100 protein-coding genes, 6 tRNA genes and 1 pseudogene (1 of these 107 running past the window's edge) are annotated in these 115343 nt (G+C 65.8%); 68 read left to right on the plus strand and 39 right to left on the minus strand.

The features are described 5' to 3' along the window. Positions 1–279: 279 nt before the first annotated feature. Both WT53_RS14980 and WT53_RS14985 read left to right on the plus strand, forming a co-directional pair. The gene (locus WT53_RS14980) at positions 280–1062 is read left to right on the plus strand and encodes an SDR family oxidoreductase (protein ID WP_011545236.1); all 783 of its coding nucleotides are present in this window, start codon (positions 280–282) and stop codon (positions 1060–1062) included. A gap of 32 nt (positions 1063–1094) precedes the next feature. Then, positions 1095–1535, plus strand: a complete 441-nt coding sequence (locus tag WT53_RS14985) for a thioesterase family protein (protein WP_034207097.1) — start codon at positions 1095–1097, stop codon at positions 1533–1535. A gap of 125 nt (positions 1536–1660) precedes the next feature. Here WT53_RS14985 and WT53_RS14990 read toward each other — a convergent pair whose 3' ends face one another. Then, positions 1661–2206: a LuxR C-terminal-related transcriptional regulator gene (locus WT53_RS14990; RefSeq protein WP_012328362.1), complete on the minus strand. Its 546-nt coding sequence runs from the start codon at positions 2204–2206 to the stop codon at positions 1661–1663. A gap of 220 nt (positions 2207–2426) precedes the next feature. Between WT53_RS14990 and WT53_RS14995 the strand changes: the two genes are divergently transcribed. The 14 genes from WT53_RS14995 (at position 2427) to WT53_RS15060 (ending at position 15882) form a co-directional block, all read left to right on the plus strand. After that, a complete protein-coding gene (locus tag WT53_RS14995) occupies positions 2427–3131 on the plus strand; it encodes a CoA transferase subunit A (RefSeq protein ID WP_059785415.1) in 705 nt (234 codons plus the stop codon). Between the two features lies 1 nt (position 3132). Continuing rightward, entirely contained in the window at positions 3133–3774 is a 642-nt protein-coding gene (locus WT53_RS15000; protein WP_059785420.1) for a CoA transferase subunit B, read from the plus strand. Positions 3775–3972: 198 nt separating this feature from the next. After that, positions 3973–4869, plus strand: a complete 897-nt coding sequence (locus WT53_RS15005) for an alpha/beta fold hydrolase (RefSeq protein WP_034207099.1) — start codon at positions 3973–3975, stop codon at positions 4867–4869. 76 nt (positions 4870–4945) lie between these two features. Next, on the plus strand, positions 4946–5299 hold the full coding sequence (locus WT53_RS15010) for a RidA family protein (protein WP_059785422.1): 354 nt from the start codon (positions 4946–4948) through the stop codon (positions 5297–5299). A 39-nt stretch (positions 5300–5338) separates the two neighbouring features. Beyond that, positions 5339–7573: a bifunctional (p)ppGpp synthetase/guanosine-3',5'-bis(diphosphate) 3'-pyrophosphohydrolase gene (locus tag WT53_RS15015; RefSeq protein ID WP_034207100.1), complete on the plus strand. Its 2235-nt coding sequence runs from the start codon at positions 5339–5341 to the stop codon at positions 7571–7573. Between the two features lie 84 nt (positions 7574–7657). Continuing rightward, positions 7658–7734: transfer RNA gene (locus WT53_RS15020), tRNA-Val, on the plus strand. A 268-nt stretch (positions 7735–8002) separates the two neighbouring features. Then, complete coding sequence (thrS, locus tag WT53_RS15025; RefSeq protein ID WP_034207101.1) at positions 8003–9910, plus strand: threonine--tRNA ligase; 1908 nt, start codon at positions 8003–8005, stop codon at positions 9908–9910. A gap of 49 nt (positions 9911–9959) precedes the next feature. Beyond that, positions 9960–10484: a translation initiation factor IF-3 gene (gene infC / locus WT53_RS15030; RefSeq protein WP_071734130.1), complete on the plus strand. Its 525-nt coding sequence runs from the start codon at positions 9960–9962 to the stop codon at positions 10482–10484. A gap of 190 nt (positions 10485–10674) precedes the next feature. Next, a complete protein-coding gene (rpmI, locus tag WT53_RS15035; RefSeq protein WP_004191477.1) occupies positions 10675–10872 on the plus strand; it encodes a 50S ribosomal protein L35 in 198 nt (65 codons plus the stop codon). Between the two features lie 30 nt (positions 10873–10902). After that, positions 10903–11262: a 50S ribosomal protein L20 gene (gene rplT, locus WT53_RS15040; protein ID WP_004192938.1), complete on the plus strand. Its 360-nt coding sequence runs from the start codon at positions 10903–10905 to the stop codon at positions 11260–11262. A gap of 148 nt (positions 11263–11410) precedes the next feature. Beyond that, positions 11411–12424 (plus strand): phenylalanine--tRNA ligase subunit alpha, encoded by a 1014-nt coding sequence (pheS, locus tag WT53_RS15045; protein WP_034207102.1) that lies wholly within the window; start codon positions 11411–11413, stop codon positions 12422–12424. A gap of 96 nt (positions 12425–12520) precedes the next feature. Next, on the plus strand, positions 12521–14950 hold the full coding sequence (gene pheT / locus WT53_RS15050; protein WP_034207103.1) for a phenylalanine--tRNA ligase subunit beta: 2430 nt from the start codon (positions 12521–12523) through the stop codon (positions 14948–14950). 73 nt (positions 14951–15023) lie between these two features. Further along, positions 15024–15410 carry an integration host factor subunit alpha gene (locus WT53_RS15055; RefSeq protein ID WP_006486093.1) on the plus strand — a complete coding sequence of 129 codons (387 nt, stop codon included), beginning with the start codon at positions 15024–15026 and terminating at the stop codon, positions 15408–15410. A gap of 58 nt (positions 15411–15468) precedes the next feature. Continuing rightward, positions 15469–15882 (plus strand): MerR family transcriptional regulator, encoded by a 414-nt coding sequence (locus WT53_RS15060; protein WP_034207104.1) that lies wholly within the window; start codon positions 15469–15471, stop codon positions 15880–15882. An 82-nt stretch (positions 15883–15964) separates the two neighbouring features. Here WT53_RS15060 and WT53_RS15065 read toward each other — a convergent pair whose 3' ends face one another. Then, complete coding sequence (locus WT53_RS15065) at positions 15965–18175, minus strand: lipoprotein (RefSeq protein ID WP_034207884.1); 2211 nt, start codon at positions 18173–18175, stop codon at positions 15965–15967. Positions 18176–18569: 394 nt separating this feature from the next. Between WT53_RS15065 and WT53_RS15070 the strand changes: the two genes are divergently transcribed. From WT53_RS15070 to WT53_RS15085, 4 genes are all read left to right on the plus strand, one after another. Further along, a complete protein-coding gene (locus WT53_RS15070) occupies positions 18570–19283 on the plus strand; it encodes a bifunctional 2-polyprenyl-6-hydroxyphenol methylase/3-demethylubiquinol 3-O-methyltransferase UbiG (RefSeq protein ID WP_034207105.1) in 714 nt (237 codons plus the stop codon). A gap of 129 nt (positions 19284–19412) precedes the next feature. Beyond that, positions 19413–19489 (plus strand) — tRNA-Pro (locus tag WT53_RS15075). Positions 19490–19629: 140 nt separating this feature from the next. Continuing rightward, positions 19630–20838: an outer membrane protein assembly factor BamC gene (gene bamC, locus WT53_RS15080; protein ID WP_034207106.1), complete on the plus strand. Its 1209-nt coding sequence runs from the start codon at positions 19630–19632 to the stop codon at positions 20836–20838. A gap of 532 nt (positions 20839–21370) precedes the next feature. Further along, positions 21371–21661 carry a putative quinol monooxygenase gene (locus tag WT53_RS15085; protein ID WP_034207107.1) on the plus strand — a complete coding sequence of 97 codons (291 nt, stop codon included), beginning with the start codon at positions 21371–21373 and terminating at the stop codon, positions 21659–21661. 46 nt (positions 21662–21707) lie between these two features. Here the strand turns inward: WT53_RS15085 and WT53_RS15090 are convergent, their stop codons facing one another. The 3 genes from WT53_RS15090 to WT53_RS15100 form a co-directional block, all read right to left on the minus strand. After that, positions 21708–21965, minus strand: coding sequence for a hypothetical protein (locus WT53_RS15090; protein ID WP_034207108.1), 258 nt, complete (start codon positions 21963–21965; stop codon positions 21708–21710). A 136-nt stretch (positions 21966–22101) separates the two neighbouring features. Then, complete coding sequence (locus WT53_RS15095) at positions 22102–22374, minus strand: hypothetical protein (RefSeq protein ID WP_034207109.1); 273 nt, start codon at positions 22372–22374, stop codon at positions 22102–22104. A gap of 208 nt (positions 22375–22582) precedes the next feature. Further along, complete coding sequence (locus WT53_RS15100) at positions 22583–23299, minus strand: YdcF family protein (RefSeq protein WP_034207110.1); 717 nt, start codon at positions 23297–23299, stop codon at positions 22583–22585. Positions 23300–23459: 160 nt separating this feature from the next. Between WT53_RS15100 and WT53_RS15105 the strand changes: the two genes are divergently transcribed. Further along, positions 23460–23777, plus strand: a complete 318-nt coding sequence (locus WT53_RS15105; RefSeq protein ID WP_006495354.1) for a hypothetical protein — start codon at positions 23460–23462, stop codon at positions 23775–23777. A 195-nt stretch (positions 23778–23972) separates the two neighbouring features. Here the strand turns inward: WT53_RS15105 and WT53_RS34125 are convergent, their stop codons facing one another. Further along, complete coding sequence (locus WT53_RS34125) at positions 23973–24224, minus strand: hypothetical protein (RefSeq protein WP_080747758.1); 252 nt, start codon at positions 24222–24224, stop codon at positions 23973–23975. 202 nt (positions 24225–24426) lie between these two features. Beyond that, positions 24427–24822, minus strand: a pseudogene (locus WT53_RS15110) (transposase); the annotation flags it as partial. Between the two features lie 431 nt (positions 24823–25253). Between WT53_RS15110 and WT53_RS15115 the strand changes: the two are divergent. The 9 genes from WT53_RS15115 to truB all read left to right on the plus strand — a co-directional run bounded on the left by WT53_RS15115 (position 25254) and on the right by truB (position 37396). Then, positions 25254–26156 (plus strand): LysR family transcriptional regulator, encoded by a 903-nt coding sequence (locus WT53_RS15115; protein WP_059785442.1) that lies wholly within the window; start codon positions 25254–25256, stop codon positions 26154–26156. Between the two features lie 66 nt (positions 26157–26222). Then, positions 26223–27425, plus strand: coding sequence for a pyridoxal phosphate-dependent aminotransferase (locus tag WT53_RS15120; RefSeq protein ID WP_034207111.1), 1203 nt, complete (start codon positions 26223–26225; stop codon positions 27423–27425). 272 nt (positions 27426–27697) lie between these two features. Next, positions 27698–28723, plus strand: a complete 1026-nt coding sequence (gene scpB / locus WT53_RS15125) for an SMC-Scp complex subunit ScpB (RefSeq protein ID WP_034207112.1) — start codon at positions 27698–27700, stop codon at positions 28721–28723. Positions 28724–28783: 60 nt separating this feature from the next. Beyond that, entirely contained in the window at positions 28784–30535 is a 1752-nt protein-coding gene (rluB, locus tag WT53_RS15130) for a 23S rRNA pseudouridine(2605) synthase RluB (protein ID WP_034207113.1), read from the plus strand. 456 nt (positions 30536–30991) lie between these two features. After that, positions 30992–31450, plus strand: a complete 459-nt coding sequence (gene rimP, locus WT53_RS15135) for a ribosome maturation factor RimP (RefSeq protein ID WP_011351796.1) — start codon at positions 30992–30994, stop codon at positions 31448–31450. Beyond that, positions 31450–32925: a transcription termination factor NusA gene (gene nusA, locus WT53_RS15140; RefSeq protein ID WP_034207114.1), complete on the plus strand. Its 1476-nt coding sequence runs from the start codon at positions 31450–31452 to the stop codon at positions 32923–32925. The genes rimP and nusA overlap by 1 nt, the downstream gene beginning before the upstream one ends. 91 nt (positions 32926–33016) lie before the next feature. Then, positions 33017–35938, plus strand: a complete 2922-nt coding sequence (infB, locus tag WT53_RS15145; RefSeq protein ID WP_034207115.1) for a translation initiation factor IF-2 — start codon at positions 33017–33019, stop codon at positions 35936–35938. Between the two features lie 113 nt (positions 35939–36051). Further along, entirely contained in the window at positions 36052–36450 is a 399-nt protein-coding gene (gene rbfA / locus WT53_RS15150) for a 30S ribosome-binding factor RbfA (RefSeq protein WP_006495346.1), read from the plus strand. Positions 36451–36463: 13 nt separating this feature from the next. After that, a complete protein-coding gene (gene truB / locus WT53_RS15155) occupies positions 36464–37396 on the plus strand; it encodes a tRNA pseudouridine(55) synthase TruB (protein WP_034207116.1) in 933 nt (310 codons plus the stop codon). A 109-nt stretch (positions 37397–37505) separates the two neighbouring features. Here truB and WT53_RS15160 read toward each other — a convergent pair whose 3' ends face one another. From WT53_RS15160 to WT53_RS15175, 4 genes are all read right to left on the minus strand, one after another. Beyond that, the gene (locus WT53_RS15160) at positions 37506–39065 is read right to left on the minus strand and encodes a DHA2 family efflux MFS transporter permease subunit (RefSeq protein WP_034207117.1); all 1560 of its coding nucleotides are present in this window, start codon (positions 39063–39065) and stop codon (positions 37506–37508) included. Between the two features lie 28 nt (positions 39066–39093). Then, positions 39094–40308, minus strand: a complete 1215-nt coding sequence (locus WT53_RS15165) for an HlyD family secretion protein (protein WP_034207118.1) — start codon at positions 40306–40308, stop codon at positions 39094–39096. Positions 40309–40360: 52 nt separating this feature from the next. Continuing rightward, positions 40361–41857, minus strand: a complete 1497-nt coding sequence (locus WT53_RS15170) for an efflux transporter outer membrane subunit (RefSeq protein WP_034207119.1) — start codon at positions 41855–41857, stop codon at positions 40361–40363. 87 nt (positions 41858–41944) lie between these two features. After that, complete coding sequence (locus WT53_RS15175) at positions 41945–42436, minus strand: MarR family winged helix-turn-helix transcriptional regulator (RefSeq protein ID WP_034207120.1); 492 nt, start codon at positions 42434–42436, stop codon at positions 41945–41947. Positions 42437–42764: 328 nt separating this feature from the next. Here WT53_RS15175 and typA point away from each other — a divergent pair, with 328 nt between their 5' ends. From typA to WT53_RS15205, 6 genes are all read left to right on the plus strand, one after another. Beyond that, a complete protein-coding gene (gene typA / locus WT53_RS15180; protein WP_034207121.1) occupies positions 42765–44591 on the plus strand; it encodes a translational GTPase TypA in 1827 nt (608 codons plus the stop codon). Between the two features lie 317 nt (positions 44592–44908). After that, positions 44909–47773 carry a 2-oxoglutarate dehydrogenase E1 component gene (locus WT53_RS15185; RefSeq protein WP_034207122.1) on the plus strand — a complete coding sequence of 955 codons (2865 nt, stop codon included), beginning with the start codon at positions 44909–44911 and terminating at the stop codon, positions 47771–47773. A 136-nt stretch (positions 47774–47909) separates the two neighbouring features. Continuing rightward, positions 47910–49187 (plus strand): 2-oxoglutarate dehydrogenase complex dihydrolipoyllysine-residue succinyltransferase, encoded by a 1278-nt coding sequence (gene odhB / locus WT53_RS15190; protein ID WP_034207123.1) that lies wholly within the window; start codon positions 47910–47912, stop codon positions 49185–49187. Between the two features lie 80 nt (positions 49188–49267). Next, positions 49268–50698 carry a dihydrolipoyl dehydrogenase gene (gene lpdA, locus WT53_RS15195; RefSeq protein ID WP_034207124.1) on the plus strand — a complete coding sequence of 477 codons (1431 nt, stop codon included), beginning with the start codon at positions 49268–49270 and terminating at the stop codon, positions 50696–50698. A 98-nt stretch (positions 50699–50796) separates the two neighbouring features. After that, on the plus strand, positions 50797–51894 hold the full coding sequence (gene zapE, locus WT53_RS15200; protein ID WP_034207125.1) for a cell division protein ZapE: 1098 nt from the start codon (positions 50797–50799) through the stop codon (positions 51892–51894). Between the two features lie 149 nt (positions 51895–52043). Further along, a complete protein-coding gene (locus WT53_RS15205; protein ID WP_034207126.1) occupies positions 52044–52454 on the plus strand; it encodes a transposase in 411 nt (136 codons plus the stop codon). A gap of 103 nt (positions 52455–52557) precedes the next feature. Here the strand turns inward: WT53_RS15205 and WT53_RS15210 are convergent, their stop codons facing one another. The 4 genes from WT53_RS15210 to WT53_RS15225 form a co-directional block, all read right to left on the minus strand. After that, a complete protein-coding gene (locus WT53_RS15210; protein WP_034207127.1) occupies positions 52558–53019 on the minus strand; it encodes a DUF2147 domain-containing protein in 462 nt (153 codons plus the stop codon). Between the two features lie 174 nt (positions 53020–53193). Then, positions 53194–54879: a ShlB/FhaC/HecB family hemolysin secretion/activation protein gene (locus WT53_RS15215; protein ID WP_060260421.1), complete on the minus strand. Its 1686-nt coding sequence runs from the start codon at positions 54877–54879 to the stop codon at positions 53194–53196. 144 nt (positions 54880–55023) lie between these two features. Continuing rightward, the gene (locus WT53_RS15220) at positions 55024–56373 is read right to left on the minus strand and encodes a collagen-like triple helix repeat-containing protein (protein WP_034207129.1); all 1350 of its coding nucleotides are present in this window, start codon (positions 56371–56373) and stop codon (positions 55024–55026) included. Between the two features lie 40 nt (positions 56374–56413). Beyond that, on the minus strand, positions 56414–58015 hold the full coding sequence (locus tag WT53_RS15225) for a collagen-like triple helix repeat-containing protein (RefSeq protein ID WP_034207130.1): 1602 nt from the start codon (positions 58013–58015) through the stop codon (positions 56414–56416). Positions 58016–58692: 677 nt separating this feature from the next. On the opposite strand from WT53_RS15225, the gene WT53_RS15230 reads away from it, so the two are divergent. The 14 genes from WT53_RS15230 (at position 58693) to WT53_RS15295 (ending at position 72123) form a co-directional block, all read left to right on the plus strand. After that, positions 58693–58863, plus strand: coding sequence for a Flp family type IVb pilin (locus WT53_RS15230; RefSeq protein WP_034207131.1), 171 nt, complete (start codon positions 58693–58695; stop codon positions 58861–58863). Between the two features lie 85 nt (positions 58864–58948). Next, positions 58949–59443 carry a prepilin peptidase gene (locus WT53_RS15235; protein WP_034207132.1) on the plus strand — a complete coding sequence of 165 codons (495 nt, stop codon included), beginning with the start codon at positions 58949–58951 and terminating at the stop codon, positions 59441–59443. After that, entirely contained in the window at positions 59440–59934 is a 495-nt protein-coding gene (locus tag WT53_RS15240) for a TadE/TadG family type IV pilus assembly protein (RefSeq protein WP_034207133.1), read from the plus strand. The genes WT53_RS15235 and WT53_RS15240 overlap by 4 nt, the downstream gene beginning before the upstream one ends. A gap of 95 nt (positions 59935–60029) precedes the next feature. Next, positions 60030–60929 (plus strand): Flp pilus assembly protein CpaB, encoded by a 900-nt coding sequence (cpaB, locus tag WT53_RS15245; RefSeq protein ID WP_034207134.1) that lies wholly within the window; start codon positions 60030–60032, stop codon positions 60927–60929. A 21-nt stretch (positions 60930–60950) separates the two neighbouring features. Then, positions 60951–62282: a type II and III secretion system protein family protein gene (locus tag WT53_RS15250; RefSeq protein WP_034207135.1), complete on the plus strand. Its 1332-nt coding sequence runs from the start codon at positions 60951–60953 to the stop codon at positions 62280–62282. A 75-nt stretch (positions 62283–62357) separates the two neighbouring features. Beyond that, positions 62358–63596 (plus strand): fimbrial protein, encoded by a 1239-nt coding sequence (locus WT53_RS15255; protein WP_034207136.1) that lies wholly within the window; start codon positions 62358–62360, stop codon positions 63594–63596. A gap of 3 nt (positions 63597–63599) precedes the next feature. Continuing rightward, positions 63600–64946: a CpaF family protein gene (locus WT53_RS15260; RefSeq protein ID WP_034207137.1), complete on the plus strand. Its 1347-nt coding sequence runs from the start codon at positions 63600–63602 to the stop codon at positions 64944–64946. Next, positions 64939–65919 carry a type II secretion system F family protein gene (locus WT53_RS15265; protein WP_060260425.1) on the plus strand — a complete coding sequence of 327 codons (981 nt, stop codon included), beginning with the start codon at positions 64939–64941 and terminating at the stop codon, positions 65917–65919. Before WT53_RS15260 ends, WT53_RS15265 begins: the two co-directional genes overlap by 8 nt. A gap of 4 nt (positions 65920–65923) precedes the next feature. After that, complete coding sequence (locus WT53_RS15270) at positions 65924–66922, plus strand: type II secretion system F family protein (RefSeq protein WP_034207139.1); 999 nt, start codon at positions 65924–65926, stop codon at positions 66920–66922. Positions 66923–66951: 29 nt separating this feature from the next. Then, positions 66952–67779, plus strand: a complete 828-nt coding sequence (locus tag WT53_RS15275) for a pilus assembly protein (protein ID WP_034207140.1) — start codon at positions 66952–66954, stop codon at positions 67777–67779. A 23-nt stretch (positions 67780–67802) separates the two neighbouring features. Then, positions 67803–68132, plus strand: coding sequence for a DUF3613 domain-containing protein (locus tag WT53_RS15280; RefSeq protein ID WP_034207141.1), 330 nt, complete (start codon positions 67803–67805; stop codon positions 68130–68132). Between the two features lie 12 nt (positions 68133–68144). Further along, entirely contained in the window at positions 68145–69956 is a 1812-nt protein-coding gene (locus WT53_RS15285; protein WP_034207142.1) for a TadG family pilus assembly protein, read from the plus strand. Between the two features lie 13 nt (positions 69957–69969). Then, positions 69970–71361 carry a sigma 54-interacting transcriptional regulator gene (locus WT53_RS15290; RefSeq protein WP_034207143.1) on the plus strand — a complete coding sequence of 464 codons (1392 nt, stop codon included), beginning with the start codon at positions 69970–69972 and terminating at the stop codon, positions 71359–71361. 54 nt (positions 71362–71415) lie between these two features. Continuing rightward, on the plus strand, positions 71416–72123 hold the full coding sequence (locus WT53_RS15295; protein WP_034207144.1) for a DUF2968 domain-containing protein: 708 nt from the start codon (positions 71416–71418) through the stop codon (positions 72121–72123). Positions 72124–72205: 82 nt separating this feature from the next. Here the strand turns inward: WT53_RS15295 and hfq are convergent, their stop codons facing one another. After that, positions 72206–72754 (minus strand): RNA chaperone Hfq, encoded by a 549-nt coding sequence (hfq, locus tag WT53_RS15300; protein ID WP_059785501.1) that lies wholly within the window; start codon positions 72752–72754, stop codon positions 72206–72208. Between the two features lie 295 nt (positions 72755–73049). On the opposite strand from hfq, the gene WT53_RS15305 reads away from it, so the two are divergent. After that, complete coding sequence (locus tag WT53_RS15305; protein WP_034207146.1) at positions 73050–73334, plus strand: PXPV repeat protein; 285 nt, start codon at positions 73050–73052, stop codon at positions 73332–73334. Positions 73335–73361: 27 nt separating this feature from the next. Here the strand turns inward: WT53_RS15305 and WT53_RS15310 are convergent, their stop codons facing one another. From WT53_RS15310 to WT53_RS15325, 4 genes are all read right to left on the minus strand, one after another. Then, entirely contained in the window at positions 73362–74279 is a 918-nt protein-coding gene (locus tag WT53_RS15310; protein WP_060260429.1) for a DUF1571 domain-containing protein, read from the minus strand. Between the two features lie 29 nt (positions 74280–74308). Continuing rightward, positions 74309–76063: an AMP-binding protein gene (locus WT53_RS15315; protein WP_034207148.1), complete on the minus strand. Its 1755-nt coding sequence runs from the start codon at positions 76061–76063 to the stop codon at positions 74309–74311. Between the two features lie 157 nt (positions 76064–76220). Continuing rightward, positions 76221–77042 (minus strand): TetR/AcrR family transcriptional regulator, encoded by an 822-nt coding sequence (locus WT53_RS15320; RefSeq protein WP_060260432.1) that lies wholly within the window; start codon positions 77040–77042, stop codon positions 76221–76223. A gap of 215 nt (positions 77043–77257) precedes the next feature. After that, positions 77258–78478, minus strand: coding sequence for an MFS transporter (locus WT53_RS15325; protein ID WP_034207150.1), 1221 nt, complete (start codon positions 78476–78478; stop codon positions 77258–77260). A 281-nt stretch (positions 78479–78759) separates the two neighbouring features. Between WT53_RS15325 and WT53_RS15330 the strand changes: the two genes are divergently transcribed. The 3 genes from WT53_RS15330 (at position 78760) to WT53_RS15340 (ending at position 81812) form a co-directional block, all read left to right on the plus strand. Beyond that, positions 78760–79302 (plus strand): GNAT family N-acetyltransferase, encoded by a 543-nt coding sequence (locus WT53_RS15330; RefSeq protein WP_060260435.1) that lies wholly within the window; start codon positions 78760–78762, stop codon positions 79300–79302. Positions 79303–79428: 126 nt separating this feature from the next. Beyond that, complete coding sequence (locus WT53_RS15335) at positions 79429–80055, plus strand: ParB-like protein (RefSeq protein WP_060260438.1); 627 nt, start codon at positions 79429–79431, stop codon at positions 80053–80055. A 17-nt stretch (positions 80056–80072) separates the two neighbouring features. Continuing rightward, positions 80073–81812 (plus strand): SulP family inorganic anion transporter, encoded by a 1740-nt coding sequence (locus tag WT53_RS15340; RefSeq protein ID WP_060260442.1) that lies wholly within the window; start codon positions 80073–80075, stop codon positions 81810–81812. A gap of 22 nt (positions 81813–81834) precedes the next feature. On the opposite strand, the gene WT53_RS15345 is transcribed toward WT53_RS15340, so the two are convergent. The 8 genes from WT53_RS15345 to WT53_RS15380 all read right to left on the minus strand — a co-directional run bounded on the left by WT53_RS15345 (position 81835) and on the right by WT53_RS15380 (position 89509). Continuing rightward, positions 81835–82773 carry a carbohydrate kinase gene (locus tag WT53_RS15345; protein WP_060260746.1) on the minus strand — a complete coding sequence of 313 codons (939 nt, stop codon included), beginning with the start codon at positions 82771–82773 and terminating at the stop codon, positions 81835–81837. Positions 82774–82906: 133 nt separating this feature from the next. Then, a complete protein-coding gene (locus WT53_RS15350; RefSeq protein WP_034207154.1) occupies positions 82907–83851 on the minus strand; it encodes an ABC transporter substrate-binding protein in 945 nt (314 codons plus the stop codon). An 87-nt stretch (positions 83852–83938) separates the two neighbouring features. Beyond that, positions 83939–84976 carry a ribose ABC transporter permease gene (locus WT53_RS15355; protein WP_034207155.1) on the minus strand — a complete coding sequence of 346 codons (1038 nt, stop codon included), beginning with the start codon at positions 84974–84976 and terminating at the stop codon, positions 83939–83941. A 40-nt stretch (positions 84977–85016) separates the two neighbouring features. Then, positions 85017–86570 (minus strand): sugar ABC transporter ATP-binding protein, encoded by a 1554-nt coding sequence (locus WT53_RS15360; RefSeq protein ID WP_034207156.1) that lies wholly within the window; start codon positions 86568–86570, stop codon positions 85017–85019. Beyond that, positions 86557–87804, minus strand: a complete 1248-nt coding sequence (locus WT53_RS15365; RefSeq protein ID WP_034207157.1) for an ROK family protein — start codon at positions 87802–87804, stop codon at positions 86557–86559. Before WT53_RS15365 ends, WT53_RS15360 begins: the two co-directional genes overlap by 14 nt. A gap of 241 nt (positions 87805–88045) precedes the next feature. Further along, positions 88046–88132 (minus strand) — tRNA-Leu (locus WT53_RS15370). A 188-nt stretch (positions 88133–88320) separates the two neighbouring features. Beyond that, a tRNA-Leu gene (locus WT53_RS15375) sits at positions 88321–88407 on the minus strand. A gap of 112 nt (positions 88408–88519) precedes the next feature. Continuing rightward, positions 88520–89509 (minus strand): aliphatic sulfonate ABC transporter substrate-binding protein, encoded by a 990-nt coding sequence (locus tag WT53_RS15380; protein ID WP_034207158.1) that lies wholly within the window; start codon positions 89507–89509, stop codon positions 88520–88522. Positions 89510–89798: 289 nt separating this feature from the next. Between WT53_RS15380 and WT53_RS15385 the strand changes: the two genes are divergently transcribed. Then, entirely contained in the window at positions 89799–90320 is a 522-nt protein-coding gene (locus WT53_RS15385) for a DUF6496 domain-containing protein (RefSeq protein ID WP_059830867.1), read from the plus strand. 167 nt (positions 90321–90487) lie between these two features. Here WT53_RS15385 and WT53_RS15390 read toward each other — a convergent pair whose 3' ends face one another. After that, the gene (locus WT53_RS15390) at positions 90488–92020 is read right to left on the minus strand and encodes a CYTH and CHAD domain-containing protein (RefSeq protein ID WP_060260445.1); all 1533 of its coding nucleotides are present in this window, start codon (positions 92018–92020) and stop codon (positions 90488–90490) included. Between the two features lie 522 nt (positions 92021–92542). Between WT53_RS15390 and WT53_RS15395 the strand changes: the two genes are divergently transcribed. Beyond that, positions 92543–94321: a SulP family inorganic anion transporter gene (locus WT53_RS15395; protein WP_373558450.1), complete on the plus strand. Its 1779-nt coding sequence runs from the start codon at positions 92543–92545 to the stop codon at positions 94319–94321. Positions 94322–94705: 384 nt separating this feature from the next. Here WT53_RS15395 and WT53_RS15400 read toward each other — a convergent pair whose 3' ends face one another. After that, the gene (locus tag WT53_RS15400) at positions 94706–97069 is read right to left on the minus strand and encodes an AsmA family protein (RefSeq protein ID WP_060260451.1); all 2364 of its coding nucleotides are present in this window, start codon (positions 97067–97069) and stop codon (positions 94706–94708) included. A 181-nt stretch (positions 97070–97250) separates the two neighbouring features. On the opposite strand from WT53_RS15400, the gene WT53_RS15405 reads away from it, so the two are divergent. After that, a complete protein-coding gene (locus WT53_RS15405) occupies positions 97251–97823 on the plus strand; it encodes a bacterioferritin (RefSeq protein ID WP_034207163.1) in 573 nt (190 codons plus the stop codon). Positions 97824–98051: 228 nt separating this feature from the next. Here WT53_RS15405 and WT53_RS15410 read toward each other — a convergent pair. After that, positions 98052–98138, minus strand: a tRNA-Leu gene (locus WT53_RS15410). A gap of 251 nt (positions 98139–98389) precedes the next feature. Here WT53_RS15410 and rnr point away from each other — a divergent pair. The 6 genes from rnr (at position 98390) to WT53_RS15440 (ending at position 105615) form a co-directional block, all read left to right on the plus strand. Beyond that, positions 98390–100861: a ribonuclease R gene (gene rnr, locus WT53_RS15415; RefSeq protein WP_060260454.1), complete on the plus strand. Its 2472-nt coding sequence runs from the start codon at positions 98390–98392 to the stop codon at positions 100859–100861. A 148-nt stretch (positions 100862–101009) separates the two neighbouring features. Next, complete coding sequence (gene rlmB / locus WT53_RS15420) at positions 101010–101753, plus strand: 23S rRNA (guanosine(2251)-2'-O)-methyltransferase RlmB (RefSeq protein WP_034207165.1); 744 nt, start codon at positions 101010–101012, stop codon at positions 101751–101753. Positions 101754–101872: 119 nt separating this feature from the next. Further along, positions 101873–102745: an N-acetylmuramoyl-L-alanine amidase gene (locus tag WT53_RS15425; RefSeq protein WP_060260457.1), complete on the plus strand. Its 873-nt coding sequence runs from the start codon at positions 101873–101875 to the stop codon at positions 102743–102745. A 92-nt stretch (positions 102746–102837) separates the two neighbouring features. Then, positions 102838–103533, plus strand: a complete 696-nt coding sequence (gene rpiA / locus WT53_RS15430) for a ribose-5-phosphate isomerase RpiA (RefSeq protein ID WP_034207167.1) — start codon at positions 102838–102840, stop codon at positions 103531–103533. Positions 103534–103813: 280 nt separating this feature from the next. Then, entirely contained in the window at positions 103814–104530 is a 717-nt protein-coding gene (locus tag WT53_RS15435; protein ID WP_060260460.1) for a FadR/GntR family transcriptional regulator, read from the plus strand. Between the two features lie 98 nt (positions 104531–104628). Then, a complete protein-coding gene (locus tag WT53_RS15440; RefSeq protein WP_060260464.1) occupies positions 104629–105615 on the plus strand; it encodes a Gfo/Idh/MocA family protein in 987 nt (328 codons plus the stop codon). A gap of 52 nt (positions 105616–105667) precedes the next feature. Here WT53_RS15440 and WT53_RS15445 read toward each other — a convergent pair whose 3' ends face one another. The 7 genes from WT53_RS15445 to WT53_RS15475 all read right to left on the minus strand — a co-directional run bounded on the left by WT53_RS15445 (position 105668) and on the right by WT53_RS15475 (position 110960). After that, on the minus strand, positions 105668–106360 hold the full coding sequence (locus WT53_RS15445) for an amino acid ABC transporter permease (RefSeq protein ID WP_006484207.1): 693 nt from the start codon (positions 106358–106360) through the stop codon (positions 105668–105670). A 123-nt stretch (positions 106361–106483) separates the two neighbouring features. Further along, a complete protein-coding gene (locus WT53_RS15450; protein ID WP_059785555.1) occupies positions 106484–107278 on the minus strand; it encodes a cystine ABC transporter substrate-binding protein in 795 nt (264 codons plus the stop codon). A gap of 100 nt (positions 107279–107378) precedes the next feature. Next, positions 107379–108416 carry a quinone-dependent dihydroorotate dehydrogenase gene (locus tag WT53_RS15455; RefSeq protein ID WP_027807358.1) on the minus strand — a complete coding sequence of 346 codons (1038 nt, stop codon included), beginning with the start codon at positions 108414–108416 and terminating at the stop codon, positions 107379–107381. Between the two features lie 98 nt (positions 108417–108514). Next, positions 108515–109345: an arginyltransferase gene (locus WT53_RS15460; protein ID WP_034207170.1), complete on the minus strand. Its 831-nt coding sequence runs from the start codon at positions 109343–109345 to the stop codon at positions 108515–108517. Between the two features lie 33 nt (positions 109346–109378). Continuing rightward, entirely contained in the window at positions 109379–110143 is a 765-nt protein-coding gene (aat, locus tag WT53_RS15465) for a leucyl/phenylalanyl-tRNA--protein transferase (RefSeq protein ID WP_059785558.1), read from the minus strand. An 11-nt stretch (positions 110144–110154) separates the two neighbouring features. Continuing rightward, the gene (locus tag WT53_RS15470; RefSeq protein ID WP_006476111.1) at positions 110155–110700 is read right to left on the minus strand and encodes an NUDIX hydrolase; all 546 of its coding nucleotides are present in this window, start codon (positions 110698–110700) and stop codon (positions 110155–110157) included. A 183-nt stretch (positions 110701–110883) separates the two neighbouring features. Beyond that, positions 110884–110960: transfer RNA gene (locus WT53_RS15475), tRNA-Met, on the minus strand. Between the two features lie 197 nt (positions 110961–111157). Here WT53_RS15475 and WT53_RS15480 point away from each other — a divergent pair. Genes WT53_RS15480 through WT53_RS15490 form a run of 3 tightly spaced genes read left to right on the plus strand, consistent with a single transcriptional unit; the run spans position 111158 to position 113183 of the window. Further along, positions 111158–111655: a heme-degrading domain-containing protein gene (locus WT53_RS15480; protein WP_006476110.1), complete on the plus strand. Its 498-nt coding sequence runs from the start codon at positions 111158–111160 to the stop codon at positions 111653–111655. A gap of 9 nt (positions 111656–111664) precedes the next feature. Continuing rightward, positions 111665–111997 (plus strand): multidrug efflux SMR transporter, encoded by a 333-nt coding sequence (locus WT53_RS15485; protein WP_373557168.1) that lies wholly within the window; start codon positions 111665–111667, stop codon positions 111995–111997. 31 nt (positions 111998–112028) lie between these two features. Beyond that, positions 112029–113183: an enoyl-CoA hydratase/isomerase family protein gene (locus WT53_RS15490; RefSeq protein ID WP_034207886.1), complete on the plus strand. Its 1155-nt coding sequence runs from the start codon at positions 112029–112031 to the stop codon at positions 113181–113183. Between the two features lie 132 nt (positions 113184–113315). Here WT53_RS15490 and WT53_RS15495 read toward each other — a convergent pair whose 3' ends face one another. Continuing rightward, positions 113316–113744, minus strand: a complete 429-nt coding sequence (locus tag WT53_RS15495; protein WP_034207173.1) for a hypothetical protein — start codon at positions 113742–113744, stop codon at positions 113316–113318. A gap of 340 nt (positions 113745–114084) precedes the next feature. Between WT53_RS15495 and ssuD the strand changes: the two genes are divergently transcribed. Beyond that, positions 114085–115242: an FMNH2-dependent alkanesulfonate monooxygenase gene (gene ssuD, locus WT53_RS15500; RefSeq protein ID WP_034207887.1), complete on the plus strand. Its 1158-nt coding sequence runs from the start codon at positions 114085–114087 to the stop codon at positions 115240–115242. A gap of 16 nt (positions 115243–115258) precedes the next feature. Further along, positions 115259–115343, plus strand: the 5' portion of a protein-coding gene (gene ssuC / locus WT53_RS15505; protein ID WP_034207174.1) for an aliphatic sulfonate ABC transporter permease SsuC. The gene runs 728 nt beyond the window's last position; only the first 85 of its 813 coding nucleotides appear in the window; the start codon lies at positions 115259–115261; its stop codon lies beyond the right edge, outside the window.

The following is a 115343-nucleotide window of genomic DNA, read 5'->3' on the forward strand; positions in this document are numbered from 1 at the left end:
TCGCCGCCGACAGCCCGGCGGGGCCGCCGCCGACGATCACGACGTCGTATTCCATCGATTCGCGCGGGCCGTATTGCTCGATGAGGCTTGCGGGGGTCATTGGCGTTCCTCTAACCGTTAGAATGCTTTTATTCGGGAGCGTATTGTCTGCGAAACGAAACGCTTGCCGCAACAACATGCAGGTAGATTAGCACGATCGTTCTATTTTTTGTGATAGGGTAATGCCGCCCGGGCTGTGCCGCCCGGGCTGGAGAAACGACATCGAAAGGGGATGGGCAAATGGGTCGATCGATCAATCTGGAAGGCAAGGTTGCGCTGGTCACGGGCGCGTCGAGCGGCCTGGGGCAGCGTTTTGCGCAGGTGCTGTCGCAGGCCGGCGCGAAGGTCGTGCTCGCGAGCCGCCGCGTCGAACGCCTGAAGGAACTGCGCGCGGAGATCGAGGCGGCGGGCGGTGCCGCGCACGTCGTGTCACTCGACGTGACCGACGTGCAGAGCATCAAGGCGGCCGTCGCGCATGCGGAGACGGAAGCCGGCACGATCGACATCCTCGTGAACAATTCCGGCGTGTCGACGATGCAGAAGCTCGTCGACGTGACGCCGGCGGATTTCGAGTTCGTGTTCGATACGAACACGCGCGGCGCATTTTTCGTCGCGCAGGAAGTCGCGAAGCGGATGATCATGCGCGCGAACGGCGGCGGCAACGGCAAGCCGCCGTGCCGGATCATCAACATCGCGTCGGTGGCCGGGCTGCGCGTGTTCCCGCAGATCGGGCTGTACGCGATGAGCAAGGCCGCGGTCGTGCAGATGACGCGCGCGATGGCGCTGGAGTGGGGCCGCCACGGGATCAACGTGAACGCGATCTGTCCGGGCTATATCGATACCGAAATCAATCATTACCTGTGGGAAACCGAGCAGGGCCAGAAGCTGCAGTCGATGCTGCCGCGCCGGCGCGTCGGCAAGCCGCAGGATCTCGATGGGCTGTTGTTGCTGCTCGCGGCCGACGAGTCGCAGTTCATCAATGGCTCGATCATCTCCGCCGACGACGGTTTCGGCCTCGCGTGAGCGGATGACATTCCGCAACAAAGAAGACTGCAATGAGCGCAACAAGCGATTACTCACCCGTTTTTGAGATGTCGATGCCGATCCGCTGGGGCGACATGGACGCGTTCGGCCATGTGAACAACACGGTCTATTTCCGCTACATGGAGCAGGCGCGGATTTCGTGGTTCGAGGCGCTCGGCATCGCCGGCGGCAACGGCGAGGGGCAGGGGCCCGTCATCGTCACCGCGTCGATGGAATTCCTCAAGCAACTGCACTATCCGGGCGACGTGATCGCGAAGATGTCGGCCGCGAAACCCGGGCGAAGCAGTTTCGACACCGGTTTCGAGCTCACGCGCGCGGACGATCCGCGGCATGTCTATGCACGCGGCAACGCGCGCTGCGTGTGGGTCGACTACGCGCTCGGCAAGTCGGTGCCGCTGCCGCAACTGCTGCGCGACACGATCGAGCAGGCGCTCGCGACGAAAGTCGGCTGAGCGCGGCTGCCGGCGCGCCGGCACCGGATCGCCGGTGGCGTGCCGTGCGCGTTTTTCGATGTTTCCCCCCGATCGGCCGCCATGTGCGGCCGATCGTCATCGGAGCGCCGTCACGCAATGCGCGTTCACTGCCCGAGCAGGCGCTGCAGCAGCTCCGGCGTATTGTTCGTCCCGTATTTGCGCATCAGCCGCGCGCGGTAGATGTCGACCGTGCGCGAGCTGATGTCCAGCACGCGCCCGATCTGCTTGCTGGTCTTGCCGGTCGCGAGCTGGGCGGCGATCTCGCGCTCGCGCGGGGTCAGCTCGACCGCGACGCGGCGCGTCGCGCTCAAGTCCTCGAAGGTCCAGACGCCGGCCGCGAGCGGCGCGGTGCGGTCGAGTGCGCGTCCCGTCACATGGCACCAGAACAGCTCGCCGTCCGCGCGTTTCATGATTCTGTCATCCGAGTAGACGCCGTTCGCGACCATCACGCGTGCGATGCGCTCGCCGATTCGCTGGAATTCGTCCGTCGACGGGTAGAGCACCGCGTACGACTTCCCGATCAGGTCGGCCCGCGCGCAGCGGAAGATCGACGCGAGCGCGTCGTTGCAGTCCTCGATCACGCGATCGCGCGACAGCACGAGGCCGAGCGGCGCGAGGTGGAAGGCGGTCTGGTAATCGAGATCGGGCATGGCGCGGGCAAGCGGAGGCAAATGCTTATGTATTTTTGCGTATTGTGCCGCATCGGCGTCACATCGTACCCTTTCAGGCATCTCGCGGCGGTATGTCGCGACATAAAAACAGCGCGCCTCGACGCAGGCATTGCCGCGCATGCATAGAATGGTGCGGCGGGCTTGCGCCACGTGGCGCGTGAACCGGTTTTGCTGGTTTCCATAGAGGAAGGGACAACTGATGAACAAAGTCTATCCAAGCGCGGCTGCCGCGCTGGAGGGGATCGTCCGCGACGGACAGACCTTCGCGGTGGGCGGCTTCGGCCTGTGCGGGATTCCCGAGGCGCTGATCGCGGCGTTGCGCGATTCGGCGGTCAAGGGCATCACCTGCATCAGCAACAACGCGGGCGTCGACGGTTTCGGCCTCGGGCTGCTGCTGGAAACGCGCCAGATCAAGAAGATGATCTCGTCGTACGTCGGCGAGAACAAGGAGTTCGAGCGCCAATACCTGGCCGGCGAACTCGAGCTCGAATTCACGCCGCAGGGCACGCTCGCCGAAAAGCTGCGCGCGGGCGGCGCGGGCATCCCCGCGTTCTTCACGAATACCGGCTACGGCACCGTGATCGCGGAAGGCAAGGAAACGCGCCAGTTCGGCGATCGCCACTACGTGCTCGAGCCGTCGCTGACGGCCGACGTCGCGCTCGTCAAGGCGTGGAAGGCCGACAAGTCGGGCAACCTCATCTACCGCCGCACCGCGCGCAATTTCAACCCGATGTGCGCGATGGCCGGCAAGATCACCGTGGCGGAGGTCGAGGAGATCGTCGAGAACGGCATGCTCGATCCGGACCAGGTTCATACGCCGGGGATCTTCGTGCAGCGCATCGTGCTGAACGCGACGCCTGAAAAACGCATCGAACAACGCGTCGTACGCGCGAAAGGAGACTGACATGGCCTGGAATCGTGACCAGATGGCCGCACGCGCGGCGAAGGAACTGCAGGACGGCTTCTACGTGAACCTCGGCATCGGCCTGCCGACGCTCGTCGCGAACCACGTGCCGGCAGGCGTCGAGGTCTGGCTGCAGTCGGAGAACGGCCTGCTCGGCATCGGGCCGTCGCCGACCGAAGACGAAGTCGACGCCGATCTCATCAACGCCGGCAAGCAGACCGTCACGACGCTGCCGGGTTCGTCGATCTTCTCGTCGGCCGATTCGTTCGCGATGATCCGCGGCGGCCACATCAATCTCGCGATCCTCGGCGCGATGCAGGTCAGCAAGAAGGGCGACCTCGCGAACTGGATGATCCCGGGCAAGATGATCAAGGGGATGGGCGGCGCGATGGACCTCGTCGCGGGCGTGAAGCGCGTCGTCGTGCTGATGGAGCACGTCGCGAAGGGCGACCAGCACAAGATTCTCGACGAATGCAACCTGCCGCTGACGGGTGTCGGCGTGGTCGATCTGATCATCACCGACCTCGGCGTGATCGAAGTGACGCCGGACGGGCTGAAGGTGCTCGAACTCGCCGACGGCGTGAGCGCGGAAGAGATCCAGGCGAAGACGGGCGCGCCGCTCGACGTCAGCGCCGTGGCATAAGTTCACCGCACGGGCACGCGTCCGACGCCCCGCATGCCGGACGACGGCATGCGGGGCGTTTGTCATTGCGCGTCGACGGCCAGCCTGTTGGGTCCCCGATGGGCCGACCCGTCCGGCGGAAGCGGTTTACAATCGTTTGCATCGGGCGTCGCAAGTGTTGCCCCGCGCGTCCGCCCCTCGTTCGACAGGATGCCAACGATGCCAACGACTTCAGCGAATTCCCCGGTTCCCCGTCAGCGACGCGTGCAGTGTGCGAGCGCCGCCGGTCTTCACCACGTTGCCTATACGGAATGGGGCGATCCCGCGAATCCGCGCGTGCTGGTCTGCGTGCACGGCCTGACGCGCTCGGGGCGCGATTTCGACCGCTTGGCCGCCGCGCTGTCCGATACGTATCGCGTCGTCTGCCCCGATGTCGCCGGGCGTGGCCGGTCGGACCGGCTGGCCGATCCGCGGCTCTATGCGATTCCGCAGTACGTGGCCGACATGGTGACGTTGATCGCGCGGCTCGACGTGGAGTCGGTCGATTGGTTCGGCACGTCGATGGGCGGCCTGATCGGCATGGCGCTCGCCGGGCTGCCCGGTTCGCCGCTGCGGCGGATGATCGTCAACGACGTCGGCCCGCGCATCGAGCCCGATTCGCTGACGCGCATCGGCGAGTACCTCGGCGTGCAGCCGCGCTTTGCGACCGAGCAGGAGGGGATCGACTATCTGACGTCGCTGTCGCTGCCGTTCGGTGCGCTGAGCGCCGACGAGTGGCGCGAGATCAACGGGCCGCTGCTGCACCAACTGCCCGAAGGCGACTGGACGATGCGCTACGATCCGCGCATCGCCGAGCCGTTCAAGGCGACGACGCCGGAGCTGGCCGCGCTCGGCGAGGCCGCGCTGTGGCGCGCGATCGAGACGACGGATGCGACGCTGCTCGTCGTGCGCGGCGAGACGTCCGACTTGCTGTCGCGCGAGACGGCGGCCGAAATGGTCCGTCGCGGCCGGCATGTGACGCAGGTCGAGATCCCGGGGGCGGGCCACGCGCCGGCGTTCGTCAGCGCCGACCAGATTGCGCTCGCGCGGCGGTTTTTCGTCGAAGGCGACGCCTAAACGCGTCATAATATGCGGTTCGGCGGCACGCGGTCCGTGCCGCCCGATTCCTCACTCATCACGACCGGAACATTTCATGGCAGTCATTCGTCACCACGTCGGGCCCCGTCTCTCCGAAACCGCGATCCACAACGGCACCGTGTATCTGGCCGGCCAGATCGCCGAAGACACCACGCAGGACATCCGCGGCCAGACGCGCGAAGTGCTCGGCCACATCGACCGCCTGCTCGCCGAAGCGAACAGCGACAAGGCGCATCTGCTGTCGGTGCAGATCTACATCTCGGATCTCGCGAACTTCGAAGGCATGAATGCGGAGTGGGACGCATGGGTCGCGCAGGGCAACACGCCGCCGCGCGCCACCGTCGAGGCGAAGCTCGCGGATCCGGCGCTGCTCGTCGAGATCGTCGTCGTCGCCGCGCAACGGAGCTGAGCGTTATCCGACGATGACCGTATTCCGGCAGGCCGTGCAATGACCGAATCCGTTTCCGCATCCTCCGTCGCGGCGCCGTCGTTCGACGACGTGCTCGCGTTCGTGCGCGAGCGGGCCGGCGATGCGCACCTGTCGTCCGGCGAGCTGCTCGCCGATCACTCGGCGGGCACGGCGGCGATCATGCGCACGCTGAACGTCGATCCGTCCGCGATGCAGGCTGCCGCGCTGTTCGTGCTGACGCCGCACCTGAGCGACCCCGAGCGCGAGCTGACCGAGCGTTTCGGCGACGAAGTCGCGCGGCTCGTGTTCGACGTGCGCAAGCTGTTGCGGCTCGGCACCGTCAGCCTGCGCGTCGCGCAGAACGCGAAGCCCGACGCCGGGCGCGACGCGGCGCAGGAGCGGCGTACGCAGATCGAGGCGCTGCGCAAGATGCTGCTCGCATTCGCGCAGGACATCCGCGTGGTGCTGATCCGGCTCGCGTCGCGGTTGCAGTCGCTGCGCTACTACGCGGCCGCGAAGATCGACCCGCCGCCGGACGTTGCGCGCGAGACGCTCGAGATCTATGCGCCGCTCGCGAATCGTCTCGGTATCTGGCAACTGAAGTGGGAGCTTGAGGATCTCGCGTTCCGCTTCGAGGATCCCGTCACCTACAAGCGGATCGCGAAGCTGCTCGACGAGAAGCGCATCGAGCGCGAGGCGTACGTCACGCAGGCGATCGCGCGGCTGCAGCACGAGCTCGCGGAGGCGAACATCCAGGCCGACGTCAGCGGCCGGCCGAAGCATATCTACAGCATCTGGCGCAAGATGCGCGGCAAGGAGCTCGATTTCTCCGAGCTGTACGACGTGCGCGCGTTTCGCGTGATCGTCCCGGACATCAAGGATTGCTACGCGGTGCTCGGCATCGTGCATCACCTGTGGCAGCCGGTGCCGAAGGAGTTCGACGACTACATCTCGCGGCCGAAGCCGAACGGCTACAAGTCGCTGCATACGGTCGTGATCGGCGACGACGGCCGTGCGTTCGAAGTGCAGATCCGCACGCAGGAGATGCATCGTTTCGCCGAGTATGGCGTCGCGGCACACTGGCGCTACAAGGAGGCCGGCGCGCGCGGCTATGGCGGCCAGTTCTCGGCGAGCGACAAGTACGACGAGAAGATCGCGTGGCTGCGTCAGTTGCTCGCGTGGAAGGACGACGTCGAGGACGGCGCCGAAGTGTCGGGCGACCAGGCGTGGGCGCAATTGCGCGAAACGTCGCTCGACGACGACCACATCTACGTGCTGACGCCGCAGGCGCGCGTGATCGCGCTGCCGCAGGGCGCGACGCCGGTCGATTTCGCGTATCACCTGCACAGCGAACTCGGCCATCGCTGCCGCGGCGCACGCGTCGACGGTGTGATGGTGCCGCTGAACACGTCGCTCGCGAACGGCCAGACGGTCGAGATCGTCGCGGTGAAGGAAGGCGGGCCGTCGCGCGACTGGCTGAACCTGCAGCTCGGTTACCTGAAGAGCTCGCGCGCGCGGCAGAAGGTGCGTGCGTGGTTCAACTCGATCGAGCAGGAAGAAAACGTCGCGCACGGCCGCGCGCTCGTCGAAAAGACGCTGCAGCGCGAGGGCAAGACGTCGGTCAATCTGGACCATCTCGCCGCGAAGCTCGGCTTCAAGTCGCCCGAGGAGCTGTTCTCGGTCGTCGGCAAGGAAGAATTCAGCCTGCGCAACGTCGAGCACGCGCTGTCCGATGCGCCGCCGCCGGAACCGGCGCCCGAGGCGCCGGCCGATTTCGAGAAGCGCAGCAGCGGCGCGAGCGTCGCGCATGGCGCGTCGACCGGCGTGCTGGTGGTGGGCGTCGACGCGCTGCTGACGCAACTGGCGCGTTGCTGCCGTCCGGCGCCGCCCGATCCGATCAGCGGGTTCGTCACGCGCGGCAAGGGGATGTCGATTCATCGCACCGACTGCCCGACGTTTCGCCGGATGGTCGAGCGCGCGCCGGAGCGCGTGCTGCAGACGACCTGGTCGGCCGACGTGCTGGGCGGGCGCGGCGCGTCCGTCTATCCGGTCGACCTGATGATCGAGGCGAGCGACCGGCAAGGATTGCTGCGCGATATCTCCGAAGTGTTCGCGCGGGAAAAGATCAACGTCGTGGGCGTGAAGACGCAGAGCCGCCGCAATGCGGCATTCATGCAGTTCACGGTCGAGGTATCGAATTCGGCGCAGGTGCAGCGCGCGTGCACGCTGCTCGGCGAGGTGCAGGGCGTCGTACGGGCAGGGCGAAAATCGTGATGGGGTTGGAACAGCGTTATTTTGCTGCAACCGCATAAAACACTTGCCAAGCCGGTAGCAACTCCATATAATCTTAGCTTCTCTAGGCTCGTAGCTCAGCTGGTTAGAGCACCACCTTGACATGGTGGGGGTCGTTGGTTCGAGTCCAATCGAGCCTACCAACGAATTGAGAATGCCCGGCTTCCGGGTGTTCGATGCAGTACACAACTCAACGCGAACAAGGCGAATACGGTTATGACACCGCGAACGTTGACCGAAACCACTTCGGAGCGACGCTAGTCGAGGAACGTTTTCGCCCTTTCAGTTGAGTGAAGTATCGAATGCGGCCCCTCGAAAGCGGGGCCGCATTTTTTTTGTCGCGAATTTTCCCGCGTGAGTTCGACTCGCGTACCTGGTCTGCCGCCCACTGTCGGCATCACGGAGATTGCTATGGTTTCGATACGCTTGCCTGACGGCTCAGTTCGACAATACGAGCATCCGGTGACAGTTGCCGAGGTTGCGGCCTCCATCGGTCCCGGCTTGGCGAAGGCTGCGCTGGGCGGCAAGCTCGATGGCGAGCTCGTCGATACGTCGACGGTGATCGATCGCGACGCGTCGCTCGCGATCGTCACGGACAAGGATGCCGACGGCCTCGACATCATCCGCCACTCGACCGCTCACTTGCTCGCGTACGCGGTGAAGGAACTGTATCCGGACGCGCAGGTGACGATCGGCCCGGTGATCGACAACGGTTTCTATTACGACTTCTCGTACAACCGCCCGTTTACGCCGGAAGATCTGGAAAAGATCGAAAAGCGCATGCAGGAACTCGCGAAGAAGGACGAGCCGGTCACGCGCCGTGTCGTGTCGCGCGACGAGGCGGCCGGTTACTTCCGCAGCATCGGCGAGAAGTACAAGGCCGAGATCATCGAGTCGATCCCGCAAAGCGACGAAATCAAGCTGTATTCGCACGGCGGCTTCACCGATCTGTGCCGCGGCCCGCACGTGCCGTCCACCGGCAAGCTGAAGGTCTTCAAGTTGATGAAGGTCGCGGGCGCGTACTGGCGCGGCGATTCGAAGAACGAGCAGCTGCAGCGCATCTACGGCACGGCCTGGACGAAGAAGGAAGACCAGGATCAGTACCTGCACATGCTCGAGGAGGCGGAAAAGCGCGACCATCGCAAGCTGGGCAAGCAGCTCGACCTGTTCCACATGCAGGAAGAGTCGCCGGGCATGGTGTTCTGGCATCCGAAGGGCTGGGCGCTGTGGCAGCAGGTCGAGCAGTACATGCGCCGCCGCGTCAACGAAGCCGGCTATCTCGAGATCAAGACGCCGATGATCATGGACCGTTCGCTGTGGGAGGCGTCGGGCCACTGGCAGAACTATCGCGAGAACATGTTCACGACGGAGTCGGAGAAGCGCGACTACGCGATCAAGCCGATGAACTGCCCGGGCCACGTCCAGGTGTTCAAGCACGGCCTGCGCTCGTACCGCGACCTGCCGCTGCGTTACGCGGAATTCGGCTCGTGCCACCGCAACGAGGCATCGGGCGCGCTGCACGGCCTGATGCGCGTGCGCGGCTTCGTGCAGGACGATGCGCACATCTTCTGTACGGAAGAGCAGTTCATCGCCGAGTCGATCGCGTTCAACACGCTGGCGATGAGCGTGTACAAGGATTTCGGGTTCGAGCACATCGACATCAAGCTGTCGCTGCGCCCCGAACAGCGTGCGGGCACCGACGAAACGTGGGATCGCGCCGAGCAGGGTCTGCGCGATGCGCTGACGGCCTGCGGCCTCACGTGGGAAGAGCTGCCGGGCGAGGGCGCGTTCTATGGCCCGAAGATCGAGTACCACATCAAGGACGCGCTCGGCCGCTCATGGCAATGCGGCACGCTGCAGCTCGACATGGTGCTGCCGGAGCGCCTCGGCGCCGAGTACGTGGCGGAAGACAACAGCCGCCGCCGGCCGGTGATGCTGCATCGCGCGATCGTCGGGTCGATGGAGCGGTTCCTCGGCATTTTGATCGAGCACCATGCTGGTGCAATGCCGGTCTGGCTCGCGCCGTACCAGGCAATCGTGCTCAATATCGCCGAAAGTCAGGCCGAATATGCGCAGTCCCTGGCCCAATCGTTGCAAAAACAAGGGGTTAGAGTGGCGGCCGATTTGCGCAACGAGAAGATTAGCTATAAAATACGCGAGCACACGCTGGAAAAGGTGCCTTATCTCCTCGTCGTGGGCGATAAGGAGCGTGATGCGCAAACGGTAGCCGTGCGTGCCCGTGGCGGCGTCGATCTTGGCGTAATGCCGGTCGAAGCCTTCGTTGAGCGTCTGCAGGAAGACCTGCGCTCGTTCAAGTAACCGCCCTGGCAGCGCGGCTCGTTTTTTTAATTTTTAGAGGAAACGTAACATCGCTACTGATAAGTCGTCGCACCGCATCAACGGTGAAATCACTGCGCCGGAAGTGCGCCTGGTCGGGATCGAGAACGAACCGCTCGGTATCGTAAAACTCGCTGACGCTTTCCGTAAATCGGAAGAACTGGATGTTGACCTGGTGGAAATCGCGCCGCAAGCGGTGCCGCCGGTTTGCCGTCTGATGGATTACGGCAAGTTCAAGTACCAGGAATCGAAGAAGCAGCACGAAGCGAAGCTGAAGCAGAAGGTCATCCAGGTGAAGGAAGTCAAGTTCCGCCCGGGTACCGATGACGGGGATTACAACGTCAAGCTCCGCAATCTCGTGCGCTTCCTCGAAGAGGGCGACAAGACGAAGATCACGTTGCGTTTCCGCGGCCGCGAAATGGCTCACCAGGAAATCGGTATGCGGATGCTCGAGCGTCTGCGCACGGATCTCGAGGAAGTCGGCCAGGTCGAGCAGATGCCGAAGATGGAAGGGCGCCAGATGATCATGGTGCTCTCGCCGAAGAAAAAGAAGTAACGGGCCCGCGCGCATCGCGCGCAGGTTCGACAGTGGTTCGGCGCGCTGCCCGGTCCGGGCGGCGCGCCAACAATGACGGCGGCTGCGCAAGCGGGTCGCCGTACACAAGTGGACTGGGTTTCGAAGGGCGGGTCAAGGGCGCAAGCCAACCGCACACCCATCGCCATCTAATAAACTGGAGTTGTTCGTCATGCCTAAGATGAAGACCAAGAAGAGCGCTGCAAAGCGCTTCGTGGTGCGTCCGGGCGGTACCGTCAAGCGCGGTCAAGCCTTCAAGCGCCACATCCTGACCAAGAAAACCACGAAGAACAAGCGCCATCTGCGCGGCGCAACGGCAGTTCACGATTCCGATCTGAACTCCGTCCGCGCGATGCTCCCGTTCGCGTAACCCCTCAACTGATACTCCAAGGAGAGAAACATGCCTCGAGTCAAACGTGGGGTAACCGCACGGGCCCGCCACAAGAAGATCATCAATCTGGCCAAGGGTTATCGCGGCCGCCGCAATAACGTCTACCGCATCGCCAAGCAGGCGGTGATGCGCGCTGGTCAGTACGCGTACCGCGATCGCCGCAACAAGAAGCGTGTGTTCCGTGCACTGTGGATCACGCGTATCAATGCGGCAGTTCGCCAGCACGACATGACCTACAGCGTGTTCATCAACGGCCTGAAGAAGGCGTCGATCGAACTCGACCGTAAGGTGCTGGCCGACATGGCGGTGTTCGACAAGGCTGCTTTTGCTGCGATCGTCAAGCAGGTGAAAGCCGCCGTTGCAGCCTAATTGCGAAATTAGCACTGCGTGGTTAGTTGCAGCGAGGTTCCGGTAGTCTCGGCCGCTGCAGCGAAAACGGGGCTCTTCCGAGCCCCTTTTTTGTTTGGTGGGCGGTTTCGCTCGCCAAGACCGAATGACGTTGGAAATGATGGGATCTATGGATCTGGACCAGATTGTCGCCGACGCGCAGCAGTCCTTCGAACAGGCTGCCGACATCACCACGCTCGAAAACGAGAAAGCCCGATTTCTCGGTAAATCGGGTGCGCTGACCGAGTTGCTCAAGGGCCTCGGCAAGCTCGATCCCGAAGCACGCAAGACCGAAGGCGCACGCATCAACGTCGCGAAGCAGCAGGTCGAAGCCGCGCTCACCGCCCGTCGCCAGGCACTGGCCGACGCGCTGCTGAATCAGCGCCTCACCGCCGAAGCGATCGACGTGACGTTGCCGGGCCGTGGCGCCGGCGCCGGCAGCCTGCACCCGGTGATGCGCACGTGGGAGCGTGTCGAACGGATTTTCGGCTCGATCGGTTTCGATGTGGCCGATGGCCCCGAAATCGAGACCGACTGGTACAACTTCACGTCGCTGAACAGCCCGGAGAACCATCCGGCGCGTTCGATGCAGGACACCTTCTACGTCGAAGGCAAGGATGCCGACGGCCGCCAGCTGCTGCTGCGCACGCACACGAGCCCGATGCAGGTGCGTTATGCGCGCATGAACCGTCCGCCGATCAAGGTGATCGCGCCGGGCCGCACGTATCGCGTCGACAGCGATGCGACGCACTCGCCGATGTTCAATCAGGTCGAGGGGTTGTGGATCGACGAAAACATCAGCTTCGCCGATCTCAAGGGCGTCTATACCGACTTCCTGAAAAAATTCTTCGAGCGCGACGACATCCTCGTGCGCTTCCGCCCGTCGTATTTCCCGTTCACGGAACCGTCGGCCGAGATCGACATGATGTTCGAGCACGGCAAGAACGCCGGCAAGTGGCTCGAGATCTCCGGCTCGGGGCAGGTGCATCCGACCGTGATCCGCAACATGGGCCTCGATCCCGAGCGCTACATCGGTTTCGCGTTCGGCAGCGGCCTCGAGCGCCTGACGATGCTGCGCTACGGCGTGCAGGATCTCCGGCTGTTCTTCGAGAACGACCTGCGTTTCCTGCGCCAGTTCGCATAACGCCGCTCGCCGCGCCGACCTGTGCCCGCGCACGCCCCGACGGACGTTTCCGAGGGGCCCGGGCGTCGATCTAACCTGTTTCGAACGTAGACATCCATGCAATTCCCTGAATCCTGGTTGAGAACCTTTGTCGACCCGCAGCTGACGACCGACGAACTGTCGCACGCGCTGACGATGGCGGGGCTCGAAGTCGAATCGCTGAGCAAGGCTGCGCCGCCGACGTCGAAGATCGTCGTCGGCCGCGTGCTCGAAGTCGTCAAGCATCCGGATGCGGACAAGCTCAATGTCTGCCAGGTCGACGCCGGCACCGGCGCGACGTTGAACATCGTCTGCGGCGCGCCGAACGTGGCGCCGGGCATCAAGGTGCCGGTCGCGCTGGTCGGCGCGGAACTGCCGCCGGCGGAAGAGGGCGGCAAGCCGTTCGCGATCAAGCTGTCGAAGCTGCGCGGGGTGGAGAGCCAGGGGATGCTGTGCTCGGCGCGCGAGCTGAAATTGTCCGAGGATCACAGCGGGCTGCTGATCCTGCCGGAAGACACGCCGGTCGGCCAGGACATCCGCGACACCCTCAATCTCGACGACACGATCTTCGAAATCAAGCTGACACCGAACAAGGCCGACTGCCTGTCGGTGTTCGGTATCGCTCGCGAGACGGCCGCGATCACCGGCGCGCCGCTGACGCCGGTCGATATTCGCCCGGTGAAGGTCGAGCTCGACGAAACGCTGCCGGTGCGCATTGCCGCGCCCGATCTGTGCGGCCGCTTCTCGGGTCGCGTGATCCGCGGCGTGAACGCGCGCGCAAAGACGCCGCAGTGGATGGTCGAGCGTCTCGAGCGTTCGGGCCAGCGCAGCGTGTCCGCGCTCGTCGACATCTCGAACTACGTGATGTTCGAACTCGGCCGCCCGTCGCACGTGTTCGATCTCGACAAGATCCACGGCGGCATCGAAGTGCGCTGGGGCAAGCGCGGCGAATCGCTGAAGCTGCTCAACGGCAACACGGTCGAACTCGACGAAACGGTCGGCGTGATTGCGGACGCCGCTCAAGTCGAAAGCCTGGCCGGCATCATGGGCGGCGACAGCACGGCCGTCACGCTCGATACGACTAACATCTACCTGGAAGCCGCGTTCTGGTGGCCGGACAGCATCCGCGGCCGCGCGCGCAAGTACAACTTCTCGACCGATGCGGCCCATCGCTTCGAGCGCGGCGTCGATTACGCGACGACCGTCGAGCACGTCGAGCGCATCACGCAACTGATCCTCGAGATCTGCGGCGGCAAGGCCGGCCCGGTCGACGATCAGGCGGTGAACCTGCCGCAGCGCGCGCCGGTGAAGATGCGCGTGTCGCGCGCGAACCGCATCATCGGCGTGAAGATCGACGCCGACGAGATCGCGAACATCTTCACGCGCCTCGGGCTGCCGTTCGAGCGTGAAGACGACGCGTTCCTCGTTACACCGCCGTCGCACCGCTTCGACATCGAGATCGAGGAAGACCTGATCGAAGAAGTGGCGCGCATCTACGGCTTCGAGAAGATCCCGGCGCGGCCGCCGGTCGCGACGAGCGAAATGCGCGCGACCCACGAGACGCGGCGTTCGATCCACGATATCCGTCACGCGCTCGCCGCGCGCGACTACGCGGAAACCGTCAACTTCAGCTTCGTCGATGCGGAGTGGGAGCACGATTTCGCGGGCAACGACAACCCGATCCGGCTGCTGAACCCGATCGCGAGCCAGCTTTCGGTGATGCGCACGACGCTATTCGGCAGCCTGATCGCCGTGCTGCGTCACAACCTGAACCGCCGCGCCGATCGCGTGCGCGTGTTCGAATCGGGGCGCGTGTTCGTCGCCGATCCGTCGGTGAAGGCCGGCGAGCTGGCGGTCGAAGGTCACGCGCAGCCGAAGCGCGTCGGCGCGCTGGCGTACGGTCCAGCACTCGACGAGCAATGGGGCGCGGCGACCCGCCCGGTCGATTTCTTCGACGTGAAGGGCGATCTCGAAGCGCTGCTCGCGCCGGCGGTTGCACGCTTCGTGAAGGCCGAGCATCCGGCCCTCCATCCGGGCCGCAGCGCACGCATCGAAGTCGATGGCCGCGCGGTCGGCTGGATCGGTGAGCTGCATCCGCGCCTGATGCAGAAGTACGAGTTGCCGCACGCGCCGGTGATGTTCGAGATCGATGCGGACGCGCTGACTGCACGTGCGTTGCCCGCACCGACCGACGTGTCGAAATTCCCGCCGGTCCGTCGCGATATCGCCGTTGTCGTCGATCAGGCGGTCGAGGTTCAGGCACTTTTCGACGAAATGAAGAAGGCGCTTGCCGAAGAGGCCTGCCGATTCGTTCAGAAGGTTGTACTCTTCGACGAATTTCGTGCAAAATCAAACACTTCCGGTGGTCTTGCCGCGAACGAGAAGAGCCTTGCCTTCCGCGTGACGCTGCAGGACGCAGCTGGCACGCTGCAGGACGAGATCGTCGATCAGGCGATCCAGACGCTGGTCGAGCGGATGGCTCGTGCCGGCGCGCGCCTGCGCGGCTAAGGAGAGGGGCCGGCCCGTTCGCGGGCGGCTTGTTTCCATCGTAAGTTTTGATTCAACGCGCTGTATGGCAGATATGAACGACATGACCTCGAGTGAATTCGAAGCCCTCCTGACGGCGCAACGCAGCGCGATGAACCGCGACGCTTCGGCGCCGGCGTCCACCGAGACGCCGACGCTGACGAAGGCGGAACTGGCGGAGCTGCTGTTCGACAGCGTCGGGCTGAACAAGCGTGAAGCGAAGGACATGGTCGAGGCGTTTTTCGAAGTGATCCGCGACGCGCTCGAAAACGGCGAAAGCGTCAAGCTGTCGGGGTTCGGCAATTTCCAGTTGCGCGACAAGCCGCAGCGTCCGGGCCGCAATCCGAAGACGGGCGAGGCGATTCCGATCGCGGCCCGCCGGGTGGTAACCTTCCACGCGAGCCAGAAGCTGAAGGCGCTGGTCGAAAACGGCGCGGAGTAATACGCGCGCCCACGCCCCGCGCGGCCGCCGCGCACCCTTTACCGACGGTTAACCGACGATGACCACCACGGTTGAGAAAGTCGTCTTGCCTCCGATTCCCGCGAAGCGCTACTTCACGATCGGCGAAGTCAGCGAACTGTGCGGGGTCAAACCACATGTGCTGCGTTACTGGGAACAGGAATTCACGCAGCTGCGGCCGGTGAAGCGGCGCGGCAATCGTCGGTATTACCAGCATCACGAAGTGCTGCTGATCCGGCGGATTCGTGAGTTGCTGTACGAACAGGGCTTCACGATCAACGGCGCGCGCAACCGGCTCGATTCGCCGGGCAGCGAGCGGGCCGCGGCGGAGCCGGTCGAACCCGATGCGCGGGCCGTCGATGCGCGCGGGGCGATCAAGCCGGGCGCGACCGTCGACGTCATCGCGTTGCGGCAGGCGTTGCTGGACGTGATCGATGGACTGAAACACGATTGAGCGCACGGCGCGCAAGATGCATTGAAAAGCCCGGTTGGCGACCTGCCACCGGGCTTTCTTTCATGCGTGTCCTGCACGCGGATCAGCGCGACGCGAGCGGATTCTTCCGCCCCATGTCGACGACCAGCGTGCCGTCCGGCAGCATCCGCACCGAGCCCTGCGCGACCTGGCTGCGATACCCGTACAGGTCGAACCGCATCGGGCCGGCCTCGGCCGAATTCCGGATCAGCGCGCGCACGTTCAGTTCGAGCACGTTGAACATCTTCATGTCGCCGCCTTCCATCCACATGTAGCTCGGCGCGTCGATCTGCGGCCGCTTCGGCGCGGGCGCACCCGCCGCGCGCCGGAACGTGAGCCGCAATCCGTCACGCTCGACCGTCGCCTGGCCGAGCTTACCGTTCAGCACGGGCGGCGGGAACACCGTGTACTGGTCGAGCACGAGCGTGTCGCCGCGCAGTTCCGCGCCGCGCCGCTGCAACGGCGTCAGCGACGCGAGCTCGATGCCGAGCGAGCGCAGCAGCGTCGCCTGAGGGATGCCGAGCACCGATACCTGCGACGGCTTGAATGCGAGGTGGCGGTCGTCGAGCACCGTCAGCGAGCCCTTCATGTCGGTCGGCAGCCAGACGCCCGGCACGTGATTCCACAGCTTGATGCCGCCCCGGACGCGCAGATCCTGGCCGTCCGCGCTCAACTGCAGATCGTTCAGCGAACGCGGCGAATAGTCGAGCAGGTAATTGTTGAAGAGCGCCGACATCGCCTTCCACGACTCGACGACCGTGCCGCCGAGAATGCGGATGTCGTACTGGTTGGGATCGTCGAGATCGACGGGTTCGCCCGGGCGCTTCGACACGAGCTCCACGTCGAGATCCTCGACATGAAAGCCGATATCGCCGGACAGGTTGAAGTCGACGTTGCGCAGGTGGATCGTCGGGTTGCGGTTCGACACGTGCCGTTCGTTGAACGGCGTCGTCGACGTGCGCCGCATCGCGACCTTCTGCATGCCGGGCCGCACGGCGTCCGCCGCGAGCGCGTACGCTTCCCAGTGTTGCCGCACGTCGCGCAGCGTATTCTGTTGCGCGGCGAGGAAGCTGTCGTTCAGGCGCGCCGCGGCGTTGCCGAGCAGCGCGCCGCTGGCCGGGCCCGTATACGAAGGCATCCGGATCGCCATCGCGCCGCTTTCGTCGAAGTTGAAGTAGCCGGCCGACACCTGGTCTCGATAGTGATACAGGTCGAACACGAACGTCTGGTCGCGCCTCGACGCGTCGATCGGACCGATCAGGATATCCGCGTTCATCGGCATCGAGCGCATGAATTTCACGTCGCCGCCGCGGATGTACATCGCCTGCTGCGGTGCATTCGCGGGCATCGCGAAGCCGGCATGCGTGCCGTCGTCGAGCTTCAGGTCGAGGCCCGCCGGCGTCACGCGCACGGCGGTGATCGTGAGTTTCAGGCGCGGCGGCGGCATCAGCTTGTCGACCGCCATCACGAGATCGTCGCCGGCGAGTTGCGCGATCGGCGTCTGCACCTTCAGCAGGTCGGCCATTTTCACGTTGGCCGCGCGCATCACCGGCTGTGCGTTGATGCCCGACACGCGCACGCCGGTCGGGTGGAAGACGAGCTGGCTGCCGTCGCGGATCGCGAGCGTGCCGGTCAGCGAGAACGGTACCCAGCCGTCGCGCTGCATCTCGCCTTGCAGATGGATCACGCCGTCGCCGGCCGACACCGCGAGCTTGCGCAGCGGCGCGTTGCGATAGCCGAAGATATAGGTGTTGAAGAGGGCGGTCAGCTTCGCGTCGTCGAGTGTGACCGTGCCTTCGTGCACGTCGATCTCGAAGCTCGTCGGGTCGTCGAACACGATCGGCGCGCCGGCCTGCGTCGGTACGAGCGTGGCCGACAACTGATGGATGAAGAAGCCGAGGTTGTTGACGACGCGGAAATCGACGTCGCGCAGGAACGTCATCGCGCCGTTCTGGCCCGAGTCGCGCAGCGTGAACGGGCGCGGTTGCGTGAGGCTGATCGATGCGAGCGACGGCACGGTACGCGCGATCTGCTGCTCGTGCGCGAGCCGCTCGGCCTTGGTGCGCTCGATCTTCGTCGACGCGCCGGATGTATTGCTGTCGCGTTGCGCGGCCGATTCCGCGCAGCCGGTGCAAAGCAGCGCGAGCGCCAGCGCGCCGCAGCCGAATACGCGGGATGTCGTGCGCGACCCCGCGGCGGCCGTGCGTCGCCGGCCGGAAACCCAGTCGAAAATTGCCAAAGGCGAGCGATGGCCGCGCCGGACCGCATTCCGCATCGTCTGTCTCCATGTCTTGTCTTGATCGACGGCGGTGCGCGCCATTGCACGGCGCGAGCGTCGATGCCGTGCAGTGTGTCATAGCGCGCTAGAGCGGCGTCACCAAACAACGGGCGCCCGGGCGCGGCGCGCCGGCGCGCGGCCAGACAATGGATTCGCGGGGGGATGGGCGGCTGGATCAAACGGTCGTTTGGTTTGTCCGGCGCGGCGGTCGGCGTCTGTCGAAGCGGCCCTGAAAACCCGCGACCGGCCTTGGCCGGCGCGGGTTTCACCCGATGCCCGAACGGCGCGGCCCCGGGCATCGACGGATACGATCGACGCTGGCCGCGAGGTAAGATCGGCATCAATGGCGGGTTCGATATCACAAACACGGCAGCCATCACGGGGAAGCGCCATGGACCTGAAGGAAGTCGACGTACTCGGTGCGGGGGTGGGCGACCACTGGTACTACGCGTCGAAGGCGAGCGCAATTCGCCGGTTCCTGGGCGCGTCGGGCGCGAACCGCATACTCGACGTCGGTGCGGGTTCCGGTTTTTTCTCGAAGCATCTGCTCGAGTGCACGCAGGCGACGGAGGCTTGGTGCGTCGATACGAGCTACGCCGACGACAGCGACGGCGAGGCGGCCGGCAAGCCCATCCATTTTCGGCGGTCCGTCGATCGATTCGATGCCGATCTCGTGTTGCTGATGGACGTGCTCGAACATGTCGACGACGATGTCGGTCTGCTGACGCAGTATGTGAAGGGGGCGCCTCCGGGCAGCCGGTTCCTGATCACGGTGCCGGCGTTCCAGTTCCTGTGGAGCGGCCACGACGATTTCCTCGAGCACAAGCGCAGGTATACGCTCGGCGGCCTCGAGGACGTGGCCCGGCGTGCGGGGCTCGACGTCGAGCACGGCGCATATTATTTCGGTCTCACGTTTCCGCTCGCGGCCGCGCTGCGGCTGGGCGAGCGCGCGCGCTCGCATCCGCGCGAGCCTGCGTCGCAATTGCGTCGTCATCATCCGTTGGTCAACGGCTTGCTCAAGACGATCTGCCGCATCGAGTTGCCGATGTTCCGCTTCAATCGCGTCGCCGGCCTGACGGTCATCTGCGTCGCGCGCAAGCCGTGACGCAAAGGGGGCCGGCGCCGCAGATTGCTTGCATCGGCGCCATCGCGCCAAAAAATTTCACGAGAACATTCACAAAATGCATGCGACCCGTTCTAAATCGAGGAACTGTCTGTTATAATTTTTTTCTTTCGGGGCGTAGCGCAGCCTGGTAGCGTACCTGCATGGGGTGCAGGTGGTCGGAGGTTCAAATCCTCTCGCCCCGACCAGACAAGAACCCGCGTCAGCTCAGGCTGACGCGGGTTTTTTCATGGCCGTCGCTTTTTTGCACATCGCGGCGCGGCCCCGGTAAAATGCAAGGTTGATCCACGGAAAGCGCCGTGATTTAGCGGAAGAGGATTCCCCGAACATGACTGATCTTCGTCTTACCATGCGGTTCGCTGCAGTGCTCGCCACCGGCGCGCTCGTCGCCGGTTGCGGTACGTCGTCGCCCACGAAAGTGGACTACAAGAGCGATTCGAAATCGAAGGAAGCGTCGCTCGCAGTGCCGCCCAACATGCTCGACGAGACGGCCGATCAGCGTTCGCTGCCGCCCCAGGGCGGCGCGACTTCCCTGTCCGCGCTCAAGCAGGTCCAGCAGGCCGCGCCCGCGCTGGACATCGTCGCACCGGCCGTGGCCGGCATGCATATCCAGCGCGACGGCACCGAAAGCTGGCTCGTGATCGACGGCAAGCAGCCGGCCGCGATCTGGCCGCAGGTTCGCCGTTTCTGGCAGGAGCAGGGCTTCCTGCTCGTCGTCGACCAGCGCGACAAGGGCGTGATGGAAACCGACTGGAACGAAACCCATCCGCAGATCAACGACGGCCTGATTCGCAGCGTGATCTCGAAGGCGATGGGCAATTCGTACGTGACGGCCGAGCGCAACAAGTACCGTACGCGTCTCGATTCGGCGCCGAACGGCGGTACCTACGTGTTCATCAGCCAGAAGGGGATGCGCGAGGCGATCACCGGCGCGAACAACGATTCGAGCAAATGGGAACCGAAGCCGAACGATCCCGCGCTCGAGACGGAATACCTGAAGCGGCTGATGGCCGTGCTCGCGCAGAACGAGCAACGCGCGAAGAACGGCGAACCGCCGATCGCGAACATCAAGGACAACGCGGTACCGAGCGACAAGAAGGCCGATGCCGACGCGTCGTCGAAGGCTGCCGCGGCGATCGCTGCGCAGAACGTCTCGCGCACGTCGGCACAAGGCAACGACGCGGCCGAAGCGGCCGTGCCGTCCGAAGTCACGCTCGGCGAGCCGTACGACCGGTCGTGGCTGCACGTCGGTCTCGCGCTCGATCGCGCCAACTTCACGGTCGACGATCGCGATCGCTCGAAGGGCCTGTATTTCGTGCGCTACGTCGATCCGAAGGATCTGAGCTCGGCCGAGCAGGGTTTCTGGAGCCAGCTGTTCCACGGCAAGAAGGAAAAGCAGGCGAAGCAGTATCGCGTCAACGTGAAGGCGCTCACGGCCGATCAGACGCGTGTCGCGGTCGTCGACGATTCGGGCGCGATCGATACGTCGTCGCCGGCTCGTCAGATCATGGGGTTGCTCGTGAATCAGCTCCGCTGATCCCGGCGTTTCCCGCATCCTTGAAAAGCCCGCCATTCCGGCGGGCTTTTTTCATGGCCGCGCGCTGACGCGCGGCGCGGCGAGTGGTTCGACCCCGCGTCGTGACGTTACGTAACATCCGAGCGTTACGACGACAAAACAAGTGTCACATTGTCGCTGATCTAAAAATTGTCCTTATAAATCAACGGAATGTTGGATGTTCGATGCCTGGCACGCAACCTGCTTTATAGGTGGGAATCGTTAGAACAGGGGGGATGGCGTCAGAGTCCGGGAGTGCGCCGCGAGCGCCCGAACAACGGTCTCGACGCCTTCACATGCCGACGCGACAAGCGCCGGCGCAACAGATGACGATCCGCGCCAGCGTGCGGATCTCGATGGCCCCGTCGCCTATCCTCGTAGGGCGACGGTTTCGCCCGCGCTTCTCTGAAGCGCGGGCTATTTTTTTGGTGCCGTCGTCATGCCGTCTCGGCGTAGCCGATGCGCGGTGCGAGATTCGCGTATTCTCGGACTTTTTCGGAAGGAGGAGGCGGGAATGGCGGAAATTGCAGTCGTGGCGCTGATCGTGGCGAAGCCTGGCGCCGAGGAAAAACTGCGCGCCGCGCTCGAGGGAATCGTCGAGCCGACCCGCAACGAAGCCGGCGCATTGCAGTACGACCTGCACCGGGATCTGAAGGAGCCCGCGCGGTTCGTATTCGTCGAGCGTTGGGAGAGCGAGGAGGCGCTGGCCGCTCATGCGCGTTCCGCGCATATTCTCGCTTATCGCGAAGCGGCCGCGGACTGGATCGAACGTTCCGAAATCCGCGTGCTGTCGAAGCTCGTCTGAGTCGAGCGGGGTGGAGCGACCGGACGTGTCCGGTCGCGGCCGCGCGTCAGTGCGACGCGCTGGGTACGTCGAGGATCAGGATGATCGTCCAGTCGGCGTCGCCGTCATGGTGATACTGGCGCTCGGCAACGATGAACGGTTCCTGTTTGCCTTGCGGGCCGAGGAACAGCACGTCGCCCTCCATCGGCAGGCACTCGATCGGCGGCAGCGCGAGAAACGCGTCGTCCGAGCCGCGGGGCATCAGTTGCTTGATCCGGCGAGTGGCGGCTTCGGTCCACTCGATGTCGAGTTGAATGTTACTCATGCTGTCCTCCGCACCGGGGTGCGCACGGGTGGAAAATTTCGGTGCGCGACTTTAGCACAGCGCGCGGGCGCCGCAACCAAAAAAGCCGAACCCGGTTGCCCGGATTCGGCTTGTCGCTGGTGCGGTGCCGCCGAACTTACTGGCTGGCAGCGTCTGCAGCCTTCGCCTTCTTGCCGGCCTTCTTCGCTGCCTTGTGATGCGCAGCCTTCTTGCCGTGGTGATGCTCTTCCTGCGCCGCCGGCTGAGCCGCTTCGGCCGCTTGCTGCTGTTGCAGCGCTTGTGCACGCTGCTCGATCTCGGCGATCTTGGCCGGATCGGTGATGGTCTGGATCTGCGTGCTCTCTTGCGCATACGCTGCGCCAGTCAGCGCCGACATCGCTACCAGGATAGCCAGGGACGTCTTCTTCATTGCTTTACCTCCGCTAAGTGGTGATGAACCCGAGTGTGCCGTTTTGTCTGGCGACTGCAATCGAGTGCGTGTCGAGTGTAACAAAAGTGACGGATCAATGTGCATCGGATCGGCGCACGACGCAAGGCCCCGTTGAAGTCGCGCAACACTTCGCGCACTTCGTCACGCATCTGCCATCCGGGGTGGTGCAGCGATTTTCGCGGTATCGTCAGAACCAGCCGAGCCAGCGATACACGTGGAATTGCGAGATTCCGACCAGCTCGTGCAGCGCCTGCTCGGCGTTCGCCACATTGCGCCAGCGCGGCAACCAGCCCGTCTGCGCGCGTCGGAGGTTCGCATAAACGGGCTGCGGATCGATGCCGAAACGGCGGAAATCGAGCAGCGCCCGGCGCATCTGGTACGACGACGTGACGAGAACGCGCGCGTCGTCATACTGTGAGCGTAGTATAGATGCAGTGAATTTCGCGTTTTCGTAGGTTGTGCGGCTGTTCGGTTCGAGCACGAGGTCGGACGGCGCCACGCCTTGTGCGACGAGTTGGCGCCCGTAGACGGCCGCCTCGGTGTCGCCGTGATGCTGCGGGTCGCCGCCCGACATCAACACGGTGCAGCGTTCGGCCTGCTGCCGGCACGTGCGATAGAGCGCCGCGACCTTGTGGATGCGCGCGACGCCGTCGGGCGGCGGCTGCAATCCCGCGTCGGTGCGGTGCGTGCCGGCGCCGATGAGGATCAGCGTGGTTCGCCCATGCATGTCGGGGTGTTCGACCGGCGTGACGCCGGCCTCGGACCAGGCGATGAGCGGCGCCGCGAGCCAGCCCGTCGCCAGTAGCCAGAACAGCGCGGCGGCGGCGATGGCAATGGTTCGACGCTGCTTGCGGAAGAGCATGAAACCGATGAAGAGAAGTACAAATGAATCGAACAGAATCAATTTGATTGGGGTATGGTGTCTTTTTATGGACGGCTGACGATACGGCCCTGACGCGACGCCGAACAACGTCGGCCTCCAGAATCGGTGGCGGTTTCGGCGGGCGGAGACCCCGCCCGGCTCGCCGCTTCGCATTGTCGCTGCACTTTAAGAAAGAATCGAGATGGCCACGTATTCCAACGAAGCGGTGCTCGACGCATTGAGACGAGTGCAGTACCGCCAGGTACCGTGGGCACGCCGCCCGGGCGTGTTCGAGTATCTCCGTTCACTCGGCCTGATGGACACGGTCAGGCAGAAAACCGTTGCTCCCGCACCGGGCTTTCATGCACCGGTCGACATCGCCGTGCTGACCGACAGCGGCCGAGCCGAATTCTCGCGCCTCGAGCGCGACGAGAAATTACTTTCCTGGACCGATCGCCGCATGGACGACTACGCATTGAGCGAAGCGAGCGCCGTGGCGATTCTCGAAAGTCGCCTTTAGCGGTTCTCCATCCCGTCCCGTGCATCGCCGCACGGGACGGCGATGCAAAAAAAAGCCCGTATCGCGAGGATACGGGCGTACCGGATACTTTTGCTGCTGCCACGCTGTGCTCATGGCAACGATGTGACTCGTCGCATGCGGCGCAGTTCCCGAATGCGGGCATTTTTCTTTGGCGAAATCTCGAAATCGGCAGGACTACGGATGACGCGGCACGCCCGGCGGCTGTGAGCCGATTCGGGCCCGCGCGTTGCTGGCGATGTCGCCGCGCAAGTCGCCGCGCGGTACGGTTTGCCGGCTGGACGGGTTCGCGGACGGCGGCTGTCGAAAGGTGTTCCTGTGATCCTGCTGGCGATGGGGCGGCTTCGCGCGATCGTCGGCGTGGACGGGAGTGCTCAGCGTCATGGAAACGACAATGCCGCATGCAACGAGCAGTGACATTGTTTTCATGGCGGGGCTCCCTTCAAGCCGTCCGTGCGGCCTGTTGATATGTCGCTAAGGTAAGCGTGGGAGTGCAGGCTTGCTGTAAATATTGGTAAATAGTTGTTTCGCGGCACGACAACGGTAATCGACGGCAAGGCATGCGTCGCGAAAAAGGACGCGTCGCAAAAAGAAGCCGGGCGGCCGAAGCCGCCCGGTCGAGCATTCGTTACGCCATCTTGACGGGTGCGCGCCAGGATTCCGGATTGGTCCAGAAGGCGCCGCGCAGCCGGTCGCGGCTCGGCGGGGCGGGCGGCTTCGCCGCGCTTGCGCCGATGCGTCCGCGCAGCGAGATCTGCCGGCCGCTCGTGCCGAGTCGCTTCACGATTTCGGCGAGCGTACCGTCCGCCTGCCATTCGTCGAAGCGGCGGCGGCAGGTCGGCGGGGACGGATAGCGGCCCGGCAGTTTCGACCAGCCTTCGCCCGTCGACAGCACCCACAGCACGGCGTTGACCACCGAGCGGGCTTCCACGCGGGGACGGCCGCGCCGCTCACTCCGTGCGGGCTCCGAGCAAAACAGACCCTCGACCAGCGCCCATTCGTTATCTCTCAAATCGTCGAACAGCATCATGTCCTCACCTCAGCGAAGCTAACTCCGGTGCGCTGCCCTGCGCCGCGCACTCTTCAGGCACTCGATCGTCGAGTGCCGGGTGGGGGCGTCCGGTTGGCCGGCAGCGGCGTTTCTGCTCTTCCGTCCGACGAAACCTGCACCCTGTGCGCCAGGTGATGCACGAAGCGTGCCATGTCGGAGGTGAATCCCTCGAGAGCCGCTTGGCAGCGAGCTAACGGCTAAGTCAGCTAGGGGCGTATAAGACGCCAAAATAACCCGTGAGCAAATCGGGACAATCACCAATCTTGTGCAATTCGCCCATGTCGCGTGCGTTTGCGAATGTATTGCACCGCAGCGAAACATGGGCCGCGGGTGCCGGATTCGTTCGCCGAAGCCGGTTTCGCACATTAGAATCCCGCATCGATATCGACGATTGATGAGGTCGGGACATGAACGTTACGCTGCGCCAGCTTCGCGTATTCATCGAAGTCGCGCGGCTCAAGAGCTTCAGCCGGGCGGGTGACGAGATCGGGCTCACGCAGTCCGCCGTCAGCCGTTGCGTGCGCGAGCTCGAGGCCGAACTCGGGCTGAAGCTGATCGACCGCACGACGCGCGACGTGCAATTGACCGACGTCGGCGCGAACCTGATCGCGAGCGTGTCCCGCTTGCTCGACGACCTCGACGACACGCTGCGCGAGATTCGCGAGATCGGCGAACAGCGCCGCGGGCGCGTGATCGTCGCGGCAAGTCCGACGATCGCATGCAGGCTGATGCCGCGCGTGGTGGCGTCGTGCGAACGCCAGTTCCCGTTCGTCACGCTCGGCCTGCGCGACGACGTGCAGAGCGACGTGCTGCGCAAGGTGAAATCGAGCGAAGTCGACTTCGGCGTCGTGATCGGGCCGCTGACGGTCGCCGATCTCGTCTGCGAGCCGCTGATGACCGATTCGTTCTGCCTTGTCGCGCGCGCCGATCATCCGCTCGCGGCGCGGGCCGAGGTGCCGTGGACGGCGCTGGACGGCGAGCGCCTCGTGTTGCTCGACCATGCGTCGGGCAGCCGGCCGCTGATCGATGCGGCGTTGGCCACGCATCGCGTCAACGCGATGGTCATGCAGGAACTCGGTCATTCGGCGACCGTGTTCGGGCTGGTCGAGGCCGGTGTCGGCGTGAGCGTGCAGCCGTGGTTGTCGCTGCCGCTGCCGGCCGGCTCGACGCTCGTCGCACGGCCGCTCACGCCGCGCACCGAACGCACCGTCGAACTGGTGCGTCGCCGCGACCGATCGTTGTCGCCCGCCGCGCAAGCGATCTGGGAGCTCGTGCGGCAGATGCCGGCGAGGGCCGAGGATCTCGACTGACGTTGCGCCTGTCCGGCTTGCCGGCCGGTACACTACGCGGATCGTGTTCCTAGGCGGTGGTTCTCGATGACGCATTCCGCAGGTTTTTTCCCGGCGAACGATGAGCCGGCGGCGCGCGCCACGGTGCACGCGCTGCGTCCGTCGCTGATCCGCGAGGTTGCAAACGCCGGCTTCGGCGTGCCGGACATGCTACCGTTCTGGTTCGGCGAATCCGACCGCGTGACGCCGGACTTCATCCGCGACGCCGCGGCGGCGGCGCTGCGCGACGGTGCGACCTTCTACACGCACAATCTCGGCACGGCGCCGCTGCGCGACGCGATCGCGGCCTATGTCGGCGCGCGTCACGGTGCGACGGCGGCCGATACGGTGGCCGTGACGAGCTCCGGCGTGAGTGCGCTGATGCTGGCTGCCCAGCTGCTGATCGGGCCGGGCGAGCGTGTCGTCGCGGTCACGCCGCTGTGGCCGAATCTCGTCGAGATTCCGAAGATCCTCGGCGCACAGGTCGAGTGCGTGCCGCTCGACTACGGCGATGCGGGATGGCAGCTCGATGTCCGACGGTTGCTCGCGGCGCTGACGCCAGATACGCGGATGCTGCTGATCAATTCGCCGAACAACCCGACCGGCTGGACGATGTCGCGCGACGATCAGCGGGCCGTGCTCGCCCATTGCCGTCGCTACGGCATCTGGTTGGTCGCCGACGAGGTGTACGAGCGGCTTGCATTCGACGAGGGCGGCGCGCCGTCGTTCCTCGATATCGCGTCTCGCGACGAGCGTGTCGTGGTCGTCAATTCATTCTCGAAGGCGTGGGCGATGACGGGCTGGCGGCTCGGGTGGCTGATCGCGCCGGCATCGGTGATGGCCGACCTGTCGAAGCTCGTCGAATACAACACGTCGTGTGCGCCGGGCTTCGTTCAAGCTGCGGCCGAGGTCGCGTTGCGCGACGGCGAGCCGTTCGTGCAATCGTTCGTGTCGGCGCTGCGCGACGCGCGCGATCACCTGGTCGCCGCGCTGCGCACGCTGCCGGGCGTCGACGTGCCGCCTCCGCCGGGCGCGATGTACCTGTTCCTGAGACTGCCGGGGGCGGCCGACAGCCTGGCGTTCTGCAAGACGCTGGTGCGCGACGCGGGGCTCGGCCTTGCGCCCGGTCGGGCGTTCGGCCCGGAGGGGGAAGGGTTCGTGCGCTGGTGCTATGCGTGCGATCCGGCGCGGCTCGATGCGGGCGTCGAGCGGCTACGCCGGTTCCTTGCGCATGGCGCGGGCTCCCGCTGAAGCGGGGACGGAGCGGGCGCCCGTGCCGTGCGGCGGCCTGTTCCGCTCATCTTTACGCACCGGGCAATTTTGCGTAATATGGCGTTCAGTCACGCGGTTCCGTCGTTGAGCCGTGCTGTTCCGTCCGGTTTGGGCCTGGCCTGAAGTTGGTTCGCCGCCCCCGGTTCGTGCTCCCATCAATATGACCGATCAGAATCGGGCGAGCGCGTCTTCCGTTCCTTTCGTCTGTTTGTTGATCCGGTTCGTTTGACCACAGGGTCTGGCCTAGCTGCATGAATACCCAAGAGGCGAAGATCGTCCTCGAGACTGCTTTGATCTGTGCGCAGGAGCCGCTGAAGCTCGGCGATTTGCGCAAGCTCTTTGCCGACGGCGTGTCGGCTGACACGGTCCGCACGTTGCTCGAAGATCTGAAACAGGATTGGTCCGGTCGCGGTGTCGAACTGGTGGCGCTGGCGACCGGATGGCGCTTTCAGAGCAAGCCGGCGATGCGTCATTATCTGGATCGCCTGCATCCCGAGAAGCCGCCGAAATATTCGCGCGCGGTGCTCGAAACGCTCGCGATCATTGCGTACCGACAGCCCGTCACGCGCGGCGACATCGAAGAGATTCGCGGCGTCACGGTCAATACGCAGGTGGTCAAACAACTCGAGGATCGCGGCTGGATCGAGGTGATCGGTCATCGCGACGTGCCGGGGCGTCCGGCGCTGTATGCGACGACCAAGCAGTTTCTCGACGATCTCGGCCTGAAGGCGCTCGACGACCTGCCGGCGCTCGAAGAACCGGCCGCGAACATCGAGGCCGCACTGCTCGCGCAGCAGGCGATGGATTTCGATGGCGACATGCCGGTGGCCAGCGATGCGGCGGCCGACGTGCCGCAGGCGCTCGCGGATGAAGCGCCCGACGGCCGGTCGACCGAGGGGCCGGCCGACGTCGCGTCGACGCACGAAATTCCGAGTCGCGATACGCTCGACGCTGATCGCGAGCAAGCGGAACATACTGAACAGGTCGGCGCCGAAGCAGTGCCGACCGGTGTGCAGCCCGAGCCGCAGCGTGCGGATTGGAGCGAGGAAGATCGCAAGCCGGCTGCCGAAGCGGCTGCCGGAGACGGAGCGGAAGCGGCCGGCGACATGCCCGGCGAGGCCGATCGGGCCGACGCCTCCCGTTCCGGTCCCGCGGACGACGAGACGCTGGACGACACGTCCGACAGTCTCGCGGATGCCGTACGAAGCGCCAGTGCGCCCATCGGCGCCGACGCGCTGCCGGACGACGAAGCAGAACCCAAACAGCGTCGCGCCTGATCGCGGCCAACTTCTTGCCGCGCCCGCGCCGGGCGCGAGACCTGACATTTTGAGGTTGTTTTGACAGATATCCACGATATTGAATCGTCCGCGCCTGCCGTGCAGGCGGCGCGTGCCGACGATGCGCCGGAGCAGGATGCTTCGGCCGCGGGTGGCGACGAGCGTCCCCGCCGCGGTCTGCGGCGCGGCCCGCGCAGCCTGATCGCGCGGCGTCGCGCGGCGGCCAAGTCGAAGGGCGCCGAAGGCGAGCAGCAGGGTGCCGAGGGCGCGGATGCGCAACCGGTCGACGCTGCCGACGCGCAGCCTGCGCGTGCGCCGCGCAAGGAAGGCGCGGCCAAGGGCGGTCGCAAGCCGGCCGGCAAGCGCGAAGGCGCGGCCAAGGGTGGTCAGGGCGGCCAGGGCCGTCGCGGTGCATCGAAGGCCGAAGGCGGCGCGGCGAAAGCCGTGGAAGGCGATGCATCCGAGGATGAACTGTTCGCGTACGTGACGTCGCCCGCCTTCGACGCGGACAACTCCGCAGGCGGTAGCGGCGTGCGTGCGCCAATGCTGCGCCGCGGCCGCAACCAGTCGGCGAACAAGCGTGTGCTGTCGCCGGACGACGATGCGCCGAAGCTCCACAAGGTGCTGGCGGAAGCGGGCATGGGTTCGCGCCGGGAAATGGAAGAACTGATCGTCGCCGGCCGCGTGTCGGTGAACGGCGAGCCTGCGCACATCGGCCAGCGGATCATGCCGACCGACCAGGTGCGGATCAACGGCAAGCCGGTCAAGCGCAAGCTGCCGAACAAGCCGCCGCGCGTGCTGCTGTATCACAAGCCGACCGGCGAAATCGTCAGCCATGCGGATCCGGAAGGCCGTCCGTCGGTGTTCGACCGCCTGCCGCCGATGAAGACGGCGAAATGGCTTGCGGTGGGCCGTCTCGACTTCAATACCGAAGGTCTGCTGATGCTGACGACCTCCGGCGACCTCGCGAACCGCTTCATGCATCCGCGTTACAGCGTCGAGCGCGAGTACGCGGTGCGCGTCGTCGGCGAGCTGTCCGAAGGCATGCGGCAGAAGCTGCTGCACGGCGTCGAGCTCGACGACGGTCCGGCGAATTTCCTGCGCATCCGCGATGGCGGCGGCGAAGGCACGAACCACTGGTATCACGTCGCGCTGGCCGAAGGCCGCAACCGCGAAGTGCGCCGGATGTTCGAGGCGGTCGGCCTGATGGTGAGCCGGCTGATCCGTACGCGTCACGGCCCGATTCCGCTGCCGCGCGGCCTGAAGCGTGGTCGTTGGGAAGAGCTCGACGACGCGCAGGTGCGCAAGCTGATGGCGACCGTCGGCCTGAAGGCGCCGTCCGAGGAGAAGGGCAAGCGCGGCGGCGCCGGTCCGACCGAGCGTCGCCAGCCCGATCCGATGCAGACGTCGATGGGCTTCATCGGCCGCGAGCCGGTGCTGACGACGCACGGGCAACTCGACCAGCCGCGTCGCGGCGGTGGCCGACGCGGCGGGCCGGGCCTGCCGGGCTTGAGCGGCTACGGTAGCCTGCCGGTTGCGCCGTCGGGCTACGGCAACCGCATGGGCGGCGGTCGTGATGGCAATCGCATGGGTGGCGGCCGCGACGGCAACCGCGCCGGCGGTGGTCGCGACGTCGACGGCAATCGCGCGTCGTATGGCGCGGGCCCCAAGCGCGATGGCGCGGGCGGCAAGCGCGGCGGCAGCAAGGGCGGCGGCAACCGCAATCCGAACGGCAATCGCGCCGACGGCGGCAACGGCGGCGGCCCGCGCGGCGGTCAGCGTCCGCAGCGCAGTCGTACGCGTAGCCGCTAAGCGTCTATCGACTGGATTGGCGTGCGGCGGCGCGAGGCTGCCGGCTCGCCGGTCCGACCGGCGTTCGGCCGGTTTTGTCGATGCGACGCATTGCATTGATGGATTTCGGCTGCATTTATGATGTCGCGTACCGCGACAACGGCGATCACCGGTTCGGTAGTTGGTGTCGGTCGATCGGGCAGCCCGATTTCGCATTTTCGGTTCGTAAAGGCGGCCGACGCGCTGCTTTTACCGGCTGGCTTGGCGTTTGCGCCAAAAATCGCTATAATCGCGGAGTCGCTGGGCGTACGGATTCAATGTGCGGCTCAGGTGCGACCACCAGTAAGAAGATGGGCGTTCCGCCCATTTTTTTTTGCTGAAACGGTTAGGCATCTCGGGTAGCGCTTCCTGCGCCGGCTAAGGCGCGCGCCCGCGGGTGAATCGCGAGCGGCGGGCGCGAACACCTGAGAGGACACTGTGCAACTGACGGAACTGATAGAAACCACGGTCACCGGGCTCGGCTACGAGCTGGTGGATCTCGAGCGCACCGGGCGCGGCATGCTTTGCATCTATATCGATCAGCCTGCCGGCATCTCGCTCGAAGATTGCGAAAAGGTCACGCGTCAGCTCCAGCACGTCTTGACGGTCGAAAACATCGATTACGAACGGCTCGAAGTCTCGTCCCCGGGGCTCGACCGCCCGTTGAAGAAGCTGGCCGACTTCGAGCGCTTCGCCGGCAGCGAAGTTTCCGTGACCTTGAAAAAGCCGCTGGACGGGCGCAAGACGTACCGGGGCATTCTGCACGCGCCGAATGGCGAAACGATCGGTTTGGAATTTGAGGGGAAGAAGGGCGAGGCAGCCATGCTGGATTTCACGCTGGCCGATATCGACAAAGCCCGCCTGATTCCGCAAGTTGACTTTAGGAGCCGCAAATAATGAGTCGCGAAGTGTTGATGCTGGTGGATGCGCTGGCGCGCGAGAAAAACGTCGACAAGGATGTGGTGCTGGGCGCCCTCGAGGCCGCGCTCGCGTCCGCTTCCAAGAAGCTGTTCGACGAAGGCGCCGAAATCCGCGTCCATATCGATCGCGAAAGCGGCGAGCACGAAACCTTCCGTCGCTGGCTCGTCGTGCCCGACGAGGCAGGCTTGCAGGAGCCGGATCGCGAGATCCTGCTGTTCGAGGCTCGTGAGCAGAAGCCCGACGTCGAAGTCGGCGAGTATGTCGAGGAACCCGTTCCGTCGATCGAGTTCGGTCGCATCGGCGCGCAGGCCGCGAAGCAGGTGATCCTGCAGAAGGTACGCGACGCGGAGCGCGAGCAGATCCTGAACGACTACCTCGAGCGTGGCGAAAAGATCATGACGGGTACGGTGAAACGCCTCGACAAGGGCAACTTCATCGTCGAATCGGGCCGCGTCGAGGCGCTGCTGCGCCGCGATCAACTGATCCCGAAGGAAAACCTGCGCGTGGGCGACCGCGTGCGCGCCTACATCGCGAAGGTCGACCGCACCGCGCGCGGCCCGCAGATCGAGCTGTCGCGCACGGCGCCCGAATTCCTGATGAAGCTGTTCGAGATGGAAGTGCCGGAAATCGAGCAGGGCCTGCTCGAGATCAAGGCGGCTGCCCGCGACCCGGGCGTGCGCGCGAAGATCGGCGTCATCGCATACGACAAGCGGATCGATCCGATCGGCACCTGCGTCGGCATCCGCGGCTCGCGCGTGCAGGCCGTGCGCAACGAGCTCGGTGGCGAAAACATCGACATCGTGCTATGGTCGGAAGATCCCGCCCAGTTCGTGATCGGCGCGCTCGCGCCGGCAGCCGTCCAGTCGATCGTCGTCGATGAAGAAAAGCATTCGATGGACGTCGTCGTCGACGAAAACGAACTGGCTGTCGCGATCGGCCGCAGCGGTCAGAACGTTCGCCTTGCCGGCGAGCTGACCGGCTGGCAGATCAACATCATGACGCCGGACGAATCCGCGCTGAAGCAGGGCGAAGAGCGCGACCGGCTGCGTGCACTGTTCATGGCGCGTCTCGACGTCGACGAAGAAGTCGCCGACATCCTGATCGACGAAGGCTTCACGAGCCTCGAAGAGATCGCATACGTGCCGCTCAACGAAATGCTCGAAATCGAAGCGTTCGACGAGGACACCGTGCACGAACTGCGCAACCGCGCACGCGACGCGCTGTTGACGATGGCCATCGCGAACGAAGAAAAGGTCGAGAACGCAGCGCTGGATCTCAAGAGTCTCGACGGCGTCACGCCGGAGCTGCTCGCGAAGCTGGCCGAACACGGCGTGCAGACGCGCGACGATCTCGCCGAGCTGGCTGTAGATGAACTGGTCGACATGACCGGGATGGAAGAGGATGCCGCTAAGGCGTTGATCATGAAAGCACGTGAACATTGGTTCCAGTGAGAAATGACCATGGCGCACTGATTTGATGGCGGCCGTATGGCCTGACCCGATGCTAACCGCAAGGAATCGGTCCTTGCACTAAGAGGAATGAATGGCGAGTAACAACGTAGCCCAATTTGCCGCGGAACTGAAAATGCCTGCTGGTGTGCTGCTCGAACAGCTGCAGGCAGCGGGCGTCCAGAAAGCGAGTGAAGACGACGCGCTGTCCGAAACGGACAAGGCGCGTCTGCTCGATCATTTGCGCAAGTCGCACGGCGCAACCGACGGCGACAAGCGCAAGATCACGCTGACCCGCAAGCATACGTCGGAGATCAAGCAATCTGACGCGACGGGCAAGGCTCGCACCATTCAGGTCGAGGTTCGCAAGAAGCGTACGTTCGTCAAGCGCGACGACGTGAGCGAAGGTGCGGAACAGGGTCAGGCGCAGGTCGCCGAAGCGGACGACGATGCGGAACTGAAGCGTCGCGAGGAAGAGGCGCGCCGCGAGGCCGAGCTGCTCGAGAAGCAGGCGCAGGAGCTGCGCGAGCGTCAGGAGCGCCTCGAGCGCGAGGAAGCCGAACGTCGCGCCCGCGAGGAAGCGGCCGAAGCCGAGCGCCGTCGCGCCGAGGAAGAAGCGGCGGCGAAGCGTGCCGCGGCGGAAGCCGCCGCGGCACGGCAGCAGGCGGCCGCGCAGCAGGCCGCCGCAGCCGAGTCGGAAGCACCGAGTGCGCAGTCCGCGCAGGACGAAGCGCGCGCGGCCGCCGAACGTGCGGCGCAGCGCGAAGCGGCGAAGAAGGCCGAGGACGCTGCCCGGGAGGCGGCCGACAAGGCGCGCGCCGAGCAGGAAGAGATCAGCAAGCGTCGCGCGGCGGCGGAAGCCGAAGCACGCGCGATCCGCGAAATGATGAACACGCCGCGCAAGGCCGTGGTCAAGGCGCCCGAACCGCCGAAGCCGGCCGAGGCGGCGAAGCCGGCCGAAGCGAAGGGCACGCTGCACAAGCCGGCGAAGCCGGAGGGTGCGCAGGCGCGTCCGGCCGTGAAGAAGCCGGCCGGTGCCGCGGCACCGGCCACGACGCAGGCGCCGGCAGGCGCGGGCGACCGCAACAAGAAGCCGGGCGCAGGCAAGGGCGGCTGGCAGGACGACGCATCGAAGCGTCGCGGCATCAAGACGCGCGGCGACTCGAGCGGCGGCGTCGACCGCGGCTGGCGCGGCGGCCCGAAGGGTCGCGGCCGTCATCAGGACAGCGCATCGTCGTTCCAGGCGCCGACCGAACCGATCGTCCGTGAAGTGCACGTGCCGGAAACCGTGTCGGTTGCGGATCTCGCGCACAAGATGTCGATCAAGGCCTCCGAAGTCATCAAGGTGATGATGAAGATGGGCCAGATGGTCACGATCAACCAGGTGCTGGACCAGGAAACGGCGATGATCATCGTCGAGGAACTGGGCCACCGCGCGGTTGCCGCGAAGCTGGACGATCCGGAAGCGCTGCTCGTCGAAGGCGAAACCGGTACCGATGCGGAGCAACTGCCGCGTCCGCCGGTCGTCACGGTGATGGGTCACGTCGACCACGGCAAGACCTCGTTGCTCGACCACATCCGCCGCGCGAAGGTTGCCGCGGGCGAAGCGGGCGGCATTACGCAGCACATCGGCGCGTATCACGTCGACACGCCGCGTGGCGTCATCACGTTCCTCGACACGCCGGGTCACGAAGCGTTCACGGCAATGCGTGCACGCGGCGCGAAGGCGACCGACATCGTCGTGCTGGTGGTGGCGGCCGACGACGGCGTGATGCCGCAGACGAAGGAAGCCATCGCCCACGCGAAGGCGGGTGGCGTGCCGATCGTCGTCGCGATCAACAAGATCGACAAGCCGGAAGCGAACCCCGATCGCGTCAAGCAGGAACTGGTCGCGGAAGGCGTCGTGCCGGAAGAATACGGTGGCGATTCGCCGTTCGTGCCGGTGTCGGCCAAGACGGGCGCAGGTATCGACGATCTGCTCGAGAACGTGCTGCTGCAGGCCGAAGTGCTGGAACTGAAGGCACCGGTCGAAGCGCCGGCCAAGGGCATCGTGATCGAAGCGAAGCTCGACAAGGGTAAAGGCCCGGTCGCGACGATCCTCGTGCAGTCCGGTACGCTGAACCGCGGCGACATCGTGCTGGCGGGTACGGCCTATGGCCGCGTCCGTGCGATGCTCGACGAGAACGGCAAGCCGACGAAGGAAGCCGGCCCGTCGATCCCGGTCGAAATCCAGGGTCTGTCGGAAGTGCCGGGTGCGGGCGAGGAAGTGATCGTGCTGCCGGACGAGCGCAAGGCGCGTGAAATCGCGCTGTTCCGTCAGGGCAAGTTCCGCGACGTGAAGCTCGCGAAGCAGCAGGCCGCGAAGCTCGAAAGCATGCTCGAGCAGATGGGCGAAGGCGAAGTGCAGAACCTGCCGCTCATCATCAAGGCAGACGTGCAGGGTTCGCAGGAAGCGCTCGTGCAGTCGCTGCTCAAGCTGTCGACCGACGAAGTGCGCGTGCAGATCGTGCACAGCGCGGTGGGCGGCATCAGCGAAAACGACGTCAACCTCGCGACGGCATCGAAGGCGGTCATCATCGGCTTCAACACGCGTGCGGATGCTCAGGCACGCAAGCTGGCCGAGGCGAACGGCATCGATATCCGCTACTACAACATCATCTACGACGCAGTGGATGAGGTGAAGGCGGCGATGTCGGGCATGCTGGCGCCGGAGAAGCGCGAAGTCGTCACCGGCATGGTCGAGGTGCGCCAGGTCTTCAAGGTACCGAAGGTCGGCACGGTCGCAGGCTGTATGGTCACGGACGGTATCGTCAAGCGCTCGTCGTCGGTGCGCGTGCTGCGCAACAACGTCGTGATCTTCACGGGCGAACTCGAATCGCTGAAGCGCTTCAAGGACGACGTGAAGGAAGTGAAGCAAGGCTTCGAGTGCGGTATGTCGGTGAAGAATTTCAACGACATCATCGAAGGCGACCAGTTCGAAGTCTTCGAAGTGACCGAAGTCGCACGTACGCTGTAATCGTCGCGTATCGGCTCATGGGCGGGGCAGGCTTGGGCTTGCCCCGCCCATTTTCATGGTGGCGTGCCGAAATGGCCGCCGCTTCATCCTGATAAACGGATCACGGATCGATCATGTCCAGGAAACGTACTTCCCCCAATCGCAACGTTCAGATCGCCGACCAGATTCAGCGCGATCTGTCCGAACTCATCATGCGCGAGGTCAAAGATCCGCGCATCGGCATCGTGACCATCCAGAGCGTGGAGCTCACGCCGGACTATGCGCACGCGAAGGTCTACTTCACGGCGCTCACCGGCGATCCGGACAAGACGCAGGAGGCGCTGAACCATGCGTCGGGTCACCTGCACAACCTGCTGTTCAAGCGCCTGCACATTCATACGGTGCCGACGTTGCATTTCCATTACGACCAGACGATCGAGAAGGCCGTCGAAATGTCGCGCCTGATCAAGGAAGCGAACTCGACGCGCGCGAAGGACGACGACGAGGCCGACGCGCCTGCCAAGGACGACTGAGCTCGACCGGCCTATGACGAATGCTTCACCTCAACGTCCGCGCGTGCCCCGGCGCGTGCTGGACGGCGTTCTTCTGCTGGACAAGCCGGTCGGCCTGTCGAGCAACGATGCGCTGATTCGTGCGAAGCGCCTGCTTCTCGCGAAGAAGGCCGGCCACACCGGCACGCTCGATCCGTTGGCCTCGGGCCTGCTGCCGCTGTGTTTCGGCGAAGCGACCAAGTTCTCGCAGGACTTGCTCGACGCCGACAAGACTTATGAAGCGACGATGCGTCTCGGCCAGCGCACGACCACCGGCGACGCGGAAGGCGACGTGATCGACACACGCCCGGTCGAATGCGATCGGGCGGCGGTGGAAGCCGCGCTCGTGCGCTTCACCGGCGACATCGTGCAGGTGCCGCCGATGTATTCGGCGCTCAAGCGCGACGGGAAGCCGCTGTACGAATATGCGCGGGCCGGCCAGACCGTCGAGCGGGAAGGCCGCAACGTGACGATCCACGCGCTGGAACTGCTCGCCTGCGAGCTGCCCGACGTGACGTTTCGCGTGACCTGCAGCAAGGGCACGTATGTGCGCACGCTGGCGGAGGACATCGGCGAGGCGCTGGGTTGCGGCGCGCATCTGACGATGCTGCGTCGTACGGGCGTCGGCGCGCTGACGCTCGAGCACGCGGTGACGCTCGATGCGCTGTCGGACGCTGCCGAATCGGCGCGCGATGCATGGCTTCAGCCGGTCGATGCGTTGCTGTCGACGTTTCCGGCTATTCGGCTCGACGACGCGTCCGCGAAACGGTTCCTGCACGGCCAGCGCCTGCCGCTGTCGGCGCTCGAGCCGATCGACGCGGCCGATGGCGAGCGCGTGCGCGTGTACGACGCAACGCGATTGCTCGGCGTGGCACGCAAGGCGAATGGCGTGCTCGCACCGGAACGGCTCGTCGTGACGGCGCCATGACGCAGCGACGCACGCACGTGCACGCGGCAGAATGAAAAAGGCCCGGTCGATTTTCGACCGGGCCTTTCGTTTGGCGTGATCGCGCCGTGATGCCGCTGCCGGGTAGCGCTCAGTGTGCCGCCGACGCCGCCGCACCGGCATCGCCGCCGCCCGCGCGTTCGGGCTTGGTGATCCAGATCAAGCCGATCAGCAGCACGAAGATCGCGGCCGAAATGTAGAACAGATCGTTCACGCCGAGCTGCGCCGCCTGCTGCGTGGCCATGTTGTTGATCAGGCCGTGTGCCTGCTCCTGCGTGAGCCCGAGATTACCCATCTGCGTGACGGCCTGATTGAACGTCGGGTTGTACGGATTCGTCTGTTCGACCAGTTGCGCGTGGTGGAAGTTGTTCCGATGATCCCACGCGGTCTGGAAGATCGACGTACCGATGCCGCCGCACATGATCCGCACGAAGTTCGACAGGCCGGACGCCGCTGGAATGCGGTGGCCGGGCAGGCCCGACAACGTGATCGACACGAGCGGGATGAAGAAGCCCGCCATCGCGATGCCCTGCACGAGCGTCGGCAGCGTCAGCGACCATTCGTCGACGCCGGTCGTGTAGCGCGAACGCATCCAGAAGCACAGCGCGAACGTGAGGAACGACGCCGTCGAGATGAAGCGCGGATCGGTGCGCGGCAGATACTTCCCGGTGAGTGGCGACAACAGGATGGCGAACAACCCGACCGGCGCCATCACGAGGCCGGCGTCGGTCGCGGTGTAGCCGATTTGCGTCTGCAGCCACAGCGGTAACAGCACGAGATTGCCGAAGTACAGGCCGTAGCCGATCGACAGCGCGACCGTGCCGCCGGTGAAGTTCCGTATGCGGAACAGCGACAGGTCGACGACCGGGTGCTCGGCGGTCAGCTCCCAGATCACGAAGAACGCGAACGCGATGACGGCGGTGAGCGCGAGCACGACGATCGTCGTCGACGCGAACCAGTCCAGATCCTTGCCCTTGTCGAGCATGATCTGCAGCGAGCCGACCCAGACGACCAGCAGCGCGAGGCCCACGCCGTCGATCGGCGCACGGCGCACGGCCGACTCCCGACTCCGGTAGATCACCCACGTCGCGGCGGCGGCGGCGATGCCGACCGGGATGTTGACGTAGAAGATCCACGGCCACGAATAGTTGTCCGAGATCCAGCCGCCGAGAATCGGGCCCGCGACGGGGGCGATCAGCGTCGTCATCGCCCATAGTGCGAGCGCCATCGGCGCTTTCGCGCGTGGATAGCTCGACAGCAGGAGCGCTTGCGACAGCGGAATCATCGGGCCCGCGACGGCCCCCTGGAGCACGCGCGACGCGAGCAGGAACGGCAGGCTCGGCGCCAGCCCGCACATCCACGACGAGATGACGAACAGGACGATCGACGCGAGGAACAGGCGGACTTGCCCGAAACGGTCGGTCAGCCAGCCGGTCAGCGGCACCGAGATTGCGTTCGCGACCGCGAACGACGTGATGACCCACGTGCCCTGATCGGACGACACGCCGAGGTCGCCCGAGATGGTCGGGATCGCGACGTTCGCGATGGACGTGTCGAGCACGTTCATGAACACCGCGAGCGATACCGCGATCGTCCCGAGCAGGAGTTGTCCGCCCTGCAGCGGCGGATGGGAGACAGGAGCCTGTGCCATGTCGGTTGCCTTTCCGGAGTCGGAACCGTTACATCATTTTCGCGGCGCTGCTCTGCTTCGCCGCGACCGGCGCCGACGCGTTGCCGCCGGCGTTCTCGGCGATGATGCGCGCGATTTCGGCGTCGGCTTCGTCGCCGTATTTCGCGAACACGTTGGTCTCGTAGACGGTGTTCGGTGCGTTGACGAGCTGGTCGCCGCGTTCGTCCTTGATGTCCACGTCGACCTGCATCGACAGGCCGATGCGCAGCGGATGCTTGTCGAGATCCTTCGGGTCGAGCTCGATCCGCACCGGCAGGCGCTGCACGACCTTGATCCAGTTGCCGGTCGCGTTTTGCGCGGGCAGCAGCGAGAACGCCGAACCCGTGCCGGCGGAGAAGCCGACGACCTTGCCGTGGTACGTGACCGACGAACCGTAGATGTCGGCCGTCATCTCGACCGGCTGGCCGATGCGCATGTGCTTCAGCTGGACTTCCTTGAAGTTCGCGTCGACCCACACGGCATTGAGCGGCACCACCGACATCAGCGGGTTGCCGGGCGACACGCGCTGGCCGACCTGCACCGAGCGCTTCGCGACGTAGCCGGTGACCGGCGCCGGCAGCACGTTACGCGCGTTCGCGAGGTACGCGTCGCGCACCTTCGCGGCGGCGGCCATCACGTTCGGGTGCGAGGCGATCGTCGTGTTCGCGGTCAATGCGCGATTCGATGCGAGCTGCTGTTGCGCGGCGTCGACCGATGCCTGCGCGGCCTTCACCGCGTCGCGGGCGTGCGAGATTTCTTCCTGCGATACGGCGCCCGTCTGCGCGACGGCCAGGCGGCGACGCAGGTCGTCCTGGGCCTTCGACAGATCCGACTGGCGCAGCGCGACTTGCGCGCGGTACTGGTCGTCGTTGACGAACAGGCCGCGCACCTGGCGCACCGTCTGCGCGAGGTTGGCTTCCGCCTGCTGCAGCGCGACCTGCGAATCGGCCGGGTCGAGCACGACGAGCGGATCGCCGGCCTTGACCGTTTGCGTGTCGTCCGCCTTCACGGCGATCACGGTGCCGGTGACCTGCGGCGTGATCTGCACGACGTTGCCGTTCACGTACGCATCGTCGGTGTCTTCATGGAAGCGGGCGACGAGGAAGTAGTACAGGCCGTATGCGATGGCCGCGATCACGATGACCGCGACGAGCAGCGTCATCATTCGTTTGCGCTTGCCGTTGTTCTGCGGCTGCGCGCTGGCGGCGTTTTGTTGGTCGCTCATGGCGATTTTCTCCGTCCGTTATTTCGAGTGTCTGCGTAGTGGTGGCGCCGGATCAGTTGGCGGCCTGTTTGGTCGGCGTGGCCGCATCGGGCGCGGCGAGCGGCGTGCCGGTCGCGTCGAACCCGCCGCCGAGCGCCTTGATCAGGGCGAGCTGCATGTCGCGCCGGCGCATTTTCAGGTTGGTCACCGTCTGCTCCGATGCGAGGCGGTTGCTGTCCGCCGTCAGGACCTGCAGTTGCGGCGACAGGCCGGCCTTGTAGCGGATGACCGCGAGATCGTACGCCCGCGTCGAGGCGTCGAGCGCGCGTTGGGCGTCGCCCATCTGGCGATCGATCGCGCGGATCGACGCGACTTGCGTCGCGACGTCGTTCAGCGCGCTGATCAGCGTCTGGTTGTAGTTCGCGACCGACAGGTCGAAGTCGGCGTAGCGGCCCTTGAGCTGGGCGCGCAGCGCGCCGGCATCGAAGATCGGCAGGTGGATCGCCGGGCCGAACTGCGCCTGGCGACTCGCGAAGTTCAGGAATTTGCCCCAGCCGAACGCATCGAAGCCGAACCCGGCCGCGAGGTTCACGTCCGGGAAGAACTCGGCCTTCGCTTCCTTCACGTCGTGCATCGCGGCTTCGACCTGCCAGCGCGCGGCGACGATGTCGGGCCGGCGCGACACGAGGTCGGCGGGAAGATTGCCGGGCAGCGCGACTTCGCCGGTGGGGTTCATCACCGGCGCCGCGATCTGCAGCCCGCGATCCGGACCCTTGCCGAGCAGCGCGGCGAGCTGGTAGCGCACCGTCGTGATCTGGCCGTCGAGGTCCGACAGGGAGGCCTGGGTGGTCGCGATGTTGCCGCGGGCCGTCTGGCGTTCGACGTTGGTATCGAGGCCGGCTGATACGCGGCCGTCGGTGATCTTGCCGACCGTCTCGCGGTTGGTGATCTCGCGTTGCGCGATGTCGCGCAACGCATAGAGCTGGGCGAGCGAGTTGTAGGTGCGTGCGACCGACGACGCGAGCGTGATGCGCGCCTGTTGCATGTCGGCTTCGGCGGCCTTTTCCTGCGACACGGCCGTGTGCAGGCGCTCGCGGTTCTTGCCCCACAGGTCGAGTTCCCACGAGGCGCTCGCCAGCGCGTTGTTTTCGCTGTACCACTGGCCGCCGTACGGGGGCGGGAACAGGCCGTTCGCCGAATACAGTTCACGCGTCCAGGAATAACTGGCTTCGGCCTTCGGCATCAGGTTCGAGCGCGACGATTCGATGTACGACGAGGCTTTCGCGATGCGCGCCTGCGCCTGTGCGATCGACGGGTTGCCCTGCAGCGCTTCGTCGATCAGCTTCGGCAATTGCGGATCGCCGAACTGGCTGGCCCAGTCGAGTGCCGGCCATTGGCCGCCCTGGGCCGGCAGGCTCTGGGCGGATTCGAATTGCGACGCGGGGGCGATCTGTTTGTCGCTCTTGATGCCGATGTAATTCGCGCAGCCCGCCAGCGCCAGCGCGGCGACCGCGGCGGCGACGGCGGCGCGGCACGACCCGGCGCGCACGGACAACGGGGAGGATTTCATCGCGCTAACCCCTGACTCGGAATGAATGATGGACACTGCAAGGATTTCCTTACATTAATCTGTCAAAAGTAATTGTTATGGCAACTATTACGTGATGCTACCGCCGGCCGTCTCGCAATAGTTGCTGAGAATGCGGCGCAGCATGCTCTTCAGGAACCCGACTTCTTCCGGCGTAAACCCGTCCAGCACCTGGTCGAGCACGCTGCGAAAAATGGGCGGTAGCCGTTCGGCCAGCGCACGGCCTTCGTCGGTGAGCTCGAGGCGCACGACGCGTCGGTCCTCGATGCTGCGCACGCGCGACAGCAGGCCGCGTTTCTCGACCCGGTCGAGCAGGCGCGTGACCGCGCTTGCGTCGATTCCGTATTCGCGCGCGAGTTCGGCGGCCGTCGAGCACTTGCCGACCGCGATCATGAACAGCATGCTCGCCTGTGTGCCCGTGATGCCGAGCTCTTCCTGCGTGCGCTGCGTGACGAGGTTGGTCATCACCGACTTCACGCGCGACATCAGATAACCGACGCTGTCGTTCATCTGATACGAAGACAACTGCGAAACGGGCGGAGAGGTAGGAGAATCCGACATAAAACCCTGAAGCTGCAATAGTTGACTAGGCAGCAGTATAGGCACAATTGCTTGCCGCGGCAAATGTTAATCGAACGGCAAAACCCGCGCTGTGTCTGGCGAGAATCCCTTATCTTGATAAGGTTTTTTTGCCGATCGGCGAGCGTGCGGAAGAGGATTCGTCCGTTCGGCACAGGAGGGCGGAGCGGCCCGTTTTGCTGCAATGCAATGCGCGGGTCGGCTCTCGACACTCGCACGTGCTATAATTTGAGGCTTTCCAAGCTGCAACGCGCGCGCCCGTGAAAAACGAGCGCGCGCGTTTGCGCGTTCAAACGATTTCCAGGTTTCTATGACCCGCGCCCTTCGCAATATCGCCATCATCGCCCACGTCGACCACGGCAAGACCACGCTCGTCGACCAACTGCTCCGCCAGTCCGGCACCTTCCGCGAGAACCAGCAGATTGCGGAGCGGGTGATGGACTCGAACGACATCGAAAAAGAGCGCGGGATCACGATTCTCGCGAAGAACTGCGCGGTCGAATACGAAGGCACGCACATCAACATCGTCGACACGCCGGGGCACGCGGACTTCGGCGGCGAAGTCGAGCGCGTGCTGTCGATGGTCGACTCGGTGCTGCTGCTCGTCGACGCGGTCGAAGGCCCGATGCCGCAGACGCGCTTCGTCACGAAGAAGGCGCTCGCGCTCGGCCTGAAGCCGATCGTCGTCGTCAACAAGATCGATCGTCCGGGCGCGCGGATCGACTGGGTCATCAACCAGACCTTCGACCTGTTCGACAAGCTCGGCGCGACCGAAGAGCAGCTCGACTTCCCGATCGTGTACGCATCGGGCCTGAACGGCTACGCGTCGCTCGACCCGGCTGCTCGCGAAGGCGACATGCGCCCGCTGTTCGAGGCGATCCTCGCGCACGTGCCGGTTCGCCCGGCCGATCCGGAAGCGCCGCTGCAGCTCCAGATCACGTCGCTCGACTATTCGACGTACGTCGGCCGGATCGGCGTCGGCCGCATCACGCGCGGCCGCATCAAGCCGGGCCAGCCGGTCGCGATGCGTTTCGGCCCGGAAGGCGACGTGCTGAACCGCAAGATCAACCAGGTGCTGTCGTTCAAGGGCCTGGAGCGCGTGCAGGTCGAGTCGGCCGAGGCGGGCGACATCGTGCTGATCAACGGTATCGAAGACGTCGGCATCGGCGCGACGATCTGCGCGGTCGACACGCCGGAAGCGCTGCCGATGATCACCGTCGACGAGCCGACGCTGACGATGAACTTCCTCGTCAACTCGTCGCCGCTCGCCGGCCGCGAAGGCAAGTTCGTGACGAGCCGCCAGATCCGCGACCGTCTGATGAAGGAGCTGAACCACAACGTCGCGCTGCGCGTGAAGGATACCGGCGACGAAACGGTGTTCGAAGTGTCCGGTCGCGGCGAACTGCACCTGACGATTCTCGTCGAGAACATGCGCCGCGAAGGCTACGAGCTGGCCGTGTCGCGTCCGCGCGTCGTGATGCAGGAGATCGACGGCGTGCGTCACGAGCCGTACGAGCTGCTGACGGTCGACGTCGAGGACGAACACCAGGGCGGCGTGATGGAAGAGCTGGGCCGCCGCAAGGGCGAGATGCTCGACATGGCGTCGGACGGCCGCGGCCGCACGCGTCTGGAATACAAGATCTCGGCGCGTGGCCTGATCGGCTTCCAGAGCGAATTCCTGACGCTCACGCGCGGCACGGGCCTGATGAGCCACATCTTCGACTCGTACGCGCCGGTCAAGGACGGCTCGGTCTTCGAACGCCGCAACGGCGTGCTGATCTCGCAGGACGATGGCGCCGCGGTCGCGTACGCGCTGTGGAAGCTGCAGGATCGCGGCCGCATGTTCGTGAAGCCGGGCGATGCGCTGTATGAGGGCATGATCATCGGCATCCACAGCCGCGACAACGACCTCGTCGTGAACCCGATCAAGGGCAAGCAGTTGACCAACGTGCGCGCGTCGGGCACCGACGAAGCCGTGCGTCTCGTGCCGCCGGTCCAGATGTCGCTGGAATACGCGGTCGAATTCATCGACGACGACGAGCTCGTCGAAGTGACGCCGCAGTCGATCCGCCTGCGCAAGCGCTTCCTGAAGGAGCACGAGCGTCGCCGCGCGAGCCGCGAAGGCGCGGTCGACTAAGCATCGATCGTTCCCGCATATCAGGGAAAAGGCTGCCTTCGGGCGGCCTTTTTTGCATTCGTGCGACCGGCAACCGGGCCGGTTGCAAAACACTGTTCCCGCAGGCCGCGGCAATCCGGCAAAACCCCGCCGCGCGGTGCTTTCACGCGCATTTCGCCGTGAACTCCGGTATCGGTTCTGTGATATGCTGCGCGCACGCAAGTTTTAGGTCCTTCCAAGCAAGACTTGATTCGCAATCCGCTAAACGGTCAGGCCGTGTCGCGGAAGGTTGAGTAACCCGCTATTTCTCGAGAAGCTCGAAGAAAGGTGAGCGTAAAATGTCAGATGTAATGAAGCAGTTTCAGCTGAACTCCTATCTGTTCGGCGGCAATGCTTCGTACGTTGAAGAACTGTACGATGCATACCTCAACAATCCGGCATCGGTGCCGGAGAACTGGCGAGAGTATTTCGACGCGCTGCAGAACGTGCCTGCGACGGACGGCTCGAATGCCAATGACGTCGCTCACTTCCCGATCGTCGAATCGTTCGCCGAGCGTGCGAAGGCCAATGCCTTCATTCCGCGCGAAAGCACCAGCAATCTCGCGACCGCACGCAAGCAGGTGCACGTCCAGTCGCTCATCAGCGCCTATCGCTTCCTCGGCTCGCAATGGGCCAACCTCGATCCGCTGAAGCGTCGCGAGCGTCCGGCCATTCCCGAGCTCGAACCCGCGTTCTACGATTTCTCCGAAGGCGACCTCGACCAGACGTACAGCGCAAGCAACCTGTACTTCGGTTTCGACCAGGCTTCGCTGCGCGACATCGTCAAGGGCCTGCGCGACACGTACTGCGGCACGATCGGCGCCGAGTACATGTACATCAGCGATCCGGAACAGAAGCGCTGGTGGCAGGAGCGCCTGGAATCGATCCGCGCGACCCCGTCGTTCTCGGCCGACAAGAAGAAGCACATCCTGAATCGCCTGACGGCCGCCGAAGGCCTCGAGCGCTACCTGCACACCAAGTACGTCGGCCAGAAGCGCTTCTCGCTCGAAGGCGGCGAGAGCTTCATCGCGGCGATGGACGAAGTCGTCCAGCACGCGGGCAAGAGCGGCGTGCAGGAAATCATCATCGGCATGGCTCACCGCGGCCGTCTGAACGTGCTGGTCAACACGCTGGGCAAGATGCCGGCCGACCTGTTCGCCGAATTCGAAGGCAAGCACGTCGACGACCTGCCGGCCGGCGACGTGAAATACCACAAGGGCTTCTCGTCGGACGTGTCGACGGAAGGCGGCCCGGTCCACCTGTCGCTCGCGTTCAACCCGTCGCACCTCGAAATCGTGAACCCGGTGGTCGAAGGTTCCGCGAAGGCGCGGATGGACCGTCGCGGCGACGAAGACGGCCTGCAGGTGCTGCCGGTGCAGATCCACGGCGACGCGGCGTTCGCCGGCCAGGGCGTCGTGATGGAAACGCTGAACCTGGCGCAGACGCGCGGTTACGGCACGCACGGCACGCTGCACATCGTCATCAACAACCAGATCGGCTTCACGACGTCCGACCCGCGCGACGCGCGCTCGACGCTGTACTGTACCGACGTCGTCAAGATGATCGAAGCGCCGGTGCTGCACGTGAACGGCGACGATCCGGAAGCCGTCGTGCTCGCGACGCAGATCGCGATCGACTACCGGATGCAGTTCCACAAGGATGTCGTGATCGACATCGTCTGCTTCCGCAAGCTGGGCCACAACGAGCAGGACACGCCGGCCGTCACGCAGCCGCTGATGTACAAGAAGATCGCGCAGCACCCGGGCACCCGTGCGCTGTATGCCGAGAAGCTCGTGCAGCAGGGCGTGATCACCGCGGAAGACGCCGACAACTACGTGAAGGCGTATCGCAAGGCGATGGACGACGGCCACCACACCGTCGATCCGGTCCTGTCGAACTACAAGAGCAAGTACGCGGTCGACTGGGTGCCGTTCCTGAATCGCAAGTGGACGGACGCAGCCGACACGGCCGTGCCGCTCGCCGAATTGAAGCGTCTCGGCGAACGCATCACGACGATTCCGGAAAACTTCAAGGTTCACCCGCTCGTCGAGCGCGTGATCAACGACCGCCGCAACATGGCGCGCGGCGACCAGCCGCTCGACTGGGGCATGGGCGAACACCTCGCGTTCGCGTCGCTCGTCGCGTCGGGCTACTCGGTGCGCCTGACGGGCCAGGACTCGGGCCGCGGCACGTTCACGCACCGTCATGCGGTGCTGCACGACCAGAACCGCGAGCGCTGGAACGACGGCACGTACGTGCCGCTGCAGAACATCGCCGAAGGTCAGGCGAAGTTCACGGTGATCGACTCGGTGCTGTCGGAAGAAGCGGTGCTGGGCTTCGAATACGGCTACTCGACCGCCGAGCCGAACACGCTCGTGATGTGGGAGGCGCAGTTCGGCGACTTCGTCAACGGCGCGCAAGTCGTGATCGACCAGTTCATCTCGTCGGGCGAAGTGAAGTGGGGCCGCGTGTCGGGCCTCACGATGCTGCTGCCGCACGGCTACGAAGGCCAGGGTCCGGAACACTCGTCCACGCGGATCGAGCGTTTCCTGCAACTGTGTGCCGACCACAACATGCAGGTCGTCCAGCCGACGACGCCGGCGCAGATCTTCCACCTGCTGCGTCGCCAGATGATCCGCCTGTTCCGCAAGCCGCTGATCGTCGCGACGCCGAAGTCGCTGCTGCGTCACAAGGAGGCGGTGTCGGATCTGTCGGAACTGGCGAAGGGTTCGTTCCAGCCGGTGCTGGGCGAAACCGACGGCGGCATCGACGCGAAGAAGGTCAAGCGCGTGCTGGTGTGCTCGGGCCGCGTGTACTACGACCTCGTCGCGCATCGCCGCGAAGCGAAGGCGAACGACGTCGCGATCATCCGTATCGAGCAGCTGTATCCGTTCGCGCACAAGCAGTTCGAAGCCGAAATGAAGAAGTACGAGAACGCGACTGAAGTGGTCTGGGTGCAGGACGAGCCGCAGAACCAGGGCCCCTGGTTCTACGTCGAGCACCACCTGAAGGAAGGCATGAAGGAAGGGCAGAAGCTGGCATACAGCGGCCGTCCGGCTTCGGCCTCGCCGGCGGTTGGCTACTACGCGAAGCACTACGAGCAGCAGAAGGCCCTGATCGAAGGTGCATTCGGCCGCCTGAAGAGCGCATCGATCGCGAAATAATCGACGTCAAGCGAAACGGGAAGGCGCGCGGCGCTTTCCCGTTCCTTTTGGCCTGCCGGGCGCGTCGCGCGCCGCACCGGCCGAAGGAATCGCACGAACCTCGTCACACCCCAGATTAAGCATCCAGGAAAATCACATGGCTATCGTAGAAGTCAAAGTCCCCCAGCTTTCGGAGTCGGTGTCGGAAGCCACCATGCTGCAGTGGAAGAAGAAGCCGGGCGAAGCAGTCGCGCAGGACGAAATCCTGATCGAACTCGAGACCGACAAGGTCGTCCTCGAAGTGCCGGCGCCGGCAGCGGGCGTGCTCGCGCAAGTGCTGCAGAACGACGGCGACACGGTGGTCGCCGATCAGGTGATCGCGACGATCGACACCGAAGCGAAGGCAGGTGCTGCCGAAGCAGCGGCAGGCGCCGCCGAAGTCAAGCCGGCGGCAGCGCCTGCTGCAGCCGCACCGGCCGCACAGCCGGCCGCCGCGACCGCATCGAGCTCGGCCGCCGCATCGCCGGCCGCAGCGAAGCTGCTGGCCGAGAAGGGCCTGTCGACGGGCGACGTCGCAGGTTCGGGCCGTGACGGCCGTGTCACGAAGGGCGATGCGCTGGCCGCAGGCAGCGCACCGAAGGCTGCTCCGGCCGCCGCACCGGCGAAGACCGCCGCCGCGAAGCCGGCGCTGCCGGAAGTGAAGGTGCCGGCGTCGGCAGCGACGTGGCTGACCGACCGTCCGGAGCAGCGCGTGCCGATGTCGCGCCTGCGCGCGCGTATCGCCGAGCGCCTGCTCGAATCGCAGCAGACCAACGCGATCCTGACGACGTTCAACGAAGTGAACATGGCTCCGGTCATGGAACTGCGTAACAAGTACAAGGACAAGTTCGAGAAGGAACACGGCGTGAAGCTCGGCTTCATGTCGTTCTTCGTGAAGGCGGCCGTTCACGCGCTGAAGAAGTTCCCGCTCGTGAACGCGTCGATCGACGGTAACGACATCGTCTACCACGGCTACTTCGACATCGGTATCGCGGTCGGTTCGCCGCGCGGCCTGGTCGTGCCGATCCTGCGCAACGCGGATCAGCTGAGCCTCGCCGAAATCGAGAAGAAGATCGCCGAATTCGGCCAGAAGGCGAAGGACGGCAAGCTGTCGATCGAGGAAATGACGGGCGGTACGTTCTCGATCTCGAACGGCGGCGTGTTCGGTTCGATGCTGTCGACCCCGATCATCAACCCGCCGCAGTCGGCGATTCTCGGCGTGCACGCGACGAAGGAGCGCCCGGTCGTCGAAAACGGCCAGATCGTGATCCGCCCGATCAACTACCTGGCGCTGTCGTACGACCACCGCATCATCGACGGCCGCGAAGCCGTGCTGTCGCTCGTCGCGATGAAGGATGCGCTGGAAGATCCGGCACGCCTGCTGCTCGACCTGTAAGCCGAGTCTCACTGCATCGACCCGTTCGCAGGTTCGCGCGCACGCGTGAACCTGCGGGCGTACAAGTAGAAAGGATTGTCATGTCCAAGGAATTTGACGTTGTCGTGATCGGCGCCGGCCCCGGCGGCTACATCGCCGCGATTCGCGCCGCGCAGCTCGGCAAGACCGTTGCCTGTATCGAGAAGTGGAAGAACCCGGCCGGCGCGCTGAAGCTCGGCGGCACCTGCCTGAACGTCGGCTGCATCCCGTCGAAGGCGCTGCTCGCGTCGTCGGAAGAGTTCGAGAACGCGTCGCATCACCTGGCCGACCACGGCATCACGGTCGACGGCGTGAAGATCGACGTCGCGAAGATGCTCGGCCGCAAGGATGCGATCGTCGAGAAGATGACGAGCGGGATCGAGTTCCTGTTCAAGAAGAACAAGATCACCTGGCTGAAGGGCCATGGCAAGTTCACCGGCAAGACCGATGCCGGCGTGCAGATCGAAGTGAGCGGCGAGGGTGAAACCGAAGTCGTCACCGCGAAGAACGTGATCATCGCGACGGGTTCGAAGGCGCGTCACCTGCCGAACATCCCGGTCGACAACAAGATCGTGTCGGACAACGAAGGTGCGCTGACGTTCGATTCGGTGCCGAAGAAGCTCGCCGTGATCGGCGCGGGCGTGATCGGTCTCGAGCTCGGCTCGGTGTGGCGCCGCCTCGGCGCCGACGTGACGGTGCTCGAAGCGCTGCCGGCATTCCTCGGCGCAGCCGACGAAGCGCTTGCGAAGGAAGCGGCGAAGCTGTTCAAGAAGCAGGGCCTCGACATTCATCTCGGCGTGAAGATCGGCGACGTGAAGACGACCGCGAACGGCGTGTCGATCGCTTACACGGACAAGGACGGCAACGCGCAGACGCTCGACGCCGACCGCCTGATCGTGTCGGTCGGCCGTGTGCCGAACACCGACAACCTCGGCCTTGAAGCCATCGGCCTGAAGGCGAACGAGCGCGGCTTCATCGACGTGGACGACCACTGCCGCACGGCCGTGCCGAACGTCTACGCGATCGGCGACGTGGTGCGCGGCCCGATGCTCGCGCACAAGGCGGAAGACGAAGGCGTGCTGGTCGCGGAAGTGATCGACGGGCAGAAGCCGCACATCGACTACAACTGCATTCCGTGGGTGATCTACACGTACCCGGAAATCGCATGGGTCGGCAAGACGGAGCAGCAGCTGAAGGCCGAAGGCCGCGAGATCAAGACGGGCAAGTTCCCGTTCTCGATCAACGGTCGCGCGCTCGGCATGAACGCGCCGGACGGTTTCGTGAAGATGATCGCGGACGCGAAGACCGACGAACTGCTCGGCGTGCACGTGATCGCCGCGAACGCGTCGGACCTGATCGCGGAAGCCGTGGTGGCGATGGAGTTCAAGGCGGCGTCGGAAGACATCGCCCGCATCTGCCATCCGCACCCGTCGATGTCGGAAGTGATGCGCGAAGCGGCGCTCGCGGTCGACAAGCGCTCGCTGAACAGCTGAGCACGGTGTAGCGCCTGCCGGCCGTCGGCCGGCGCAGCCGTCTCATGACGAAGGCGGGCGGGGTTTCCCGCTCGCCTTCGTTCTTTCCGGTTTGCCCGATGAACGTCACCGAATACTACACGCGCGAACTGACCACGCGCGGCTATCAGTCCGATCCCGCTCAGCGCGCGGCCGTCGATCGCCTGCAGCGCTGTTTCGACGAGTGGGTCGACTACAAGGCGCGCCGCTCGAACGCTTTCAAGAAGCTCATCAATCACCCGGATCTCCCGCGCGGCGTCTACATGTGGGGCGGTGTCGGTCGCGGCAAGAGCTTCCTGATGGACAGCTTCTACGCAGTCGTACCCGTGCAGCGCAAGACGCGCCTGCATTTCCACGAATTCATGCGGGAAGTGCACCGCGAGCTCGAGGAACTGAAGGGGCAGGCCGATCCGCTCGACGAACTCGCGCGACGCATCGCGAAGCGTTACCGGCTGATCTGCTTCGACGAGTTCCACGTGTCGGACATCGCCGACGCGATGATCCTGCATCGCTTGCTCGATCGCCTGTTCAACAATGGCGTGCAGTTCGTGATGACGTCCAATTACGATCCCGACGACCTGTATCCGGACGGCCTGCATCGCGACCGCATGCTGCCGGCGATCGCGCTGATCAAGGAAAAGCTCGACGTGCTCAACGTCGACGCGGGGGTCGACTATCGTCAGCGCACGCTCGCGCAGGTGAAGATGTATCACACGCCGCTCGGCGCGGAAGCCGATCGCGAACTGCGCCATGCCTTCGGCAAGCTCGCGGCCGTGCCTGACGAAAGCCCGATCCTGCATATCGAGAAGCGCGAACTGAAGGCGCTGCGCAAGGCGGACGGCGTCGTGTGGTTCGATTTCGCGACGCTGTGCGGCGGCCCGCGTTCGCAGAACGACTACCTCGAACTGGCGAGCCGTTTTCATGCGATCGTGCTGTCCGAGGTGCCGCAGATGTCGCCGCGGATGGCGTCCGAAGCGCGCCGCTTCACCTGGCTCATCGACGTGCTTTACGATCACAAGGTCAAGCTGCTGATGTCCGCGGCGGTGCCGGCCGAAGCGTTGTACGTCGAAGGCCCGATGGCCAACGAATTCGCGCGTACGGTCTCGCGCATCGTCGAGATGCAGTCGAAGGAGTATCTCGAAACGCCGCGCCGCATCGTCGATACGTCGTTGACCTGAGCGGATGGCGGGTGCTCGCAATTGGCGTCATTCAAACGTCAATTTCGGTTAGATTCAGCGAATCTTCGGGTATTTTCGGATTTGTCTTATATTCATCGTTGAGGTGAGCCGATATTGTGGTGTCATGGTTATTAAGGCTGGAGATGTCCATGACACCGTATCGCGATTTGACCGACCACGAATGGCGCTGCGTCGCGCCGCTTCTGCCCGAAATGCAGCCGCGCACCGAGTTGCGCGGCCGGCCGTTAGCCAATACGCGGGCCGTGCTGAACGGTGTGCTGTGGGTGATCTACAGTGGCGCAACATGGTCGGCCATGCCGCGCCGTTACCCGTCGTATCAGACATGCCATCGCCGTTTCAAGGTATGGCACGAAACGGGCACGCTGATGAACGTGATGCGTGAGCTCTACGGCGACGCCGGCATGAACCTGTGCAACGAACTGTCCGCGCGGATGCGCAAGCATACGCAATCGAAGGCGGCGGAGGCGCGTAGCAACGCGGCGCCCGCGTATCGTGCACCGGGTAGCTATGCATCGGATGCGATGAAGCACGCGGCGTGATGTCCTTCGGTTTTCGTTGTGCACGCCCCAAAAGGAAATCGGCCTGACGACGTCGTCGCAGGCCGATTTTTTTATTGAGCCGCGCGTTTTGGCGCGTACTGCGTTATTGCTGGCGGACCCAGGTCTGCGACCGGCCCAGCAGCGACACGCCGATGTAGCCGCGCACCACGAGCTTCTGGCCGCCGTCTTCAAGCGTCATCTTGCACTTGTAGACCTTGCCGTTCTCCGGGTCGAGAATGTTGCCGCCGTCCCAGTGGTCGCCGTCCTTCTTCATCGCCTTGATGATCGTCATGCCCTTGATGAGCTGATCCTTGCGCTCGTCCGTGCACGCGGTGCAGCGGCGATCGGGCGTATCGTTCGCGCCGAGGCCCTTGACGACCTTGCCCGTCAGCGAGCCGTCGCCGTCCTCGGCGATCTGCACGAGCGCTTTTGGTTGATGGGTGTTGTCGTCGATCGTCTGCCACATGCCGACGGGGCTGTCGGCTTGCGCGAACGTGGGGGTTGCGCACGCGAGCAGAGCGCCGGCAATGGCGATCGCACGCAACGGGCGGGTCAGTTGAATCATTGTCATCCTCCTTGTTTTGCATGTCTGTTCGATTGGCCCGCACGCCCGTCTGCATGGGGCGGGTCTGTTGCGAGCTTCGCCAGAATACGTGAAACCGTGCGCCACGTTTGATAGAGGGGACTCTAATCGAAACAGCCCGCGTGACGCGGGCTGTGAGGCGACTTTGGTGACCGATCAGTTGAGTTGATACGAGAACGCGGCGTTGATGCGCGGGCTGCGTGACGCGCTTTCGACCGGTGCGTCGCCCACCGGTTTCGCGACGTTCAGATCGAGACTGTAGTAGCGGCTGTCCGTGAGCCGCACGCCGATGCCGACCGACGACATGCGGTTCGGCGATGGCGTGCCCGAGTGAAGATACACACGCGCCATGTCGTATGCGATGTACGGCGTAATCGATTTCAGATACATCCAGCCCGGTGTGAAACCGCGGTTGACTTCGAGCGACATCCCCCAGCCCGAGTCGCCCGACGTTTCGCCCGGCTGGTAGCCGAGCGCGTAACGGGTCGAGCCGAACGAGATCTGTTCGGACGTCGGCAGCGAGTCGGGACTGTATTGCCCGGTCAGCGAAACCGACGTGCCGATCCGGAACGGCCATTCGTTCGTCTGTGTGAAGGTCGCGCCGGTGCGGACGAAGGTCAGCGAGATGGGGCTGTCCACCGAGGTCGTCGTCGTGCCGACGGTGATGTCCTGCGCTTTCGACGCGCCGAGGATGTTGAAGCCCTTCGCGACGTTGACGCTCAGCTTCTGTACCTGTTTCGGCTGGACGTTCGTGTAGTCGAGTTGCATCTGCAGCACGCGAACTTGCGATCGGTTATCGAGAGTCGCGCCGTTGATCTGGTTCTGGTAGCGGTCCTCGTTGTGCGACGCATAACCCGACACGGTGCCGAGCAGGCTACGCTGGTTGTTCAGCAGAATCGGATAGGAAGCCGAAAGACCGAGCTTCTCGTTCTTCACGGTGCGCTGGACGTATGACGGCAACCCCGGGTTATCGGTCGGTTTGCCGCGATACGTGCTGGCATCGAGGCGCGTGATCAGGCCGCTGCTGCCGACGGGCAGGGCGCCGCTGAACGCGAAGTAGGTCTGCTTGTCGCGTCCCGGCGGCGCGAGCGCCGAGATGCTCAACTGCTCGCCGAACGACGTGAGGCCGTTTTCGGTTGCGGTGATGAGGCCCTGGACGCCCGGGTGGTTGAAGTCGATACCCGTGCTGACGTTGAACGGCTTGCGATCCACCGCAAGTTCGAGCGTCGTCGCGCCGTCGGTGGTTTGCGGCGGCGGGACATTCGCTTTCACCGTCAGGCCGGGTAGCAGGCCGAACGTGTTCACGTAGCGCTCGAACGTCGCGCGGCGCAGCGGACGATCGGCCGTGATGTGCGCGGCGATTGCGCGAATCTTCGGTTCCATCGCGCCGGGTTTGCCGGTGACCTTGACGTCCGCCACGTAGCCTTCGACCACCGTGATGCGCACGACACCGTTCTCGAACGTCTGCGCGGGAACGAACGCGAACGACAGCGCGTAGCCGCGTTCCTGGTACAGCTTCGTCACGCCGTTGGCGGTTTCGATCAGCTCGCCGATCGTGATGTCCTTGCCGACGAGCGGTGTGAAGCGGCGCGTGATTTCCTCGAACGGCACCGACTTCACGCCTTCGACCTGGAACGTCGTCGGCGTCAGGTGTCGCGACAGCAGCTCCTGCAATTGCGGCGCCTGCGGTGCGACCTGAACGGTGACGTTCGGGCCCGTCTTCGGTGCGTTGATCTGGGGAAGGGAGTCGAGCGGGTTACCGCCGACGCGCGTTTGTGCCTGTGCCGTGCCTGCTGCCGCGATGGCGAGCAGCATCATCCATCTGTCGAGTCTGGATTTCATTGTTCTTCCTCGTAGGCCTTGCTTTTCGTCTTCTTTGTAATGCCGGCGCACGACACCAGGGTGTCGCGCGCCGCGTGCCGCAATGCCGGTTGTGTTTGTACGGCCGCGTCATTCGCTCCGGCTGCGATGACGCGACCGTCCTCCTTACTTGCCAACGCTACCCAACGTACCCAGCAACCCCGTGACCGGTGCCAGTAGCCCCGTCGAACCGCTGCCCGACGACGCCGTACCCGACACGCTGCCGACCAGCGACGTGACCGGCGCGAGCGGGCTCGAGCCCCCGGAGCCTGCCGCACCGCCGACCGCTCCGGTGACAGTATTCAGCAAACCGGTGACGGGCGCGAGAGGGTTAGCACTGCCCGCGCCGCCCGTTGCGCCGCCGAGCGTGCCGGTGACCGTCGACACGAGATTCGTGACGGGCGCGAGCGGGCCGCTGCCCGAGCCGCCCGCTGCGCCGCCGAGCGCGCCCGTGAGCGAGCCGAGCGGCGTCGAGCCGAGACCCGACAGCAGGCCGCCGAGCGGGTTCGTCGAACCGGAACCGGAGGACGAGCCGTTCTGGACGGTTGCCGTCGAGCCGCCGACGAGGCTCGTGATCAGGCCGGGGATCGGTGCCGCGCCGTTCGGGCCGTTCGGATTGACGAGGCCGCCCGTGTTGGTCACGGTATTGCCGACCGCGGTCACGAGCTGGCCGACGTCGCCGACGAGCGGCTGGCTCGACGTGCCGGCGACCTGCTTGCCGGCCGAGCTGATGGCGCCGCCGATCTGGCCGAGCAGGCCCGAGACGGGTTGGCCCAGGCCGGTCGTCGTGCCGACCTGCTGCGTGACCTGGCCGGCGGTGATCACGAGCGGCGTGATCGCCGAGCTGATCGGTTGCGTGACCTGCTGGACGGCGCCCGACGACAGCGTCGAGCCGATCGTCGTGCCGGCGGCCGTCAGGCCGTTGGCGACCGTATCGAGCACGGTGCCGACCGGCGTCGTGACCGGTGCGAGCGGTGCCAGCGGGCCGGTGCCCAGCGCCTTGACCGTCGAGCTCAGGCCGGACACCGTGTTGCTGGTCGCGCCGACGACGTTGCCGAGACCGGCAACCGTGGTGCCGACCGGGTCCTTCGTCGAGCCGATCTGCCCCAGCCCGTTGCTCACCGCATCGGCGGCCGCGCCGACGATCGTGCCGGTGCTGGACAGCGTGCTGCCGACGCCCTTCGTCACACCGTCGCCGAGGCCCGGCAGGCTGATGTTGCCGACCGTGCTGCCGAGGTCGGTGGCCGTCTGGCCGACCGTGCTGATGACGCCCTTGGTGCCGGTCGGCGAACCGCTGGTGCCGCTCGTGCCGGGCGTGCCGCTCGTGCTCGGGTTGTTGTTGTCGTTGCTGCTGGTCGGCGGCGAGCTGACGCCGCCACCGCCGCAGGCGGCCAGCAGGCACGCTGCGGCGAAGGCGGTGAGGGGCATGCGCCAGTGGCGCAGGGCGACCGTCGTGATCGAACGTTGCTGGGACATGATGGACTCCTCGCTGTCTTTTCGATGAATGGATGTCGGATTACTTGCCGTGCGTGCCGCCGAGCAGGCCGCCGATCAGCGACGTGACGGGCGCAAGCGGATTCGATGACGAGCCCGCGTTCGTGACGGCACCCGTGCCGCCGCTCAGTGCCGGTACGCCGACCGTGCTCGTGACCGTGGAGACGGCATTCGACACCGGTGCGAGCGGGCTGCTGCCGCCTGCGCCGCCCGTCACGCCGCCGAGTGCGCCCGTGACTGCGCCGAGGAGGCCCGTGACCGGTGCGAGCGGGCCGCCGCTGGTACCGCCCGTTGCGCCGCCGAGCGCGCCGGTGACCGTCGAGACGAGGCCCGTAACCGGTGCGAGCGGACCGCCGCTGCCGCCTGCTGCGCCGCCCAGTGCACCCGTGACCGTCGAGACGAGGCCCGTGACCGGTGCGAGCGGACCGCCGCTGCCGCCTGCTGCGCCACCCAGTGCACCCGTGACCGTCGAGACGAGCCCCGTGACCGGCGCGAGCGGGCCGCTGCCGCCACCCGTTGCGCCGCCGAGTGCGCCGGTCACCGTCGACACGAGACCCGTGAGCGGGGCAAGCGGGTTGGTCACGCCGCCGGTGCCGCCCGTGAGCAGGCCGCCGACGGCCTTCACGGTGTTGCCCGTCGACGAGACGGTGTTGCCGAGACCGGTGGTGACCGGGTTGCCGCCCGTCGATGCGAGCAGGGCGCCGGCCTGATTCAGCCCGTTGCCGACCGTGCCGAGCAGCGTGTTGACCGGCGCGCCGAGGCCGGTTGCCGTGCCGATCGTCTGGGTCGTCTGGCCGACCATCGTCGTGATCGGCGTGATGGCCGAGCTGACCGTCTGCGTGACCTGCTGGATCGGGCCGGTCGACAGCACGTTGGTGAGCGTGGTGCCGCCGTTCGACACGGCGCCGCCGAGCGTCGTGACGAGGCCGCCGACCGCGCCCGTAACCGGCGCGAGCGGCGACAGCGGGCCGCTGCCGAGGCTCGTGACCAGGTTGCCCGTTTGCGTGACTGCGCCGCCGAGCTGATTGACCACGCCGCCCGTGCTGGCGACCGTGGTGCCGATCGGATCCTTCGTCGCGCCGAGCTGGCCGAGCCCGTTGCCGAGGCCGTTGCCCAGCGCAGAGACCGCGCCGCCCACGCTTTGTACGATGCCGCCCGCGGCTTGCGTGGTGGCCGGATTGACGCCCGGCAGCGTTTGGCTACCGATGACGGAGCCGAGACCGGAGACGGTGCTGCCGGCATTCGTGATGATGTTGCTGCCGCTTGCGAGGACATTTCCCACCGGGTTCGCCGACACACCGGAGGTGCCGGACGTACCGCTCGTGCCTGAGGTTCCGCTGGTGCCGGACGTGCCGCTCGTACCCGAGGTTCCGCTGGTGCCGGACGTGCCGCTCGTGCCCGAGGTTCCGCTCGTGCCGGAGGTACCGCTCGTACCCGACGTGCCGCTCGAGCCGTTGCCGCCCGACGTGGAGATCGTATCGCCGCCGCCGGAGCTCGAGCCGCCGCCGAGACCCTGGCTGATGGAGCCGGAGCCGCCGCACGCGGAAAGGGAAAGCATGGCTGCAACGGTGGCCGCGATCAGAGTCGTCCGGAACACGCCATGGGGGATAACCTTAATGTCCATTTCGTCCTCGCATTAAAAATGTGTTGTGAACTGCGTTGTGTTGAGTGGTGCGAGGACTACTCTGCAACTGTCGTGCCATTTCGATGCCCGACCGTTCGACGACCGGTTTTAAACGAGGCAATTCCTTGTCGGAGAAGGAAGTTATGGAAATTGAAAGATTGTTGAATCTGTTTAAGTGCTGATGAATGAGAACGGTTTCGGCCGTTTCGTAACGTAACGTCACAACATTGGCGTTACGGATGCGGCGTAACGTGGGGCCCACGCAGGTTTGGTGGACGAGGCAATTGTTTTACTGGTGGATTAGGTGTGCACATCTAACCTATCGTAAATCCTATGTGTAAGTCGTACCGAAACGCCGTACAAATACGTTGTGCTCCTGATCATTTTTTCCGCCCGAGTAGTTGAAAAGAGGTTGGAATTTAAATGGGAACGGATATAGAATCGGGAGCAGATGTAAGCAAATGTACGGTTCGGTACACTACGTTCGAGGAGGGGCACTATCGCGAATGTTAACTTGCATCAAATCGTGAGCAATGCCCTTCGGGGCGACCTATAAAGAAAGCGCACCCGGTTGTCGTTACAGCAGATGTGGCGAACGGCTGGGGCAAACGGCCAGATATGCGGGGACGTATACGTATAAAAGGCCAGAAAACGTAAATACAGGCACGAGGAATAAAATGAAAGCAATCATCAAGCGTTTCCTTAAGGAAGAAGACGGGGTTACCGCAGTCGAGTACGGACTCATCGCCGGACTCATCGCCGTCGCTCTCGTCAGTGCCATGAGCACGTTGACGGGTGGCATCTCGAATGCGTTCACCTACATCGCCAGCAAACTGCCGGCGGCATAACGAACGAGCTTTGCTCATTTCCCTGTGTCAGGGGCGCGGATTGCTTCGGCAATCCGCGCGGTAAGTTTTGCCGTTCGGGGTGTAAATGGTCCTGCTCACTGGCGTCGGGGTTTTCCTCGCGTGGGCGATGCTCGTCGCGCTCGAGGACATCCGTCATAGGCGTATACCGAATTCACTGGTGATCGGTGGATTCGTGTCTGCATTTGTGCTCGCCGGACATAATCCGTTCGGCATATCCGTGAATCAGGCGCTCATTGGCGTACTGGTCGGTTTTCTGAGCCTCTTTCCCTTTTTTGTGCTGCGCGTAATGGGTGCCGCGGATGTAAAAGTATTCGCGGTGCTGGGCGCGTGGTGCGGCCCGCATGCGCTGCTGTGGCTCTGGATCATTGCGAGCCTGCTGGCATTCGCGCATGCCGGCACGCTGATATTCGCCACCCGTACGCCCGTGTCGGCGTTGTGGCAGCGGCGTTCGCCGACGATGCAGATCGCCGGTTTTCGGGCGTCGCCGTATGCCGCGTTCCTCGTGATTCCCGCGGCGCTGTGGTGCCTGTACCGGATCGCGACCGGGGGGATGCAATGACGGCCGTTTGTCCGGTACCCGGCATGCGACGTCGCGAGCGCGGTGCGACGGCGATCGAATTTGCGCTGATGTTGCCCGTGTTCTTCCTGATCCTGTACGCGATCATCACGTACGGGATGATCTTCGCGGCCCAGCAGAACCTGACGCTTGCCGCAACGGAAGGCGCTCGCGCCGCGCTGAACTATCAGCAGGTCGGTGCGGCCGCGTCGGTGCAGGCAGCGCAGCAAGCCGCGTTGGCGGCGCGAGCCCAGGCCGCATGCACGGCCGCGACGAACCTGACCACGTGGCTGAAAGGGTCGACATGCTCGCCCACGCAGCAAGGCAATTGTTCGTACGACCCGACGATGCTGTGCGTGCAGATCACGCTGACCTACCCCTACTCGCAGAGTCCCCTGATTCCGGCGTTCCCGCTGCTCGGTTCGCTGTTGCCGGTGCCATCGACACTCACCGGAACCGCGATGGTGCAGATCAGCCCGGTCAACATCATATAGACGGCAGCTGCGGCGTCGTGCCGGGTCGAGGGCGCCCGGTCGGCAACGTTGCGTGGAGAATTCAATCGTGAGTAGCGGGGAAGCATAACAACACCATGGCCAACAATCTGACGAAGATCATTGCGGGTTTGCTGATCGCGATCGCGATTCTGCTCGGCGTCTATGCATGGATGCTCGGTCGCAAGCCGGCCGATGTCGCGCCGGTTGCCTCGACGGTCGCCACGCAGAGCGTGCCGGTCGTCGTGACGACTCGGCCGTTGCAAGCCGGCCAACCGATTCCGGCCGATGCGCTGAAGGTCCAGCAGTCGACCGCCGCGCCCCAGGGGGCGTTCGCCGATCCGCTGCAACTGGTCGGTCGCACCCCGGCAGCCGACATTCCCGCCCATGCGGCCGTCGTCGCGAGCGCATTGTCGTCCGGTCTCGCCGAGCAGATCGCACCGGGAGAGCGCGCCGTCGCGATCAAGGTCGACGAGACCAACGCGGTCGGCAATCGCGTGCGCCCCGGCAACTATGTCGACGTGTTCGTGAATCTGAAGCGCGACGGGACCGGCGTGGCGATCGGCGGGACGTCGACGGCGGAGATCGTGAATACTCAGGCGCGGCTGCTGATGTCGAAGGTTCGTGTGCTGTCGTTCGGCGATGCAACGACCGAGCGAGACAGTTCGAACGGCTCGGTGGTCGGGACGCGGACCGCGGTGCTGGCCGTGCCCACCGCACAGGTCGACGCGCTGACGCTCGCCGAGCAGAGCGGTCGACTCCTGCTCGCGCTGCGTAACCCACGCGACGACGATGTCGCGGCGCAAACCGTCGCGGTTCGCGTCGGCGACGACAAGAGCCCGTCGGCGGTTGCCGCTGCCGGCATGGTGCTGGGCGAGTTGTCGAAGAGTGCGACGGCGCCGGCTCCGCGTGTGGCGCCGCGGGTGGTCGCACGGCGTCCGAGCGGTGGCGGCATCGAAGTGATTCGGGGTGGGCGGACCGAAACGGTCGCTTATTGAGTGGGACGAAGACGGCAAACAATGAAAAAGAAACTGATTGGTTTGGCTATTGCATTGAGCGCGCTGGCGATGCCGCCGCTGTCGGACGCGGCCGACACGAGCGGGACGATCAGCCTTGCAATCGGCGCGCAACGGCAGCTTGCGACGGGGCGTGCGCTGCAGCGGGTTGCGGTCGGCGATCCGTCGGTGGCCGACGTGGTCGTCGTCAAGGGCGGGCGCGGCGGCGTGCTGCTGGTGGCGAAGAATGCCGGCGCGACGAACGTGATGATCTGGGAGCGCGGCCGCGACGAGCCGACCGTCTATAACGTGAACGTCACGAGCGGGGCGGCGCGGGCACTCCTCGACGGCGCGTCGCCGAGCGTGAATACGTACGGCGGCACGACGGTGATCGGCGGTACGTCCGGAACGCTCGACGGCCATCAGCGGGCCGTGCATGCGGCGAAGACGGTCGGCGGCAAGGACGGGACGACGCTGGATGCGTCGACGATCTCTGGCAAGAATGTCGTGCAGGTCGACGTGCGGGTCGTCGAATTCAGCCGCTCGGTGCTGAAGCAGGCGGGGCTCAATTTCTTCAAGCAGAGCAACGGCTTTGCGTTCGGGGCCTTCGCGCCGACGGGGCTGACGTCGATTACCGGCTCGCCGAACAGCTCGCTCACCTACAACACGAACGTGCCGATTTCGTCGGCGTTCAACCTCGTCATCCATTCCATGTCCCGCGGGTTGTTCGCCGACCTGTCGATTCTCGAGGCGAATAACCTGGCCCGAGTACTCGCGCAGCCGACGCTCGTCGCGTTGTCCGGCCAGAGCGCGAATTTCCTCGCGGGCGGCGAAATTCCGGTGCCGGTGCCGCAATCGCTCGGCACGATCTCGATCGAGTGGAAACCCTACGGCGTCGGGCTGACGGTTACGCCGACCGTGCTGAATCCGCGGCGGATCGCGCTGAAGGTCGCGCCCGAATCGAGCCAGCTCGACTTCGTGCATTCGATCACGATCAACGGCGTGCAGGTGCCCGCGTTGACGACGCGGCGTGCGGACACGACGGTCGAGCTCGGCGACGGCGAAAGCTTCGTGATCGGCGGCTTGATCGACCGCGAGACCACGTCCAACGTCAACAAGGTGCCGTTCCTGGGCGATCTGCCGATCATCGGCGCGTTTTTCAAGAATCTGAGCTACCAGCAGAACGACAAGGAGCTCGTGATCATCGTGACGCCGCATCTCGTTGCACCGATCGCGCAGGGCGCACCGCTGCCGGCGACGCCGGGGGAGCTGTCCGAGCAGCGCGACGGTCCGGTGTGGCGTTCGTACCTGGGCGGCATGGCATCGCCGGACGCAGGGCCGGGGTTCTCGAAATGAGCGCGCCGAATCGTTACCGGACCGCGCAGGCCGTCGCGCATGACGCGATGCCTTGCTTCATTGGGAGTATTCAAGATGAATGCGAGAACCTATTCCTTGGCTGAGCCCGCCGTCACCGACCACTTCGTCTGCGCATCCTCTCTTGCCGAGCATGTGCATTGGCTGTCGCAATCGCTGGTGTCCGCCGGCGCGGTCGAAGGGGTACCGCTCGACGGCGCCGCGCTGTCGCAGCGTATCGGCGTGTTGAATCCGGCGCTGGTATTCATCGATTTTTCCGGTGATTGCGCGGCTGCAAGCACGGTGGTATCCGCGGTACGCGCGGCGCATCCGGGCGTGCCGGTCGTCGCACTGGGCTCGCTCGCGCAACCCGAAGGCGCACTCGCCGCGCTGCGCGCGGGGGTGCGCGATTTCGTCGATTTTTCCGCACCGGCCGACGAAGCGCTGCGGATCACGCGGGTGTTGCTCGACAACGTCGGCGAGCCGGCGAATCGCCATGGGAAGGTCACCGCATTGCTCGGTGCGCGCGCCGGGATGGGGGTGAGCACGCTCGCCGCGAACCTGTCGGTGCTGATGCAGCGCCGGCCGGCCGCCCCCGCGCACACGGCGGCGCTCCTCGATCTCGGGCTGCCGGCCGGCGACGGCGCGCTGTTCCTGAACACGCGCTGCGAATTTCATTTCGTCGAGGCGGTGCGCAACCTGCGCCGGATCGACCGCACGTTCGTGACGACTGCGCTCGCGCGCCACTCGAGCGGCGTCGCCCTGACGACGCTGCCGCCGAATCTCGCCGAGCTGCGCGACGTGGCGACGGCGTCGTGTGCGGCGCTGCTGAACCGGCTGCGGGCGTTCTTCGATCACCAGATCGTCGATCTCGGCGGCTTTCCGAATCGCGAATTCATCGCGCAGGTCGTGAACCTGGCGGACGAAGCATGGCTGGTTTGCGACCAGGGCGTGGCGTCGGTCGTGTCTGCCGTCGAGATGCTGGACGGGTTGCGCGAGGCCGGTGCCGCGACCGACCGGATCCGGCTCGTCGTCAACCAGTTCGACGCCGAGCTCGGCTTGATGCCCGCGCAGATCGCCGAACGGCTCGAACTGTCGCTGGTTGCGACGCTGCCGTCGCGGCGCGTGTCGATCGGGCATGCGGCGAACCAGGGCAAGCTGATCGCCGAGGTCGCGGAACGCGATCCGTACGTCCGTGCGCTCGGGCCGCTGGTCGAGCGCCTCGCGGGCGCGCCGGCGCCCGGAGCGACCCCGCGTGCGGCCGGCGGCCTCTCGGCGCTCAGGCGCATCATTCAATCCTCAACGAAGCGGTCGTAAGCGATGGCACACGACATTCAATTTGCCGACGGCGCAGCGCCGTTCTCGCAAACGCAACAGTTCCACGACATCAAGAATGCCGCGCACGAGCATCTGCTCACGCGGATCGAGGAGCTGGGTGCCGAATTCGGCCGTTGGTCGCGACAGGCGATCAACCAGTTCGTCGATCTCGAAATCGACAGCTTCGTGCGGCTACGGCGCATCCCGCTCAACGAGAGCGAGGTGCGCGCGGTGGCCGAGGCGCTGACGAAGGAGCTCGCCGGCTTCGGGCCGATCGAAGACCTGTTGGCCGACCCGCACGTCGAGGACATCCTGATCAACGGCTACAACGACATCTACGTGTCGCGCCACGGGATCCTGTCGAAGCTGCCGATCCGCTTTACCGACAACGCGCATCTGCTGCGGATCGTGCGACGGATTCTCGCACCGGTTGGCCGGCGGCTCGACGAATCGAACCCGATGGTCGATGCGCGGCTGCCCGACGGCGGGCGGGTCAACGTCGTGATCGAACCGCTGTCGATCGACGGGCCGGTCGTATCGATCCGGAAATTTCGCAAGGACCCGTTGAAGCCCGAGGACCTGCTGGGCAACGGCACCTACAACGAGGAAATCGGCCGGCTGCTCGAAGCCGCGGTCGATGCGCGCTGCAACGTCCTCGTGTCGGGCGGCACCAGTTCGGGCAAGACGTCGCTGCTCAACGCGCTGGCGTTTCACATCCCGATGGCCGAACGCGTCGTGACGATCGAGGATACGGCCGAACTGTCGTTGAATCACCCGCACGTCGTGCGGCTCGAGAGCCGTCCCGGCGGGTTCGACGGCAGCGGCGTGGTGACGATTCGCGACCTGCTGCGAAACACGCTGCGGATGCGGCCGGACCGGATCATCGTCGGCGAAGTGCGCGGCGGCGAAGTGCTCGAAATGCTGCAGGCGATGAATACCGGCCACGACGGATCGATGGGTACCGTGCACGCCAGCTCGCCGCGCGAATGCCTGTACCGGCTCGAGATGCTGGCCGGCTTCGCCGGTTTTCAGGGCACCGAAGCAAGCCTGCGGCGGCAGATCGCCAACGCGATCGACTTCATCGTGCAGATCGGCCGGCTGTCCAACGGCCGCCGCCGCATCCTGTCGATCACCGAAGTCACCGGCATGTCGGACAACGTCGTGTCGACGCAGGAGCTGTATCGCTACGAGGCGCGCGTCACGCCGGAGGGCGAAGAGATCGATCATTGGGAGTCGCTCGGCATTCATCCGCATTCGCCGAAGCTGGCACGTTTCCGCAGCACGCTGGTGTCCGCGGGCGGCGGCGGGTTCGGTGGCAACTTCGGGCGAGGCGGGGGCTTCAATGTCTAGCGCCACCTTGCTCGCGCTGATGTTCGCGCTGATCTGCGCGGCGGCCGGATTGCTGCTGTGGCGCGGAAGTCAGGTGCGTGAAGGGCGTGCGCATACGCAGCGGTTCTTCGACAGCCGCGTGGGACAGGGCGCGCGTTCCGCTCCCCCGACTGGCGATACGCGCCCCGCACGCGCCCCGGCGGCCGGTACGGCGAACGCGCAGGCAGTCGAACAAGGGCTCGCGCGCTGGCGCGCGTCGGTGCTCGACGCGTGGACCGTGCTGTCCGACCGCGCGGGCCTCGATGAAGTGCGCACCGGGCTCGTGATGGTGGTTGCAGTCATCGTGCTGCTCGCGTTGTGGGCCGGCATGGCCGGCGGCGCGCTCGCCGCGGCGGCGGCGGCCGTGGCGGGCAGTGTGCTCGTCGTTCTGTGGGTCACGTCGCGCATCAGCCGGCGCCGCCTGAAGATCGTCCGTCAGTTGCCGTCGTTTCTCGACGGGATCGTGCGGCTCGTGACGCTCGGGAACAGCGTGCCGGCGGCGTTCCAGTCGGCGCTGCAGACGGCCGAGATGCCGCTGCGCCGCTGCCTCGACGACGTGTCGCAGATGCTGCGCTCCGGCGTCGAGATCGACCGCGCGATGCTGCACATCGCGCACACCTACCGTATCCGCGAATTCGAACTGGTCGGGGCGGTGCTGCGTCTGTCGGTCCGCTACGGCGGACGGGCGGACGTGATGCTCGACCGGATGTCGACCTTCATGCGCGATCTCGAGCAGGCGGAACGCGAACTGTCCGCGATGTCGGCCGAGACCCGGCTGTCGGCGTGGGTGCTGGCGCTGTTGCCGATCGCGGTCGGCAGCTTCGTCATCGCGACGAGCCCACGCTACTTCACGGCGATGTGGAGCGACGATAACGGACGTCAGCTGATTTACCTGGCGTTCGCGCTGCAGGCGATCGGCGGTCTCTGGCTGTTCCGGCTCGCGCGGCTGAGGTGAATCGATGGATGCAAACCGTTTAGGCGCGCTGGCGCTGGTGCTCGGATCGATCGGCGTGCTGCTGCTTGCCGCGCTCGCGATCGTCCGCGTCGTGCTCGTGCAGCGTGCCGAGCGCGCGCTGGCGCATGCGCTCGACCGCCGGGCCGCCGCAGTCGAAGCGGCTGCCGCGCGCGCCGGCTCCGCCGAAGCGGCACGCGAGGCGGTGACACCGCCCGCGCCGCGTGTCCGTTTCGCGGGGCTGCGCGAACGTTTCGAAGACGTCGGGATGCGGTGGCTCGATACCGGCTTCAGCAGATATCTGATCGCCGACGAAGATCGCCAACTGCTCGAACAGTGCGGTTTCGTCGACGTGCGTGCCAGAGCGCTGTTCGTCGGCGCTCGCATCGTCTGCGCGATCCTGCTGCCGGCGCTCGCGGTGCTGGTACTGATCGGCCGCGGGCAACAGGCGCGCTGGCCGCTGTGGATATCCGTCGCGCTCGTGACCGGCTACATGCTGCCGAAGATCTATGTGCGCCGGCGCGCCACCGCGCGCCGGCAGAGCATCGCGGCCGAACTGCCGCTGCTCGTCGACATGTTGCGGCTGCTGCAGGGCGTCGGCCTGTCGCTCGACCAGAGCATCCAGGTCGTTACGCACGATTTTCAGACGATGCTGCCGGTGCTGTCGTGGGAACTCGGCGTCGCGCAGCGGCAGTTCGCGGCCGGGCGCACGCGCGAGCAATCGCTGCAACGCCTGACGAACAGTTTCGACAACGAGGATTTGCGCGCGATCGTGCGCTTGCTGATTCAGGTCGACAAGCATGGCGGCGCGGTGCAAGAGCCGCTGAAACAATTCGGTGACCGTCTGCGCGAAGGGCGTCGCGCGACGCTGCGCGAACAGATCGGTCGCCTGACGGTGAAGATGACCGGCGTGATGATCGTCACGCTGTTGCCGGCACTGTTGATCGTGACCGCGGGGCCGGGGATCATGACCGTGCTGTCCGCGCTTGCTGCGATTCAGCATTGATGCGGCATGAGGGGAAGGAGCGACACGAGATGAATCGATTGGGTTGGGTTCGCACGCTCGCAGGCGCGACGGCGTGCGCGTTGCTCGCCAGCGGGTGCGCGATGTTCAAGGAATCCGGATACGGAATCGGCGCGCAGGCCGAACGCGGCGCGCTGATGCAGGCCGCCGCCGACAAGAATGCGCCGCCCGATACGCCGGGCATGTATCTGGGCCTGATCGAGCGGATGCAGGGGCAGGGGCTGTATTTTGCGTCGCTCGCGCACATCGATCAGTACGAGAAGCAATATGGTGCATCGCCCGACACGATCCTGCTGCGTGCCGACGCTTTGCGCGCGACCGGCCAGTACGACGCCGGCGTGGCCGCTTATACCAAGTTGCTGACGACGCCGCTCGCTGCGCGCGGCTATCGCGGGCTGGGGCTGACCGCCGGCGCCCGCGGCGATTTCGCGCTGGCCGCGCAGCAGCTCGAACAGGCGACGGTACTTGCGCCGACCGATGCGGCGACGTTGTCCGACCTCGCGTATTCGAAGATGCGTGAAGGCGATCTGGCGGGGGCGCGCGTGCCGCTGCTGAAGGCGGCCGAACTCGAGCAGAAGAACCCGAAGATCCTCAGCAACTTCGTGCTGTATCTGCTCGCGACCGGCCATGCGAAAGATGCGCGGCGGCTGATGGATCAGCAGAAGCTGTCGCCCGCGGTGCGCGGCCAGATTCGTGACGACGAGACGAAGGTTGCGGCGGCGATGCGCGCGAAGCAGCGCGCCATCGCCTATGCGCCGGCCAGCGTGTCCGTGCCGTCGGTGGCGAGCAGCGACAATTTCGATCTTGCCGTGCCGCTGCTGCAGCGTTTCGCGCGATAACGACGATATTCACGGAGGCCATCATGTTTCACCTTTCCTCAATCCGCGTGCGGGTCGTGGGCATCGCGTTCGCGTGCTCGCTGGGCGCGGGCGTCGCGCATGCGCAAAGCGACACGCCGGCGTCTGAAATCGGTCACGCGACCAGCGCGCTGCTCGACCTGCAGCGCTCGAATCGGGCGGCCGCTACGCCGCAACCGATCGACGGCACGGCCGGGACGTATGCGTATCAGCGCTATATCGACTCGTTCAAGACGCCGATTCCGCAGTGGTTCGGCACGATGTCGGCGTCGGGCGGCGGCAGCAGCGGCGGCAGCGGCAGCGGCGGGCTGTCCGGCGGCGATCTCGCGCGCTGACGGAGCAAAACGGTGACTACCCGGCACAGTGGCGGCACGATCCGCCGCGCGTCACGACAGCGCGGCGCGTTCTCGGTGATGGCGATCATCGCGATGCTGATCGCCGTCACCACGCTTGGCGCCATTGGCGTCGGTAATCTCTTTTACCAGCGTCGAGACGTGCAGCGAATTGCCGACATGGCTGCGCTCGCGGCCGTGCAGCGGATGGACGATGCCTGTTCGCAGCCGACTGCCACCGCGACCAGCAATGCGCAATCGAACGGGCTCAATGCGTCGAACGGCGACACGATCAGCATCGAATGCGGCCGCTGGGACACGTCTGCGAATCCGGCACCCAGCTACTACGCCGCCGCGACATCCGGGACCACGCAGTTGAACGCCGCCAAGGTGGTCGTCACGCGCCAGGTGCCGTTCTTCTTCGTCGGACCGCCGCAGACGGTGTCCGCGGTATCGACCGCGCGTTCGACGAACATCGATACGTTCTCGGTGGGCGCGACCCTTGCCGCGCTCGGCGGGGTTGGCTGCTCGGGCGGATCGGCGCCGACGTCCGGCAATCCGGGGCTCGTCAACGGGCTGATCGGCGCGCTGCTCGGCGCCAACCTGAACCTGAACATCGCGTCGTATCAAGCGCTTGCGTGCACCAACGTGACGGTCGGCGACCTCGTCGTGGCGGCGGGCGTCGGCACGGTCGATCAACTGCTCGCGCTGAAGCTCACGCTGCCGCAACTGATCCAGTTGATGGTGAAGGCGGCCTCGCAGACGTCCGTCGTGAACGCAAGCCTGCAGGCGAGCGTGGCCGCGCTGCAGGCGATCGTGAACGCCAACGTCCCGGGGACGTCGGTCGGTCTCGGCGGCGCGGGCGGGTTGCTGAACGTCGCGCTCGCGGATACGCAGGCGGCCCTCAACGCACAGGTCGATCTGCTCGACCTGCTGATGGTCGGCGCGGAGATCGCGGCAACGGGCAAGCCGGCGGTCACGGTCAATGTGCCGTCGCTGAATCTCGGCGGGCTGACGGGAACGCAGTTGCAGGTGCAGATCATCAGCCCGCCGTCGATCGGCGTTGGCGAGGGCGGGATCGATCCGGCGACGGGAACGTGGCGTACGAAGGCGTCGACGGCGGCAGTGGGCGTGTATCTGAATGTCGCTCTCGGCACCGCGCAGTTACCGATACTCGGAACGTTGCTGAATCAGATCGCATCGATCGATGTCAAGCTTCCGATTTACCTGCAAGTCGGCACCGGTACCGCATGGCTGAATTCGACGCAATGTGCGTCCACGCAGGAGGCGAGTACCGTCGTCATTACGGCGCAACCGGGCGTGGCCAATCTGTGCATCGGTCAGCCGCCGCTCGATGCATCGGGCAAGATCAGTCTGTCGTCGAATTACAGTTGTGCGTCGCCGGCGCAGATCATCGACGTGAACGCGGTGCTCGGGCTTGTTCGGGTGACGGCCTCCATGTCGAACGTATCCGTGCAGGTGCAGGGGGCTTCCCAATCGCACACGTTCAATGGCGTGCCGGGAATCGACGCGAACTATTGGACCGTGAATTCGAATGCGCTCGGCTCAGCGCTCAGTTCGGCGCTGACTCAACTCGCGGCTGCGACGATCACTGTCAACCTCCGCTTGGCCGACCTGACCAGTTTGCCGATACCGTCTTCCTTCGTATCGACGCTGCTCGGTTTTCTGACCAGTCTGCTCGGCCCGGTGCTGTCGAGCCTTGACGCAGTCCTCGTGCCGCTGCTGAATCTGCTCGGCGTCCAGGTCGGCGCGGCGACGGTCCATCAGATCTCGCTCAGTTGCGGGGTCGCCCAAACGGTTTACTGAAGAAGCAGATCAGATGAGAAATACGCCCGCAATCGAAGAGCTCGACCTGTACGTCTGGGAAGGCAAGGCGGACATCGTCGACCGCGTCGCCCGATGCATGGCGAGCTTCGACGTCGAAGTGATCCGCGCCGACAACGCGGCGGTCTCGCCCGAGCGCGCCGCGATGCGGCGGTCGCTGGCGATCATCAGCGTGACGATGATCGAAGGCGGCGCGGCATTCCTGCGCGACTGGCAGGCCAACATCGGCATGCCGGTGGTCTGGGTCGGCGCGGCGCGCGACCACGACGCGTCGCAGTACCCGCCCGAGTATTCGCACATCCTGCCGCTCGACTTCACGTGCGCGGAACTGCGCGGCATGATCGGCAAGCTCGTCACGCAACTGCGTGCGCACGCGGCCGAAACGTTGCAGCCATCCGAACTCGTCGCGCACTCCGAATCGATGCAGGCGCTGCTGCACGAAGTCGATACGTTCGCCGACTGCGACACCAACGTCCTGCTGCACGGCGAAACCGGCGTCGGCAAGGAGCGCATCGCGCAACTGCTGCACGAAAAGCATTCGCGCTATCGGCACGGCGAATTCGTGCCGGTCAACTGCGGCGCGATTCCGGACGGCCTGTTCGAATCGCTGTTCTTCGGCCATGCGAAAGGATCGTTCACCGGCGCGGTTGTTGCGCATAAAGGCTATTTCGAGCAGGCGGCCGGCGGCACGCTGTTCCTCGACGAAGTCGGCGATCTGCCGCTGTATCAGCAGGTCAAGCTGCTGCGGGTGCTCGAGGACGGCGCGGTGCTGCGGGTCGGCGCGACGGCGCCGGTGAAGGTCGATTTCCGTCTGGTCGCGGCGAGCAACAAGAAGCTGCCGCAGCTCGTCAAGGAAGGGTTGTTCCGCGCCGATCTCTACTACCGGCTCGCGGTGATCGAGCTGAGCATCCCGTCGCTGGAGGAGCGCGGCGCGGTGGACAAGATCGCGCTGTTCAAGTCGTTCGTTGCCCAGGTGGTCGGCGAGGAGCGGCTCGCCGAGTTGTCCGATCTGCCGTACTGGCTTACGGATTCGGTCGCGGACAGCTATTTCCCCGGCAACGTGCGCGAATTGCGCAACCTCGCCGAGCGCGTCGGCGTGACGGTGCGGCAGACGGGCGGCTGGGATGCCGCGCGACTGCAGCGGCTGATCGCGCACGCACGCAGCGCGGCCCAGCCGGTGCCGGCGGAGAGTGCGGCCGAGGTGTTCGTCGATCGCAGCAAGTGGGACATGAACGAGCGCAGCCGCGTGATCGCGGCGCTCGACGCAAACGGTTGGCGGCGTCAGGACACGGCCCAGCAGCTCGGCATCAGCCGCAAGGTATTGTGGGAAAAAATGCGCAAATATCAGATCTTCGACGAAGAGCCCGAGACCCGCGAAAGCGAGTAATTAATGAGATAAAATCGCGGTGAATTACAACGACTCGGGCGGGAATAAAATTTCATGAGCCATATGACGGGGTTGAGGCGGGTAGGCGTGTTGCTCGCCATGATGGGAGGCATGCAAGGCGCGTTCGCGCAGGGGCTGGCAGGCAGCGATTCGCCGGCGGTGCAGCAGGCGTCGGCGCCGGTGGCCGCGATTCCGGTGATCGATTCGCAGGCGCAGACGTCGATACAGCCGCAGGCCGGCGAGACGACGGGGCCGAGCACGGTCGACGATTTGCAACGCCAGATCCAGGCGCATTCGCTGACGGAAATGCGCACGAGCTACAACGGCAGCTACGGCGCGAGCCTGCTGTTCAACGTCAAGGACGGTGCGTATTTCGTCGCGCTGTTCCAGCAGAAGGCGTTCTGGCGCGTGATCAAGACTTACGACGAAACGCGCGCGGAAGCGATCTATCGCGATTTCTCGCATCAGGCGGAGCGGCTGGCCGTCAACGAACTGCGAGCGGCGAAGCTGGAATCGCAGAAGGCGCAAATGGACAAGCAGATCGAAGTCACGCAGGAGCGCGCGCGGCGGCTGCAGGCGGACATCTCGATCGCGCGCCAGCAGCAGGCTGCGGTGGCGGATCGCCAGAAGAGCGTGCGGAGCGAAACGGCGGCGCTGCAAGCGCAACAGGCGCAGCTGCAGTCGCAATTGCGGGCGTTGCAGCAGCAGGTGCGTTCGCTGCAGCGCGAGGCCGACGCGGGGCTGCCGACGACGGCCCGCTGAACCCGGTGACGGCGGTGCGGCCACGCGCCGCATCGGCCGTACCAGTGAAAAGGGCAAGCCGGTTGGCTTGCCCTTTTTGTTTTTACTGGCCGTCCGGCACGATTCGCCGGCGGCGCGTCACGATGACCGGCCCGTTGCCACCGCGGGAATCCGACGGCGCGGCGTTGCCGGATGCATCGCCGGTGTCGCGCGGCGCGCCGTAGCTTTCACGCGGCTCGCGCGGTTCACGCGGTGCGCCGTAGCCTTCGCGCGGTTCGCGCGAACCGTAGCCTTCACGCGGCTCGCGGGCGCCGTAGCCGCCGTCGCCGCGCGATTCGCGCGGGCCGCCGTGCGAGCCGTACGGGCTGTGACCGCCGCCTTCACGGCCGCCGGGGCGACCGCCGGTGCGCGGGCCGCGGGGGCCGCCGCCGGGGCGCGAGCCGCCGGTGTCGAGCTGGATCGTGGAAATCGCACGCTTGTAGATGCCTTGCAGACCCACGGGGGTGCGCAGCATCACCAGATACTGGTCGAACGACTCGATACACCCCGTCAGACGAATGCCGTTGACGAGATAGATTTCAACACGCTTACGTTCCTTGCGTGCCGAATTGATGAAGTCGTTTTGCGGATGGGATTCTGCGGGATTGGCCATTGAGGTGCGGCAGGAGCCTGCGTCAGAGAATATGTTGTGCGTGTGTGTGGCGTGTTCGTCCACAAGGCGTTTGGCGGAATTCTACCTTGTTCGATAGGGAAGCGCGCAGTCGTGATTGTGTCGAACCGTAACCCACTATAGACGTTCCCGCGCATTTTCGCGATCAGGCCGAACGGCCAAAGTCGTTTCGTTACGTCGCGTTACGACTCTCGCAACCCCGTATCACCTCGGTGCGCGCGTCGCGCTTACATTGATCGCGCGAGCCGGGCGGGCCGGCTCATCAGGGATCCGGAGCATGAACAAGAGGCAGGTGGCAGGGATGATCGGGAGCATGGCGTTGCTCGTTTCCGGTAGTGCAATGGCGGGGCATGTGGACCTGTCGGTCGGCATCGGCGTGCCGGTCGCGCCGGTCTATGTCGAACCGGCGCCGGTCTATGTGGCGCCGCAGCCCGCCGTCGTCGCCTATCCGGGCTACGGATACGGCTATGACGGCGATGACGACGACGATCGCTATCGCAAGTGGCGCAAGCACTATTACAAGCACTGGCATCGGCACCACGGCGACGACGATGACGATTGAGCCCCGTGGCGGCCCCGTCGGCGCGCGTCAGAACGCGTAGTCGGGGTTTTTCGGGTCGAATGCGGTGTCGTCGAGGGGTGTCGGCGCGATTTTCTCGATGACGATCCGCTCGAAAATCCTGCCGTCGTTGTCATAGGACTCGACGGTCCGGAAATAGGGGGCGTGCAGGTCGAGCCCCAGCACTTCCTTTTTCGCATAGAACTGCGGCCGGCCGGTCGGCGTTTCGTACGTGAGCGCGACGACGCGCACGCCGCCGATCGTCCTGGCTTGCACGTCGGTCGGTCGCTGTACGCCGGCTTCCAGGTATTTCTTCCCTTCGGCCAGGTACAGGTTCGCGATGAATTCGGTGCCGAGATCCTTCACCTGGTGATTCGACTGGGCGCGCGCGAGCGCGCCGTCGATCGCCGTCCATAACGGAATCTTGCCGAGCAGGCCGCCGAGATGGCCGTACATCTCGTCCTTGCGCTGCGTCGTGTCGTAGATCGTCTCCTGTCCGGCATGCGCGCCGCCCGGCAACCATTTCGCATACACGCGCAGCGGCTCGCGGGTCGTCTTCACGAGCATGCGGTCGGGCGTGTCGGACCATTTCCCGTTGATGCGCTCCTGGCGCACCATCGTGAACTGGTAAGACGGATAGCCGTTGGGGCCGTTACGGATATAGAGCGGCACGGCCAGCGGATCGAGCGCCTTGAAGAGCGCCGTGAGCGTTGCATCGTCGAGTTGCGCGAGCGTGCCGCGCTGGGCCGCCGTGCGCAGCCAGCGCGCCTGCTGCGCGAGCGGCTCGTGCGTGACCTTCGCGAGATCCGCGGGGAGCGCGGCGGCCGGTGCCGCGCTCGCGGCGTCGGCCTGTTCCTGTGCATGCAAGCCCGCCTGCGCGAGCGACAGCACGCATGCGACGGCTGCCGCGGCGGCATGCCGCGCGCGGCGCTTCATTCCTTCGTTCATCGATAGCGTCTCCCGCAGCGATGGATCGTTCAGCCTTGCTTCGCGGCCTGGATTTTGGCGAGTTCCTCGTCGCGCAGCGCGCGGCGCAGGATCTTGCCGACGTTCGTCTGCGGCAGTGCGTCGCGGAACTCGACGAATTTCGGCATCTTGTAGCCGGTCAGGTTCTTGCGGCAGTGCGCGAGTACGTCCTCGGCCGTCAACGACGGGTCGCGACGCACGACGAACACCTTGATCCGCTCGCCCTGTACTTCGTCCGGAATGCCGATGGCCGCGGCTTCGCTGATGCCGGGATGCATCACGAGCACTTCCTCGATCTCGTTCGGATACACGTTGAAGCCCGACACGAGGATCATGTCCTTCTTGCGATCGATGAGGCGGATGAAGCCGCGTTCGTCCATCACGCCGATGTCGCCGGTGGCGAGCCAGCCGTCGGCGTCGATCACCTTGGCCGTCTCGTCGGGGCGCTGCCAGTAGCCGCGCATCACCTGCGGGCCGCGCACGCACAGCTCGCCCGGCTCGCCGATCGCGGCCCAGGTGCCGTCCTCGCGACGAAAGCGCACGACGGTCGATGGCGCGGGCAGGCCGATCGAACCGCTGAACGCGGCCATGTCGTTCAGGTCCACGGGATTCATCGTGACGATCGGCGAACACTCCGTGAGACCGTAGCCTTCGACCACCGGCCGGCCCGTCACCTGCTGGAAGCGCTCGGCGACCGCGCGCTGCATCGCCATCCCGCCCGCCATCGCGAGCTTGAGCTTCGAGAAGTCGCGCTGGCGGAATTCGTCGTTGTCGAGGAACGCGTTGTACAGCGTGTTGATGCCGGTGATCCCCGTGAACGTCTCGTGGCGGATGATCTTCATCACCATCTTCATGTCGCGCGGATTCGCGATCAGGATGTTGCGGCCGCCGAGCCCCATGAAGATGAACGCGTTCACCGTCAGCGAATAGATGTGATAGAGCGGCAGCGGCGTGAGCACGGTTTCGACGTCGCCCGACACCTGGTCGGCAATCCAGGCCTTCGCCTGCAGCAGGTTCGCGATCAGGTTGCCGTGCGTGAGCATCGCGCCTTTCGCGACGCCGGTCGTGCCGCCCGTGTACTGCAGGAACGCGAGATCGTCGCGCGTGGTCTGCACCGGTTGCGGCTTGCCGCGCGCGCCGAGCGCGAGGGCGGAGCGCAGCCGGACCGCCTGCGGCAGGTGATAGGCCGGCACGAGCTTCTTCACGTGCTTCAGCACGAAATTGATCAGGCGTCCTTTCGCGTTGAAACCGTCGGCGAGCAGATCGCCGAGCGCGGTGACGACGATGTGTTTCACCTGCGTTTCCGGCAGCGCGTCCTGCAGCGTGCGCGCGAAGTTCTCGAACACGACGATCGTCTGCGCGCCGCTGTCCTTCAGCTGGTGCGCGAGTTCGCGCACGGTGTAGAGCGGATTCACGTTGACGACGATCGCGCCGGCCTTCAGCGTGCCGAACAGCGCGACCGGATACTGGAACGTGTTCGGCAGCATGATCGCGACGCGGTCGCCGGGCTTCACGCCGAGGCTTTGCAGATACGACGCGAACGCGTCGACTTTCCGCGCGAGCGTGCGGTAGGTCATCGACGCGCCGGCGCTCACGTAGGCGACGCGGTCGGCGAAGCGGGTCGTGCATTCGTCGAAGAACTGCACGAGCGACGCGTATTGCGTGACGTCGATCTCGTGCGGGACGCCGGGCGGGTACGACGCGTACCAGATGGCATCGGTGTTCGGCGGAATCTGAGCCGAGGTGGGTGCTGCGGAAGATGACATGACGTGTCTCCGGTCTTGGCGCTCGGCGAGGGTCGGCGCGCCAGCGCCAGCCCATGCCCCGTGCTTCGCGGCCGGTCGACGCGGGCGCCTCGACGCCGCGCACGACCGCGCGTATCAATCAAATCGTGAACAGGAAGCCGCGCGTGGCCTCGCGCGCTCAGTTCGTGGAATGCACCGGCGCCGTCTCGGCGGCGGCCGGAGCCGACTGCGGCAGCCCGAATGCTTCGCTTGCACCGGCGTCGTCGAGCACTGCCGCGAAGATCGACAGTTGTGCGCTGTCGGGCATCGGCGCCTTCAGCGCGGCGACGATCAGCGACGACAGCCGCGCGATCATCTGCACGTCGTTCATCGTGCGGCCTTGCGAGAATTCGTCGATCAGGCTTTCCGTTTCGGCGCCCGCGAGCGCGCCGGACAGCGCGCCGATCGCGAAGTGCAGCCGCCAGCCGAGCTCGGTGCGCGGCAGGTGCGGCAGCGCGCGCTGGAAGGCGTCGAAGAAGCGGCCCGCGACGCTCGCGTAGTGCGCGGTCAGGAAGTTGCGCACGAACGGCGAAGGATCGGTGTAGGCGCGGCCGATCAGCCGCAGAAACCCGGGCCCGCCGCGTTCGGGATCGCGCGATGCCTTCAGCGCCGGAATGAACATCGCGCCGAGCACGTGCTCGCAGGTGATGTGCGTGCCGAGTTGCGCATCGAAGCGGTCGAGGATGCCGAGGCGCTCCTGGTTCAACTGGTCGAGCCGGCGCGACAGCATCGCGTGGATCAGCGCTTCCTTGCTGCCGAAGTGGTAGTTGACCGCGGCGAGATTGACCGCCGCGCGCGAGGTGATCTGCCGCATCGACATCGCTTCGAAGCCGTGTTCGATGAACAGATCCTCGGCCGCATCGAGAATGCGCGCCTTCGTCCCGCCGGTCTGCCGCGTGCCGGATGACCGCGCCCCGGACGACCGTCCCGCAGATGGCCGCCCCTCCTGACTTACTGCCATGTTCCGCCTCCCATGCCGGTTGCCCGGCCGCGAACAGGTGATTTGATTATCTGATTCAAACAGTCGTTTTCATTAAGATAAAAAAACGCGGGCGGACCGGGCAAGCGCGGAATCTGGACCAATTCCTCTAGTTCGATGTGCAGGTGCGGAAAGCGCCGCACCCGCTCCCGGCGGGGCGGGGCGCGCGCGATGATGCGATGCCGCAACGTGCGGGTTCACCCGGCGGCGGTACGCGTATTGACCGATTGCGTCATGTCGATGCCGCGCCGCTCGCGGCTGAACAGGATCAGCACCGCGATCGCGACGGCGACGATGCCGGCCACCAGTGCGAGCGCGAAGCCGTAATCGTTGCCGTTCGACACGGCGAGCGACGCCTGCATCGTCGCGTTGCCCGACGCGAGCAGATTGCCGAGCTGGTAGACGACGCCGGGGAAGGTCGCGCGGATCTCGTCGGGCGAGATCTCGTTCAGGTGAACCGGTATCACGCCCCACGCGCCCTGTACCGAGATCTGCATCAGGAACGCGCCGGCGGCGAGCGCGATCGCGCCGCTCGAGAACGCCCACAGCGGCAGCACGGGCAGTGCGATCAGCGCGGCGATGAAGATCGCGCGGCGTCGGCCGATGCGCTCCGAGATCGCGCCGAACGACAGGCCGCCGACGATCGCGCCGATGTTCAGCACGATCGTGATCCACGATACGGTATGCGGATCGAAGCGATGCTGCTCGCGCAGGAACGTCGGATAGAGATCCTGCGTGCCATGCGAGAAGAAGTTGAACGCGGTCATCAGCACGATCGCGTAGATCGTGAGTTTCCAGTTCTGCTTCAGCGTGGCGCCGAGACTCGGGCGCGGGCGCTTCTCCATCTGTTTCCATGCCGGCGATTCGGGCACGTGCGCCCGCACGTACAGCACGAGCAGCGCGGGCAGCACGCCGACCATGAACATCCCGCGCCAGCCGATGTATTGGTAGAACAGGCCGAACACGACGGATGCGAGCAGATAGCCGCTCGGATAGCCGGCCTGCAGCAGCCCCGACACGAAGCCGCGCGCGTGGGTCGGCACGGTTTCCATCGTCAGCGCGGAGCCGACGCCCCATTCGCCGCCCATCGCGATGCCGAACAGCGCGCGCAACACGAGCAGCGCGGTCAGGCTCGGCGCGAAACCCGATGCCAGTTCGAGCAGCGAATAGCACGCGATGTTGACCATCAGCGTCGGGCGGCGACCGAAGCGGTCGGCGAGGCGGCCGAAGATCAATGCGCCGAGCGGGCGCATCGCGAGCGTCAGCGTGAGCGCGAACGCGACGGCGGGAATCGTCGACGAGAATTCCGCGGCGATGTCCTTCAGCACGAAAACCATCAGGAAAAAATCGAATGCATCGAGCGTCCAGCCCAGGTAGGCGGCGATCGTGACGTTGCGTTGCTCGCGGGTCCAGCTCATGTCCGGGGTCTCCTCGTTGGCTTGCGCGCTCGCGATTTGCATGCGGATGCCGGCCCGGCGCGCGCGCGGCGCGGGGGCACTGATCGAGTGTAGGCCCGCGCGCTGCGCGATGTGGGGCGCGATAACCGCGAATCGGGAATAATCCCTACGAAATGCACTGTTTCGGAAACGGAAACGGAACCGCGCGACGCACGCGACAGGTGTCTGTATCCTTCCGGAAGGATTTTTGTATCCGTTCTGTAATGCGCTCGATGCGCAACGCCACCGCATCAGGAGTCCCGATGAATGACCGTTCCGCCGACACGTTGCCCGTGCTCGAAACCGCGAGGCTGTGGTTGCGGCCGCGCGTGCTGGCCGATCTCGAGGCATGCATCGAGATGGATCGCGATCCCGAGGTCACGCGCCACATCGCGGGCCCGTGGCACGACCCCGACGAGCATCGACGCTTCGTCACGCACCGGATCACGTGCGACTATCCGCCGGGCCTCGGCTACTGGTCGATCTTCGAGAAGGCCGCGCCCGACGTGTTCGTCGGCTGGATCCTGCTGATTCCCGACTATCAGGACGCATCGCGCGACGTCGAGATCGGCTGGCGGCTCGTGCGGGCGACGTGGGGGCGCGGCATCGCGAGCGAGGCCGCGGCGGCCGTCGTGCGGCATGCGTTCGACACCGTGCGCCTGCCGCGCGTGATCGCCGATATCGCGCAGGCCAATCATGGCTCGCTGAACGTGGCGCGCAAGCTCGGCATGCGGCGCGTGAGCGTCGTGCACGACGGCATTCCTTACATTCGGCATCGCCTCGAACGCAACGATTTGTGCGCGTAGTGCGACGTCGTGCGCGTGGGCAGGTGTCAGAGATCGTCAACCGGACGCCCGTCGCGCTCATGAGGGATTAACGGCTTGCGCGATCAGGAGTATCGTTGCCGGAAATTCGCAACATGGGGTACGACCATGGCACTCGGCAACGACGTTCATCTCATTCCCGTCAGGCTCGACGCACTGCGTCCGACCCAGATGACGGTCGGCTATCGCGAAGTCAAGGCGAAGCGCAAACACTGGAAGGCGCTGAACAAGCGCGCGCGCAAGGCCGCGATCGAATCGCACTGGTTCCCGGCCGTCCTCGGCCCGGACGGGCTGCACTACATCACCGATCACCACCATCTCGGCCTCGCGCTGATCGAGGAGGGCGAGGCGCGCGTGAACGCGATGCTGCTGAAGGACCTGTCGTGGCTCGACGACACGATCTTCTGGCGGATGATGGAGCACAACCAGTGGGTGCATCCGTTCGGCCCGGACGGCTCGCGGCGCGATTATGCGCATTTGCCGAAGGCGCTCACGGGGCTCGAGGACGATCCGTACCGCAGCCTCGCCGGCGAGTTGCGCACGGCGGGCGGTTATGCGAAGGACGCGACGCCGTTCAGCGAATTCCTGTGGGCCGACTATCTGCGCCAGCACGTATCGCTCGACCAGATCCGCAAGAACTTCGCGAAGGCGCTCGATATCGCGCTGCAGCGCGCGCACGACCAGGACGCGCGCTATTTGCCCGGCTGGTCGGGCGTGATTGCCGTCAAACCCTGACCGGCGCCGACCGCCTCATGACGACCGCCCCGATCCGCCCCGACGCCGGCCCGCAGCGTCCGGACCATTTCGCGGCGCTCGACGCGTCGCCCGCACCGCGCATGCGGCGTGTCGGCCTCGATGCGCTGGCCGGCCTGTCGATTGCCGGCCTGCTGATTCCCGAGGCGGTCGCGTATGCGGGGCTCGCCAACCTGCCGCCGCAGGCCGGCCTGATCGCGCTGCTGTCGGGGCTCGTCGTTTATGCGCTGACGGGCAGCAGCCGCTTCGCGATCGTGTCGTCGACGTCGTCGTCGGCCGCGGTGCTCGCCGCGACCGTCCTCGCCGAATCGGGAATGGCGCTGGACGCCCAGCTTGCGCTCGCGGCCGCACTCGTCGCGATGACGGGCGTGCTGTTCATTCTGGCCGGGGCCGCGCGACTCGGCGGCATGTCGGATTTCGTCGCGCGGCCCGTGTTGCGCGGCTTCACGTTCGGTCTCGCGCTGACGATCGTCATCAAGCAGCTCCCGAAGATTCTCGCGATTGCCGTGCAGCACGGCGATGCGCCGCACGTCGCGCTCGACCTGCTCGCCGGCGCGCCGCACGCGAATCTCGCGAGCGCGGTGCTCGGCGCGACGGCGCTCGCGCTGCTGTTCGTACTCGGCCGCGGCTCGCGCGTGCCCGCGACGCTCGTCGTGATCGTGCTGTCGATCGCGGCGGGTTATGCAATCGACTGGCAGCGGTACGGAATCGCGGTCGTCGGCCACATCGATTTCCGGCACCTCGAATTCGGCTTGCCGTATCTCGACCGCAACGCATGGATGCAGACGGTCGAGCTCGCATTCGCGCTGATGCTGATCCTGTATGCGGAGTCGTACGGATCGATCCGCAATTTCGCGCTGAAGCACGGCGATACCGTGTCGCCGAACCGCGACCTCGTCGCGCTCGGCTGTGCGAACCTCGTGTCGGGCCTGCTGCACGGGATGCCGGTCGGCGCAGGCTATTCGGCGACCTCGGCGAACGAGGCGGCCGGTGCGCAGTCGCGCGTGGCCGGCCTGTGCGCGGCCGCCGTGGTCGCGCTGATCGTCTGGCTGCTGCTGCCGCAGCTCGCGCGTACGCCCGAGCCCGTGCTCGCGGCGATCGTGATCTTCGCGGTCAGCCACTCGCTGCATCCGTCCGTGTTCCGGCCGTACTGGGCCTGGCATCGCGACCGGCTCGTCGTGATCGCGTCGCTGCTCGCGGTGCTCGTGCTCGGCGTGCTGCACGGGCTGCTCGCGGCCATCGGCGTGAGCCTGCTGCTGACGCTGCGCAAGCTGTCCGAACCGAACGTCAGCGTGCTCGGCCGGCTGCGCGACAGCCACGATTTCGTCGACGTCGCGAGCCATGCCGACGCGAAGCCGGTGCCGGGCGTACTGATCGTGCGGCCCGAGGCGCAGTTGTTCTTCGCGAATGCGGACCGGATGCTCAATCGCGTGCGTACGCTGATGAAGGCCGCACCGGACACGCGGACCGTGATGTTGAGTCTCGAGGAAACGCCGGACGTCGACGGCACGACGATCGAATCGTTGCGCACGTTCGCGGCCGAATGCGCGGCGCGCGGGCTGCGGCTCGCGCTCGTGCGGCTCAAGGTGCACGCGCTGCATGCGCTGCGCCGCGCGGCGGACGACACGCTGCACGACGTTGCGATGTCGGAACTGAGCGTCGACGAGAGCCTGCAACTGTTGCAGGCCGGCAGTCCGCCGAACGGCAACGACGGCAACGACGGCACGCCCGCCGCGTGACGGCGCGGCGCGTCGGCGCCGTCTATCGCGAAAGCGCGGCGCCGGCGGCGGTGCGCTCGATCATGTCGGCCACTTCCGCGGCCGTCGGCGCATAGGCGCCCGCATGTGCACAGGCGACGGCCGCGCACGCGGCCGCGTAGCGCAGATGCTCGGCGGCCGACGCTTCGGGCCGTGCAAGCTGGCTCGCGAGCCAGCCGCCGATGCTCGCGTCGCCGCAGCCGACCGTGTCGGCAACCTCGGTCGGGAATGCGGGCTGGAACAGCACGGTATCGCGATGCAGCAGTTGCATGCCGGCTGCGCCGCGCGTGACGAGCATCGTTGCGTCGGGCGCCCACGCGCGCAGTTGCGCGAGCGCGGCCGCTTCGTCGAGTTCCGGAAACAGCCCGCGCAGGTCCTCGTCGGATACCTTGATCCAGTCGGCGAGCGCGGTCAGCCGGCGTAGCGTGTCGCGATACGACGGCGCGGCCATCGGCGCGCGGAAGTTCGGGTCGAACGAGATTCGCTTGCCGGCCGCGCGCGCGGCCTGCGCGAGCGCGATCAGGCGCGACGCGAGCGGCTCGCGCACGACGCCGAGCGAGCCGACGTGCACGATGTCGGCCGCGTCGAAGGCGCCGGCGGGCAAGTCGTCCGGATCGAACGCGAGATCGGCGCTGTTTTCGCCGATGAAGAAATAGTGGGGCGGCTGCTTCGATACGACCATCGCGAGCAGCGGTGCGCGGTCGACCTGCCGGATGAAACGCATGTCGAGCCCGGCGTCGGCGCTCTTGCGCATCAGTTCGTCGCCGAAGATGTCGCGGCTCACCGTGCCGGCGAAGGCCGTCGGCGCGCCGAGTCGCGACGCGACGCGCGCGACGTTCCAGCACGAGCCGCCGGCGATGCTGTGCCAGTGCCGTGCGTCGTCGCGGATGAAATCGGTCAGCGCTTCGCCGAAAACGATCAGGCGGGGAAACGTCATCGTCATGTTGAAACCTCGTGCCGCGGCGTCGCGTGCGGCCGTACGGCGGTTGATCTGAATCCGAACGGGCGGGCCGTGCCGGCCGTCGCGCGCGGCGACGCGGCCCGGCAACGCCCGGCCTCGCGGGCGGTCGCCGCGATCAGCGCGGGGAACTCCAGCCCTTGTAGGTCTTCACGTTGTCGCGCGTGACGAGCGTCGGCTCGATCAGGATCATCGGGTTGGCCGGCTTCTGGCCGTTCATGATCCCGTAGCCGACGTTGACGGCCTGCTGCGCCATCGCCCACGGATCCTGGCTCGACGACGCCTGCACGAGCGTGTTCGACTTCAGCGCCGCCTCGATGTCGGGCGCGCCGTCGACCGACGTGATCACGATGTTCGGGCGGTTCAGCTGTTTCGCCGCGAGATCGCTGCCGATCGCCTGCGGGTCGTTGATCGTGAACACGCCGTCGAGCTTCGGAAAGCGCGTCAGATAGCCCTGCATCGCGTTCATCCCGCCTTCGCGCGAGCCCTTGCCGTCCTGGTCGCTCGACAGCAGCTTGATGCCAGGATTCTTCGCGAGCACGGCCTTGCAGCCGTTCACGCGGTCGATCACGGCCGACACCTGCGGGCCGTTCTCGATGATCACGTTGCCCTTGCCGTTCAGCTTCTTCGCGAGGTAGTCGCACGCGAGTTCGCCGGCCTTCACGTTGTTGGTCTGCACGGTCGCGTTCGCGCCGGCCGCCGCGACGTCCACCGCGACGACCGTGATGCCGGCTGCCTGCGCCTTCTTCACCGCCGGCTCGATCGCCTTCGGATCGGTCGCGTTGAGCAGGATCATGTCGACGTGCGCGGAGATGAAGTTGTCGATCTGCGTGAACTGCTTGTTCAGGTCGTAGTCGGCCGATACGGCCGTGATCTTCGCATTCGGGTTGAGCTGCTTCGCGCGCGCTTCGGCGCCTTTCACGATCGTGACGAAGTACGGGTTGCCGAGCGACCCGACCGTGACGCCGATCGATTTCAGCGGCTTGTCGGCTGCATGGGCGGCGCCGGCGCCGAAGGCGAGTGCGCAGGCGACGGCGGTCAGGGCGGCGGTGTGCTTGAACATGTCGTTGTGTCTCCGAGAGGTCTGTTGGCGAACGGGCGCAGGAGGACCGGCCTGCGCCTCGATGATTGAGCGACGAGGAAAGGGATGTCAGGTCCGGGCCGAGTCGCGCTGGCGATAGCGGTCGAGCGCGACCGCGCCGATGATCACGAGCCCCTTGATGATGTACTGCCAGATGTCGGACACGCCGAGCAGCACGAGGCCGTTGGTCAGCACCGCGATGATCAGCGCGCCGATCAGCGTGCCGACGATCGAACCGACGCCGCCGACGAAGCTCGTGCCGCCGAGGATCACCGCGGCGATCGCGTCGAGCTCGTACGACTGGCCGAGCTGCAAGCCGTTGGCCGCGTACAGGCGCGCGGCCGACATCACCGCGCCGAGGCCCGCGAGCAGGCCCGACGCCGCATACACGAACATCTGGATCGCCCGCACGTTGATGCCGGACAGGCGCGCGGCTTCCGGGTTGCCGCCGACCGAATAGATCCGCATCCCGAGCACCGTGCGGCGCAGGATGAACCACGAGATCGCGATCACCGCGCATGCGATCACGACGAGCCACGGCACGCCGAGGATCGAACCGTTGCCGATGAACGCGAACGGCAGTTGCGGATTGAACACCGTCGTGTCGTTGCCGATCAGGCGCGCGACGCCGCGCACGGCCGTCATCGCGCCGAGCGTGACGATGAACGGCGGCAGGCGCAGGAACGAGATCAACCCGCCGTTGATCGCGCCGAACACGAGACCGACGGCGAGCGCGAACGGCACGCCGAGCCAGCCCCAGCCGGGAATGGTCGACGCGAGCAGCGCCGCGACGGCCGCGGCGGCGAGCACCGAGCCGACCGACAGGTCGATGCCGCCCGTCAGGATCACGAAGGTCATGCCGGCGGCGAGCACGATGTTGATCGACGCCTGCTGCGTGACGATCGACAGGTTCTGCAGCGTGAAGAAGCCGTCGGTCAGGAAGCCGAAGCCGACGCACAGGACCAGCAGCACCGGCAGCATGCCGGCCGTGCGGATCAGCGATTGCATGCGGGCGCGATGATCGGCGCCGCGCATCAGGGGCGTGCGGTTGGCGACCGGATGGGCGGTCGCGGAAGCGAGGTTCCGCTGCTTGGTCGGGTTGATCATTTCGGTACCTTGAAAGAAGAGGGAAATGAAGGGGCCGGGGTCAGTGCGCGTCGGCCAGCTCGGCCTGCGAGCCGGTGGCGAGCGCGATGATCGCTTCCTGCGTGATCGGCGTATGCGTGTTGCCGCCGAGTTCGCCCGCGATCTCGCCTTCGCGCATCACGAGCACGCGGTCGGCGACGCCGATGATTTCCGGCAGTTCGCTCGAAATCACGATCACGCCTACGCCGGCACGGGCCAGTTCGTTGATGATCCGGTAGATCTCGGATTTCGCGCCGATGTCGACGCCGCGCGTCGGCTCGTCGAGGATCAGCACGCGCGGCTTCGTTTCGAGCAGGCGCGACAGCAGCACTTTCTGCTGGTTGCCGCCCGACAGCGCGCCGACGTTGACGTTCGCGTGCGGTACGCGGATCGACAGCGATGCGATCGCGTCGCGTGCGCGTTCGGCGCCGCGGGCGAGATCGAGCGCGCCGAGCCGGGCATCGCGGCTGCACACCGAGATGTTGATGTTGTCGCGCACGCTCATGTCGAGGAACAGGCCCTGGCGCTTGCGGTCCTCGGTCAGGTAGACGAGGCCCGCGTCGATCGCGTCGCGCGGCGAGTGCGCGCCGAACGTGCGCTCGCCGAGCTTCACGTCGCCGCGCACGCGCGGCTCGGCGCCGAAGATCAGCCGCGCGAGCTCGGTGCGGCCCGCGCCGACGAGGCCCGCGATGCCGAGCACCTCGCCCGCATGCAGGTCGAGGCTGCAGCCGCGCACGCGCGCGCCGTCGGCGACGTCGCGGACCGACAGCAGCAGGTGGCCGGGGTCGTACGGCGCGTGTTCCTTCTTGTAGAACCCGGAGATGTCGCGGCCGACCATCATCGCGACGAGCCGCTCGGCCGACAGCGCCGCGCGCTCCAGCGTGCCGACGTACGCGCCGTCGCGCAGCACCGACACGCGGTCGGACAGTTCGTAGATCTCCGCCATCCGGTGGCTGATGTAGATGATCGCGAGGCCTTCCTCGCGCAGCTGGCGGATCAGACGGAACAGGTGTTCGGTTTCGCGCGACGACAACGGCGTGGTCGGCTCGTCCATCACGAGGATGCGGGCGCGGGTGTGCACGGCGCGTGCGATTTCGACGAGCTGCTGTTCGGCGATCGACAGCGTGTCGACGAGCGTGTCCGGTCCGAACGGGGCGCCCAGGCGTGCGAGCACGTCCTGGCAGCCGCGCGCCATCGCCGCGCGGTCGATGGTGCCCCAGCGCCGGTTGCCGCGGCGCAGTTCGCGACCGACGTAGATGTTTTCCGCGACGGTCAGGTTCGGCGACAGGCACAGCTCCTGGTAGATCACCGCGACGCCGGCATCGCGCGCGGCGAGCGGGCCGTCGATGTCGATGCGTTGGCCGTCGATCAGGATCTCGCCGCCGGCGTCGGCGCGATAGGCGCCCGACAGGATCTTCATCAGCGTCGATTTGCCCGCGCCGTTCTCGCCCATCAGCGAATGGATCTCGCCCGGATAGACGGTCAGGCTGACGTTGTCGAGCGCGCGCACGGCCGGGAACGTCTTGCTGATTCCGCGCATCTCGAGCAACGGACGGGGCGACTCAGATCGCGACATGGTTGACCTCCTGCGAGTCGGTGCGGGCGCCCTTGAGGATGCCGGCCCGCGGGGAAAAGTTGAAAAACATCGGCAGCGTGGCGGCGCCGATCGCGCCGGCATCGGCGCCGAACGTGCCGCGCACGAGCACGGGCGTACCGCGGGCCTCCGGCGCGGTGGCCACGAGCGCCGCGCGCAGGCGGGTCGTGACCGCGTCGAGCAGGCCCGCGTCGGTGTCGGCGTCGATCACGACCACCGGCGCGTCGATCACGCACAACACCGCGCGCAACGCCGGCGCGAGCGCGTCGACGCAATCGTCGATCCATTCGTCGACGGCCGGCAGGCCGCGGGCGATGCAGGCTTCGAGATCGGCGCGGTTCTCGACCGTTTCGCCGCGATGACGCAGGTGGCGCACGAGCGCATGCAGCGATGCGCGCGCGAGCAGGATGTCCCATTGGCCGCGCGGCGGCGGCGCGGACGCCAGCCGGCTCGGCGGCACCGGAATCACCGCGATGTCCCCCGCATTGCCCGTCACGCCGCGCAGGCAGTCGCCGTCGATCGCGATCCCGCCGCCGATCGCCGGCCCGATGAACAGGTAGACGAAGTCGTCGCACTGCCGGCCGTATCCGTAGAACAGTTCGGCGATCGCGGCTGCGTTGCCGTCGTTTTCGCCGAAGACGGGCAGCGACAGCGTGCGACCGAGGTCGGCCGCGAAATCGACGTCTTCCCACGCGCGGAACGTGTCGGGCGCGAGGCCGAGCTCGCGCATCCACGCACCGAGGTTGTACGGCTGCGCGACGCCGATACCGGTGAGACGGGCGCGTTCATGGTCGGGGAGCAGGGCCTGCATCGCGTCGATGTCGTGACGCACGATCTCGAGCACGTCGGCGGGCGGGGGAAGCAGCGTGTCGTGCGAGCGGCGGCCGAGCACGTCGCCCGCGAAATTGACGAGGGCCGTCTCGATGCGCATCCGGTCGAGATGGACGCCGATGCCGAACGCGCCGCGCGGATCGAGCCGGATCAGCGAAGCCGGCTGGCCGCGCTGGCCTTCGGTGCGGCCGGCGAACTCGATCAGCTTTGCGTCGGCGAGCGACGCGATGATGCTGCCGACCGCCGTCCCCGTCATGCTCGCGAGACGGGCGAGATCGGCCTTCGATGCGCTGCCCGCGCGGCGCAGCGTCTTCAGCAACAGGCGCTCGTTGTAACGGCGCACGTTGGCCGAATTGCTTCCCTGGCCGAAGTGCGGGCTTCTCATGGCGTCTCCTTCCATGTCGCACCGCTCGGCGGCGCATTAAATAAATCACGTTGATTTATTTAACCGCGTGGGCGAGGACCTGTCAGCCTAGGGAAATCCCGGTTTCTGTTTCGTGACGGGCGAGGGAAGGAGGGCGGGTGCGGACACCCGAAATCGGGGAGGGATAGCGGAGGGACTGCAACGGTTCCGGGGTCGGAAATGAAAAAAGGCCGGCTAAAAGCCGGCCTTTTCAAAAAACAGATGGTGCCCAGGAGAGGACTCGAACCTCCACGGTGTTGCCACCGCTAGGACCTGAACCTAGTGCGTCTACCAATTCCGCCACCTGGGCACGTTCGCTTGCTGCGATGCGAAGACCGCTATTGTAGCGTGTCTTTACGGACTGTCAATATAATTTTGGGACGCGAACCAAAATAATGGGCAGTTTGATGGAGGCGAAGCCCGTGCCGAACATGCGCATCGATTCGGGGGCTCGAAATGAAAAAAGGCCGGCTGAGAGCCGACCTTTTCAAAAACAGATGGTGCCCAGGAGAGGACTCGAACCTCCACGATGTTGCCACCGCTAGGACCTGAACCTAGTGCGTCTACCAATTCCGCCACCTGGGCACGTTTCGCTTGCTGCGATGCGAAGACCGCTATTGTAGCGTGCCGGGAAAGTCTGTCAATACAATTTCAGCCGGCCACATAAAAAAATTTGCTGCCCTGGCGGGGCGGTCTCTCACACGCCGACCGGCTCCGCGCGATTCGCCGTGAAATTCCAGCGCTGCGCTTCTTGCGTGTCGACTCGGGTCGGCAATACCCCGGCCGCGAGGAACGTGTCGGCGATCTGCTGCTGCTCGCCGAAGTGTTGCGCGATCACCGGCCGCACGAGGTAGCTGCGTCGCGAATTCGCGCGTGCGATCGTCGCGGCGTCGAGCCCCCAGATGGGCGCGAGCGTATTCGCGGCTTCCTGCTGGTGATCGCGCAGCCACGCGCCCGTCTGCGACAAGCGGTCGAACAGAATCCGGACGGCATCGGGATGCGCGGCGGCGAAGCCGCTCGATGCGAGGTAGTAGCGCTGATAGGATGCGAGCCCGCTGCCGTCGGCGAGAATCCGCACATCGGGACGCTGGTCGACCGACGCGATATAGGGATCCCACGTGATCCAGGCGTCCACGCTGTCGCGCTCGAACGCCGCGCGGCCGTCCGCGGGCGTCAGGTAGTGGATCGCCGTATCGGCGGCAGCGAGGCGTGCGCGTGCGAGCGCAACGAGCAACAGGTAGTGGCTGCCGGCGGCCTTGGTGACCGCGATGCGCTTGCCCTTCAGGTCGGCGAGGGTGCGCAATGCGCTGTCCTTTTTCACGATGATCGCCTGTGCTTTCGGCGACGGCGCTTCCTGCGCGACATACACGAAACGCGCGTGGGCCGCCTGCGCGAAGACCGGGACCGTATCGGCGACGTCGGCGCTGAAATCGACGGCGCCGACGTTGAGCGCCTCGGTCAGCGGCAATCCGCTCGCGAATTCATGCCACGACACGCGCAGGCCGAGCGGCGCAAGCGCCTGCTCGAGTGTGCCGTGCGCCTTGAGCAGCGTGATCAGCGTCGACGATTTCTGGTAGCCGATGCGCAGCGCGGCAGGCGCATTTTCCGCACGCGTGCGGATACCCGTGGCGGCGAGGCCCGCGGCCAGTATCGTGCGCGCAAACGCGCGGCGGTTCATCGACGTCATCAAGCGGGTTCCTCGGTGGATGGGTTGCGGTGAGGCGAGCCGGCTAACGTACCAACCCCGAGGGCGGCCGATAACCGATAAATTCTGCTATCGATCCAACCAGCCGGCATAAGCGGAGCGCTCGCTGATTCGGATGCGCTCGCCGGGTGTCGGAGCGTGCCGGTTTTCGGCTGCGCGCGGGGTGACCCGGATTGCGCCGAGCAGTCGCCTCACACGCGCGCGCTTCAAGGTGCGCCGGGTACGACCGTTGCTCGAAAAAGCGCGTATGCCTTTATCGAGGAGAGTGATCATGCCCGAACAGAGAGCGATCCAGCGAGCGCGCGCCGACAAGCGCAGCGGCAAGTCGCCGAGCACGCAAGCAGGCGAGTTCGTCAAGGAAGAGATCGACCGCGTACGCAGCGGCAAGCACGGCGTACGCTCCGCCAAACAGGCAATCGCCATCGGTCTGTCGCAGGCGCGGCGTGCGGGTGTCGATCTCGAGCCGCCCGCGAAGGGCAAGACGAGCGAAGCGACCCGCAAGAAGGCAGCACAGGACACCGCTGCGGGACAAGGCAGGAAAAAGACGAGCCCGAGCACCGAATCGAAAGCGAAACGCTCGCGCACCACGACCGCCGTGTTGAAGCGCGAGAGTAAGAAGGGGGCGTCGTCGACCGCGATGTCGGAGCAGGCGAAGCGCGCGGCCGCGCGCCGTCCGGCCGCGAGCCGTTCCGCGGCGGCCAGGAAGGCGGCGCAGACCAAGGGCGCGGCGGGCCGCTCGGCAGCGGCAAAGAAGGCGGCACAGACGCGGGCGGCCCGTTCGCATCATCACTGACGCGTTGGCCGATCGGCCACGCGCGCTCGATCGCGGCGCCGGCGAAACGTCGGCAGCATCGGCAGAACCCGGCGTGCTCGCGCGGAACGGGCGCGCTGCGCGAGCACCCGCTGCCGCAGCGGTTGCGGCTATGCCGGGCTCGATACGGCGTGGCCGGCATGCGATCTCTATCGAGGCGGAGACAGCCGCCTGAAGCGCTTCCACAATTTTTTCATGTGAGCGTAATCGGCGGCCACGCGCGAAGCCCAGAACCCTCGCACGAAAGCGGCGCCCGATGCGGTATCGCCGTGGGCGCGGGGAAGCGAATCCAGCAGACGGTCCGCGACCACTGCGTCGTTGCGCCAGCCCAGATCGTCCTGCAGCGTACTCAACGTCGCCACATAATGCTTCACGGCCGACTTCGAAAACAACGAGGCAAAGAATTCCGTCGCATACCGAAGTTTCTTCGCGGCGATACGCGCCCGATGCCGGCGGCGATCGTCGAGCCCGGCCAGCCCGCGGCCGCGCTTGAGCAACTTTTTGTGCCTGCGACGCACTATGTCGGATGCGAGCCGCTTCGCCGGCTTTTGCACGGCTTCGGACGCCTCGGGCGACATGCCGTCACGCCAGCGTGCACCGTTTAGCCATAGCGTCAGTTGCAGAATCAGTCGCGTGTAACGGACGGACTCCGCGGCAGCGGCCGCCTTGGCGCGCTTTTCCGTCGCCACCCGTTGGCACGCGCGTTCCACTGCCCGACGTTCCGGCTTCTTCTGCGTTTGCTCGAGTGCCTGGCCGAGTGTCGAGCGAACGAGTACCTCCCAGTCGCGCGCCTCTCCGAGCTCCGATGCGATCCAGCGCAGTTCGTCCTGAAGCCCCGGATAAGGGGGAATAACCTTGTCGAACAGATCGAGCGCCGAGCGCAGACGCCGCAGGCCGACCCGCATCTGATGCACGCTCGACGGGTCGTGACCGGACACGACACCGCGTTCGTTCGCGTGAATATGCTCAAGGCAATTGTGCGCGATCTGGCGGAAGGCGTCTTCGATGCTGTCCCGTTTATGGAGCGTCACCGACTTCGCTTTCACGGGTGTCTGGTGTCGTTGCACAAGCATTTCGTAGCCGCGATCGGCCTTGCTCAGGTGGTCGAAGCGCAACGGGACCGTCTCTAGCAGATCGAGCGCGATCTGATAGAGACGGTCGGGCCGGCCACGCTTCAATTCCATCTCGACCGCGACGATGGGCGTCGAAGCCGTGTCGGTTTCGATGGTGCCCTCGTCGATCGCAAACTCGACTTCTTCGTCCGACGGCAGGCGCAATGGCAGCACCGTGCGGCGAATCCTGGTGACGAAGCGCGCTTCGAGATTCGAAGCGGTGCGTTCGTCGCGAATCAGCTTTCCCAGATCGCTGTCGGCGGGGATCGAATCGGTGAACAAGCTCAGATTCGGTGCGTGACCGTTGACCGGCATTTCGAATTCGTCGCGCTCGTACACGCCTGCCTGCGCCGAGCCGTCGAGCTTGATGGTCTGGACCGTCCCGTCACCGTGATCGCGCACGCGCAGCGACGCATTGCAGCGGCGAAATGCGAGTTCCGATGTGTCGTAGTAGGTGCTGACGAGCGTTGTGTCCGCCCCCCCGGCGTTCCTGCTTTTCGCGAACAGCGGCGACTCGCGGATTCGACCCACGTGCTCGCGGTCTACCAGCAGCTTCAGTTCCCTTTCCATTGCACTCCCTTGCTCTCGTCATCGGCCGGTCAGCTCGCACGCCGTTCGGCGGCGACGCTTCGCCGTCTGACGCAGGCGAGCATTTTTTGCACCCTTCGGCGGCGGCCTTGACCGTTCCGCCGATGGCGCCCGGCATGCCGACATACCCGCCTGCATCTTCCCCGTCATGCGCCGAGGTCCGGACACGTACAGGTGCGCGAGCCAGGTAAAACGTACAAATCGACTGGTCGTAATCGGGAAGGGGCCATTCGAATCGAAGCGGTTCGACCGGTTGCGCGCTGCTGGCGGGTACGCGGCTTGCTGCACACGGGCACCCGGACCGATGCGTGACGTTTCCACTACGCGACCTGACGCGTCGGGACTGGCGCAGTGCGATCGATCCGAACGCGTTGCGCAAACGCCGGCGTTCGCGGCAGCCTGGAGACAGCCTCCACCGGGCTGTCACGACAGCGGCAAGGTGCCGCCCGCGCCGTTGGACGATTGGGAGAGGGCTCGGCATGGAATCACGAGATCCGACAGTTCATGAGCCGGCCACGACGCGCGGAGGCGACACGTGTGGCCGGCGATAGCCTCGTACGACGATTGAAGGAAATCGCGTGCCGCGTGCCCGGTATCGCATGGCTCGGCACGTACCGGATGGCCTGGCTGGCGGGCGACGCCACCGCGGGGGTGACGCTGAGCGCCGTGCTGGTGCCCGCCGGCATGGCCTATGCGATCGCGTCCGGCCTGTCCGCCGCGTCGGGGCTCTATGCGTCGATTGCCGCGCTGGTCACTTATGCGGTGTTCGGACCGAGCCGCATCCTCGTGCTCGGGCCAGATTCCGCGCTCATTGCGCTGATCGCGGCGAGCATCGTGCCGCTCGCGCACGGCAACTCCGCGCATGCGGCCGCGCTCGCGGGCGCGCTTGCGTTGCTGTCCGGCGGCCTGTGTCTGGCGGTTGGCCTGTTCCGGCTGGGCTTCGTCACCGATCTGCTGTCTACGCCGATCCGCTACGGCTATCTGAACGGCATCATCGTCACGATCATCGTCAGCCAGTTACCGAAGCTGCTCGGCCTGACCGTGCATGAAGCGTCGATTCTGCAGCAACTGCGCGCGGTAGCGAGCGCCATTGCTGCCGGCAAAACGAACCTCGTGGCCTTGTCGATCGGTGTGCTGTCGCTCGCCGTCATTCTCGCGTTCAGACGCTGGGCGCCGAAAGTGCCGGGGGTGCTGGTCGCCGTGGCCGTCGCCACCGTCGGGGCCGCCTATTTCGATCTGGCGGCCCGGGCCGGTGTCAGCGTAGTGGGCACATTGCCTCGGGGGCTGCCGTTGCCGGATTTTCCGGCGCTTGCGTCGAGCGAATGGCTCGCACTGTCGGCCAGTGCCGCTGCCATCGCGCTGGTGTCGTTTACGGACATCAGCATGCTGTCGCAGATATACGGGCTGCGCAGCGGGGACGGTGTCGACCGCAATCGCGAATTCGTCGCGCTCGGGATCGCGAATATCGCGGCGGGACTGTTCCAGGGCTTTTCGGTCGCGGCCAGCGGATCGCGCACGCCGGTCGCCGAGGGGGCCGGTGCGAAGAGTCAGGCCTGCGGCCTGATTGCCGCGCTCATCGTGGCGGCGTTGCTGGTTTTTGCCCCGCAGGCGCTCCGCGACACGCCGCAAGCCACCCTGGGGGCCGTGGTCGTGGCCGCCTCGTTTTCGTTGATCGAAATCGCCGGCCTGCGGCGGCTTTACCGGCTGCGCCGTCCGGAATTCGTGCAGTCGCTCGCATGCTTTGCCGGGGTCGTGCTGTCGGGCGTGGTGGCTGGCGTGGGTATCGCACTCGGGCTTGCCGTGCTGGCTTTCCTCTGGCGGGCGTGGCGTCCTTATTCGGCCGTGCTCGGCCGGCGCGACGGCGTGAAGGGCTATCACGATATCGCGCGTCATCCGGACGCGCGGCGCATTCCCGGGCTGGTTCTGCTGCGCTGGGATGCGCCGCTGTTCTTCGCCAATGCGGAAATCTTTCACGAGCGCGTGATGAGCGCGGCGCGCGATGCGCCTACCCGTACCCGTTGGGTCGCCATCGCGGCCGAGCCCGTGACGGATATCGACGTCACCGCCGCCGACATGCTGGCGAGGCTCGACGACGAACTCGACGATGCGGACATGCAGCTATGCTTCGCGGAACTCAAGGGGCCGGTCAAGGACAGCCTGAAGCGATACGGATTGTACGAGCGGATCGGCGAGGATCATTTCATGCCGACGGTCGGCGAAACCGTGTCGGCGTATCTGAAATCCCATTCGGTCGAGTGGCACGATTGGGAAGGCGAAGGATGATGCGCCGCGTCCGGGCGACGACGACGGGGTGCGGGTAGCGAGACGCGCGTCGCGAAAGCCGTTCCTTGCGAAGCGCACGCAGCCAGTACTGTTCGCACGCAGCCCGCGCTGGGCTGGCAGGCATCACCGCGACGGTGGCGACGAGATCGTCCGGTTCGCCGCGGCCCGACATGCACGGTACCGACCGCGCCTGGTCGGCCGGTTCATGACTCGCTGCGGAGTCTGGCCGTCAGGCCGGGCGATCGCCGCCCCGGTCGTCCCGTTGCGGCAGCCGGCAATGGCGGGCATTGAATTTCCCCGACGCGCAATGGTCGGCCGAGCCCGGCGGCCGGCCTTCATTCGTTCCGGGTTCGGGCGGAAAGATGACCGGTGCAACAGCGGGAATCAGCGCGTTGTCTTGGGTAACGGCATGCCGAGGACGGAGGAACGAGTCGCGTCCCCGACCGGCGTGCCCGGCGGCAGGCGCAGTCCTTTGGCCTTCTTGCGTTGGCCCGGCGGCGGGGCGGTCGGTTGCTGCGACTGCATCGCCGCGATCAGTTGCTGGCACGGCAGCGGTTTGTTGTTGCTCGGCGCGATCAACGGAATCAGCGCGGCGAACGGATTGACGATGCCGAGGCCGACCATCGCGCCGCCGCGTAGCGCGAGCGCGGTCGGGTTCACGCCGACGTGCGGATTCTTGAACGTACCCTTGACGTAGAGCGGCGAGCGCAGTGTGAAAATGCGAAAGCCCTTCGTGTGCGGGTGGACGCCGAGATCCATCGTTTCGTTTTTCATGTTCACCTTGCCGTCGATGTTGATGACGGCGTCGTCCGTGTCGAGTGCGAACGCATGCGAATCGAGCACGCCATCGGTGACGACGAAATCGGCGGCCGCGCAGTTGATGTGCACGGTGCGATCGCCATACAGCTTTTCGTAGACGACATTCGCGACGTTCAGGCCGGCGGCTTCCATGAGCAGTCGGCTCAGCACGCCGTCGGTGACGAGCAGCTTCACCTCGCCGTTGGCGCTGGCCGCGAGCGCCGCCGGCGTGTTGCCGGTCGCGGACAACTGCGCGTCGCCATTGACTTCGCCGAGCGCGCTTTGCATCGTCTTCACGGTGGGCAGCAACTGCTTCAGCTTGAGATGGCGCACGCGCGTCGACGCGCGCGCCTTGAGCGGCCGCTCGCGGCCGTCGAGATGAAGATCCGATGCGATCGCGCCACCCGCGACGCCGAACTTGAGCGGCTCCAGCGACAGCACGCCATCGATCATCACGATGTGCGTGTACAGATCCGTAATGGGCAGCGCCGGATCCTTGACGATGCGGCGGCCCGTGAATTTCACGTCGGCATCGATCGCCTTCCAGCGCTCGGTCCTGAAGCCCTCGACAGGCAGGGCCTTGTTCGCCGGCTGACGCGCGGTGTCGCCGCGCCTGGCCTTGCTCGCGTTGCTGTCCGCGCCGACCACCGGTGCCAGATCCTTGAACTGCAGCAGATTCGAGACCACCTCGCCCGTGAGCAGCGGTCGCGGTGCGCGCTGCGTATAGATCAGCGTGCCGTCGAGATCGCTGCCGCCCACGCGGCTTGAAAATTTTTCATAACGGAACACGCTGCCGCCGGCTTTGATGTTGCCCGTCAGATGACCCTCCGTGGCATAGGGCGGGGTCTGGGGGAGCGTGATGCCCGTCAATGGATACAGGCGATCGAGGCTCGAGCCTTGCAGCCACAGGCGCAAATCGACGGCAGCCAGATGGGCGGGGTCGGTGACGGTCCCGACCAATGAAACATGCAGGTCGCCCGCCTTGACGTCCGCCTGTACCGGGACGGGCCGCGACGCGTCCTGCAGCGCGAGCACGCCGCCGAGCTTGCCGCTGCCCGACAGCGCCGAATGCTTGTAGCTGCCCGTCGCTGTCCAGCCGATGCCGTATTGCGGCTCGCTCTTCGGTTGCGTGACGGCGGCAGCCGTTCCGCTTGCGGGCGGTTGGCCGGCAGAAGCGGGGCTTCCGGGCGTGATCGGCGCCGCCGATACGCCGGATGCCGACGCCGCCGACGCCGCAGATGCCGCCGCTTGCGCCTGCGTGCTCAGTTTTTGCGCGCCTCGCTTGCCGACCACGTCGGCCGATGCGCTGCGCGACTTGTTTTCCTGTTGCTTCAGGACTTCGCCGATCGGGATCGCATGACCGAGCGTATTGACCGTCGCCTGCATCGCCACGTCTTGTGGCTGGTCGGACAGCGCGATGTTGCCCTGGTCGAGCCGAATGTCGTGCAGGTCGAGCTTCCACTCGAGCGGGTGCGCGGAGGACTTGAGCTTGAAGGTCCAGTTGTTTCGTCCATCGGCGACGCGTTCGAGGTCGATGGAAGGACGCACCAGGTTGATGGTCGGAATGACGATGTCGTGCGTGAGCAGCGGAAGCAGCTTCACCTGGAAGTCGATTTCGTCGAGCGTGGCGAAGTACCGCTGTTTCGTCCAGTCCGGGTTCGCGATCGTGATGTTTCGCGCCGCAAAGGTGGGCCAAAGAACCCGCGCGCGCCAGCCGGTTTCACCGCTGGCGCGATGCCAGCTCACGGTCAGGTCGCCGTTGATCGTGAACGCACGACCGATCGCGGCGCTCACCTTGTCGTCGACCATGGGCCGGGCCCGGTTCCAGTCGAACGTGAAAATGAACATCGCGATCGCCGCGATCAGAATGATCAGTACTGCGACGAGCCACGCAACGACTTTGCCTGCCATTCTGGCGATCGTCATTCCGGACGCGTTCAGTTGAGCCATGGCGAAGGTCTAGAGGTTGGCGGTCCGGCCCCTCACGGGCCGGCCTTTGGCAGGAAGGCAGCAATCGCCGTACCGCGAGCGGGCCCATGCGTTGCGGGACGATCGAGCAGTACCGAGCAGGTATCGATTTTGCTGTCCACATCGGGCAGCAGATTTTCTTACCGGATAAAGGAGCAGATCGATGACGAAATCACCTGCAACCCATGACGCCGTACCTGAATCCAGCGACCCGTTCGTGCTGGACCTCAAGAAAATTCGCGAGGACGCGCGCAAGCACATGTCGGACGGCCCGGTCACGCAAACGTACGGCGCGGACCGCACCAAGGTGCTGAAGCTGCTCAATGACGCGCTGGCGACCGAGATCGTCTGCACGCTGCGTTACAAGCGGCATTACTTCATGGCCAGGGGCATCAATTCGGAAGCCGTGGCGCAGGAATTCGCGCAGCATGCGACCGAAGAGCAGGAGCACGCCGACCGGATCGCCGAGCGCATCGTGCAGCTCGGCGGCGAACCCGATTTCGCGCCGGACGGCCTGAAAACGCGTGCGCATTCGGAGTACCGGGAAGGCACGGACCTGACCAGCATGATCGGCGAGAATCTGGTCGCCGAGCGGATTGCCATCGATACGTATCGGGAGATCATCCGCTACCTCGGCGAGAAGGATGTCACGACGCGCCGGCTGTTCGAGGAGATTCTCGCGGTCGAGGAAGAGCATGCCGACGATATGGCCGATCTGCTCCAGGGGCGCGGATAGTCCGTTGAAGACGTCGCGCCGGGGAACCCAGGCAACGCCTGCGGGCTGGGCGATAGGCGCGGGAAGGGCGCCCGATCGGGCCGTCCTTCCCGCGAGAATGTTTTCTGCACCCGGGCGCGCCGGGAGGCGCGGGGCCCGCGAGTCTTCGCACAAGGTGTGCGCGTGCGGTGTTTCTTGAGCTCGAAACGAAAAAAGGCCGGCTGAGAGCCGACCTTTTTAAAAAACAGATGGTGCCCAGGAGAGGACTCGAACCTCCACGATGTTGCCACCGCTAGGACCTGAACCTAGTGCGTCTACCAATTCCGCCACCTGGGCACGTTTTGCAGTAGCTGCTTGCTGCAAAGAAGCGAAATTATAGCGCCCCAATTATTCCTGTCAACATCTTTTTGCGGTGCATCGCAAACCGGCTGCCGCCGTGCGCGGCCGCGGCATTCCCGTCATTTGGCGACACGGGCGGGTGATAGAATGACCCGCCGCCGTCAATATAGAACTGTCTCGGACGGACACCTCTATGTTGATGCCGTGCACCATCGGTCAACGCAACGAGAACAATCATCGACAAACCCTTGAGCAAATATCCGTACCCCATTCCGAGCCGTGAAGAGATTCTCGGCGTGCTGCGTACGAGCGACGCGCCGCTGGCCGCCAACGACATCGCCGAAGCCCTGTCGATCAAGCGTCAGGAGCGCGAGGGGTTCTTCCGGCGTGTCGCCGCGATGGAGCGCGACGGCCAGATCCGCCTCGACAAGCGCGGCCATTACCAGTTGACCCATCCGTCGAATTTCGTCGCGGGGCGTGTGCAGGGGCATCGCGACGGCTACGGGTTCGTGATCCGCGACGACGGCCAGGACGACCTGTTTTTGCCGAACGGCGAAATGCAGAAGGTGATGCACAACGACCGCGTGCTCGCGCGGATCGTCGGCTACGATCGCCGCGGCCGGCCGGAAGGGCATGTCGTCGAAGTCACCGAGCGCGCGAACAAGCGCGTGATCGGCCGCCTGCTGAACGAGAACGGCGCGCTGATCGTCGCGCCGGAAGACAAGCGCATCGGCCACGACATCCTGATCACGCAGAACGTGAAGAAGGCGAAGGTCGGGCAGGTCGTCGTCGTCGAGCTGACCGATTTCCCGAGCCGCCATTCGCAGCCGCTCGGCCGTGTCGTCGAAGTGCTCGGCGATATCGACGATCCGGGCATGGAAATCGAAATCGCGGTGCGCAAGTACGGCGTGCCGCACGAATTCAGCCAGCCGGCGCTCGACGAAGCCGCCGCGCTGCCCGACAAGGTGCGGCCGGCCGACCTGCGTTTTCGCGTCGACCTGCGCGACGTGCCGCTCGTGACGATCGACGGCGAGGACGCCCGCGACTTCGACGACGCCGTCTACTGCGAGCCGGTCAAGGTCGGCCGCGGCGACGGCTACCGCCTGATCGTCGCGATCGCCGACGTGTCGCACTACGTCCAGCCGGGTAGCGGGCTCGATGCCGACGCGCTCGAGCGCAGCACGTCGGTCTACTTCCCGCGCCGCGTGATCCCGATGCTGCCGGAGAAGCTGTCGAACGGCCTCTGTTCGCTGAATCCGCAGGTCGATCGCTGCGTGCTCGCGTGCGACATGGTGATCACCGCGCGCGGCGAGATCAAGGCATACCAGTTCTATCCGGCCGTGATCCATTCGGCGGCGCGCCTGACGTACACCGAAGTCGCGGCCGTGCTGTCGAACACGAAGGGGCCGGAGGCTGCGCGCCGCGCCGATCTGCTGCCGCACCTGCAGGATCTGTACGGCGTCTACAAGTCGCTGTTCGCCGCGCGGCAAAAGCGCGGTGCGATCGACTTCGACACGACCGAGACCTACATCGTCTGCAACTCGCAGGGCAAGATCGAGCAGATCGTGCCGCGTCAGCGCAACGACGCGCACAAGCTGATCGAGGAATGCATGCTGGCCGCGAACGTCTGCGCGGCCGATTTCCTGAAGCGCAACAAGCATCCGGGCCTGTACCGCGTGCACGCGGGACCGACGCCGGAGAAGCTGGAGAACCTGCGCGCGTTCCTGCGCGGCATGGGTCTGTCGCTCGGCGGCGGCGACAAGCCGCATGCGAGCGACTACGCGGCGCTGATGGCGCAGATCCGCGACCGGCCGGATGCGCAGATGCTGCAGCCGATGCTGCTGCGCTCGATGCAGCAGGCCGTCTACAGCCCGGACAACATCGGCCACTTCGGTCTCGCGTACGAGGCATACGCGCACTTCACGAGCCCGATCCGCCGTTATCCGGACCTGCTCACGCACCGCGCGATCTACGCGATCCTGTCGGGCAAGAAGTACGTGCCGAAGGCGCCGGAAGGCTTCGAGCTGAATACCGCGCTGTCGCCGCGCGCCCGCGCGATGCAGCAGGCCGACGACGAAGCGCGCGGCCGCTCGCGTTCGAACACGGCGATCTGGGAAGAGCTCGGCCTGCACTGCTCGGCGAACGAACGCCGCGCGGACGAAGCGTCGCGCGACGTCGAAGCGTGGCTCAAGTGCTACTTCATGCGCGACAAGCTCGGCGAGGAGTACGGCGGGATGGTGAACGGCGTGACGTCGTTCGGCATCTTCGTGCAGCTCGACACGCTGTTCATCGAAGGGCTCGTGCACGTGACGGAGCTCGGCTCGGACTACTTCCAGTACGACGAGATCAAGAACGAGCTGCGCGGCGAACGCACGGGTATCCGCTATCGCCTGTCGGATCGCGTGCGCGTGCAGGTGAGCCGCGTCGATCTCGATGCGCGCAAGATCGATTTCCGCCTCGTGCGCGATACGCCGGTGAAGGCGCCGCGGCCGTCGCCCGCGCCGGTTGCCGGCGTCGATCGCAACGGCAGCGGCCCGCGCGTGCGTGCGCTGCCGCCGGCGGAGGAAACCGTGCCGCGCCGCAAGACGGCCGCGAGCGCGCCGAGCGTCGCGGTGAAGGAAGCGCGCGCCGCGCGTGGCGCCGCGAAGAAGAAGGGCGGTGGCGGCGGCGCGCCGGCGAAGCCGGCCGCGAAGAAGGCCCGCGCCCGCAAGAAGTATTGAGCGTTCGGGGCAGCGCAAGCGCACGCCCTGCAGTATCGAGAGACGCCGCGTCACCGGTCATCGGCCGGCCACGCGGCGCTTTCCTTTTCCATGGATCGCGGCTGCGCACGTCGCGCGGCCGCACGTTTGATCGAAGGTTGTTCCAGTCATGTCACGTCTGAAGGTTCTTTACGGTTTTCATGCGGTGACCGCACGTATGCGGCACGATGCGTCGACGGTGGCGGAGGTGCTGTACGACCAGACGCGCCGCGACCGCCGCATGCAGGAGTTCCTGCACGCCGCGAAGGAAGCGGGCGTGCGGCTGATCGCAGCCGACGAAACGCGCCTGTGGGGCCTCGCGCATACCGAGCGCCACCAGGGCGTCGTCGCGCGCGTCGAGGACATGCCGCTCGCGCAGAACCTGTCCGAGCTGCTCGACGGTATCAACGGGCCCGCGCTGCTGCTCGTGCTCGACGGCGTCACCGATCCGCACAACCTCGGCGCGTGCCTGCGGGTCGCCGATTCGGCCGGCGCGCACGCGGTGATCGCGCCGCGCGACCGGGCGGTCGGCCTGAACGCGACCGCGGCCAAGGTGGCGAGCGGCGCGGCCGATACGGTGCCGTACATCACGGTGACGAACCTCGCCCGCGCGCTGCGTGAGCTGAAGGAAGCCGGCGTATGGATCATCGGCACGTCGGACGAGGCGCCGGCGACGCTCTACGAAACGAAGCTCGACGGCCCGGTCGCGCTCGTGATGGGCGCGGAAGGCGAAGGCATGCGCCGGCTCACGCGCGACACCTGCGACGAAGTGATGAGCATCCCGATGGCCGGCAGCGTGGAAAGCCTGAACGTGTCGGTCGCGAGCGGCGTGTGCCTGTACGAGGCCGTGCGCCAGCGGCGCGTGAAGGGCTGACCCCGAGGCTGCCCCCCCGAGGCTGATCCGGGGGCCGGCCCGTCCCGCGCGCGATGCGCGGGCATCGAATGACCCGAACGACGCGTGCGCCGATGCAAGCTCTCTGGAATCCGAGACCGATGACCCTGTTCCGTGTCGGCGTCTCCTGCGCCGTGCTCGGCCTGCTGGCGGCCTGTACGTCGCCGACGCTCGTCGACCGCGGCGCCTACTACGCCGACACGAGCCTGCATGCGCGCGGCGCCGATTCGCGGATCCGCTTTCTCGTGATGCATTACACCGAAAGCGACGAGGCGAAATCGCTGCGCACGCTGACCGGCGAGTCGGTCAGCGTGCATTACGTCATCCCGCCGCAGCCGCGCACCGAGCGCGGGATGCCCGTCGTCTACCAGCTCGTTCCGGAAGCGCGGCGCGCGTGGCACGCGGGTATCAGCGAGTGGCAGGGCACGACCGAGCTGAACGCGGTGTCGATCGGCATCGAGAACGTGAACCGCGGCCCGCTCGATCCGCAGCAGCGCACCTGGCAGCCGTATCCGCCCGAACAGGTCGACGCGCTGATCCGCCTGTCGAAGGACATCGTCGCGCGCTACGGGATTGCGCCGACGCGCGTGGTCGGGCACAGCGACATCGCGCCGCAACGCAAGATCGATCCCGGGCCGCTGTTCCCGTGGCATGCGCTCGCGCAAGCCGGCGTCGGCGCATGGCCGGACGGCGCGACCGTCGCCGCGCGGCTCGGCGGCCGCGATCCGCAAGCGCCGGTCGACGTGCGCGAACTGCAGCTCAAGCTCGCGCGCTACGGCTACGACGTGCCGACCGACGGCGTGCTCGACACGCGCACGCGGCGCGTGTTCGCGGCGTTCCAGATGCATTTCCGGCCGTCCGATTACGCGGGCAACCCGGACGCGGAAAGCGACGCGATCGCGCAGGCGCTGCTCGACAAGTACTTCCCCGGCACGCAAGCGGCGGACCCCGCGCCGGCCGCCGACACGCGCTGAATACGCGGCGCATCGCCCCCGGAAAAACGCGGGACCGTGCGCCGACTCCGGTAAACTGACGGTTTTCCGCAATCCCGCAGCATTACCACGCCATGACTCAAGACGAACTCAAACGCCTCGTCGGCCAAGCCGCCGCCGATTACGTGATCCAGAACGTACCCGAAGGTGCGGTGATCGGTGTCGGCACCGGCTCGACCGCCAACTGCTTCATCGACGCGCTCGCCGCCGTCAAATCGCGCTATCGCGGTGCCGTGTCCAGCTCGGTCGCCACGACCGAACGCCTGAAATCGCACGGCATCAAGGTGTTCGACCTGAACGAGGTCGAGTCGCTTCAGGTGTACGTCGACGGCGCCGACGAGATCGACGCGAGCGGCGCGATGATCAAGGGCGGCGGCGGCGCGCTGACGCGCGAGAAGATCGTCGCGTCGGTGGCCGACACGTTCGTCTGTATCGCCGACGCCAGCAAGCGCGTGCCGGTGCTCGGCGCATTCCCGCTGCCGATCGAGGTCGTGCCGATGGCGCGCACGGCGATCGGCCGGCGCGTGACCGCGCTCGGCGGCGTGCCCGTGCTGCGCGTGACGAAGGACGGCGCGCCCTACATCACGGACAACGGTAACGAGATCGTCGACGTGAAGGGCCTGCAGATCGCCGATCCGCGCGGTTTCGAAGCGCAGGTGAACGCCTGGCCGGGCGTCGTGACGGTCGGCCTGTTCGCCGAGCGCGGTGCGAATCTGTGCTTGCTCGGCACGGAAAACGGCGTTGAAACGATCGTTTATCCGGCTGGCTGAATCTGAATGAGAAGCAGTCCGTAACGGCGCGCTATCTGCCGTCATGGATTGGATATATAAATCTTGTGGAAACCGGGGTCCGGCAGGCGCGGCGCGCTTCCCGGGCCTTTTTTTTAGCCGTATAAATCACCTCGTTCAAAAGAGGGATAACCCTGTCAGGTGTTTACCAGATAGCGAAATATCGTCGAACTCATCAACTTATAGATCATAAGAACAGTAGTAACCAGGGCCGGCGGAACTGCGGAGCAGGTGTTCGCAAATCGACGCACGGGGAGGTGTCATGGAGCAGGGCAAAGACCGGTCACTGGTCGCCAAAGTGATGGATGGGCTTGTCGCGGGTATCGTCGAAGACAAGTACGGCGGCATCTTGCCGCCACAGGACGTGCTGTCGAAAGAGTTCGACGTGAGCCGCACGGTGATGCGGGAAGCGTTGTCGATGTTGCTTGCGCGCGACATGCTCGACGTGCGTCCGAAAGTCGGTACGCGCGTGCGGCCGATGCGCGACTGGCGGATGATCGACGAAGACGTCGTGAGCTGGCGATTTCGGGCGAAGCCCGATCCGCAGTTCATGCGCGACGTCATCGAATTCCGCATGCTGATCGAACCGCGCGCGACCGCGCAGGCGGCGGTGCGCGCGACGGCGGCCGACATCGCGGGCATTCGCGAAGCGTTCGATGCGTTCAAGGTGCTGCAGCCGGGCGACCCCGGCTACGACACGGCGGACGAGTTGCTGCATACGCGGATCGTCCAGGCGAGCGGCAACCAGTTCTTCCAGCAGATGGCGGCGATCGTGCGCGGGGCAGTGCGTCTCGTGAATCCGCGCGTCGTGCAGAAGGAAGGCGCGCACGACACCGCGGTGAAAGCGCATGCGCGCGTCGTCGATGCGATCGAACGGCGCGACCCGCGCGAAGCCGAAGCGGCCTCGCTCGCGCTGATCGATTTCAGCGCGGACGAGATTTCGCGCGATTTCTCGGTCGACGTGCCGGTGCGTGCCTGACGCCGCGCGTATCGCTCATCCGTGTGCCGGGCCGTTTATCATGACGGCCGGCCGGCAGCGTGCCGGCAACCGTCATACGACCGACACGGAAGATCAGGATGAACGACAACGACCATCGCCCGCTGCGCTTCGGCATCGTCGGCGCGGGCAGCATTGCGCGCCGCTTCGCGCAAAGCCTCGCGCACGTGCCGGGCGCCACGCTCGCCGGCGTCTGGGCCCGCCGCGCCGACGCAGCGGCCGCCTTCTGCGAGACATACGGCGGCGTGCCTGCCGCGTGCCTCGACGCGCTCCTCGCGAGCGATATCGACGCGGTCTACATCGCGACGCTCCATGACAGTCACGCGCAGTACACGCTGGCCGCATTGGCCGCCGGCAAGGCCGTGCTGTGCGAGAAGCCCGCGGCGCTGAACGCCGTGCAGCTCGACACGGTGCTGCACGCGGCGCGCGATGCCGGGCGGCTCTTCATGGAGGCGATGAAGCCGCCGTTCTTCCCGCTGTACCGTCAGTTGCGCGCGCATCTGCGTGACGATCCGATCGGCGAGATCCGGCTCGTGCGGGCCGGCTGCGCATCGTCGTCGGTGCCGGCGGACCATTCCGTCTATCGGCTCGATCGCGCGGGCGGCGCGCTGCTCGATATCGGCATCTACGAGGCGTTCCTTGCCATCGACTGGCTCGGCGCGGCGCGCGACGTGCAGACGCTCGGCCGCGTCGGCGCGACGGGTGTCGACCTGTTCGCGAGCCTGAACAGCGTGCATGCGAACGGCGGGATCGCGCAGCTCTTTTGCGGCCTCGACGTGATGGGGCGCGGCGATGCGCTGATCGCCGCGGCGGGCGGCCACGTGACGATTCACGAGAAGTGGTGGAACCCCGCGCGGGCGACGATCCGCTACGCGGACGGGCGCACCGTCGAGCTCGACGCGCCGGTCGACGGCGGCGGGCTGAACTACGAAACCGCGCATTTCTGCGACCTGCTGCGCGAGGGCGAGATCGAAAGCCCGATCATGACGCACGACCATTCGCGGCAGATGATCGCGATGACCGACGCGGCGCGCGCCGTGCTCGGCGTGCGTTATTCGGGCGAGTAAGCGGCAAGGCGGGTGCCGGGCCCGCGAGCGCGGCCCAGTGCAATTGCGCGGCTCAGTGCCGCGACGGCAGCGACAGGCGCTTTTCGTACCAGCGCTGTACCCATTCGAGAATCTGGCACAGGATCCAGTACACGGCCGCGGCGGCGAGATAGAGCGGCAGCGGCTGATAGGTCGCCGCGATCACTTCCTGCGCGCTGCGCAGCAGTTCGGTCACGGTGATCACCGACACGAGCGACGTGTCCTTGATCAGGCTGATCAGGCTGTTCGACAGGCTCGGCACCGCGATGCGCAGCGCCTGCGGGCCGATCACGTAGCGCAGCGTCTGCCCCCACGACAGCCCGAGGCTGTACGCGGCGAGCCACTGGCCGCGCGCGATCCCGTTGATCGCGCCGCGCATGCTTTCCGACATGTAGGCCGCGACGTTCGCGGACAGCGCGATCACGCCGGCCGGCGTCGGGTCGAGCGAGATGCCGAGGCTCGGCAGCCCGTAATAGATGACGAAGATCTGCACGAGCAGCGGCGTGCCGCGCATCAGGCTCACGTACGCGCGTGCCAGCCACGCGAGCGCGTTGACCCAGATGCGCTCGAAGCCGTCGAGCGCTTCGCTTTGCCGAATGCCCATCATCGCGAGCACGACGGCGCCGAGCAGGCCGAACACCATCGACAGCACGGCGAACTTGACGGTCAGTACGGCACCCTGGGCGAGCACCGGCAGCGATTGGACGAGCAGGGACGTTGTCGACATGGAATACGAAGCGAATACGTGCGCGAAAGCGCAATCATAAACCGGACCGATAAAACAAAGGGCGGCATCGTTGCGGATGCCGCCCTGTCCGGCCCGCCGTCGGGCGGGAAAATGCAGGCGTGCTTACTTGATCGGTTTCGTCACGTCGATGCCGAACCACTTGTCGGAAATCTTCGTGAACGTGCCGTCGGCCTCGAGTTGCGCCATCGCGTCGTCGATCGCCTTCTGGAACTTCGGGTTGCCCTTCTTGAACGGGATGCCCGACGGGTTCGCCGAGCCGACGTTCGCGCCCGGGCGCAACGGCAGATCGGAATTCTTCGTCAGGTACGCGAGCATCAGGCGGTCGTTGAGCGCCGCGTCGAGGCGGCCGGCCGCGAGATCGCGCAGGTACTCGGGCGCGCCCGGGTACGTCTTCACGTCGATGCCCGGCACCGATTTCGCCATGTCCATGTAGTTCGTGCCGAGCGCGACGCCGAGCTTCTTGCCCTTCAGGTCTTCCAGCGACTTGAACTGGCGCGTGTCGTCCTTGCGCTGGATCAGCTGCGCGGACGAGTACGTGTACGCCGGCGAGAAGTCGAGCGTTTCCTTGCGCTTGTCGGTGATGCCGACCTGGTTGGCGATCACGTCGAACTTGCCGGCCTGCAGGCCGGCGATGATGCCGCTCCATTCGGTCGTCACGAATTCGGCCTTCACGCCGAGCTTCGCCGCGACGGCCTTCGCGATGTCGACGTCGAAGCCGACGAGCTCGCCTTGCGGGCTCTTCGAGTTGAACGGCGGGAACGTGCCTTCGAGACCGACCCGCAGCGTGCCGCGTTGCTTGACCTGATCGAGGAGGTCGGCCGCATGCGCGGTTGTCGCAGCGAACGACGTGCCGATCACGCCGGCAACCAGCAGCTTCTTCAGCAGCGAAAATTTCATCGTGAGTGTCCTTGCCCTGTCCGGGTCAATGAGTCGGATAGTGAGGTCGATGATAGCAAAAACGCTATCGATATCTAAATATCGTTTGCTTATGACTATATTACGCGCTGCGTTCGCGGGCAATCGCCTTCACGCACTCCGACACGAGTGCCGGGCCGCGATAGATGAAGCCGGTATAGAGCTGGACGAGCGCCGCGCCGGCCGCCAGCTTCGCACGCGCGTCCTCGCCCGAAAAAATGCCGCCGACGCCGATGATCGGCACGTCGTTGCCGACTTCCGCGTGCAGCTTGCGGATCACTTCGTTCGACGCATCGAACACCGGGCGGCCCGACAGGCCGCCGGCTTCGTCCGCGTGCGGCAGGCCCTGGACGGCCGCGCGCGACAGCGTCGTATTGGTGGCGATGACCGCTTCGATCTTGTGGCGCAGCAGCGTGTCGCCGATTTCCTTGACCTGTTCGTCGTCGAGGTCGGGCGCGATCTTCAGCGCGAGCGGCACGAGCTTGCCGTGCAGGTCGGCGAGGCGCTGCTGCTTGTCCTTCAGCGCGGCGAGCAGCGCGTCGAGTTCGCCCGCGCCCTGCAACTGGCGCAGGTTCTTGGTGTTCGGCGACGAGATGTTGATCGTCACGTAGCTCGCGAACGGGTACACGCGCTCGAGGCAGTACAGATAATCCTCGGCCGCGCGCTCGATCGGCGTGTCGGCGTTCTTGCCGATGTTCAGGCCGAGGATGCCGCGGTAGCGGGCGGCCTGGACGTTCTTCACGAACTGGTCGACGCCGTGGTTGTTGAAGCCCATCCGGTTGATCAGCGCTTCGGCCTGCGGCAGCCGGAACATCCGCGGGCGCGGATTGCCGGGCTGCGGGCGCGGCGTGACCGTGCCGACCTCGATGAAGCCGAAACCGAGCGCCGCGAGGCCGTCGATGGCCGCGCCATCCTTGTCGAGGCCGGCCGCGAGGCCGACCGGATTGCGGAACGTGAGCCCCATCACGGTGCGGGGCGCGTCGGGCACGCGGGCCGATAGCGCGCAGGCGAGGCCCGTGCGGCCGGCCGCGCCGAGCGCGCGCAGCGTAAGGTGGTGAGCGTCTTCCGCATCCATTTTGAACAGGGATGCGCGGGCCAGCGGGTAGAGGGAACTGAACACGGGAATGGGGCGGGCAGCCGAAATGAATGACAACCCGCTATTTTACCGGGAGTTGCACGGCACGGGCGTGCTTCGCTCCGTAGCCGCCGCGACGCGCGTCAGCCCGTGCCCGAATGTCCGCCCGGCAATGGCGCGCGCGCGAGCGCCGCGTCGACGGGCGGCAGGTCGACCCGTTCGGGGTCGAGCGCCTTCCAGCGCCCGTCGATCAGGCCTTCGAGCGGATGGAAGTTCGCCTTGTAGGCCATCTTCGGGCTCTCGCGGATCCAGTAGCCGAGGTACACGTAGGGCAACCCGAGGCTCTTCGCCTGTTCGATCTGCCACAGGATGTTGTAGGTGCCGTAGCTCGTGTGCCGCTCGTCGGGCTCGAAGAACGTGTACACCGACGACAGCCCGTCGCCGAGGATGTCGATCATGCTGACCATCCGCAGCTTGCCGGGTTCGCCGCCTGGTGCGTCGAGATCGCGGAATTCGACGAGGCGCGAATTGATCCGGCTTTGCAGCAGGAACTGTTCGTACTGGTCGCGGCTGTCGCGATCCATGCCGCCGCCCGCGTGGCGCGCGGACTGGTAGCGCATGTAGAGCGCGTAATGCTCTTCGTCGTAGTGCAGCGGCGAGACCGTGGCGACCAGCGCGCGGTGCCGCTTCCACATCCTGCGCTGCGTGCGCGTCGGCACGAACTTGCCGGCCGGCACGCGCACCGGCACGCATGCGCGGCAACCGTCGCAGTACGGGCGGTACGTGAAGACGCCCGAGCGGCGGAAGCCGGCCTTCACGAGTTCGGTGTAGATGTCGGAATTGATCAGGTGGCTCGGCGTCGCGACTTGCGAGCGTGCGATGCGGCCGTCCAGATAGCTGCACGGATAGGGCGCCGTTGCATAGAATTGCAGCGCCGAAAGCGGTGAAAGCGGCAGCTCAGTCGGGTGAGTCATGGGCAGCTCTCGATGCAGGGAAGGAGTGCCGCGCTAGCGCTCGGTCCCGGAGGGCGCCGCCGTTTCGGCGGGGCTCGTCAGCGCGGCGAGCACGCGCTTGTCGAACTGCCACGGAATCGGCGGTTCGGCTACCGCGCGGCGCACGTGAGCGACAAAGGCCTTGCGTGCGATCTCGCGGCCGCCGAGCGACGCTAGATGCGACGTATTCTGCTGGCAGTCTATCATTTCCAGCCCGTGCTCGCGAAGGTGCGCGACGAGCGCGGCCAGCGCGATTTTCGACGCATCGGTCACGTCCGCATACATCGACTCGCCGAAAAACATCCGGCCGAACGAGACGCCGTAGAGGCCGCCGACGCGGCGCCCGCCGTGCCACGTCTCGATGCTGTGCGCGTTGCCGGTGCGGTAGAGCGACGTATAGGCGTCGATGATCTCGGCGGTGATCCAGGTGCCGCGCTGCCCGCGGCGCGGCGCCTGCGCGCACGCGCGCATCACGCCGGGAAAGTCGTGATCGACGCGCACCTCCCATTCCGGCTCGCGCAGCACGCGCTTGAGCGTCTTGCGCAGCGACGGCGCGACCTTGAATTCGGCCGGCACGAGGATCATGCGCGGGTCCGGGCTCCACCACAGCACCGGCTGGCCGTCCGAATACCACGGGAAGATGCCGCGCAGGTAGGCGTCGATGAGGCGCGACGGCAGCAGGTCGGCGCTCGCGGCGAGCAGCCCGGGGGCGCCGGTCGCGGGGCCGAGCGCGCGTTCGATGGACGGAAACGGATCGTCCGGACCGAGCCAGGGAACCATGGGTGCGGGGCTCAGCCGTTGCGCAGCGAGCGGAAGATATCGCCGGTGTGCACGCCGTAATCGCCGGCGGCGCGATCGGCGAAGAAGAAGCGCAGCGTCTGGCTGACGGTCGGGAACGCGATCTCGTCCCACGGGATGTCGGCTTCGTCGAACAGTTTGACTTCGAGGCTTTCCTCGCCGGCTTCGAAACCCGGATCGGTGAGCCGCGCAAGGTAGAACAGGTGGACCTGGTGCACGTGCGGCACGTTGAGCAGCGTGAACAGGTTCTGCACCTCGACGCGCGCGCCGGCTTCCTCGAGCGTTTCGCGCGCGGCGGCCTCCGCGGTCGTTTCGCCCATTTCCATGAAACCCGCCGGCAGCGTCCAGAATCCGTAGCGCGGTTCGATCGCGCGGCGGCACAGCAGGATCTGGTCGCCCCAGACCGGGACCGTGCCGACGACGTTGCGCGGATTCTGATAGTGGATCGTGCCGCAGTGATCGCAGACGAAGCGCTCGCGGTTGTCGCCCGGAGGAATGCGCGCAAGGACTTCGTGACCGCAGACGGAGCAGAATTTCATGTCGAGTGGAAGGGACGAGTTGATGCGAGTGTATCACCGGGCCGCGGCATTCTCGAACGCTCGCGCATGCCGCGGCGTGTCGCGCGAAACGGCGCTCGCGTGCGCGACGAGGGGGCGGCGCCCGGACGCGCAAAAACAAAAAGCCCGGCGCGAAGCCGGGCTTTTTGCGAAATTCTGGACGGTTGGTTGCGGGGGTAGGATTTGAACCTACGACCTTCGGGTTATGAGCCCGACGAGCTGCCAGACTGCTCCACCCCGCGTCCGTCGAAGAAATAGATTATATGGGCTATCCAGAATGCGTGCAAGTATTTTCTGATGGCCGGATGGTGGGCCCCGGCGGGGCCGGTACGGGGAAGCACGTGCGCTAGAATCGAGCGGTTTGTGTCGTCATCCCGGCAGCGGCCCTGCGCGATCGCCTCGGCGCCGTTGCGACTCTCACTACTGCATCGACGGATTCATGGACATCGCTCACGATCTGCAATCGATCGGCGCGCAGGAACAGGCGCTCGTGTTTCCCCATTTCGACCCGGCCCGCGCATGGGCGCTCGGCAACCGCATGCATGCGCTCGCGACGTCGCGCGGTCATGCGATCGCGATCGACATCGTCACGTTCGGCCAGCCGCTGTTTTACGCGGCGCTCGCCGGCGCGACGCCCGACAACGCCGACTGGGTGCGCCGCAAGCGCAACGTCGTCGCGCATTTTCGCCGCAGCTCGTACGCGATCGGCCTGCGCATGCAGCAGGCCGGCGCGACGCTCGCGGACAAGCACGGGTTGCCGGTCGCGGAGTACGCGTCGCACGGCGGTTCGTTTCCGCTGACCGTCGCCGGCGCCGGCGTGATCGGCTCGATCACCGCGTCCGGGCTGCCGCAGCGCGCGGACCACGAGTTCGTCGTCGAGGCGTTGTGTGCCGAGCTCGGTCACGACTATGCGGTACTGGCCCTCGCAAGGAGCTGAGCGATGCAACTGCCCGGTTACGCATGGCTCGCGATCGCGATCGTCGCGGAAGTGATCGGCACGTCCGCGCTGCGCGCGGCGGACGGTTTCACGCGCTTGTGGCCGTCGGTGCTCGTCGTCGCCGGTTACGGCGTCGCGTTCTACTGCCTGTCGCTCACGTTGCGCACGATGCCCGTCGGCATCATCTATGCAGTCTGGTCGGGCGCCGGCATCGTGCTGATCACGCTCGTCGCGATGCTGCTCTATCGCCAGGTGCCGGACGTGCCGGCGGTGATCGGCCTCGGGCTGATCATCTCGGGCGTCGTGGTGCTGAACCTGTTTTCGAAGATGCAGGCGCACTGAGCGTGCGCCCGCCGTTTGCCGGATGACCTTCATGACCGATTCCACTTCCGCCGCCGTTTCCGCCGAATCCGCCCAGCCCGACGTGCGTGCGTATGTCGCGAACCGCATCGGCTTTCTCGAACTGAACCGGCCGAAGGCGTTGAACGCGCTGTCGGTCGGCATGATCCGGCTGATGCAGCAGGCGCTCGACACGTGGCGCGACGATCCCGACGTCGTCGCGGTCGTCGTGCACAGCCCGCATCCGCGCGCATTCTGCGCGGGCGGCGACGTGCGCTTCTTCCACGACGCGTGGCAGCGCGGCGACCGCGATGCGGTCGACACGTTCTTCATCGAGGAATACACGCTCAACCATGCGATCTTCACGTATCCGAAGCCGTACATCGCGCTGATGCACGGCGTCGTGATGGGCGGCGGCATGGGGATTTCGCAGGCGGCGCGGCATACGGGCGGCCTGCGCGTCGTGACCGACTCGACGAAAATGGCGATGCCCGAAACGCGCATCGGCCTGTTCCCGGACGTCGGAATGAGCTGGTTCCTCGCGCGTACGCCCGGCGCGATCGGCCGTTATCTCGCGGTGACGGGCGCGACGCTCGACGCGGCCGGCGCGCTGTACGCGCAACTCGCCGACGTCTATCTGCCCGATGCCGCGCTGCCGGCGCTGCTCGACACGCTGCGCAGCATGCGTCTCGACAGCGGTGCGCAGGCCGTCGCCTGCGTGACCGACGCGGCCGCCGCGCACAAGGTCGTGCCGACGCCGGACACGTCGGCGCTCGCTGACGCGCGCGCCGGGATCGACCGGCATTTCGCGCAGCCCGATCTCGACGCGATCCTTGCGTCGCTCGACGCCGAGCAGGATTGCGCGGTGGTCGACGGGTGGGTCGAGAAGGCGACCCACGCGATGCGCGAGCAGCTGTCGCCGCTGTCGATGGCCGTGTCGCTCGAAGTCGTCGAACGCGCGCGCGGCGCGACGATGGCCGATTGCCTGCGGCGCGATCTCGATCTCACGCGCTCGACCTTCGCGCGCGGCGACGTGATCGAAGGCGTGCGTGCGCTGATCGTCGACAAGGATCACGAGCCCGTGTGGCGTTTCAAGTCGGCCGCCGACGTCGACCGTGCCGACGTGCTCGCGATGTTCGACAGCCCGTGGACGGCCGACACGCATCCGCTGCGCAAGCTGAAAGACTGACGTCGATGGGGCCGGCGCGTGCGGCCGATCGACGCGCGACGCAGAAACGGAAAGGCCGCGTGCATGTGCGCGCGGCCTTTTTCATGGACGTCGGCCGGTCCGGGCCAGACGGGCGTGTCGTTCGCGCCGGCGTTATTCGTCGCCCGCGTCGTCCGACATGAACGCGCGCATGAACACGAGCGCGCCGAAGCCCCACACCGCGTTCGCAGCGAAGCCGGCCGCGAGCACGGGCATCATGTTGCCCGACGGCCAGATGCCGCGCAGGGGATCGATCGCGAACACGCGGGCGGCCGTCAGCACGATACCGCCGAACACGAGCGCGCCGACCCACGATGCTTCGCGTTCCGGCGAGACGCGCAACAACCACGCCATCGGAATCGCACAGCACGCGCTGATCAGTGCATTCGCGACAAATTCAGGAATGCCGAGCGGCGCGAACGGTTGTGTCGAGAAGCCGGTCGCGGCGATCAGGTCGGCCGTGTGAAGGAGGGCGAGGGTGGCCTCGCGGAAGAACAGAGCGGCCAGGAAGCCGGACAGGAAGGGCAGGATGACTTTCTGCATCGATGAGCGCACCGCGGGCGCGCACGGCGGGGGCCGGACGCGCGGAGTTATTCGGATAGGTGCGTCATTATAGGGCCCCGCCGCGGCGATATTCGCTCCAGCGTCGTGCTAATCACGAAAGCGGAAAACCTAAGCTCAAAAAAATCGTTCCAAAGCCCTGTACCGATCCCTAGACTGATTTCCCGGAAACAGCCGTGCGATCGCGTCCTCGTCCGCTGCACGGCCTGACCGGCGAGCCATCCCGATTCGAATGCGCACCATGCATGCGTCGCTCATCCACGACGCGAGCAGGACGACGTTTTTTCAAATTTCGGCAGTGACAGTCAAGCAGGAGCAGCAGATGAATGTGTTCTGGTTTATCCCCACGCACGGCGACAGCCGCTATCTCGGCACGGCCGAAGGCGCACGTGCCGCGGACTACGATTACTTCAAGCAGGTCGCCGTGGCGGCGGACACGCTCGGCTACGACGGCGTGCTGCTGCCGACCGGTCGTTCCTGCGAGGATGCGTGGGTCGTCGCGTCGAGCCTCATTCCGGCAACGCAGCGCCTGAAGTTCCTGGTCGCCGTGCGCCCGGGCATCGCTTCGCCGGGGTTGGCCGCGCGGATGGCCGCGACGTTCGACCGCCTGTCGGGCGGCCGCCTGCTGATCAACGTCGTCACGGGCGGCGATGCGGCCGAGCTCGAAGGCGACGGTCTCTTCGCCGATCACGACACGCGCTACGAGATCACCGACGATTTCCTGAACATCTGGCGCGGGCTGCTGACCGCGTCGCACGACAACGGCGGATTCGACTACATCGGCAAGCACCTGCAGTCGAAAGGCGGCAAGGCGCTGTATCCGCCCGTGCAGCACCCGCATCCGCCGCTGTGGTTCGGCGGCTCGTCGCCGGCCGCTCATGCGATCGCCGCCGATCATATCGATACCTACCTGACCTGGGGCGAGCCGCCCGAGGCCGTCGCGAAGAAGATCGCCGACATCCGCGCCCGTGCCGACGCGCGCGGCCGCAAGATCAAGTTCGGCATCCGCCTGCACGTGATCGTGCGCGAGACCGAGGACGAAGCGTGGCGTGACGCCGAGCGGCTGATCAGCCGGCTCGACGACGACACGATCGCGCGTGCGCAGAAGGCGTTCGCGAACATGGATTCGGAAGGCCAGCGCCGGATGGCCGCGCTGCACGGCGGCAAGCGCGGCGGCCGCGAGACGCTCGAGGTCTATCCGAACCTGTGGGCCGGCGTGGGGCTCGTGCGCGGCGGCGCCGGCACGGCGCTCGTCGGCAATCCCGAGCAGGTCGCGGAACGCATGCGCGAATACGCGGATCTCGGCATCGAGACGTTCATCCTGTCCGGCTATCCGCACCTCGAGGAGTCGTATCGCTTCGCGGAGCTCGTGTTCCCGCTGATCAAGGGCAAGGGCGTCGAGAAGGCGGCCGGCCCGCTGTCGGGGCCGTTCGGCGAGATCGTCGGCAACAACTATCTGCCGAAGACGAGCCAGAGCTGAGCGACGGAGGCTTGCGATGACAACGAAAACGTCGACGACGAGGGGCGCCGTGGCCGCCCGCGCATGGCGCGGCGTCGCGCCGTGGCTCGTGCCGCTCGCGT

Origin of the sequence: Burkholderia sp. MSMB2157WGS (genome assembly GCF_001532755.1) — a bacterium.
In the GTDB taxonomy this organism is placed as follows: domain Bacteria; phylum Pseudomonadota; class Gammaproteobacteria; order Burkholderiales; family Burkholderiaceae; genus Burkholderia.

What these genes read in the sequence shown, in the direction of transcription:
- WT53_RS14980 (WP_011545236.1), top strand. Translation starts at nt 280, where the DNA reads ATGGGTCGATCGATCAATCTGGAAGGCAAGGTTGCGCTGGTCACGGGC.
- WT53_RS14985 (WP_034207097.1), top strand. Translation starts at nt 1,095, where the DNA reads ATGAGCGCAACAAGCGATTACTCACCCGTTTTTGAGATGTCGATGCCG.
- WT53_RS14990 (WP_012328362.1), bottom strand. Translation starts at nt 2,206, where the DNA reads ATGCCCGATCTCGATTACCAGACCGCCTTCCACCTCGCGCCGCTCGGC.
- WT53_RS14995 (WP_059785415.1), top strand. Translation starts at nt 2,427, where the DNA reads ATGAACAAAGTCTATCCAAGCGCGGCTGCCGCGCTGGAGGGGATCGTC.
- WT53_RS15000 (WP_059785420.1), top strand. Translation starts at nt 3,133, where the DNA reads ATGGCCTGGAATCGTGACCAGATGGCCGCACGCGCGGCGAAGGAACTG.
- WT53_RS15005 (WP_034207099.1), top strand. Translation starts at nt 3,973, where the DNA reads ATGCCAACGACTTCAGCGAATTCCCCGGTTCCCCGTCAGCGACGCGTG.
- WT53_RS15010 (WP_059785422.1), top strand. Translation starts at nt 4,946, where the DNA reads ATGGCAGTCATTCGTCACCACGTCGGGCCCCGTCTCTCCGAAACCGCG.
- WT53_RS15015 (WP_034207100.1), top strand. Translation starts at nt 5,339, where the DNA reads ATGACCGAATCCGTTTCCGCATCCTCCGTCGCGGCGCCGTCGTTCGAC.
- thrS (WP_034207101.1), top strand. Translation starts at nt 8,003, where the DNA reads ATGGTTTCGATACGCTTGCCTGACGGCTCAGTTCGACAATACGAGCAT.
- rpmI (WP_004191477.1), top strand. Translation starts at nt 10,675, where the DNA reads ATGCCTAAGATGAAGACCAAGAAGAGCGCTGCAAAGCGCTTCGTGGTG.
- rplT (WP_004192938.1), top strand. Translation starts at nt 10,903, where the DNA reads ATGCCTCGAGTCAAACGTGGGGTAACCGCACGGGCCCGCCACAAGAAG.
- pheS (WP_034207102.1), top strand. Translation starts at nt 11,411, where the DNA reads ATGGATCTGGACCAGATTGTCGCCGACGCGCAGCAGTCCTTCGAACAG.
- pheT (WP_034207103.1), top strand. Translation starts at nt 12,521, where the DNA reads ATGCAATTCCCTGAATCCTGGTTGAGAACCTTTGTCGACCCGCAGCTG.
- WT53_RS15055 (WP_006486093.1), top strand. Translation starts at nt 15,024, where the DNA reads ATGAACGACATGACCTCGAGTGAATTCGAAGCCCTCCTGACGGCGCAA.
- WT53_RS15060 (WP_034207104.1), top strand. Translation starts at nt 15,469, where the DNA reads ATGACCACCACGGTTGAGAAAGTCGTCTTGCCTCCGATTCCCGCGAAG.
- WT53_RS15065 (WP_034207884.1), bottom strand. Translation starts at nt 18,175, where the DNA reads ATGCGGAATGCGGTCCGGCGCGGCCATCGCTCGCCTTTGGCAATTTTC.
- WT53_RS15070 (WP_034207105.1), top strand. Translation starts at nt 18,570, where the DNA reads ATGGACCTGAAGGAAGTCGACGTACTCGGTGCGGGGGTGGGCGACCAC.
- bamC (WP_034207106.1), top strand. Translation starts at nt 19,630, where the DNA reads ATGACTGATCTTCGTCTTACCATGCGGTTCGCTGCAGTGCTCGCCACC.
- WT53_RS15085 (WP_034207107.1), top strand. Translation starts at nt 21,371, where the DNA reads ATGGCGGAAATTGCAGTCGTGGCGCTGATCGTGGCGAAGCCTGGCGCC.
- WT53_RS15090 (WP_034207108.1), bottom strand. Translation starts at nt 21,965, where the DNA reads ATGAGTAACATTCAACTCGACATCGAGTGGACCGAAGCCGCCACTCGC.
- WT53_RS15095 (WP_034207109.1), bottom strand. Translation starts at nt 22,374, where the DNA reads ATGAAGAAGACGTCCCTGGCTATCCTGGTAGCGATGTCGGCGCTGACT.
- WT53_RS15105 (WP_006495354.1), top strand. Translation starts at nt 23,460, where the DNA reads ATGGCCACGTATTCCAACGAAGCGGTGCTCGACGCATTGAGACGAGTG.
- WT53_RS34125 (WP_080747758.1), bottom strand. Translation starts at nt 24,224, where the DNA reads ATGAAAACAATGTCACTGCTCGTTGCATGCGGCATTGTCGTTTCCATG.
- WT53_RS15115 (WP_059785442.1), top strand. Translation starts at nt 25,254, where the DNA reads ATGAACGTTACGCTGCGCCAGCTTCGCGTATTCATCGAAGTCGCGCGG.
- WT53_RS15120 (WP_034207111.1), top strand. Translation starts at nt 26,223, where the DNA reads ATGACGCATTCCGCAGGTTTTTTCCCGGCGAACGATGAGCCGGCGGCG.
- scpB (WP_034207112.1), top strand. Translation starts at nt 27,698, where the DNA reads ATGAATACCCAAGAGGCGAAGATCGTCCTCGAGACTGCTTTGATCTGT.
- nusA (WP_034207114.1), top strand. Translation starts at nt 31,450, where the DNA reads ATGAGTCGCGAAGTGTTGATGCTGGTGGATGCGCTGGCGCGCGAGAAA.
- infB (WP_034207115.1), top strand. Translation starts at nt 33,017, where the DNA reads ATGGCGAGTAACAACGTAGCCCAATTTGCCGCGGAACTGAAAATGCCT.
- rbfA (WP_006495346.1), top strand. Translation starts at nt 36,052, where the DNA reads ATGTCCAGGAAACGTACTTCCCCCAATCGCAACGTTCAGATCGCCGAC.
- truB (WP_034207116.1), top strand. Translation starts at nt 36,464, where the DNA reads ATGACGAATGCTTCACCTCAACGTCCGCGCGTGCCCCGGCGCGTGCTG.
- WT53_RS15160 (WP_034207117.1), bottom strand. Translation starts at nt 39,065, where the DNA reads ATGGCACAGGCTCCTGTCTCCCATCCGCCGCTGCAGGGCGGACAACTC.
- WT53_RS15165 (WP_034207118.1), bottom strand. Translation starts at nt 40,308, where the DNA reads ATGAGCGACCAACAAAACGCCGCCAGCGCGCAGCCGCAGAACAACGGC.
- WT53_RS15170 (WP_034207119.1), bottom strand. Translation starts at nt 41,857, where the DNA reads ATGAAATCCTCCCCGTTGTCCGTGCGCGCCGGGTCGTGCCGCGCCGCC.
- WT53_RS15175 (WP_034207120.1), bottom strand. Translation starts at nt 42,436, where the DNA reads ATGTCGGATTCTCCTACCTCTCCGCCCGTTTCGCAGTTGTCTTCGTAT.
- typA (WP_034207121.1), top strand. Translation starts at nt 42,765, where the DNA reads ATGACCCGCGCCCTTCGCAATATCGCCATCATCGCCCACGTCGACCAC.
- WT53_RS15185 (WP_034207122.1), top strand. Translation starts at nt 44,909, where the DNA reads ATGTCAGATGTAATGAAGCAGTTTCAGCTGAACTCCTATCTGTTCGGC.
- odhB (WP_034207123.1), top strand. Translation starts at nt 47,910, where the DNA reads ATGGCTATCGTAGAAGTCAAAGTCCCCCAGCTTTCGGAGTCGGTGTCG.
- lpdA (WP_034207124.1), top strand. Translation starts at nt 49,268, where the DNA reads ATGTCCAAGGAATTTGACGTTGTCGTGATCGGCGCCGGCCCCGGCGGC.
- zapE (WP_034207125.1), top strand. Translation starts at nt 50,797, where the DNA reads ATGAACGTCACCGAATACTACACGCGCGAACTGACCACGCGCGGCTAT.
- WT53_RS15205 (WP_034207126.1), top strand. Translation starts at nt 52,044, where the DNA reads ATGACACCGTATCGCGATTTGACCGACCACGAATGGCGCTGCGTCGCG.
- WT53_RS15210 (WP_034207127.1), bottom strand. Translation starts at nt 53,019, where the DNA reads ATGATTCAACTGACCCGCCCGTTGCGTGCGATCGCCATTGCCGGCGCT.
- WT53_RS15215 (WP_060260421.1), bottom strand. Translation starts at nt 54,879, where the DNA reads ATGAAATCCAGACTCGACAGATGGATGATGCTGCTCGCCATCGCGGCA.
- WT53_RS15220 (WP_034207129.1), bottom strand. Translation starts at nt 56,373, where the DNA reads ATGTCCCAGCAACGTTCGATCACGACGGTCGCCCTGCGCCACTGGCGC.
- WT53_RS15225 (WP_034207130.1), bottom strand. Translation starts at nt 58,015, where the DNA reads ATGGACATTAAGGTTATCCCCCATGGCGTGTTCCGGACGACTCTGATC.
- WT53_RS15230 (WP_034207131.1), top strand. Translation starts at nt 58,693, where the DNA reads ATGAAAGCAATCATCAAGCGTTTCCTTAAGGAAGAAGACGGGGTTACC.
- WT53_RS15235 (WP_034207132.1), top strand. Translation starts at nt 58,949, where the DNA reads ATGGTCCTGCTCACTGGCGTCGGGGTTTTCCTCGCGTGGGCGATGCTC.
- WT53_RS15240 (WP_034207133.1), top strand. Translation starts at nt 59,440, where the DNA reads ATGACGGCCGTTTGTCCGGTACCCGGCATGCGACGTCGCGAGCGCGGT.
- cpaB (WP_034207134.1), top strand. Translation starts at nt 60,030, where the DNA reads ATGGCCAACAATCTGACGAAGATCATTGCGGGTTTGCTGATCGCGATC.
- WT53_RS15250 (WP_034207135.1), top strand. Translation starts at nt 60,951, where the DNA reads ATGAAAAAGAAACTGATTGGTTTGGCTATTGCATTGAGCGCGCTGGCG.
- WT53_RS15255 (WP_034207136.1), top strand. Translation starts at nt 62,358, where the DNA reads ATGAATGCGAGAACCTATTCCTTGGCTGAGCCCGCCGTCACCGACCAC.
- WT53_RS15260 (WP_034207137.1), top strand. Translation starts at nt 63,600, where the DNA reads ATGGCACACGACATTCAATTTGCCGACGGCGCAGCGCCGTTCTCGCAA.
- WT53_RS15265 (WP_060260425.1), top strand. Translation starts at nt 64,939, where the DNA reads ATGTCTAGCGCCACCTTGCTCGCGCTGATGTTCGCGCTGATCTGCGCG.
- WT53_RS15270 (WP_034207139.1), top strand. Translation starts at nt 65,924, where the DNA reads ATGGATGCAAACCGTTTAGGCGCGCTGGCGCTGGTGCTCGGATCGATC.
- WT53_RS15275 (WP_034207140.1), top strand. Translation starts at nt 66,952, where the DNA reads ATGAATCGATTGGGTTGGGTTCGCACGCTCGCAGGCGCGACGGCGTGC.
- WT53_RS15280 (WP_034207141.1), top strand. Translation starts at nt 67,803, where the DNA reads ATGTTTCACCTTTCCTCAATCCGCGTGCGGGTCGTGGGCATCGCGTTC.
- WT53_RS15290 (WP_034207143.1), top strand. Translation starts at nt 69,970, where the DNA reads ATGAGAAATACGCCCGCAATCGAAGAGCTCGACCTGTACGTCTGGGAA.
- WT53_RS15295 (WP_034207144.1), top strand. Translation starts at nt 71,416, where the DNA reads ATGAGCCATATGACGGGGTTGAGGCGGGTAGGCGTGTTGCTCGCCATG.
- hfq (WP_059785501.1), bottom strand. Translation starts at nt 72,754, where the DNA reads ATGGCCAATCCCGCAGAATCCCATCCGCAAAACGACTTCATCAATTCG.
- WT53_RS15305 (WP_034207146.1), top strand. Translation starts at nt 73,050, where the DNA reads ATGAACAAGAGGCAGGTGGCAGGGATGATCGGGAGCATGGCGTTGCTC.
- WT53_RS15310 (WP_060260429.1), bottom strand. Translation starts at nt 74,279, where the DNA reads ATGAACGAAGGAATGAAGCGCCGCGCGCGGCATGCCGCCGCGGCAGCC.
- WT53_RS15315 (WP_034207148.1), bottom strand. Translation starts at nt 76,063, where the DNA reads ATGTCATCTTCCGCAGCACCCACCTCGGCTCAGATTCCGCCGAACACC.
- WT53_RS15320 (WP_060260432.1), bottom strand. Translation starts at nt 77,042, where the DNA reads ATGGCAGTAAGTCAGGAGGGGCGGCCATCTGCGGGACGGTCGTCCGGG.
- WT53_RS15325 (WP_034207150.1), bottom strand. Translation starts at nt 78,478, where the DNA reads ATGAGCTGGACCCGCGAGCAACGCAACGTCACGATCGCCGCCTACCTG.
- WT53_RS15330 (WP_060260435.1), top strand. Translation starts at nt 78,760, where the DNA reads ATGAATGACCGTTCCGCCGACACGTTGCCCGTGCTCGAAACCGCGAGG.
- WT53_RS15335 (WP_060260438.1), top strand. Translation starts at nt 79,429, where the DNA reads ATGGCACTCGGCAACGACGTTCATCTCATTCCCGTCAGGCTCGACGCA.
- WT53_RS15340 (WP_060260442.1), top strand. Translation starts at nt 80,073, where the DNA reads ATGACGACCGCCCCGATCCGCCCCGACGCCGGCCCGCAGCGTCCGGAC.
- WT53_RS15345 (WP_060260746.1), bottom strand. Translation starts at nt 82,773, where the DNA reads ATGACGATGACGTTTCCCCGCCTGATCGTTTTCGGCGAAGCGCTGACC.
- WT53_RS15350 (WP_034207154.1), bottom strand. Translation starts at nt 83,851, where the DNA reads ATGTTCAAGCACACCGCCGCCCTGACCGCCGTCGCCTGCGCACTCGCC.
- WT53_RS15355 (WP_034207155.1), bottom strand. Translation starts at nt 84,976, where the DNA reads ATGATCAACCCGACCAAGCAGCGGAACCTCGCTTCCGCGACCGCCCAT.
- WT53_RS15360 (WP_034207156.1), bottom strand. Translation starts at nt 86,570, where the DNA reads ATGTCGCGATCTGAGTCGCCCCGTCCGTTGCTCGAGATGCGCGGAATC.
- WT53_RS15365 (WP_034207157.1), bottom strand. Translation starts at nt 87,804, where the DNA reads ATGAGAAGCCCGCACTTCGGCCAGGGAAGCAATTCGGCCAACGTGCGC.
- WT53_RS15380 (WP_034207158.1), bottom strand. Translation starts at nt 89,509, where the DNA reads ATGACGTCGATGAACCGCCGCGCGTTTGCGCGCACGATACTGGCCGCG.
- WT53_RS15385 (WP_059830867.1), top strand. Translation starts at nt 89,799, where the DNA reads ATGCCCGAACAGAGAGCGATCCAGCGAGCGCGCGCCGACAAGCGCAGC.
- WT53_RS15390 (WP_060260445.1), bottom strand. Translation starts at nt 92,020, where the DNA reads ATGGAAAGGGAACTGAAGCTGCTGGTAGACCGCGAGCACGTGGGTCGA.
- WT53_RS15395 (WP_373558450.1), top strand. Translation starts at nt 92,543, where the DNA reads ATGAGCCGGCCACGACGCGCGGAGGCGACACGTGTGGCCGGCGATAGC.
- WT53_RS15400 (WP_060260451.1), bottom strand. Translation starts at nt 97,069, where the DNA reads ATGGCTCAACTGAACGCGTCCGGAATGACGATCGCCAGAATGGCAGGC.
- WT53_RS15405 (WP_034207163.1), top strand. Translation starts at nt 97,251, where the DNA reads ATGACGAAATCACCTGCAACCCATGACGCCGTACCTGAATCCAGCGAC.
- rlmB (WP_034207165.1), top strand. Translation starts at nt 101,010, where the DNA reads ATGTCACGTCTGAAGGTTCTTTACGGTTTTCATGCGGTGACCGCACGT.
- WT53_RS15425 (WP_060260457.1), top strand. Translation starts at nt 101,873, where the DNA reads ATGACCCTGTTCCGTGTCGGCGTCTCCTGCGCCGTGCTCGGCCTGCTG.
- rpiA (WP_034207167.1), top strand. Translation starts at nt 102,838, where the DNA reads ATGACTCAAGACGAACTCAAACGCCTCGTCGGCCAAGCCGCCGCCGAT.
- WT53_RS15435 (WP_060260460.1), top strand. Translation starts at nt 103,814, where the DNA reads ATGGAGCAGGGCAAAGACCGGTCACTGGTCGCCAAAGTGATGGATGGG.
- WT53_RS15440 (WP_060260464.1), top strand. Translation starts at nt 104,629, where the DNA reads ATGAACGACAACGACCATCGCCCGCTGCGCTTCGGCATCGTCGGCGCG.
- WT53_RS15445 (WP_006484207.1), bottom strand. Translation starts at nt 106,360, where the DNA reads ATGTCGACAACGTCCCTGCTCGTCCAATCGCTGCCGGTGCTCGCCCAG.
- WT53_RS15450 (WP_059785555.1), bottom strand. Translation starts at nt 107,278, where the DNA reads ATGAAATTTTCGCTGCTGAAGAAGCTGCTGGTTGCCGGCGTGATCGGC.
- WT53_RS15460 (WP_034207170.1), bottom strand. Translation starts at nt 109,345, where the DNA reads ATGACTCACCCGACTGAGCTGCCGCTTTCACCGCTTTCGGCGCTGCAA.
- aat (WP_059785558.1), bottom strand. Translation starts at nt 110,143, where the DNA reads ATGGTTCCCTGGCTCGGTCCGGACGATCCGTTTCCGTCCATCGAACGC.
- WT53_RS15470 (WP_006476111.1), bottom strand. Translation starts at nt 110,700, where the DNA reads ATGAAATTCTGCTCCGTCTGCGGTCACGAAGTCCTTGCGCGCATTCCT.
- WT53_RS15480 (WP_006476110.1), top strand. Translation starts at nt 111,158, where the DNA reads ATGGACATCGCTCACGATCTGCAATCGATCGGCGCGCAGGAACAGGCG.
- WT53_RS15490 (WP_034207886.1), top strand. Translation starts at nt 112,029, where the DNA reads ATGACCGATTCCACTTCCGCCGCCGTTTCCGCCGAATCCGCCCAGCCC.
- WT53_RS15495 (WP_034207173.1), bottom strand. Translation starts at nt 113,744, where the DNA reads ATGCAGAAAGTCATCCTGCCCTTCCTGTCCGGCTTCCTGGCCGCTCTG.
- ssuD (WP_034207887.1), top strand. Translation starts at nt 114,085, where the DNA reads ATGAATGTGTTCTGGTTTATCCCCACGCACGGCGACAGCCGCTATCTC.